Origin of the sequence: Aliiglaciecola litoralis (genome assembly GCF_039523355.1) — a bacterium.
Lineage (GTDB): Bacteria > Pseudomonadota > Gammaproteobacteria > Enterobacterales > Alteromonadaceae > Aliiglaciecola > Aliiglaciecola litoralis.
Genome location: NZ_BAAAFD010000006.1, coordinates 115344 through 230686 on the forward strand (window position 1 = coordinate 115344; position 115343 = coordinate 230686).

85 protein-coding genes and 3 tRNA genes (2 of these 88 cut by a window edge) are annotated in these 115343 nt (G+C 43.5%); 51 read left to right on the forward strand and 37 right to left on the reverse strand.

From position 1 onward, the window contains the following. The 3 genes from lhgO to ABD036_RS11670 form a co-directional block, all read left to right on the forward strand. A protein-coding gene (gene lhgO / locus ABD036_RS11660) for an L-2-hydroxyglutarate oxidase (RefSeq protein ID WP_343860089.1) crosses the window boundary here: on the forward strand, nt 1-171 show its final stretch. 1038 nt of this gene lie to the left of the window's left edge; only the last 171 of its 1209 coding nucleotides appear in the window; the start codon falls outside the window, past its left edge; its stop codon occupies nt 169-171. Between the two features lie 120 nt (nt 172-291). Beyond that, nucleotides 292-1710 (forward strand): mannose-1-phosphate guanylyltransferase/mannose-6-phosphate isomerase, encoded by a 1419-nt coding sequence (locus tag ABD036_RS11665; RefSeq protein ID WP_343860091.1) that lies wholly within the window; start codon nt 292-294, stop codon nt 1708-1710. A gap of 11 nt (nt 1711-1721) precedes the next feature. Next, nucleotides 1722-3170 carry a phosphohexomutase domain-containing protein gene (locus tag ABD036_RS11670; RefSeq protein ID WP_343860093.1) on the forward strand — a complete coding sequence of 483 codons (1449 nt, stop codon included), beginning with the start codon at nt 1722-1724 and terminating at the stop codon, nt 3168-3170. A gap of 85 nt (nt 3171-3255) precedes the next feature. Here ABD036_RS11670 and ABD036_RS11675 read toward each other — a convergent pair whose 3' ends face one another. Together ABD036_RS11675 and gltA are read right to left on the reverse strand one after the other, a co-directional pair. Beyond that, nucleotides 3256-3678 carry a DUF3429 domain-containing protein gene (locus ABD036_RS11675; RefSeq protein WP_343860095.1) on the reverse strand — a complete coding sequence of 141 codons (423 nt, stop codon included), beginning with the start codon at nt 3676-3678 and terminating at the stop codon, nt 3256-3258. A 64-nt stretch (nt 3679-3742) separates the two neighbouring features. Then, on the reverse strand, nt 3743-5023 hold the full coding sequence (gene gltA / locus ABD036_RS11680; RefSeq protein ID WP_343860097.1) for a citrate synthase: 1281 nt from the start codon (nt 5021-5023) through the stop codon (nt 3743-3745). Between the two features lie 406 nt (nt 5024-5429). Here gltA and sdhC point away from each other — a divergent pair, with 406 nt between their 5' ends. The 14 genes from sdhC to ABD036_RS11750 all read left to right on the forward strand — a co-directional run bounded on the left by sdhC (nt 5430) and on the right by ABD036_RS11750 (nt 30207). After that, on the forward strand, nt 5430-5804 hold the full coding sequence (gene sdhC / locus ABD036_RS11685; RefSeq protein WP_343860099.1) for a succinate dehydrogenase, cytochrome b556 subunit: 375 nt from the start codon (nt 5430-5432) through the stop codon (nt 5802-5804). Then, nucleotides 5798-6145, forward strand: a complete 348-nt coding sequence (gene sdhD / locus ABD036_RS11690) for a succinate dehydrogenase, hydrophobic membrane anchor protein (protein ID WP_343860101.1) — start codon at nt 5798-5800, stop codon at nt 6143-6145. Before sdhC ends, sdhD begins: the two co-directional genes overlap by 7 nt. Then, on the forward strand, nt 6146-7915 hold the full coding sequence (sdhA, locus tag ABD036_RS11695) for a succinate dehydrogenase flavoprotein subunit (RefSeq protein WP_343860103.1): 1770 nt from the start codon (nt 6146-6148) through the stop codon (nt 7913-7915). A 14-nt stretch (nt 7916-7929) separates the two neighbouring features. Then, on the forward strand, nt 7930-8640 hold the full coding sequence (locus ABD036_RS11700) for a succinate dehydrogenase iron-sulfur subunit (protein ID WP_343860105.1): 711 nt from the start codon (nt 7930-7932) through the stop codon (nt 8638-8640). A gap of 182 nt (nt 8641-8822) precedes the next feature. Further along, nucleotides 8823-11645 carry a 2-oxoglutarate dehydrogenase E1 component gene (sucA, locus tag ABD036_RS11705; protein WP_343860107.1) on the forward strand — a complete coding sequence of 941 codons (2823 nt, stop codon included), beginning with the start codon at nt 8823-8825 and terminating at the stop codon, nt 11643-11645. 12 nt (nt 11646-11657) lie between these two features. Then, nucleotides 11658-13160 (forward strand): 2-oxoglutarate dehydrogenase complex dihydrolipoyllysine-residue succinyltransferase, encoded by a 1503-nt coding sequence (gene odhB / locus ABD036_RS11710; protein WP_343860109.1) that lies wholly within the window; start codon nt 11658-11660, stop codon nt 13158-13160. A 154-nt stretch (nt 13161-13314) separates the two neighbouring features. After that, on the forward strand, nt 13315-14484 hold the full coding sequence (sucC, locus tag ABD036_RS11715) for an ADP-forming succinate--CoA ligase subunit beta (protein ID WP_343860111.1): 1170 nt from the start codon (nt 13315-13317) through the stop codon (nt 14482-14484). Then, the gene (gene sucD / locus ABD036_RS11720) at nt 14481-15353 is read left to right on the forward strand and encodes a succinate--CoA ligase subunit alpha (RefSeq protein ID WP_343860113.1); all 873 of its coding nucleotides are present in this window, start codon (nt 14481-14483) and stop codon (nt 15351-15353) included. Before sucC ends, sucD begins: the two co-directional genes overlap by 4 nt. Nucleotides 15354-15748: 395 nt before the next feature. Next, complete coding sequence (locus tag ABD036_RS11725; RefSeq protein ID WP_343860115.1) at nt 15749-17269, forward strand: tryptophan halogenase family protein; 1521 nt, start codon at nt 15749-15751, stop codon at nt 17267-17269. Between the two features lie 163 nt (nt 17270-17432). Then, entirely contained in the window at nt 17433-19253 is a 1821-nt protein-coding gene (locus ABD036_RS11730) for an alpha-amylase family protein (protein WP_343860117.1), read from the forward strand. 3 nt (nt 19254-19256) lie between these two features. Continuing rightward, nucleotides 19257-20198, forward strand: a complete 942-nt coding sequence (locus tag ABD036_RS11735) for an alpha/beta hydrolase (protein ID WP_343860119.1) — start codon at nt 19257-19259, stop codon at nt 20196-20198. A gap of 513 nt (nt 20199-20711) precedes the next feature. Continuing rightward, nucleotides 20712-23807 carry a TonB-dependent receptor gene (locus tag ABD036_RS11740; RefSeq protein WP_343860121.1) on the forward strand — a complete coding sequence of 1032 codons (3096 nt, stop codon included), beginning with the start codon at nt 20712-20714 and terminating at the stop codon, nt 23805-23807. A 65-nt stretch (nt 23808-23872) separates the two neighbouring features. Next, on the forward strand, nt 23873-28189 hold the full coding sequence (locus ABD036_RS11745) for an alpha-1,6-glucosidase domain-containing protein (RefSeq protein ID WP_343860123.1): 4317 nt from the start codon (nt 23873-23875) through the stop codon (nt 28187-28189). 176 nt (nt 28190-28365) lie between these two features. Next, the gene (locus ABD036_RS11750; protein WP_343860125.1) at nt 28366-30207 is read left to right on the forward strand and encodes an SGNH/GDSL hydrolase family protein; all 1842 of its coding nucleotides are present in this window, start codon (nt 28366-28368) and stop codon (nt 30205-30207) included. Between the two features lie 50 nt (nt 30208-30257). Here ABD036_RS11750 and ABD036_RS11755 read toward each other — a convergent pair whose 3' ends face one another. Further along, nucleotides 30258-31928: an SGNH/GDSL hydrolase family protein gene (locus ABD036_RS11755; RefSeq protein ID WP_343860127.1), complete on the reverse strand. Its 1671-nt coding sequence runs from the start codon at nt 31926-31928 to the stop codon at nt 30258-30260. A 168-nt stretch (nt 31929-32096) separates the two neighbouring features. Between ABD036_RS11755 and ABD036_RS11760 the strand changes: the two genes are divergently transcribed. The 4 genes from ABD036_RS11760 to ABD036_RS11775 all read left to right on the forward strand — a co-directional run bounded on the left by ABD036_RS11760 (nt 32097) and on the right by ABD036_RS11775 (nt 35640). After that, on the forward strand, nt 32097-33998 hold the full coding sequence (locus tag ABD036_RS11760) for a carbamoyltransferase family protein (protein ID WP_343860129.1): 1902 nt from the start codon (nt 32097-32099) through the stop codon (nt 33996-33998). Between the two features lie 75 nt (nt 33999-34073). After that, the gene (locus ABD036_RS11765; RefSeq protein ID WP_343860131.1) at nt 34074-34481 is read left to right on the forward strand and encodes an SxtJ family membrane protein; all 408 of its coding nucleotides are present in this window, start codon (nt 34074-34076) and stop codon (nt 34479-34481) included. After that, a complete protein-coding gene (locus ABD036_RS11770) occupies nt 34481-34633 on the forward strand; it encodes a DUF5989 family protein (RefSeq protein WP_343860133.1) in 153 nt (50 codons plus the stop codon). The genes ABD036_RS11765 and ABD036_RS11770 overlap by 1 nt, the downstream gene beginning before the upstream one ends. Before the next feature lie 53 nt (nt 34634-34686). Continuing rightward, a complete protein-coding gene (locus ABD036_RS11775; RefSeq protein ID WP_343860135.1) occupies nt 34687-35640 on the forward strand; it encodes an alpha/beta fold hydrolase in 954 nt (317 codons plus the stop codon). Nucleotides 35641-35666: 26 nt separating this feature from the next. Here ABD036_RS11775 and ABD036_RS11780 read toward each other — a convergent pair whose 3' ends face one another. Further along, on the reverse strand, nt 35667-36620 hold the full coding sequence (locus ABD036_RS11780) for a glycoside hydrolase family 16 protein (RefSeq protein WP_343860137.1): 954 nt from the start codon (nt 36618-36620) through the stop codon (nt 35667-35669). A gap of 472 nt (nt 36621-37092) precedes the next feature. On the opposite strand from ABD036_RS11780, the gene ABD036_RS11785 reads away from it, so the two are divergent. Beyond that, the gene (locus ABD036_RS11785) at nt 37093-38322 is read left to right on the forward strand and encodes a DUF3466 family protein (RefSeq protein WP_343860139.1); all 1230 of its coding nucleotides are present in this window, start codon (nt 37093-37095) and stop codon (nt 38320-38322) included. Between the two features lie 81 nt (nt 38323-38403). On the opposite strand, the gene ABD036_RS11790 is transcribed toward ABD036_RS11785, so the two are convergent. Continuing rightward, nucleotides 38404-39888, reverse strand: coding sequence for a tryptophan halogenase family protein (locus ABD036_RS11790; RefSeq protein WP_343860141.1), 1485 nt, complete (start codon nt 39886-39888; stop codon nt 38404-38406). A 399-nt stretch (nt 39889-40287) separates the two neighbouring features. Here ABD036_RS11790 and ABD036_RS11795 point away from each other — a divergent pair, with 399 nt between their 5' ends. Both ABD036_RS11795 and ABD036_RS11800 read left to right on the forward strand, forming a co-directional pair. Continuing rightward, nucleotides 40288-42030 (forward strand): glycoside hydrolase family 13 protein, encoded by a 1743-nt coding sequence (locus tag ABD036_RS11795; protein ID WP_425542569.1) that lies wholly within the window; start codon nt 40288-40290, stop codon nt 42028-42030. A 28-nt stretch (nt 42031-42058) separates the two neighbouring features. Further along, the gene (locus ABD036_RS11800) at nt 42059-43537 is read left to right on the forward strand and encodes an MFS transporter (protein WP_343860145.1); all 1479 of its coding nucleotides are present in this window, start codon (nt 42059-42061) and stop codon (nt 43535-43537) included. 125 nt (nt 43538-43662) lie between these two features. On the opposite strand, the gene ABD036_RS11805 is transcribed toward ABD036_RS11800, so the two are convergent. After that, a complete protein-coding gene (locus ABD036_RS11805) occupies nt 43663-44703 on the reverse strand; it encodes a LacI family DNA-binding transcriptional regulator (RefSeq protein WP_343860147.1) in 1041 nt (346 codons plus the stop codon). 302 nt (nt 44704-45005) lie between these two features. On the opposite strand from ABD036_RS11805, the gene glnS reads away from it, so the two are divergent. Next, a complete protein-coding gene (gene glnS, locus ABD036_RS11810) occupies nt 45006-46670 on the forward strand; it encodes a glutamine--tRNA ligase (protein WP_343860149.1) in 1665 nt (554 codons plus the stop codon). Nucleotides 46671-46736: 66 nt separating this feature from the next. Here the strand turns inward: glnS and ABD036_RS11815 are convergent, their stop codons facing one another. Beyond that, nucleotides 46737-47483 (reverse strand): YciK family oxidoreductase, encoded by a 747-nt coding sequence (locus ABD036_RS11815; RefSeq protein WP_343860151.1) that lies wholly within the window; start codon nt 47481-47483, stop codon nt 46737-46739. A gap of 255 nt (nt 47484-47738) precedes the next feature. On the opposite strand from ABD036_RS11815, the gene ABD036_RS11820 reads away from it, so the two are divergent. After that, the gene (locus ABD036_RS11820; protein WP_343860153.1) at nt 47739-50318 is read left to right on the forward strand and encodes a VolA/Pla-1 family phospholipase; all 2580 of its coding nucleotides are present in this window, start codon (nt 47739-47741) and stop codon (nt 50316-50318) included. 143 nt (nt 50319-50461) lie between these two features. After that, nucleotides 50462-51493, forward strand: a complete 1032-nt coding sequence (sohB, locus tag ABD036_RS11825; RefSeq protein ID WP_343860155.1) for a protease SohB — start codon at nt 50462-50464, stop codon at nt 51491-51493. 85 nt (nt 51494-51578) lie between these two features. On the opposite strand, the gene ABD036_RS11830 is transcribed toward sohB, so the two are convergent. Together ABD036_RS11830 and ABD036_RS11835 are read right to left on the reverse strand one after the other, a co-directional pair. Then, nucleotides 51579-53405 carry a M2 family metallopeptidase gene (locus ABD036_RS11830; protein ID WP_343860157.1) on the reverse strand — a complete coding sequence of 609 codons (1827 nt, stop codon included), beginning with the start codon at nt 53403-53405 and terminating at the stop codon, nt 51579-51581. A 79-nt stretch (nt 53406-53484) separates the two neighbouring features. Continuing rightward, on the reverse strand, nt 53485-53856 hold the full coding sequence (locus ABD036_RS11835; protein ID WP_343860159.1) for a hypothetical protein: 372 nt from the start codon (nt 53854-53856) through the stop codon (nt 53485-53487). 134 nt (nt 53857-53990) lie between these two features. Between ABD036_RS11835 and ABD036_RS11840 the strand changes: the two genes are divergently transcribed. Then, the gene (locus tag ABD036_RS11840) at nt 53991-54752 is read left to right on the forward strand and encodes a Nif3-like dinuclear metal center hexameric protein (RefSeq protein WP_343860161.1); all 762 of its coding nucleotides are present in this window, start codon (nt 53991-53993) and stop codon (nt 54750-54752) included. Here ABD036_RS11840 and ABD036_RS11845 read toward each other — a convergent pair. Beyond that, nucleotides 54749-55510: an ElyC/SanA/YdcF family protein gene (locus tag ABD036_RS11845; protein WP_343860163.1), complete on the reverse strand. Its 762-nt coding sequence runs from the start codon at nt 55508-55510 to the stop codon at nt 54749-54751. The genes ABD036_RS11840 and ABD036_RS11845 overlap by 4 nt on opposite strands. An 84-nt stretch (nt 55511-55594) precedes the next feature. Between ABD036_RS11845 and ABD036_RS11850 the strand changes: the two genes are divergently transcribed. Beyond that, the gene (locus ABD036_RS11850; RefSeq protein WP_343860165.1) at nt 55595-56317 is read left to right on the forward strand and encodes a methyltransferase domain-containing protein; all 723 of its coding nucleotides are present in this window, start codon (nt 55595-55597) and stop codon (nt 56315-56317) included. A gap of 27 nt (nt 56318-56344) precedes the next feature. On the opposite strand, the gene ABD036_RS11855 is transcribed toward ABD036_RS11850, so the two are convergent. The 4 genes from ABD036_RS11855 to sbcB all read right to left on the reverse strand — a co-directional run bounded on the left by ABD036_RS11855 (nt 56345) and on the right by sbcB (nt 61320). Then, entirely contained in the window at nt 56345-57334 is a 990-nt protein-coding gene (locus ABD036_RS11855) for a 2-hydroxyacid dehydrogenase (RefSeq protein ID WP_343860167.1), read from the reverse strand. Between the two features lie 25 nt (nt 57335-57359). Further along, complete coding sequence (locus ABD036_RS11860; protein ID WP_343860169.1) at nt 57360-57842, reverse strand: glutathione peroxidase; 483 nt, start codon at nt 57840-57842, stop codon at nt 57360-57362. A 247-nt stretch (nt 57843-58089) separates the two neighbouring features. Next, nucleotides 58090-59745, reverse strand: coding sequence for a flagellar assembly protein A (locus tag ABD036_RS11865; RefSeq protein ID WP_343860171.1), 1656 nt, complete (start codon nt 59743-59745; stop codon nt 58090-58092). A gap of 81 nt (nt 59746-59826) precedes the next feature. Further along, nucleotides 59827-61320, reverse strand: coding sequence for an exodeoxyribonuclease I (gene sbcB, locus ABD036_RS11870; RefSeq protein ID WP_343860173.1), 1494 nt, complete (start codon nt 61318-61320; stop codon nt 59827-59829). 302 nt (nt 61321-61622) lie between these two features. On the opposite strand from sbcB, the gene ABD036_RS11875 reads away from it, so the two are divergent. The 3 genes from ABD036_RS11875 (at nt 61623) to ABD036_RS11885 (ending at nt 66446) form a co-directional block, all read left to right on the forward strand. Next, nucleotides 61623-62039 carry a CBS domain-containing protein gene (locus tag ABD036_RS11875; RefSeq protein WP_343860175.1) on the forward strand — a complete coding sequence of 139 codons (417 nt, stop codon included), beginning with the start codon at nt 61623-61625 and terminating at the stop codon, nt 62037-62039. A 123-nt stretch (nt 62040-62162) separates the two neighbouring features. Next, nucleotides 62163-66068 carry an ATP-dependent RNA helicase HrpA gene (gene hrpA / locus ABD036_RS11880; RefSeq protein WP_343860176.1) on the forward strand — a complete coding sequence of 1302 codons (3906 nt, stop codon included), beginning with the start codon at nt 62163-62165 and terminating at the stop codon, nt 66066-66068. Between the two features lie 75 nt (nt 66069-66143). After that, on the forward strand, nt 66144-66446 hold the full coding sequence (locus ABD036_RS11885) for a PilZ domain-containing protein (RefSeq protein WP_343860178.1): 303 nt from the start codon (nt 66144-66146) through the stop codon (nt 66444-66446). 49 nt (nt 66447-66495) lie between these two features. On the opposite strand, the gene ABD036_RS11890 is transcribed toward ABD036_RS11885, so the two are convergent. Next, nucleotides 66496-67683 (reverse strand): class I SAM-dependent rRNA methyltransferase, encoded by a 1188-nt coding sequence (locus ABD036_RS11890; RefSeq protein ID WP_343860180.1) that lies wholly within the window; start codon nt 67681-67683, stop codon nt 66496-66498. Nucleotides 67684-67781: 98 nt separating this feature from the next. On the opposite strand from ABD036_RS11890, the gene ABD036_RS11895 reads away from it, so the two are divergent. Beyond that, a complete protein-coding gene (locus tag ABD036_RS11895) occupies nt 67782-68759 on the forward strand; it encodes an NAD(P)H-quinone oxidoreductase (RefSeq protein WP_425542570.1) in 978 nt (325 codons plus the stop codon). 22 nt (nt 68760-68781) lie between these two features. Here the strand turns inward: ABD036_RS11895 and rnhA are convergent, their stop codons facing one another. Beyond that, complete coding sequence (gene rnhA, locus ABD036_RS11900; protein WP_343860184.1) at nt 68782-69243, reverse strand: ribonuclease HI; 462 nt, start codon at nt 69241-69243, stop codon at nt 68782-68784. A gap of 73 nt (nt 69244-69316) precedes the next feature. Here rnhA and dnaQ point away from each other — a divergent pair, with 73 nt between their 5' ends. The 5 genes from dnaQ (at nt 69317) to ABD036_RS11925 (ending at nt 71951) form a co-directional block, all read left to right on the forward strand. Further along, the gene (dnaQ, locus tag ABD036_RS11905; protein WP_343860186.1) at nt 69317-70033 is read left to right on the forward strand and encodes a DNA polymerase III subunit epsilon; all 717 of its coding nucleotides are present in this window, start codon (nt 69317-69319) and stop codon (nt 70031-70033) included. Between the two features lie 37 nt (nt 70034-70070). Then, a complete protein-coding gene (locus ABD036_RS11910; protein ID WP_425542571.1) occupies nt 70071-71489 on the forward strand; it encodes a TIGR03503 family protein in 1419 nt (472 codons plus the stop codon). Nucleotides 71490-71674: 185 nt separating this feature from the next. Next, nucleotides 71675-71751 (forward strand) — tRNA-Asp (locus tag ABD036_RS11915). A gap of 23 nt (nt 71752-71774) precedes the next feature. Next, a tRNA-Asp gene (locus tag ABD036_RS11920) sits at nt 71775-71851 on the forward strand. A gap of 23 nt (nt 71852-71874) precedes the next feature. Next, a tRNA-Asp gene (locus ABD036_RS11925) sits at nt 71875-71951 on the forward strand. Nucleotides 71952-72083: 132 nt separating this feature from the next. Here the strand turns inward: ABD036_RS11925 and ABD036_RS11930 are convergent. Both ABD036_RS11930 and gap read right to left on the reverse strand, forming a co-directional pair. Next, the gene (locus ABD036_RS11930) at nt 72084-72926 is read right to left on the reverse strand and encodes a D-hexose-6-phosphate mutarotase (RefSeq protein WP_343860190.1); all 843 of its coding nucleotides are present in this window, start codon (nt 72924-72926) and stop codon (nt 72084-72086) included. 212 nt (nt 72927-73138) lie between these two features. Next, complete coding sequence (gene gap / locus ABD036_RS11935; protein ID WP_343860192.1) at nt 73139-74134, reverse strand: type I glyceraldehyde-3-phosphate dehydrogenase; 996 nt, start codon at nt 74132-74134, stop codon at nt 73139-73141. A gap of 206 nt (nt 74135-74340) precedes the next feature. Between gap and malQ the strand changes: the two genes are divergently transcribed. The 5 genes from malQ to ABD036_RS11960 all read left to right on the forward strand — a co-directional run bounded on the left by malQ (nt 74341) and on the right by ABD036_RS11960 (nt 83058). Beyond that, entirely contained in the window at nt 74341-76545 is a 2205-nt protein-coding gene (gene malQ, locus ABD036_RS11940) for a 4-alpha-glucanotransferase (protein WP_343860193.1), read from the forward strand. Between the two features lie 69 nt (nt 76546-76614). Beyond that, nucleotides 76615-78798 carry a 1,4-alpha-glucan branching protein GlgB gene (gene glgB / locus ABD036_RS11945; RefSeq protein WP_343860195.1) on the forward strand — a complete coding sequence of 728 codons (2184 nt, stop codon included), beginning with the start codon at nt 76615-76617 and terminating at the stop codon, nt 78796-78798. Further along, on the forward strand, nt 78798-80894 hold the full coding sequence (glgX, locus tag ABD036_RS11950; RefSeq protein ID WP_343860197.1) for a glycogen debranching protein GlgX: 2097 nt from the start codon (nt 78798-78800) through the stop codon (nt 80892-80894). Before glgB ends, glgX begins: the two co-directional genes overlap by 1 nt. An 83-nt stretch (nt 80895-80977) precedes the next feature. After that, on the forward strand, nt 80978-81361 hold the full coding sequence (gene msrB / locus ABD036_RS11955) for a peptide-methionine (R)-S-oxide reductase MsrB (RefSeq protein ID WP_343860199.1): 384 nt from the start codon (nt 80978-80980) through the stop codon (nt 81359-81361). Nucleotides 81362-81612: 251 nt separating this feature from the next. Continuing rightward, nucleotides 81613-83058 carry a glyceraldehyde-3-phosphate dehydrogenase gene (locus tag ABD036_RS11960; protein WP_343860201.1) on the forward strand — a complete coding sequence of 482 codons (1446 nt, stop codon included), beginning with the start codon at nt 81613-81615 and terminating at the stop codon, nt 83056-83058. A gap of 319 nt (nt 83059-83377) precedes the next feature. Here ABD036_RS11960 and ABD036_RS11965 read toward each other — a convergent pair whose 3' ends face one another. The 4 genes from ABD036_RS11965 to ABD036_RS11980 form a co-directional block, all read right to left on the reverse strand. Further along, nucleotides 83378-85750 carry a S8 family serine peptidase gene (locus tag ABD036_RS11965; protein WP_343860203.1) on the reverse strand — a complete coding sequence of 791 codons (2373 nt, stop codon included), beginning with the start codon at nt 85748-85750 and terminating at the stop codon, nt 83378-83380. Nucleotides 85751-86117: 367 nt separating this feature from the next. Further along, nucleotides 86118-87740, reverse strand: a complete 1623-nt coding sequence (locus tag ABD036_RS11970; RefSeq protein ID WP_343860205.1) for an ATP-binding protein — start codon at nt 87738-87740, stop codon at nt 86118-86120. 10 nt (nt 87741-87750) lie between these two features. Continuing rightward, nucleotides 87751-88275 (reverse strand): YfiR family protein, encoded by a 525-nt coding sequence (locus ABD036_RS11975; RefSeq protein ID WP_343860207.1) that lies wholly within the window; start codon nt 88273-88275, stop codon nt 87751-87753. 230 nt (nt 88276-88505) lie between these two features. Continuing rightward, nucleotides 88506-90548 carry a TonB-dependent receptor plug domain-containing protein gene (locus tag ABD036_RS11980; RefSeq protein ID WP_343860209.1) on the reverse strand — a complete coding sequence of 681 codons (2043 nt, stop codon included), beginning with the start codon at nt 90546-90548 and terminating at the stop codon, nt 88506-88508. Nucleotides 90549-90973: 425 nt separating this feature from the next. Between ABD036_RS11980 and ABD036_RS11985 the strand changes: the two genes are divergently transcribed. From ABD036_RS11985 to ABD036_RS12010, 6 genes are all read left to right on the forward strand, one after another. Beyond that, the gene (locus tag ABD036_RS11985) at nt 90974-91489 is read left to right on the forward strand and encodes a TlpA family protein disulfide reductase (RefSeq protein WP_343860211.1); all 516 of its coding nucleotides are present in this window, start codon (nt 90974-90976) and stop codon (nt 91487-91489) included. Nucleotides 91490-91558: 69 nt separating this feature from the next. Beyond that, nucleotides 91559-92686: a M14 family metallopeptidase gene (locus tag ABD036_RS11990; RefSeq protein ID WP_343860213.1), complete on the forward strand. Its 1128-nt coding sequence runs from the start codon at nt 91559-91561 to the stop codon at nt 92684-92686. 68 nt (nt 92687-92754) lie between these two features. Further along, nucleotides 92755-94428, forward strand: a complete 1674-nt coding sequence (locus ABD036_RS11995; protein ID WP_343860215.1) for an alanine/glycine:cation symporter family protein — start codon at nt 92755-92757, stop codon at nt 94426-94428. Between the two features lie 79 nt (nt 94429-94507). Next, nucleotides 94508-94834 carry a hypothetical protein gene (locus tag ABD036_RS12000; RefSeq protein ID WP_343860217.1) on the forward strand — a complete coding sequence of 109 codons (327 nt, stop codon included), beginning with the start codon at nt 94508-94510 and terminating at the stop codon, nt 94832-94834. Next, the gene (locus ABD036_RS12005) at nt 94835-95116 is read left to right on the forward strand and encodes a YeaC family protein (protein ID WP_343860219.1); all 282 of its coding nucleotides are present in this window, start codon (nt 94835-94837) and stop codon (nt 95114-95116) included. After that, complete coding sequence (locus ABD036_RS12010) at nt 95106-97922, forward strand: DUF349 domain-containing protein (protein ID WP_343860221.1); 2817 nt, start codon at nt 95106-95108, stop codon at nt 97920-97922. The genes ABD036_RS12005 and ABD036_RS12010 overlap by 11 nt, the downstream gene beginning before the upstream one ends. Nucleotides 97923-97997: 75 nt before the next feature. Here the strand turns inward: ABD036_RS12010 and ansA are convergent, their stop codons facing one another. Further along, nucleotides 97998-99011: an asparaginase gene (gene ansA / locus ABD036_RS12015; protein WP_343860223.1), complete on the reverse strand. Its 1014-nt coding sequence runs from the start codon at nt 99009-99011 to the stop codon at nt 97998-98000. A gap of 142 nt (nt 99012-99153) precedes the next feature. Between ansA and ABD036_RS12020 the strand changes: the two genes are divergently transcribed. Continuing rightward, nucleotides 99154-100500 (forward strand): M24 family metallopeptidase, encoded by a 1347-nt coding sequence (locus tag ABD036_RS12020; RefSeq protein ID WP_343860226.1) that lies wholly within the window; start codon nt 99154-99156, stop codon nt 100498-100500. 82 nt (nt 100501-100582) lie between these two features. Next, entirely contained in the window at nt 100583-102439 is a 1857-nt protein-coding gene (locus ABD036_RS12025; protein ID WP_343860228.1) for a DUF885 domain-containing protein, read from the forward strand. Nucleotides 102440-102590: 151 nt separating this feature from the next. Here the strand turns inward: ABD036_RS12025 and ABD036_RS12030 are convergent, their stop codons facing one another. The 14 genes from ABD036_RS12030 to leuS all read right to left on the reverse strand — a co-directional run. After that, complete coding sequence (locus ABD036_RS12030; RefSeq protein ID WP_343860230.1) at nt 102591-103445, reverse strand: peptidylprolyl isomerase; 855 nt, start codon at nt 103443-103445, stop codon at nt 102591-102593. 50 nt (nt 103446-103495) lie between these two features. Beyond that, on the reverse strand, nt 103496-104458 hold the full coding sequence (lipA, locus tag ABD036_RS12035; protein ID WP_343860232.1) for a lipoyl synthase: 963 nt from the start codon (nt 104456-104458) through the stop codon (nt 103496-103498). After that, entirely contained in the window at nt 104451-105101 is a 651-nt protein-coding gene (lipB, locus tag ABD036_RS12040; RefSeq protein WP_343860234.1) for a lipoyl(octanoyl) transferase LipB, read from the reverse strand. The genes lipA and lipB overlap by 8 nt, the downstream gene beginning before the upstream one ends. A gap of 21 nt (nt 105102-105122) precedes the next feature. After that, nucleotides 105123-105389, reverse strand: coding sequence for a DUF493 family protein YbeD (gene ybeD / locus ABD036_RS12045; protein WP_343860312.1), 267 nt, complete (start codon nt 105387-105389; stop codon nt 105123-105125). Nucleotides 105390-105416: 27 nt separating this feature from the next. After that, the gene (locus tag ABD036_RS12050) at nt 105417-106589 is read right to left on the reverse strand and encodes a serine hydrolase (protein ID WP_343860236.1); all 1173 of its coding nucleotides are present in this window, start codon (nt 106587-106589) and stop codon (nt 105417-105419) included. Nucleotides 106590-106733: 144 nt separating this feature from the next. Next, entirely contained in the window at nt 106734-107543 is an 810-nt protein-coding gene (locus ABD036_RS12055; RefSeq protein WP_343860238.1) for a septal ring lytic transglycosylase RlpA family protein, read from the reverse strand. After that, a complete protein-coding gene (gene mltB / locus ABD036_RS12060; protein WP_343860240.1) occupies nt 107543-108550 on the reverse strand; it encodes a lytic murein transglycosylase B in 1008 nt (335 codons plus the stop codon). The genes ABD036_RS12055 and mltB overlap by 1 nt, the downstream gene beginning before the upstream one ends. A 40-nt stretch (nt 108551-108590) precedes the next feature. After that, nucleotides 108591-109709: a rod shape-determining protein RodA gene (rodA, locus tag ABD036_RS12065; protein ID WP_343860242.1), complete on the reverse strand. Its 1119-nt coding sequence runs from the start codon at nt 109707-109709 to the stop codon at nt 108591-108593. 9 nt (nt 109710-109718) lie between these two features. Next, on the reverse strand, nt 109719-111623 hold the full coding sequence (gene mrdA / locus ABD036_RS12070; protein WP_343860244.1) for a penicillin-binding protein 2: 1905 nt from the start codon (nt 111621-111623) through the stop codon (nt 109719-109721). Between the two features lie 2 nt (nt 111624-111625). Then, nucleotides 111626-112096: a 23S rRNA (pseudouridine(1915)-N(3))-methyltransferase RlmH gene (rlmH, locus tag ABD036_RS12075; RefSeq protein ID WP_343860246.1), complete on the reverse strand. Its 471-nt coding sequence runs from the start codon at nt 112094-112096 to the stop codon at nt 111626-111628. A gap of 12 nt (nt 112097-112108) precedes the next feature. After that, on the reverse strand, nt 112109-112426 hold the full coding sequence (rsfS, locus tag ABD036_RS12080) for a ribosome silencing factor (RefSeq protein ID WP_343860248.1): 318 nt from the start codon (nt 112424-112426) through the stop codon (nt 112109-112111). A 118-nt stretch (nt 112427-112544) separates the two neighbouring features. Then, complete coding sequence (gene holA / locus ABD036_RS12085; protein ID WP_343860250.1) at nt 112545-113567, reverse strand: DNA polymerase III subunit delta; 1023 nt, start codon at nt 113565-113567, stop codon at nt 112545-112547. Further along, complete coding sequence (locus tag ABD036_RS12090) at nt 113567-114085, reverse strand: LPS-assembly lipoprotein LptE (RefSeq protein WP_343860252.1); 519 nt, start codon at nt 114083-114085, stop codon at nt 113567-113569. Before ABD036_RS12090 ends, holA begins: the two co-directional genes overlap by 1 nt. 3 nt (nt 114086-114088) lie before the next feature. Next, nucleotides 114089-115343: the end of a leucine--tRNA ligase gene (leuS, locus tag ABD036_RS12095; protein WP_343860254.1), read on the reverse strand. The gene runs 1349 nt beyond the window's last position; 1255 of the gene's 2604 nt are visible here — the last part of the coding sequence; its start codon lies off the right edge, out of view — the gene reads right to left on this strand; it ends in the stop codon at nt 114089-114091.

Sequence of the window (115343 nt, forward strand, 5' to 3'; positions counted from 1 at the left end):
CGTGCTCAGGCCGTTGCCAAAGATGGCGCGCTCATTCATGATTTTAAATTTATCCAAACCAACACCAGTTTGCACGTGTGTAATGCACCTTCTCCTGCCGCAACCTCTGCGATACCGATCGCATCAGAGATTGTCAATCGCATTGAAAATCAACTTAATACACAGAATTAGCTGCATTAGAGGGATTTTATGCATCTATTAGTTGATTACTGGGGATAGCTTTTATAGCATGCGCACATTGATTTAACAGGAAGCCGCGTCTTTTAATTCGGGGCAAAAAGGAACAGCAAAATGAAACCAGTAATTATGGCCGGTGGCTCTGGCAGTCGACTTTGGCCAAAATCACGCGCCGCTTTACCTAAGCAGTTTTTGGCATTAACCAATGAGCAAACCATGTTGCAAAATACCATCAGCCGTTTGGATGGTTTAGATATGGAACCTGCCATAGTCATTTGTAACGAAGCTCATCGTTTTTTGGTGGCTGAGCAGCTGCGCCAGCAAGAACGTCAAAATGGCGGCATTTTGCTCGAGCCAGTTGGCCGCAATACGGCCCCTGCGATTGCATTGGCGGCATTGCACGCGCAATTAGGCGGTGAAGATCCGGTATTATTGGTGCTAGCAGCAGATCACCTTATCAAAGACTCATCTGCGTTTCACAAAGCCATTGGACACGCACAAGAGCTTGCGGAGCAAGGCAAACTAGTGACCTTTGGCATAGTGCCAGATAGCCCCCATACTGGCTATGGCTATATTCGAAAAGGTGAACAATTAGACCAAGCTGAAACTGGTTTTTCGGTGTCGCAATTTGTTGAAAAACCCGATTTGGCGACAGCCAAAAAATATGTCGATAACGGTGACTACTTTTGGAATAGCGGCATGTTCATGTTTAAAGCCAGCCGCTACCTTGAAGAGCTGGAAAAGTTTGCACCGGACATTTTGTCGGTTTGCAAGCAGGCGATTTCAGCTGAGTCACATGATTTAGATTTTGTTCGTATTGACGCTGAAATCTTTGCCAGTTGTCCAGATGATTCGGTGGATTATGCCGTCATGGAAAAAACCCAAGACGCTGCCATGGTGCCGCTTGATGCTGGCTGGAACGATGTCGGTAGTTGGTCATCGTTGTGGGAAACAGCTGAGAATAAAGACAAGAAGGGTAACGCAACCGTAGGTGATGTGATGCTGTGCAATGTCAACAACAGCTATATCAACGCCGAGCAGCGATTGATTGCTGTGGTTGGTCTAGATGATGTGGTCGTGGTAGAAACTAAAGATGCCATTTTGGTGGCGAATCGCCATAAAGTGCAAGACATCAAAACCATTGTGAATGAACTCAAAGCGCAGAACCGTCCTGAATTTGAATTTCACCGTGAAGTATTCAGACCTTGGGGAAGTTACGATTCCATCGATAACGGAGAGCGCTTTCAAGTAAAACGCATCACCGTGAATCCGGGGGAGAAGTTATCGGTACAAATGCATCATCATCGTGCTGAGCACTGGATAGTGGTTTCAGGTACTGCCAAAGTCACCAACGGTGAAGAAACCTTTTTAGTCACTGAAAATGAATCAACCTATATTCCGATTGGCGTAATTCATGCTCTCGAGAACCCAGGCAAGGTGCCATTAGAGCTTATTGAGGTCCAATCAGGCAGTTATTTAGGGGAAGACGATATTGTGCGCTTCTCGGATCGTTATGGACGAACAGAAGGTTAAAGAGGCTAAGCATGAAGATAAGTTGTTTTAAGGCTTACGATATTCGAGGGCGCTTACTTGAGCAACTCGACGAGAACGTTGCCTACCGAATCGGTCGCGCGTTTGCCCAGTATTTGTCAGCGAAAACCGTGGTTGTCGGTGGGGATGTGAGACACACCTCCCAGCCGTTAAAATTAGCACTGTGTGCAGGCCTAATTGACGGCGGCGCTACTGTGACTGATTTAGGTATGACCGGTACCGAAGAGATTTATTTCGCGACTAAACATTTAGGTGTAGACGGTGGGATAGAGGTTACTGCCAGCCACAACCCAATTGATTACAACGGCATGAAACTGGTGAAAGCCGACTCCAAACCCATCAGTGGCGATACAGGGTTGTTTGCAATTAAAGAAATTGCTGAACAATATGACCAACAAGACGTAGATAATCGCTTACAACATTACTCACATGAGCGAGCAACTGACGAGGCGTTTTTGCAAGGCCGCGGCAGTGTTGTCATCGAAAAGCTAAAGAGTTCTCAACAGTATCAACAGCAAAGTTGCATGCCAGACTACGTAGCACACATGTTAACTTACATTGATGTTGGAAAATTAAAACCGCTTAAGTTGGTAGTCAATGCGGGCAATGGTGCAGCAGGAAAAGCGTTAGACGCGATTGAAAATAAACTTAATGCACTAGGTGCGCCAATTGAATTTATCAAAGTGCATCATCAACCCGATGGTGATTTCCCCAACGGGATCCCTAATCCATTATTACCAGAGAGTCGCGCTGATACGGCAAAAGTCGTGATTGATAATAACGCCGATATGGGGATTGCATGGGACGGTGATTTTGATCGCTGTTTTTTGTTTGATGAGCAGGGTGATTTTGTTGAGGGTTATTACATTGTTGGCCTCTTAGCCAAAGCGTTCTTGGACAAAGACAGTCATAACAAAATAATTTATGACCCCAGAGTGTATTGGAACACCGAAGATATTGTTAAACAGGCTGGCGGTACTCCGATAAAAAGTAAAACGGGACATGCTTTTATCAAGGAGCGAATGCGCTCTGATGACGCGGTCTACGGTGGCGAGATGAGTGCACATCACTATTTCAGAGACTTTGCTTACTGTGATTCCGGTATGATCCCTTGGTTGTTAGTGGCAGAGTTATTATGCACATCAGGACAACCACTGTCTGAATTGGTGAAAGCACGCATTGCTGCTTTTCCATCCTCTGGTGAGATAAACAGTCTGTTAAAGGATGCCGATGCGGCATTGCAGCGAGTGATTGATACATACAAGTCCGACGCGATTGTTATAGATGACACTGATGGTGTGGGATTTGAGTTTGAAAATTGGCGATTTAATTTGCGCAAATCGAATACCGAACCGGTAATACGATTAAATGTTGAATCACGTGCAGACATTGCCTTGATGCAACAAAAAACCGCTGAACTATTGGCCATTATTCGCGCTTAATATCCGCTATTTTATGCATTGTCTTTGAGGCAGCGGATCATGAGCATTTCATGATTGCGCTGCCAGCTCATAACATAAAAGCAACTTAGCGATTTTGCAATACCAACCAAATCATCATTAAATGGCCACCAATAGTGACCGCAGTCAGTCGTACCCGCAATGAAATATACCAGCTAGGACTGTCCAACGTGCGCAGCTCAAATACCAGTATCAATAAAAATGCAATGCTCAGCACAATTAATGCTGCAAAAGGCGGCACGATAATTAAGCACAGCCAACCTATCAGACTGGGCAGCATCGACCAATAAAGCTGTTTGACCGGTTTGTTCTGGCTGATCCCTTCATGCCATAAAATGCCACCAAGAAAAGAAAGAATAATGGCGGAGTATTGCGTGAAGTAAGAAATCCCTTCGAAGTAAGAAACGTTTCCCCACAGTATATAAAACGGTAAAGCAATAAAGGGTATTAACCCTGCGTATCCTAGTATTCGGCTATGGTAATTAAGCATTGAATTGTCCTAAAGCGAAATAAAAATAGCGCCAATAGGCGCTATTTTTTAGACTAGAAAAAGTCTATTTTTTGATTGGGTTATATTTGCGTTGTACCTCACCGGTATACAACTGTCGAGGACGACCAATCTTCTGTCCTTTCTGACTAAGCATTTCATGCCAGTGAGAAATCCAACCAACGGTTCTTGCTAGTGCGAAGATACAGGTAAACATATTCGTCGGAATACCGATTGCTTTAAGAATAATGCCTGAATAAAAATCAACATTCGGGAATAGTTTTTTCTCAGCGAAGTAGGGGTCGCTAAGCGCAATCTTCTCTAACTCCATCGCTACGTTTAACAATGGATCATCGATGTTTAACTCTTCAAGTACTTCATGACAACTCTCACGCATTACCGTAGCGCGCGGGTCAAAGTTTTTATAAACACGGTGACCAAAGCCCATCAATCTGAATGAGTCATTCTTATCTTTAGCACGAGCGATAAATTCTGGAATTCGATCCACTGAGCCAATTTCTTGGAGCATATTTAAGCATGCTTCATTAGCGCCACCGTGAGCAGGTCCCCACAGAGAGGCCACACCAGCAGCAATACATGCGTATGGGTTAGCACCGGAAGAGCCAGCTAATCTGACCGTTGATGTCGATGCGTTTTGCTCATGATCGGCATGCAAAGTGAATATGCGATCCATAGCTCTGGCTACAGCTGGACTGATGACATAGTCTTCTGCCGGAACAGAAAACATCATGTTAAGGAAGTTTTCAGCATAAGAAAGGCTATTTTTGGGGTACACAAACGGTTGACCAATACTGTACTTGTAGCACATGGCGACAAGCGTAGGCATTTTTGCAACCAGTCGATACGCACTTCTAAGACGCTGTTCTGGATCAACTATGTCTAGATCATCATGGTAAAAACTGGCAAGCGCACCGACTGTGCCACAAAGCATCGCCATTGGGTGAGCGTCGCGTCTGAAACCGCGGAAGAAATTAGTCACTTGGTCATGCACCAATGTATGGTGGGTTATGGTGTTTTTAAAGTCTGCATATTCTTCAGAAGTCGGTGTCTTGTCATGCAACAGCATGTAGCACACTTCAATGTAATCTGCATCGCGGGCTAGCTCTTCAATTGAATAGCCACGGTGCAACAGTATTCCTTTCGCTCCATCGATAAAGGTAATTGACGACTCGCATGAACCAGTAGCCATAAAACCAGGATCAAAAGTGAAATACCCACTGGCGCCTAAAGCGCGAACATCTATTACATCATGTCCAGCAGTTCCCGATAGGATCGGAAGCTCTATTTCTTTATCACCTACTTTTAAAATGGCTTTCTGCTCTGCCATAAGATGTTCTCCTCAGACTAAATCTTTAGTCGTTAAGTAAAAATAAATTAACGACGACGAAAAAAAGTGTCGCTATTTGTACTGATAAAGTCCATTCAAGTCAATTTTAATGCATGAATGCTTAATATATATTCTGATTATGGACGTTCAGTATACGTTAAAAATGAAAACAACGATTTATCCTTTGTTAATAAAGAACAAAAATTGTAATTAATCAAAACGCTGGATATACTTTGACGCGTGAAATGAATAAAAATTGCTTAGTTGTTAAAGGTTTAATAGATGCTTTACAGGCCATTAACAATTGAACCAAAATCGCTTGACTGCGTATTCATTATAAAAAGGTTAAAGTGAACAACTTTAAAACACCAAAAGTATAATCCCTACGATAATACAGGCTCATAAAGTGAAAAAACAAAGACCAGTAAACCTGCAACTCAATACTATAAGTTTTCCACCTTCAGCTATCGTCTCTATTTTACACCGTGTTACGGGTGTGGCGATGTTCTTTGCTCTGATGTTTGTGATCTGGGCATGGGCTGTTTCAGTTAATTCTTTGGAGGGCTTCAATCATGTGCAAGAAGTCATGGCTGGACCCTTTGGCAAGTTTGTCGCCATAGGCACAATTTCAGCGCTGACTTATCACATACTTGGCGGACTTCGTCATGTAGTGATGGACTTCGGACATTGGGAAGAAATTAACTCTGGGAACAATAGCGCAGTAGCGACCATCGTTTTGTGGTTAGTACTAACAGTGGTAGTGGGGATCGTATTATGGTAACAAACCAAGCTAGTTTAAAACGTGATGGGGTACAAGACTATGTCACCCTTCGCGCAACAGCGTTAATCATCACGCTATTTTCTGCTTACATGACATATTTTTTTATTGTTACGCCTGAAGTGACATTTGCTGTTTGGAGAGACTTATTCTCTGGTATGTTCATGAAAGTTTTCACGCTCGCGACCCTGGTTGCCATCATGTTTCATGTACGCATCGGTCTCTGGCAAGTTTTGACAGATTATGTCAAAGCAGCAGCATTACGCGCAACGTTGCAATATATTCTTAATATAATTGCTTTCGTATACGTTGCAGTTGGTTTATTTGTTTTGTGGGGTGTTTAAGTGAGTATTCCAGTTCATGAGTTCGACGCAGTTGTTGTAGGTGCAGGTGGTGCAGGTATGCGCGCCGCGTTGCAAATTTCCGAGTCCGGAAAATCCTGCGCACTACTGTCTAAAGTGTTTCCAACCCGCTCACATACTGTTTCCGCTCAAGGTGGAATTACAGTGGCCCTGGGTAATGCCCATGAAGATAATTGGGAATGGCATATGTATGACACGGTCAAAGGCTCCGATTATATCGGTGACCAAGACGCGATTGAATATATGTGTAAAACAGGTCCTGAAGCCATTATCGAAATGGAGAACATGGGGTTACCTTTTTCACGCTTTGAAAATGGCAAAATCTATCAACGCCCATTTGGTGGTCAATCGCAAAACTTTGGTGGCGAGCAAGGTGCCAGAACAGCCGCTGCCGCTGACCGTACAGGTCACGCATTGCTGCATTTGCTTTATCAACAAAATGTAAAAAATAAAACCAAAGTGTTTAGCGAGTGGTATGCACTTGATTTGGTCAAAAATGCCGATGGTGATGTTGTAGGTTGCACCGCAATTGACATTGAGTCGGGTGAGGTCGTTTATTTCAAATCTAAAGCCGTGGTGTTAGCCACCGGTGGTGCTGGGCGTATTTACGCATCAACCACAAATGCTCACATCAACACTGGTGATGGCGTAGGCATGGCGTTGCGCGCAGGTGTGCCTGTGCAAGACATGGAAATGTGGCAGTTCCACCCAACTGGTATTGCAGGAGCCGGAACCTTGGTAACTGAAGGTTGTCGTGGTGAAGGCGGTTACCTGTTAAATAAAGACGGTGAACGTTTCATGGAACGTTACGCGCCTAATGCTAAAGACTTAGCTGGTCGTGATGTTGTAGCACGCTCGATGATGACTGAGATCAGAGAAGGTCGAGGATGTGAAGGTCCGTGGGGCACCCATATTAAACTGAAACTCGATCACTTAGGTAAAGAAGTGCTTGAGTCTCGCTTGCCCGGTATCCTTGAGTTATCCAGAACCTTTGCACACGTTGATCCGGTTAAAGAACCTATTCCTGTTATTCCAACTTGCCACTATATGATGGGTGGGATACCAACCAATGTTGATGGACAGGCAATAGGAATTGATAAAGACGGTAAAGAAAAACCCATCGGTGGATTATTTGCCTGTGGTGAGATCGCTTGCGTGTCGGTTCACGGCGCAAACCGCTTAGGCGGTAACTCACTGTTAGATTTAGTTGTATTTGGTCGCGCTACTGGTTTGCACCTTGGTAAAGCCATTGATCAAATCGAATCCAAAGATGCAACCCAAACTGAAATTGATCAAGCCTTAGTGCGCTTCAACCGTTGGGAAAGCTCTGAAGTAGGTAAAGGCGAAGACCCAGTACAAATCAAGAAAGATTTGCAAAAATGCATGCAGTTAAACTTCTCTGTATTTAGAGAAGGGGACGCGATGGCAGAGGGCTTGGCCGAGCTTAAAGAAATACGTCAACGTCTACAAAATGCCCGTTTAGACGATAAGAGTAGTGATTTTAATACTCAGCGAATTGAGTGTTTAGAATTAGATAACTTGATGGAAACGGCATATAGCACTGCAGTTGCTGCGAACTTCAGAACCGAAAGTCGTGGTGCGCACAGTCGCTTCGATTTCCCTGATCGCGATGATAGCAACTGGTTATGTCACTCAGTTTATTTGCCTGATTCAGAGTCTATGATTAAGCGTGATGTAAACATGACGCCTAAATTGCGTGAAGCTTTCGCACCGAAAGCCAGAACCTACTAATTGGAGTAACGACGATGCAACTTACTTTTTCTATTTATCGTTACAACCCAGACGTTGATAACGCGCCGAGAATGCAAGAATACAAGTTAGAAGTGGAAGAGGGCCAAGACATGATGGTGCTTGATGCACTTATCGCGTTAAAGGAAACCGATCCTACGCTATCATTCCGTCGTTCTTGCCGAGAGGGTGTGTGTGGTTCTGATGGCGTGAACATGAACGGTAAAAATGGCCTAGCGTGTATCACCCCTTTGTCTGCACTTGGCAAGGGTAAAATCACAGTTCGTCCATTACCAGGATTACCGGTAGTACGTGATTTGGTGGTTGATATGAGTCAGTTTTATACTCAATACGAGAAGATAAAGCCGTTCCTAATCAATGACGACAATCATCCGCCGGCAAGAGAATTTCTGCAATCACCGGAAGAACGCGCTAAGCTTGACGGACTTTATGAATGTATCTTGTGTGCATGTTGTTCAACATCATGCCCTTCATTCTGGTGGAACCCAGACAAATTTATTGGTCCTGCGGGATTGTTGCACGCCTATCGCTTTTTGATCGATAGTCGCGACACAGCAACCGATGAGCGCTTGAACGATCTGGATGATGCGTTTAGTGTGTTCAGATGCCACGGTATAATGAACTGTGTTAGTGTTTGTCCGAAAGGACTAAACCCGACCAAAGCAATCGGTCAGATTAAGTCTATGCTATTGCAGCGGGCTGTTTAGTAAAGTCATCTTGAATAAGCAATATTTAATTTGATTTCGAGTCTAAATAGCCATCCTAACAAGGGTGGCTTTTTTGCTTAAAAAAATGCACCAAAAGGGTTAAATTATACAGCCCTAATATTTATGGATATTGGTCAATGGCAGATATCCAGTTGTGAGCCTTACTTTTACAAGGGACAATAATGCAACAAAGCGTGATGAAAGCATGGTGGGACTCATCCCACATGGCTGGCGGCAACGCTGCTTATATAGAAGAACTCTATGAAGCCTATTTGGAAGACGCAAATAGCGTTTCGCAGCAATGGCGTAGCATTTTCGATAATTTACCTAAAGTCGAGGGTGTTGAACTAGACACCAATCACTCTGTAATCCGAGAACAATTCAAAGCAATGGCCGCACTTGGGCCTGCTGCCCGGGCTGGCGCTAGTCAGTCTGCGCCTGCTGCTGTAGGTGATGATAAGCAAGTTAAAGTGCTGCAACTTATTAATGCTTATCGTTTTCGAGGTCATCAACACGCTAATCTTGATCCGCTCGATTTGTGGAAGCAAGAACGTGTGAGAGATCTTGAACTGTCTCATCACTCTTTGGCAGAAAAAGATTTCGATACCCGCTTTAATGTTGGTTCGTATGCGATTGGCGAAGAATCAATGACGCTGAAAGACTTATTTGCGTCATTAAATCGTACCTATTGTGGTTCGATTGGTTCGGAATATATGCATATTACCGATACTGAGCAAAAACGTTGGTTGCAACAACGTATTGAATCGGTAGAAGCCAAACCACAAATTAGTCGTGATGAGAAAGTCAGTATTCTTAAAGGTCTTATTGCTGCCGATGGCATGGAGAAGTATCTAGGGGCCAAGTTTCCCGGCGCCAAACGCTTTTCATTAGAAGGTGGTGATTCATTAGTCCCCATGCTTAAAGGACTGATTAGTCATGCCGGCGCTCAAGGTGCCAAAGAAGTGGTAGTGGGCATGGCTCACCGTGGTCGCTTGAATGTATTGGTAAACGTACTTGGTAAAAACCCGTCGGTTTTATTTGATGAGTTTTCTGGCAAACATGACGAGAGTCTAGGCGCTGGCGACGTGAAATATCACGCCGGTTACTCGTCAGATTTCGCCACGCCAGGTGGTAATCTGCATCTTGCGCTGGCATTTAACCCATCTCACCTAGAGATCGTTAATCCTGTGGTGATGGGGTCTGTTAGAGCGCGATTAGATCGTCGCAATTGTCAGGACGGTTCAGCGGTACTGCCAATTACCATTCACGGTGATTCGGCGATTGCGGGTCAAGGTGTCGTACAAGAAACCTTTAACATGTCGCAGACTCGTGGTTTTCAGGTTGGCGGCACAGTGCGTATCGTTATCAACAACCAAGTTGGTTTTACGACCTCTAAAATAGAAGACACGCGTTCTACCCAATACTGTACTGATATCGCTAAAATGGTACAGGCGCCGATTTTTCATGTGAATTCGGATGATCCTGAAGCGGTATTGTTTGTTACTAAATTAGCGCTAGATTATCGTAATACCTTCAAACGTGATGTGGTGATCGACCTTGTTTGTTATCGCCGACACGGTCATAACGAAGCTGATGAGCCCAATGCTACTCAGCCATTGATGTACCAAAAAATTAAAAAACATCCTGTTCCTCGTTTAATCTACGCACAGCAATTGATTGCCGAAGGCGTCATTGAAGAGCATGAAGTAGAGAAACTGATCAGTGAATATCGCGCCGCTTTAGATCATGGCGCATGTGTGGTTGAAGAGTGGCGACCAATGACTGAACATTCAGTCGATTGGACACCGTATTTAGGTCACGATTGGGATGTCGAATACGACGCTACCATCAGTAAAGAAAGATTGATTGAATTAGGTAAGGCAATAACCAGTTACCCTGAAACACATCAATTGCAATCGCGAGTCAAGAAATTGTATGGCGACCGCGAAGCCATGGTTGCCGGTGAAAAATTACTCGACTGGGGGATGGCTGAAAATCTTGCCTACGCTGATATAGTCTCCCGCGGCACCGGCATTCGCATGACCGGCCAAGATTCGGGACGTGGTACCTTTTTCCATCGTCATGCGGTTATTCATAGTCAAGCCGATGGTCAAGACTATATGCCGCTGCAACACATCGACTCAGAGCAAGGGCGCATGGAGATATATGATTCTGTGCTGTCAGAAGCTGCGGTGGTTGCGTTTGAATTTGGTTATGCAACTGCGGAGCCAGGTACCCTAACCATTTGGGAAGCACAGTTTGGTGACTTCGCCAATGGCGCTCAGGTGGTGATTGATCAGTTCCTTAGTTCTGGCGAAGCTAAATGGGGACGGTTGTGTGGTTTAACCATGCTATTACCTCATGGTTATGAAGGGCAGGGGCCAGAGCATAGTTCTGCCAGACTTGAACGCTTCTTACAGATGTGCGCCGATCACAACTGGCAAGTGGTTGTTCCTTCTACGCCCGCGCAAGTCTTTAATATGCTCAGACGTCAGGCTATTCGTCCGATGCGTCGGCCATTAATCGTGATGTCTCCTAAATCACTGTTGCGTCATCCTTTGGCGGTGTCGAGTTTGGATGAATTAACCGACGGTATCTTCCATAATGTCATCGACGAAGTTGATGAGATTAAACCAGCAGATGTGAAGCGGGTGGTGATGTGTTCAGGAAAAGTCTATTACGACTTACTTGAACAAAGACGCAAAAACGAACAAACAGATGTTGCCATCGTGCGCATTGAACAATTGTACCCCTTCCCGCATGCGGAAATGGCGGAAACAGTTGTCAACAAATACAAGCACGTAAAAGATTGGGTATGGTGTCAAGAAGAGCCACAAAATCAGGGCGCTTGGTATTGTAGTCAGCACCATTTTTGGTCTTCAATCCCAGACGGCGCTAAATTGACTTATGCAGGAAGGGCAGCTTCGGCGTCACCTGCGGTTGGATATAATGCAATTCACAATCAGCAGCAAAAAGCGCTGGTTGACGATGCACTCACTTTATAATTAGGAACCAGTATGACAATAGAAATAAAAGTACCGGTGCTACCAGAATCAGTAGCTGATGCATCGATCGCCACTTGGCACGTTAAAGTAGGTGACAAAGTAGAACGAGATCAAAATCTCGTCGACATTGAAACCGACAAAGTCGTGCTCGAAGTCGTGTCTCCTGAAGAGGGAGTAATTACCGAAATATCCGATGCTGAAGGCGATACGGTTTTAGGCGAGCAAGTGATTGCAAAACTAGAAAAAGGCTCAGGCGCGTCGGCTGGAAAAAGTCAGGCGGCTCCAACTGCAAGTCAAACAACCAATTCAAGTTCAAAGGGTAAATCAGTGGAAATAAAAGTTCCTGTGCTGCCAGAGTCGGTAGCAGACGCAACAATTGCAACTTGGCATGTTCAGCCAGGTGAAGCCGTGTCTCGAGATCAAAACCTTGTTGATATCGAAACGGATAAAGTGGTGCTTGAAGTTGTTGCACCAGCAGACGGTTCTTTGAGCGAAATATTGGCTCAAGAGGGCGACACTGTTACCGCTGAACAAATCATTGCCAACTTCACCGAAGGCGCTGCAGGTTCAGCTCCGAGTGAATCAACAAAAGCTGAAGCTGAACCTGAGGCAAGCAACGATGATAACGATGCATTGAGTCCTTCAGTACGACGTTTGTTGGCTGAAAAAGGTGTCGATGCAGCAAATGTCAAAGGCTCCGGTAAAGGCGGTCGCATCACCAAAGAAGATGTGGAAAAACATCTTAAGAGCGGTGGCAGTGCGCCAGCGTCAAGTGCGCCTAAAGCAACGCAAGCGCCAGTTGTCCCTGCTGGTGAAAGAACTGAAAAACGTGTACCAATGACACGTCTGCGTAAAACCATTGCGAATCGACTGTTGGAAGCTAAAAATTCAACTGCAATGTTGACGACATTCAATGAAATAAACATGAAACCAATCATGGATTTGCGCAAGCAATACCAAGAAAGTTTTGAGAAGCGCCATGGCATTCGTTTGGGCTTTATGTCTTTCTACGTTAAAGCGGTTACTGAAGCATTAAAACGCTTCCCTGAAGTGAATGCGTCGATTGATGGTGACGACATCGTTTATCATAATTATTTTGATATTTCGATTGCTGTATCTACACCTCGTGGATTAGTTACGCCTGTTTTACGTGATTGTGATGCATTAGGCATGGCTGGCATTGAAAGTGGCATCAAATCCTTAGCGCTTAAAGGTCGCGACGGTAAATTGTCAATGGAAGAGATGCAAGGTGGCAACTTCACGATCACCAACGGTGGTGTGTTTGGCTCTTTGATGTCTACGCCTATTATCAATCCACCGCAAAGTGCGATATTGGGTATGCATAAGATCCAAGACCGCCCAATGGCAGTGAATGGTAAAGTGGAAATTTTACCGATGATGTATTTAGCAATGTCTTATGATCACCGTATCATTGATGGCAAGGAGTCTGTCGGATTCCTTGTGACAGTCAAAGAAATGCTTGAAGATCCGACTCGTTTACTTCTAGACGTGTAACATACTGATTTATCAGTTGGGTTTTCACAAAATAGATAGATGATAACGTCGTTATCATCTATCGGATCGCTCGTATTTATCCTATAATACGGGCACCTTAAATCAAGCTGCGTATCACGCGGCTTTTATCTTAATTAAAACGGATAGAAACACCATGAATTTGCATGAATATCAAGGTAAGCAGTTATTCAAAGAGTACGGCTTACCGGTTTCTGAGGGTTTTGCTGCAGATACTCCTCACGCAGCAGTTGAAGCTGCAGATCGAATTGGCGGCAGCGAATGGGTTGTTAAATGCCAAGTACACGCAGGCGGACGCGGTAAAGCCGGCGGTGTGAAATTGGTTAAAACCAAAGACGAAATTAAACAATTTGCACAAAAGTGGTTAGGTAAAAACTTGGTGACCTATCAAACAGATGAGAATGGTCAGCCTGTTAGCCGCATTTTGGTAGAATCTTGTACTGACATCGATCAGGAATTGTACTTAGGTGCAGTCGTTGATCGCGCTTCTCGTCGAATTGTATTCATGGCATCCACTGAAGGTGGTGTCGAGATTGAGAAAGTAGCTGAAGAAACGCCAGAAAAAATCCTGAAAGCTGAAGTGGATCCTTTGGTTGGTGCACAGCCTTACCAAGCGCGTGAAATTGCCTTTAAATTAGGTTTGAAAGGCGTTCAAATTAGACAGTTTTCCACCATTTTCATGGGTTTGGCGAAAATGTTTGAAGAGTTAGACGTTGCTCTAATTGAAGTTAACCCTTTGGTTATTAAAGCAGACGGCAACCTTCACTGTCTAGATGCTAAAGTTGCAATCGACAGCAACGCTATGTATCGCCAGCCTAAATTGCAAGACATGCATGATCCGTCTCAAGAAGATGCTCGTGAAGCTCAAGCGGCCAAGTGGGAACTTAACTATGTAGCATTAGATGGCAACATCGGCTGTATGGTTAACGGTGCTGGTTTAGCAATGGGTACGATGGACATTGTTAAATTACACGGTGGTAACCCAGCTAACTTCCTTGATGTTGGTGGTGGTGCAACTAAAGAGCGTGTTACAGAAGCATTCAAAATCATTCTTTCAGACGCTAACGTACAAGCTGTTTTCGTCAATATTTTCGGCGGCATTGTGCGTTGCGATATGATTGCCGAAGGTATCATTGGCGCGGTAGAAGAAGTGGGTGTAAATGTACCTGTTGTTGTGCGCCTTGAAGGTAACAACGCAGAGCTAGGTATTAAGACTCTTGAAGAGTGTGATTTAAATATTATTGCCGCAACTAGCCTAACTGACGGTGCTCAGAAAGTGGTTGCCGCCGCTGGAGGTGCAGCATGAGTGTACTAATTGACAAAAATACTAAGGTAATTTGCCAAGGTTTCACTGGTGGTCAGGGTACTTTCCACTCAGAACAAGCGATCGAATACGGTACGCAAATGGTTGGTGGTGTAACACCTGGAAAAGGTGGCACAACTCACCTTGGTTTGCCGGTATTTAACACGGTTCGTGAAGCGGTTGAAGGAACGGGCGCTACGGCTTCTGTTATTTATGTCCCAGCACCTTTCTGTAAAGATTCAATCATTGAAGCTGCCGATGCAGGCATCGAGTTGATCGTCTGTATTACCGAAGGTATTCCTACTATTGATATGCTTTACGTAAAAGAGTATATCGATCAAAAAGGTGTGCGCATGATTGGTCCCAACTGCCCTGGCGTGATCACGCCAGATGAGTGCAAAATTGGTATCATGCCTGGTCACATTCACAAAGCAGGTAAAGTAGGTATCGTATCTCGCTCTGGTACGCTAACGTATGAAGCAGTTAAGCAAACCACAGACGAAGGCTTCGGTCAGTCTACGTGTGTTGGTATCGGTGGTGATCCTATCCCAGGTTCAAACTTTATCGATATCTTGGCGCTGTTTGAGAAAGATCCAGCAACTGAAGCGATTGTGATGATCGGTGAAATTGGTGGAACAGCAGAAGAAGAAGCGGCGGAATTTATCAAGCATAACGTAACTAAACCTGTTGTGTCTTATATTGCTGGTGTTACTGCACCAGAAGGTAAGCGCATGGGACATGCCGGTGCAATTATCGCTGGCGGTAAAGGTACAGCTGACGACAAATTCAAAGCGCTAGAAGCGGCCGGTGTTAAAACCGTGCGTTCTTTGGCTGAAATTGGCAAAGGCTTACGTGAAATTACCGGCTGGTAATTGCACGACATTATGCAAAAACCCGCTTTATAGCGGGTTTTTTTATGTCTGCAGTTTAGGCTTTGGGTTAGCTGTATCCTCTTATTAGCCATAACAAAAGCAAGACTTTCCAGTAACAAATCATGAAGATAAAGCTAAGTAACCTGGACTCTGAATAAGAAGTGTCCCTCAATAACACCTTTTGTACGCTTATCTGCGTTGAGTCTTCTAGCAATAGGCTAGCTATTGCGTACCAAGACTCGCTTTTACTTATCCTCACTAACACTTTGAATTCATTATAAAATAGTTAATTGCCCGATACATCTTACCCTTCAGTTCAGGTTAAAGATTTGATTTGTGATGATAAACGGGTAGATTAACGCAATTGCAAAAGGGAGTAGTCAGCAAGGTGAGTCGTGGAACAATCTAAACATATCGTTATTCTCGGTGGTGGTACCGCAGGCTGGATGGCAGCGAATTTGTTTGCCAATCAGTGGGGCGCAAAGAATGTCAAAGTTACCTTGGTTGAATCACCTGACATCGGTATTGTAGGGGTAGGTGAGGGCTCAACACCCACCTTAAAGCGTTTTTTTGAAATGCTTAATATCGCTGAATCACAATGGATGCCGCGCTGTAACGCGACCTACAAAGTGAACATTCGTTTTGCCGATTGGAGCCCTGAATCAGGTATTGATAACTATAGTCACCCCTTCATTTGCCAAACTGACACCTTCACCCAAAAAGCACTTTTTGTTAATTCGCGTACCCGGCGCCTTGGCTTAGATACGCATGTTAAGCCTGATGATTTTCTATTAAACGGTATCTTGGCCCAACAAGGTAAAGGACCTGTGGCACCTGATAATTTTCCATTTGACATGGAGTATGGTTACCATTTTGACTCTCATTTATTGGGCGGTTTTTTAGCCGAACATGCTAAAACGCAAGGCGTTGAGCATATTCAGGCAAAAATTGCGCAAGTGACAAGACATCTAAATGGCGATATAGCCGCGCTGATAACGGATAAGGGAGAGCCAATAGAGGCCGACTTTTTCGTCGATTGCAGTGGTTTTGCTTCGGTACTGATGCAAAAAACCTTGGGTGTTAAGTTTACTCGTTTTAAAAACAACTTATTTAATGACCGGGCTGTGGTCATGCCCACACCTATGGATGAGCAAACCATCCCTGTCGAAACTCTTGCTACTGCCTTAAGTAATGGTTGGGCGTGGAAGATCCCGCTGACCAATCGATTTGGCAATGGCTATGTCTATAGCTCTGATTTTATTAGTGATGATCAAGCTGAGCGTGAGTTAAGAACACATCTTGGTACACTGGAAGATGCGCAACAGTGTCGTCATCTTAGCATGCGAGTGGGTCAGTTAGACCAACACTGGTCGCACAACTGCCTAGGTTTGGGCTTATCACAAGGGTTTATTGAACCCCTTGAGGCGACAGCGCTGCACCTTGTCCAGGTGGGGATTGAAATTTTTATGACTGAATTTGAGAAAGGCGAGTTTAGCGATAAATACCAATCCCAGTTTAATAAAACGATAAGCGAACGATTTGAACGGGTGCGAGACTATATAGTGGCACATTACAAACTCAATACCCGTAAAGACACTGATTACTGGCATGCTAATCGAGACAATCAACATCTGTCAGATTCGTTAATCCAACTCCTCAATGTTTGGTATAAGCGTGAAGATTTAGACGCTGAGATAAACCGTCAACAGCTCAACAGCCACTTCGGCACCATTTCTTGGCATTGTTTATTGGCTGGATACGGTGCCTTCCCTCCGCTTGCTGCCCAGCAACCGGGCAAAGGAGATTTGTATAAAGAGCAAAATATTGCGCAATTTAATCAACGCTGTGCGTTGAATTTTGCCAGTCATCAAGCCAATCTAGATGCATTGAAAAGCACTAATTCAGTTAAATCGTAACACCTTGTTAAGCGTGAATACGTATGCATCATACTGATCTAGTTAGGTTTAACCGTTAGACTTTGTGAATGGAACGTTAATAAATGTCATGCGGTGAAATTCTAATATGGTCAAAGTAGCTTGTGTTGCAGCGGTTAGTGTAATTATTTTAGGTTGCCATACAATGACTCAAAAACCTAGCTTCGAACCATCCCCTAACGCAGTAAAGCCTGTGGTGTATCAAGTCTTTACTCGCCTATTTGGCAATATGAAAAGCGCCAACATTCCGTGGGGCACAATTGCACAAAATGGTGTGGGTAAATTCAGTGACTTTAATCGGCAAGCACTGGCTGGTATAAAGGAATTGGGTGTGACTCACATATGGTATACCGGTGTACCACATCACGCTGTCATTGCCGATTACACTGAATATGATATTAGCGAAGATGATCCTGACGTGGTCAAAGGCCGCGCCGGATCACCTTACGCAGTAAAGGACTATTATTCAGTTAATCCGGATTTAGCCGACAACCCCGCAAATCGACTCGCCGAGTTTGAGCAGTTGATTACGCGCACTCACGCTGCCGGTATGAAAGTCATTATTGATATCGTGCCTAATCATGTAGCCCGCAATTATCAATCAGTTGCGAAGCCGGATGGCGTGGAAGATTTTGGCGCAACAGACAATACCGACGTTGAATATGCGCGGGATAATAATTTCTATTATATCCCCGGCAAGTCGTTTCGAGTGCCCGAAAGCGCAGTTCCTTTGGGAGGAGAAGAACACCCACTGGCTGATGGCCGTTTTTTTGAAACGCCAGCCAAATGGACGGGTAACGGTGCTCGACAAGCACAGCCTGATATCAACGACTGGTATGAAACCGTGAAGGTAAATTACGGTGTCAGGCCGGATGGCAGTTACGACTTTCCAACTTTACCTGATGATTTTCGTCATCGCGATTATCAGCAGCATGCGGCGTTTTGGGCCGGTAAATCTGTCCCTGATTCTTGGCTCAAGTTTGAACACATAGTGCATTATTGGCTCGACAAGGGGGTCGATGGCTTTCGTTACGACATGGCAGAAATGGTGCCGGTTGAATTTTGGAGCTATTTAAATTCATCGATAAAAAGTAAAAATCCTAACGCCTTTATTCTTGCCGAAGTATACAACCCAAGTTTATACCGAGATTATCTGCAACTAGCAAAAATGGACTACTTGTACGATAAAGTCGGGTTTTACGACGCTATTAAAGCAATCATTGGGCAGCGGCAAACTACCGATGCACTTGAAATAATCCAGACAAGCATGCAAGACATCGAGCACCACATGCTGCACTTTTTAGAAAATCATGATGAGCAGCGCATTGCTAGTCCAGAATTTGCAGGTGATGCCCAATGGGGCCAACCGGCGTTAGTCGTATCTTCACTTATCAGTACTTCACCTACGTTACTCTACTTTGGCCAAGAAGTGGGGGAAGACGGCAGTGAAAACGCCGGTTTTGGCCAGCCTTCTAGAACCTCAATATTTGATTATGTCGGTGTTCCAGCTCATCAGCGTTGGATGAACAACGGATTGTTTGACGGTGGGCAATTGACTGAAGAAGAAGCTTCGTTACGCGATTTTTATCAACAAGTACTTAATATATCGGCCCATCATCCTGCAATGGCGGGAGAGTACATGAGCTTACATTCAGCCAATCGTTTGACTCAGTCAGATTACGATGGCAGCCAGTTTGCGTTTGCCCGCTGGCTTGACGACTCATTACTGATAGTGGTTAGCAGCTTTGCTAGTAGTCACGCTAAATCATACAACCTTATTATTCCCGAAACCTTAGTATCCAAGCTTCACTTTGCTGATGGTCTTTTTCAAGGACGCGATTTATTGGCAGCTGGTGACTATCAACTGCATGTTGAACAAGGTGTCGGAAATATTCAGATTAATATTCAGGCTAAGTCTGCAATTGTCATTGAGTTTAAGGCTTTTGAAAAGTCTAATTTGAGGTAAATAATGCATCATTCACGCATGTTTTGTATCGCTATATGTGTTGTTCTCACATTAACGGGCACACTTGGTTGCCAACCGTCATCGCAGCAAGCAAACAACTCTGACGCTTCCGATGTTGTAAACGATACTTCAGTTCAAAACGATAAAGCTGACGTACAGAACCAGCAAAGTCCAACCCCATCGACAACCTCTACAGCGCAAGCTAATGTGCATATTCTACCGGTGGAATTTAAAGTGCCTGGGTTAGATCGCACGCGAAAAGTGCGTTTATATTTGCCTCCGGATTATGATAATGACACCGACTACTATCCGGTGCTTTATATGCACGACGGTCAAAACCTGTTCGATGATGCAACTTCTTTTGTGGGTGAGTGGCGTGTCGATGAGGCGTTAAACCAATTAGCAAAACAGCATAATTTCAAATTGATTGTGGTGGGCATAGATAACGGTGGAGATAAGCGTATTGTGGAGTTAGGTCCCTACGATCACGCTGAATATGGTCGCTCTGAAAGCAAGGCTTATCTCAATTTGATCATTGACGTGATAAAACCTTATATCGATACCCATTACCGCACGAAAGCGGATGTCACTAATACAGGCATTATGGGCAGTTCAATGGGAGGACTGTTTTCGCATTTTGCGATTTACACCAGACCTGATGTGTTCAGCAAAGCGGGCATTTATTCACCGTCGTTTTGGTATTCCGAACAAGTCTTTGCCTTAACGCAAGAAAACCCATTGCCTAAATCGGCAAAATTGGATTTTTTAGTCGGTACGAAAGAAGGTGATGGCATGGTGGCAGACACCAATAAAATGGTGAGACTTATCCAATCGCAACAGCATCCTGCGAAACATCTACGGTCTGAAGTAGTGGTAGACGCTGAGCACAATGAATCCTTTTGGGCGTCACGTTTCGCGCAAAGTGTATTGTGGCTTTTTCAATAATTCAGCTCCTAAAAACATGTCTTTCAAACATAACGATGGTGTTTGATGGTAAAGGATATCGCCGAGGTAACTCGATTACCGGCAATTTGACCTGAACTCTGGATAGCAGGTGTTGAGGGGGGGATTGTCGCGTGATCAGGGTGTTTACATGTCTTGTGTTAAATGTAATTTGTTGGTTAATGAATAAGGTAAATGGAAAGTTAATTTACCTTTAGGGCTGTTTATCTCATAAAACATCGAATAAATAATGAAATATGCGGCAAAACCAGGCGCAATTATAGGTGCTTGAAGAATCTATCAACTTCATAAAAAACAAAGGTTTGCGCAAATCAAATTGCGTTTCTATGAACAAAACACGAAATCATTGCTTTGAATACGTATGCACAAGATTGTGGAGAGTGTTAACACAGTTGTAACATGATGCGATCGTAAAAATCTGCTAGTTGGCTTTTCTATGGAAAGAGAAAAATTAGTCAGATCTATTAAAACTACAAACGGGAACGGGAAACACACATGAAAAAATTCAGACCCAGTTTGATCACAGTTGCCTTTATGGCCAGTGGTATGGCGCTGACCGGAGCCAATGCCTTTGCTCAGGAAACTGCCTCAGAGCAGCCTGAGAGTGCAGCGAGTGATCAAATTGAAAAAATCGAAGTAAAAGGTTTCAGTACCAGTCTTATCAAATCGTTAAACCAAAAGCGTTTTAGCGACACGGTCTCTGAACAATTATCCGCTGATGACTTAGGTGGATTGCCTGACGTTTCTATGGCTGACGCATTAACTCGTCTACCTGGGATATCTGCGGTACGTACCGGTGGACAAGCGGCCGAAATTAACATTCGTGGTCTATCAGGAGATTTTGTATTCTCTACGCTTAATGGCAGAGAGCAGGTCTCTACCAGCGGTTCCCGCTCTATCGAGTTCGATCAATACCCGTCAGAGTTAATCTCTTCTGCTGCGGTATACAAATCTCCTAAAGCGTCGCTCATTGAAGGCGGCGTTGCAGGCACAGTGGAGCTACAAACCGCCAGTCCACTGTCTATTTCGGAAGATTACAAGTTCAATATGAACGTACGTGGAATGTTCAATGATCGTGCCGGTGAAGTTTCTGACGCAGAAGAGTTCGGTCATCGAATCAGTTTTTCTTATCAAGCGAAATTCTTAGACGATACACTCGGCTTGGCGTTGGGTTATGCACGTTTATTCCAACCCAGTGTTTCAACCCAGTTTATCGGCTTAGCTTATGGTACAGAACGTGACGTAGACTTTTTGGAAGGCGATGAAGATAACTACGATCCTTCATCCAATATCCCTAAAGACCAACAGTGCATCGAATGCGAATTCGTCAGTGAAGGCTTCGAGATGCAGCACAAAGGTGGGGAAGAAACTCGCGACGGCTATATGGCTGCATTAGAGTGGGCACCAACCGATAATTTTGTATTAAAAGCAGATGCGTTTTATTCGCGCTTTGATTCTGAAGAATTCGCCCGTGGATTCAGGGTCAAACTTGAGCCTGGTACTGCCATTATATCTAACCCCGTAGTGCAAAATAACACGGTTATTGGTGGTACTTTTAGCCGCGGACCAGACTCATTTACTCGTGTTGAACTGGTAAATGATGACAACCAGGATTTTGATGAGATTGAAAACTTTGGTATTAATGCCGATTGGCAAGCCACTGATAATCTCAGCATGACCGCTGACTTTTCCTATTCAAAGGCAAAAAGTGAATTTAGAAATGGCTTGCTTTGGTCATTAGTTGGTGCCGATGATGACGAAGGTGTTGCGCGTTTTGATTCTGATGTTTCTATTTCGTATTTATTAAATGGCTTAGATCTACCGGATATTGGCTTTAGTCAATTTGATGCTTTCTCGGATATCGAGAATGTCTATGTGACTAAATACGGTATTTATCCGTACAAAAACGAAGACGAATTGTACGCTTATCGTTTAGATTTCAAATACGAATTAGACAACGCGTTTATTTCGTCAATTGAATTTGGCGCACGTTATTCTGATCGTACTTATTCAAACGATCGCTCAGTGTATGAGTACGGTAGTGATTCTTCATTTTCTTCTAGTCAACCACCGTTAGCCTTAAATGGCAATATGGCGTCTGTGGTGAACTGGGAAGGGGATTTTGGATATTTCCCAAGCTATCTGTCTATCGATCTAGATAAAGCACTGAATGCTTGGTTCCCAGAAGGGGCACCGCAACCTGTGCAAACTTGGGGTGCAGGACACCCTGGCGTTATCAATAGCCCTGGCGGCACCACTAACACCGCATGGTCAGTGCTAGAAAGTGGCGATGTATTCGAAAAAGTCACCTCTGCTTATGTCATGGCAAATATTGATACCGAGATTGGTGATTTACCGGTAACCGGTAATATTGGTGTTCGTCGAGTTGAAACAGAACAAGCCTCTACCTTTTTACAAGACGTGAGCCGCACCCTAGAGGTTGAAGGTGTCGATCCTGAAACGGGCGAAACGACAACGGTTGAAGTTGTAATGGGCGACCCTGCGCTAGGTGCGCAATTGATCACCGATGAAGTCGGATTAATTAACAACTTCTATCGACCTGAATTGTTAGTGGATAAATACACCGATTATTTACCCTCGTTAAACTTAAACTTTAAACTTACTGACCAAGATCAATTACGTTTTGCTGCAGCGAAAGTAATGGGCCGACCGCCAATTAATCGCTTGTTTGCAAACACTAACGTACGTGTGGCTGATGTCAACGCCACTATGGATCCTGATTCGGGTGAAATAACAGTAGACCGTGAAGCGGAATTATCAGGTAGTTCCACTAATAGCCCGTATTTACGTCCTTTCTATGCTAACCAGTACGATATCTCCTATGAGCATTATTTTGAAGATACTGACGGCGCTTTAGTGGTTGCCTTGTTTTATAAAGACATTAAATCCTTTATAAACGAATTTACCATTGACCCGTTTGACTTCTCTGCTAATGGATTTCAAGTACCAAGCTCAGTAGACGTTGCGGTGTTTTTAGATTCTGACGATCCTAATGCTGAAGCGGAACAAGCAACAGATGCAAACGGTGAACCCTTATTTATTACAGTCCCTACCACAAATGGACCATACAGCACGGCTGTGAATAATAAAGAAGGCGGTTATATTCGTGGTATAGAGCTAGCTTATACTCAAGTGTATAGCTTTTTACCGGCGCCTTTTGATGGTTTAGGGGTCAGTGCTAGCTATTCCTATACAGAGAGTGAAATACAGTTCCAAACTGATTTAGGTGGTCAAAATGTACCGCAGCAATTGCCAGGTTTGTCTAAAACCGTGGTTAATGGCACCTTGTTTTGGGAATACGAAGGGTTTGAAACTCGGGTAAACGTCAGATGGCGTGATGCTTTCGTTTCTAAACAGGTTGCAGTGAACGAACAGACCGTTAACTTTGATGATGAAATGATCATTGACTACCAAGCGTCATACGATATCAATGATAACTTGGGTGTTTTGTTTCAAATCAACAACCTCACGGATGCACCGACTAAGAGTTATTTTGGTCGTGAATCACAAACCGGCACCATTCAATATTTTGGAACCCAATACTTCCTTGGGGTGACGTACTCGCTATGAAATTAATAACTTTATTTACATCGAATCGTCGCTCTCAAAAGAAAATAACATTGGAGTATTTACCTATGTTTACTAATGTAAGAGCATCTTTAAACATGATGCTTATAGCAACTGCCTTAATTTTGGCTGGTTGTGGTGGTGCTGACGTGAAGTCCGGTAGCAATACATTGCTTACCTGTAGCGTCCCAAATGTACCTAATTCGACTGGAACTGAGTGTGTGGCACCGCCGCCAATTCAGTGTGATGCCCCCACGGTTCCTAATGAAACTAATGACGCCTGTGTTGTTGGCGCTGATCCTTCATTGCCGGCACCTGTGGCTACGCCAACTGCTGATCAAGCCGTGTTGTACTACAACCGTGCTGCAGTAGGGGCGGATAACTCATCAGGTGATCCATCGTATGAAGGCTATCGTCTGCATACCTGGAGCAACGACGCCTGTAATGCTTACGCAGATGCAGATACTGACTGGTCAAATGGTCGAGTTCACGATGGTGTCGATCCAAACTACGGTGCCTATTGGATTTTAGATTTGAAACCCGGTTACGCCGGTACACCGGGCGCTTGTGGTAATTTCATTATCCACATCGGTACTGATGATGCTGGTAAAGAAATGGGCGGTGGTGATAAAAGAATGCCGCTTTCTCAAGATGATCCAGACTTCGCACGCATGAACTTTACCTTCTCAGGTAATGAAACGGTGTTCGAATTCCCGATCATGTCTTTAGGTCCTCAAGCAGTTAAAATTGAAGGGCAAGCGGCGCATTGGCTAGATGCGAACACCTTGGTTTGGGATACTGATGAAGTCGTCGCTACGGTTAAATTGCATTATTCAGCCGCAGCGGATTTAAAAGCATCATTAGATTCAGGATTAAACGGCACAGCTGTTGAGCTAGTGGCGGTTGATTTGACTGAAGAGCAGGCGAGTATCGCTCCGCACTTAGCATCAATGAAAGCCTATCAAGGTGCTTGGACCAATGAAGAAGCAAAAGCCGTATTAAAAACGCAAGCTGTGTTGGGAGGCTACAATGCTGACGGCACTTTAGTTGCAGCAACGGGCATTCAATTGGCAAATGGTATCGACCAACTCTACACCACTGGTGATGAGGATGCCGACGAAGCCGCACTGGGACCTGTGTATGACGGTGATTCAATCACTGCAGCGCTTTGGGCGCCAACGGCTCAAAACGTGCAGTTAAAGCTATACAATGCAAATAAAACCTTGGCTTCAACTCAACCAATGGTAGAAGATCCTGCAACTGGTATTTGGACCTACACTGGTGGTGCTGAATTAGACCGTCAATTGTATCGTTATGAAGTGACGGTTTATCATCCAAAAGCCAAAGGCATTCAAGTATTGAATGTAACTGACCCTTACTCAGTGAGTCTGTCGACTAACAGTCGCTTCTCACAATTCGTTAATCTTGGTGATGAAGACTTAAAGCCTGAAGGCTGGGATACACATGAGATCCCAACTATCGCAAACTTTGAAGATGCGGTCATCTATGAAGGTCACATTCGTGATTTCAGTGTACGCGATGAGAGTACAACTGAGGCTAATCGTGGCAAATACTTGGCTTTCACTGAAGAAGGTTCATTGCCAGTTGAGCATTTACGCAAGTTGGCTGAAAAAGGTGTGACTCACTTCCACATGTTGCCTGCTAACGATATTGCCACTATTGAAGAAGACGTAACAAAAACCGTTGACCTTAATAGTACTTTTGCACAATTGTGTGCACTTAATCGCAATGCGGCTATGTGTAAAGACGCGTCAATCGATTCAAGCATGAAGCTGATTGATCTATACGAAAGTTTTGGTACAGGGGAAGGCAGTAAAGCACAGCAGCTAACCGAAGTTATGCGTGGTGTTGATCAGTTCAACTGGGGTTATGACCCTTATCACTTTAATGTGCCAGAAGGTAGTTATTCTTCTGATCCAGAAGGTGTTACTCGCATCAAAGAAATGCGCGCTATGAACATGGCGTTACACGGTCTTGGTTTACGAGTCGCCCTAGATGTGGTGTATAACCACACCAATGCGTCTGAGTTAAACAGCAAGTCTGTACTTGATAAAGTCGTACCGGGTTATTACCACCGATATGATGTTGAGTCGGGCGCGATTGTACGTGAAACCTGCTGTGACGACACCGAACCACGTAATGTGATGATGGAAAAGTTCATGGAAGATTCACTGAAATTGTGGGCTTCACAGTACAAATTCGATTCATTCCGCTTCGATATAATGAGTCAAGCGACTAAATCCACTATGGTGAGATTGTTTGAAGCCGTTAAAGAAGTCGATGCTGACACCTATTTCTATGGTGAAGGTTGGACCAAAACGGATCGCGGTTACGAGCAAGCCAATCAACAGAACATGGCCGGAACACAAATCGGTACCTTTAATGACCGTATTCGTGAAGCTGTGCGTCAAGGTAATATTTTCAAGCGTGAAGCGGACAATGCTTCTATGGGTGACCAAGATCGCGTGAAAATGAGCTTGGCCGGCACATTGACCAACTATATCCTGGAAGACTTCAATGGTGTTGCTTCTACTACAAGTAGTATTGGCGGCTATGCTACTGATCCAGCGGATATCATTAACTATGTATCAAAACATGATAATGAAACCTTGTGGGATAAATTCCAGTACGTGTTGCCTGAAGACTTAAGCTTAGCGCAAAGAGTCAGAGCGCAAAACGTGGCCGCGACCTTACCCTTGATGGCGCAAGGTATTCCATTTTTCCAAATGGGCGGCGATTTCCTTCGATCTAAATCAATGGATCGCAACACTTATGATGCAGGCGACTGGTTCAACTACGTCGATTTCACCATGCAGACCAATAACTGGGATGTAGGCTTACCATTAGCGCAAGACAATGCCGATAGCTGGGAAGTGGTGGAAACTTATTTTGCATCTCCTGAGCGTGCTGCAAGCATGACCGAGATTGAATTTGCATCTGCTGTGTTTGATGAGATGTTAAGCATTCGTGCTGACAGTCCATTGTTTAGATTAACGACTGGCGAAGCTATTATCGATAGAGTGGGCTTCCACAACATTGGTCGCCGTCAAACCAATGGTCTAATCGTTATGAGCATTGACGACGGTGTATCTGCCGATCCAGACATGCCTCGTGCAGATTTAGATCCACTCAATGACGCCATTGTGGTGGTAGTGAATACCAGTTATGAAGAGCAATCTCATACCGTTCCTACTGCGGCTGGCTTTGAATTGCATCTTACCCAGATGAACTCAATCGATCCTACCGTTAGAGGCGCAAGCTTTGTCGCTGGGGAAGGAGAAGGTACCTTTACGGTTCCGGCTTTAACCACCGCGGTGTTTGTGAAACCTCAATCTGGTGCGCAAGGTGAAGGCCTATCTGCATTAGCCACGTCAGGTGCGCCTGATGTTGTCCCTTACGGTAGCACTACCGTGTTCGTCCGTGGTGGTTTCAACGACTGGGGTGAAGGAAATGCAATGACGTATGCTGGTGATGGGGTTTATGAGTCAGTTATCGAGGTTGCTGCAGGGACGTATGAATTTAAAGTAGCGTCAGCAGATTGGTCGACGGTTGACTTTGGATCTGCTGATCAAGACGTTACCTTAGGTACAGAAAAAACCTTGTCGCGAGGTGGCTCTAACTTAAGAATCACATTGACTGAAGATGCCACATTGAAGTTTGTGATTGATGCATCTGACGGCGAAGCACCTGTCTTTAGTGTCGATAATGAAGAACCCTACTTTGGTACCACTGTATTTGTACGTGGTGGCATGAATGGTTGGGGTGAAGATGACCCCATGTCTTATGAAGTAGGTGGAATTTATTCCGCTACCCTAGACATCACAGCCGGTATTCATGAGTTTAAAATAGCGTCTGCCGATTGGTCTACTGTCGATTTCGGTAATGGTGACGCTGATAATACCGTGACCCTAGGTCAAGAGAAGTTGTTAGGTAGTAATAATAACCTTTCTATTACTTTGGACGATGGCCAATATAGCTTTATCTTCAACGCTTCAAACCTTGAAGAGCCTACAGTTACAGTGTTCTCTGCTCAATTCTTTGGTGACACGCCGGTATTTATCCGTGGTGGCATGAATGGTTGGGGTGAAGTAGATACCGTGAACTATGATGGTAATGGTGTGTACTCTGCTGATATCGCTATAGACGCCGGAAGTTACGAGTTTAAAGTTGCTTCAGCTGATTGGGCGACCTTCAACTTAGGTGGCGCTGAAGCGGGTACTAATGTGCCGCTAGACGCTCCTGTTGGCATGGTCCAAAACGGCGAAAACTTGTTGCTTGATATTCCAGCAACAGGCACCTATCGCTTTAAAGTCACAGGACCTGATCCTGCATCAGCAAAAGTGACGGTTTCGACGGTTGACTAAGTCAGTCGATGATTGATCAAAAGCCGCTCCTTGGAGCGGCTTTTTGTTTTCTAGGCTAAAGATAACACCGTAAAATTGAGGAGACGTTCTAATTTACAGGGGGATTTTGTCGGTAGTTCTAGCATGCTGAGCCTGAGTCAATTAGACTTAGCAAACAAAAATCATTAGTCAGAATTATGCCTAAAAAAAGCCATCGTACTTACGTTTTTTACCTTATCGCAATAGTCATACCGCTCGTTATCTTGCTATTAATTGAAGGTATCTTACGAGTTAGCAACTTTAGACCGCAGCAACCCTTGTTCATTGATGTAGCGGGTTTAGAGGGCTATTCGCAACCCAACCCACAAATTATTCAACGCTTTTTTGCGGACCCTGATAACGCGCCTGATGTTAGCCCTGATACACAATATTTCTTAACCCAAAAACCTGCAAACAGTCTGCGTATTGTGGTGCAAGGCGGATCAACTGCCGCTGGCTTTCCATACGGACGATGGGGTTCGCTGTCTGGCATGTTACTACAGCAATTTAAACGGCTATATCCAGACAAACACATCGAAATTATTAATACCGCGATGTCGTCCGTTAACAGTTATGCATTGTTGGATTTCGTTGATGAAATTATCGAAATTAAACCTGATATCGTACTTATTTACGCCGGTCACAATGAATATTTGGGGATCATGGGAGTTGGCTCTGCTTATGCGTCAAGGGGGGGACGAGCTGCAAACTTGCTTTACCTTAAAGTTAAGGATTTGAAATTATATCGCCTGGTTGAGTCAATTTATTACGCAGTTTTTGCCAGTCAACCAGAAGGCAATAGTGACAATCGATTGAATGAACGCACATTGATGGCACAAATAGCGAAAGACAAAGACATTCCTTTTCAAAGTGAACTATTTTATGCCGGCATTGAGCAGTTTAACGACAATATGGGATTAATTCTCGATGCCTATCAACAAGCTAATATCCCAGTCGTGCTCGGTGATTTAGCAAGCAATGAAAAAGACCAAATACCCTTTAGTGCGATTTCACAACTATCCACCGATGAAGTCCAAAAAATTGCATTAATGTCAGCCGACCAGCTTGCTAACAACATCCAACAACTTGAATTGAATATTGACACCGCGACGGTAGAGCAAAAGGCAAAATTGTATTTCTTGCTAGGGCATACCTATAAAGCGGCAGGAAGTAATAGCAAAGCCCAACCGGCGTTTACACTCGCCAGAGATTACGACGGCCTGCGCTTTCGTGCGCCGTCTGTGTTTAACCAAGTGTTGGCCAATTTAGCGGATACTTATCAGCTACCTCTAGCCCGCGTTCAACATACGCTTAGAGCTGATACCGATGATGGCATAATTGGTAGTAAACACATGTTGGAACATTTACACCCAAGCATACGGGGTTATTTTTTATTAGCAAAAGCCTATGTTGATGTCTTGCAAAACGAAGGCTTGTTGCCAAAGGTCGATGGTTATGACCCTGCGTTAAGTTGGCAAGAACAACCCGTTAGCCGAGCCGATGCTGCCTACGGTGAATTTAAAATTGCGCGCTTAACCGCCGATTACCCATTTACATCTGAACCGCGTGATGTGCCGATGCCCGAAGCGAATTCGATTGAAAACAAAATGTTGTTAGAAAGGCTCAAAGGGCGAGATTGGTTGACGATTAATCAAGCGTTATTAAAAATCTACCAACGGCAAAAAGATCTCTCTGAGGCGGCCAAAATTTCGGGGTTGTTGGCTGATGCGCTGCCCAATAATAGTGACGTAAATTATATAGCAGGTGTATTGTTTAAAAAGGCCAACAATATTCCGTTGTCGACCTATCATTTGCAACGGGCCGCATTTTTAAACGAAACCGATTTTCGCGTGCAACTCTCCTTAGCGCAAAATTATTTCTTAAATGGCGAGTTTTCCAAGAGTCTAACAATTCTTAATCGGGCTAAACAATCACAACCCAATAATGCCCAAATCGATCAATTTATACTGATGGTGACTCAGGCTAAAGATAAAGGGTGATGGAGTAAACCGTTATTGGGCACGGGGTTAACAGCAAAATAAGCGCTGGGCTAATTTGCCCAGCTCAATCTTTTTTCATAAGTTCTCGCTCTTAATGCGTTTCCTGTGGCTTTTAGTATTTTGATTGAGTTTTGATTAGCACTTTTATCAAAGGGCAGGGCATCCGCTAACAACAATTGGGTTTTTAGCATCATGAATACGTCGTTGTCTTGCATATACTGTTGCTGTGCTTGTTGAACCATTTGTAACCAATTAATTTTTTTCAGAAAAAAATCTTGCCCCAACTGTTGCTGCCAGTCTTGTGGTGGCGGCAGGGACAAAGGCGTGCGCTGTTTAACAAAGGGGTAATCGGTTTTCAGTTGCAGTACTTTGGCAAATCCGAAATATTCTTCTGAGGGTAATATCATCCGTTGTTGCCAAGCCAAGTTGGTTTCAATATCAGTCCAATCCGAGAATAGCTTGGCATGCTTCATGCCCTGATAAAATGCATCTGCAAGCAAGAAGTAGCCTTGTACGTTAGGATGCAAATGCTCCAGCATTAAGTTGTTGCCAACTATCCCATGTTGAGAGCGTTGTTCAAATCGTTGTTGTGCTTCAATCACGGTGGCATTTGTTGCTATTGCTTGGCGACGAATGATGTTGTTCATTGCCTCTGGTGCCCGGAACCGCAGTAAATCATTTTCTTTAGCCAGCGTCAGGTGCTTCTTGGCGTATTGAGCATCACCTACAGCATAAAACAAGCGCCCAACCTGGTAGTTTGCATCCGCAATGCCACTGCTCGCGACGGCATTCGATAATGCGTGGAGTTGCGATTGGTTTACCTTGTTCTGACGAATAGCCTGCATTGCCGTTTGGATCTTTTGCGCCATCATATCGGGAATAGCGGCGCTGGCAAAAGGCGGCTGGTCGAGTAAATTACTGGTTAAGGTAGCGATAAATACGGGGACATTGGCAGCTTGATATTTTTTCAAAATAATCGCTAAATTCTGTTCAAATTGCGCTAATCCGGCTTGATAGATGTCAGAGTCAAATTCGATGGTTTTATGCTTGGCTACCTTGGCCATAAACGTACGTGATTGTTGATTGTCAGCAGCAATTTTTGGATCCGCTGATGTATTCCATTTGGCATAAAGATTTTGCAGCAATTGGAAAATACGAAGTTCTTTTAATTTTAGAAACATCAAGGTGGATGACCTAGAGTTTGCGGCAGTATAGTTTGAGCCAACGCCCAGAATACCTAAAAATTCATTGTGGCCCATATAGAAAAGCACGGCATCAGGTTGCTGGGCAATGATCTCGTCGACCATATCCATATTAGTGTACGAGTTAACCGCCGCTAGTGCGGTATTGACGGTTTCAACGTACTTATCTGGAAATGTTTGCTTTAACCTATGGTCGAGCATACCCGCCACTGAAGCGCCAAAACCGTATGGGAAACCAGCCGCAGTCGAGCCTCCTTGCACAAAAACACGAAAGCCATCCTGTGGTTTGTGTTTACGAAAAAAATTTGCCTCTATAGTCACTGCGGGAACATCATCACTGTTCGGGAAATATCGTTTAACGATATCGGGTCTGGGTAACAGATATTCGGTGTCATTGGGATTTTCGATGAATAACGGATAGCTATGCCCGTAATTCGCTAGACATAGTGAAAATTCGATTATCGCAAAAAATAAAAAAGGAATAGATACCGCAATGGCTCTAAATAGCCAAACTTTCATTGTTTTCCCTAGGATCTAATGACCCAATTAGATTGATTTATTTGTGCATCCTGTCAACCTATAGCAATCGAGTTTGACCTTCAAGTTTGCATTCGTATTCAGTGTTAATTCAGCGCATTTTACCGCAACATGAAGTACTTTAATCTAAAGCGAAACGGTAGTATCAGGATGAAGCGAATACTGGGTATATCAGCCTATTATCATGACAGCGCAGCAACCGTTGTGGTTGACGGTAGTTTGCTCGCCGCCGCTCAAGAAGAGCGTTTCACTAGGCGTAAACATGATCCCCGTTTTCCGGCAAAAGCGATTGAATATTGTCTGTCCGCCGCAGAGTGTGATATCGAATCACTTGATGCGGTGATTTTCTATGATAAGCCGATGCTCAAATTTGAGCGCTTGTTAGAAACGTATTTGGCCAATGCGCCACGCGGCTTTTTATCATTTTTACGTGCTATGCCTATTTGGCTTAAAGAAAAGTTGTATCTAAAAAGTGTGTTGCGCCAAGAGCTGAGAACGTTGATCCACCAACAACGAGCGCGCATTAATCAAACCACTGTAGCAATTGAAAAAAAGCTTGAAAAGCGTCCTCAATTACCGCAATTGTTGTTCAGTGAACATCATCAATCTCACGCTGCATCGGCATTCTTCCCTAGTCCTTTTGAAAAGGCGGTGGTGCTCTGTCTCGACGGTGTGGGTGAGTGGGCAACCTCGTCAGCTTGGTTAGGTGAGGGTAATCAACTTACACCCTTGTGGGAGATCCAGTTTCCCCATTCATTGGGGCTATTGTATTCAGCCTTTACTTACTATTGCGGCTTTAGAGTCAATTCCGGCGAATATAAGCTTATGGGGTTGGCACCTTATGGGCGCCCAATTTTCGTGGATGTGATCAAGCAAAATCTGATATCCATCAACGAGGATGGCAGCTTTGCGTTAAACATGGCGTACTTTGATTATCCAGCTGGTGATCGCATGACTAATGCAGCTTTTGACGCACTGTTTGGCGGTCCTGCCAAACAAGCCGATAGCGAGATCACTCAAAAGGAGATGGATCTCGCCCGGTCGATTCAGGTGGTAACCGAAGAGGTCGTGTTGAAAATAGCACATTACGCTCATCAACAAACGGACTGTGACAATCTGTGTTTAGCCGGTGGTGTAGCGTTGAATTGTGTGGCCAATGGTCGAATTTTACGTGAGGGACCTTTTAAACAACTGTGGATCCAGCCCGCAGCGGGCGACGCCGGAGGCTCCTTAGGTGCAGCACTACTTGTTTGGCACGAATATTATAAGCAACCTCGTATTATCAAACACATTAACGATCAAGCAATTGATAGTATGCAAGGGGGCTATCTAGGGCCTGCCTATTCCAACGAAGACATCCAACACTATTTGGACACCCACTCTTACCCTTACGAATTTGTAGCGGACGAGAAGCTATTCCCTAGCGTTATTAAATTGATCGAACAGGGGCAGGTCGTCGGTTGGTTTCAAGATCGCATGGAGTTTGGGCCTCGGGCATTAGGCAATCGGTCTATTCTTGGCGATCCTAGAAATCAAAGCATGCAAAGCCAGATGAATCTGAAAATTAAGCAGCGGGAATCCTTTCGTCCTTTTGCTCCTGCCGTGTTAGTGGAAGATGTCCATGCGTATTTTGACATTCAGGAGGCTAGTCCTTACATGTTGCTAGTTGCGGATGTGCAACCGTCGCTCCGACTTGAAAAGAAAAGCGAACAGGCCTTTGGTATCGAGCAGCTGAATCAGGCGCGCTCGCAGATCCCAGCGGTTACCCATGTTGATTATTCAGCTCGGGTGCAAACGGTCGATAAACAGACCAATCCGAGATTTCATCGCCTATTAAGTGAATTTAAACAGCAAACAGGCACCAGTGTGCTCATAAATACTTCTTTTAATGTTAGAGGCGAGCCACCGGTATGTTCTCCTGCAGATGCCGTACGATGTTTTCTCGCCACTGAGATGGATGTCCTGGTAATGCAAAACTGTATTTTGTTAAAAAACCAGCAAAGCCAAGTGCACATTCAGGCGGCAAAACAGGTGACCTTTGAAAAAGATTAAAGGTACATTGAGCTGCCAGAACGAAACTGTTGTAAATTCACTAATTAGATTGATCAGTTTAAGGAATAATGACCGATGCTGACGCTACTTAAAAAGCACGATCATCAAGGACTCAGAGAGTTCTCAGTGACCATGATGTGGGTGTTCCCTTTGGTCTTTATGTTGCTATTGCCTTGGTTGTTTGAGCAACCCATTCCTTGGTGGCCAGCGATATTCAGCGGTTGTTTGGCGATTCTGTACTTTGTTTATCCAACTGGGTTGTATATTCCATATCGGATCTGGATGGCAATTGCGTCTGTGCTTGGTTGGGTAAATACCCGTCTCATATTAGGCATAGCGTTTTATTTGTTGATCCTGCCAATTGGTCTGGTGTTACGTCTATTCAAAAAGCTACAATATCAACATAAACCTGCGCAGCAGGACAGTTACTGGATTACCAGTGAGCCGCGCAAAGACAGCGTAAAGTTAAAGGATCCGTTCTAGTGGTTGAGTTTATTCAAGATCTGTGGGCATTTTTAAGAGTTCGCAAAAAAATATGGCTGTTGCCTATAGTGGTAGTCTTGGCCTTGTTGGGCGGATTAGTTGTAGCAACACAACAATCCTCATTAGCAACCTTCATTTATACGTTGTTTTAAACTCAAAACCTATGGTCAAAATACGTTTGAGATAGCACTGCGTTGGGAAAGTCATGAAAACAGTGGTTACAGGTGTTGCGTTATTTTTTCTCACCTTACTTTTAGCACTGATGGGCTATATTTTTGCAAATCAACAGCCAGACCACACAGTCGCTGAGTTGAGCGAGCGCTGGGCGAAACCACCATCTCAATTTATTGAGGTGGCGGGAATGCAAGTGCATTTGCGCGATGAGGGGAGCAGTGAGCGTTATCCACCTATTGTTCTTTTACATGGCACTAGCGCATCGTTACATACGTGGGATGGTTGGGTCGATGAGCTTAAAAATGATCACCGAGTGGTGCGCTTCGATTTACCTGCTTTTGGACTTACAGGCCCTGAGCCAAATAATGATTATCGGATTGAGAACTACGCAAAATTTGTGGTTGAAACGCTGGATAAATTGGGCCTTGAGAAAGTCATACTTGGCGGTAATTCGTTAGGTGGATATATCTCATGGGCAACAGCAGTTCTCTACCCTGAACGCGTTTCTCATCTGGTATTAGTTGACCCTAGTGGCTATCCGTTAGCGTCGAAATCTGTTCCCATTGCTTTCAAAATCGCGCAAACGCCAATTCTAAACTCCGTATTAAACGGATTTATGCCAAGGGCTTTGGTTAAAAGCAGTATCGAAGATGTCTATGGTGACCCTTCTTTAGTGACGGACGAATTGGTCGACCGTTATTTCGAGCTCAATACTCGCGAAGGTAATCGACAGGCGCTTAAGGCCAGATTCGAGCAAACTTCAGCGGGAGAAATGGCAAGAAGATCACATGAAATCGCCGTTCCAACGCTTATCATCTGGGGCGAAAAAGATGCGCTGATCCCACCCTCAACAGCAGTTCGTTTCCAACAAGATATTGCCAACACTAAGCTGGTGTTGTTTGAATCCTTAGGGCACGTACCTCATGAAGAGGATCCCATCAGTACAGTGAACGCCTTAAAAACGTTCTTGGCAGAGCAAAATTAGAAAAATTTAACCGACCCCTTTTTAATTTATTCCCAACCAACAGGGTGCGAATCTAATTGATAATAACGTATCCAGTCGTATTGAGTTTTCAATGGGTAAACATTGTGTTTTTTATTTCCGCCAAATTCATTTTGAATCGCATCTTTTGGGATCCAAAAGTTCATAAAAATATTAGTCGGATTGTCAGGTATGGGAGTAGGGTGTCTTTGTGGTGGTTTGCATTGGGGCTGACAATCAATATCGCTTTGTTTTAGTTCCTTCACCAGCTTGCCATCGACATACCAACGAATTGCATCTGGGACCCATTCAATTGCATATACGCGCCACTCATCGACCGGACCAACAACTATTTTATCTTCCCAGGCCCCATAATCCCGAGTGCGCCACCATTCCCAAGTGTTTCTACCATAAATTAAATTAGCTTGAAATTTGTCTGGTCGACCACCTTCGAGTTCAACATCAATTTCCTCCCATTCCTGCACGCCACTATTGGGTGCATGTCGATCAAAGTCATTGGAGTAGGTAAATAACGAGGAAATATAACCAGACGCTGTTGCGCGATTTGGCGCTCTCATGCGAGTTTCAATGCGGCCAAATTTTATCTTTTTATTGGCATGGGTACGAAGCTCGCCACAAGAAAAGTCATAGCCATTTTTTTGTTGTTGGTGATCGACTGACCAACTGGGTTTAATTGTTTCTTGGCTTACAATCAGTTCAAGCATGCCATTTACTACTTGTATACCTTGGTCTTGAAAGCGACAGTCTGCCTCTCCTCCAACTGCACCGTCCCCTTTTTTCCATATTGTAGGGTCAAAATCATCAAAACGTTCATCTATAATTAGGCTAAATCCGGCATATTGCCCCGTGTATTCAGGGTATGACGCTATGCTATCTTTTAACACATTGTTTGCCGTTTTAGGTGTGGCACAAGCGCACAGACTAACAATCAAAACGACAATAAATAGCGCCCAGAATTTCATCAAGAACCTCAAATATAAAAACGTTGGAAGTTGTAGCGCAAAGTAAATATAAAACGTATCTGCGCTGACTGTTAACAAGTACTCGAGTTAAAAACTATATAATAGTCTAACGGCATGAAATATGAAGCAGCTAATTAATGAATTGTTTTTGGCAAACCAATCTAACTTGAAACGTCAGGTCGCATAAGGTGCAATCAACTCAGCATTTGATGATTTTTTGAGCTGCAAACAAGTTAAATCATCACTAAGTTTCGTTTTATACATTATACTGCCAAAAATGTATTAATATTAACCACTTGCAAAACTATAAGTGTCAGTTAATTTTACATTTTAAGCCAGCTTGAATCTATTAAGTTTTCTATTTCATTGACTTTAAAGTGTTTTTTAATTGAGGTACGTATTTTGCAGTAGTATGCGGGAAAATTGCTAGCAAATAGTGCTAGCTTAAAATAATGTTCAAAGGAACCGATTAATGAAGTACGTTTCACGTAAAGCCAGCGTATTGCTTGCTGCTTTCTCTACCCTCGCATCTATATCAACCAGTGCCATCGCAAAACCCATTTATATGATTGAAAATTTAGGTACTGTCGGCGCCCCTCAAAGTAGCTCATCTGCAGTGGCATTAAATGAATCAGGTCAGGTAGTGGGTACATACACAAATGACAATGGTGATAATCAGGCATTTGTATGGGATGCACTAAATGGTATGCAAAGCCTCGGAACATTAGGTGGTAATTATTCTTCGGCAACGGATATAAACAACCACGGGCAAATTGTTGGTGTGACAGGTACCGCTGTTGAAGGTCAAGAATCTGGTTTCATTTATGAAAACGGCGTTATGAGCCAAATATTAGATCTGACACCAAGCCAAAGTGGAGCAATTAAAAGCTCAACGGCGAGAGGCATCAATGATGCAGGTCAAATCGTCGGAAGTCACAGCGAAGCGGTATATAACGATCAGTTTCAATATTTTGAGCCAGTCCATAAAGAGACCTTTTTAAAAACTGGGGATGATCTGCAACTCAGTGGCAGGCTCGATATAAACGAAGGTCCTTATTCAAGTGTTGACCATATTGGTGCTAACGCCCTCAATGAGAATGGAGATTACACCGGTTTAGCCTTTTCTGAGTTTAATGGCGGTAGCTTAGAAGTGTTCGTGAAAAGACGAAATCAAGACATTGTCGGTATAGGAAATTTAGGCGGTTTCGTAGGATTTGGCTTCGATATTAACGATAATGGCACTGTTGTTGGTCGCTCACGCTTAGAAGATCGAGAAGATGGCTATCACGCTTTTATTTATACTGACTTGCTTGGCATGATCGATATGAACGACGTATTTGGCTTTGAAAGCAGTAACCTGCGTAATATCAACAATAGTAATATGGCAGTAGGTTGGGGTAGTAACACGTTTGCTACTGTCGACCAAGAGCCAGTCTTTACCCCGTTTTTGTTTGATGTAGATGGTAACAAAACCTTTTTCTTAAATGATTTTCTCGATGTGGACAGCGATTTTGCGTCGTTAGATTTTGCTTACTCGATTAATGAAAATAACGATATTGTCGGTTACGGCACAACTAAGGACGGACATCAGCGCGCATTCTTGATGAGCTTTCAGGGTGAAGTACCCGAGCCATCAACCATTGCTTTGTTGATGAGTGCGATTTTAATGTTAGCAGCAAAGCGTAAATTCAACGCTAAATAACCTGAACACTGAATAAATAAGCACCTCTAAAAAATCAGTTAGAAAATGCCAAGGCGGAGTAAATTAATTACTCCGCCTTTTTTATTTGGCTAGTGCGGTATTATGTGGGATGAAACCTTTTGCCCATGTTTTTATGTAATGCTGAATTTGCTCAAGATTAACTTCATGAGTGGCGGCACTAGTCGCACCAATGGGCGGGAAACGACCATAGCCTGATAATAGACAATGCCAGGATACGGCGGGATAAAATTGACTGATACCTAAACCATCTAACAACGCAGTCACATCCCCACCTGCATCCCAGCAAGCTAATATTTGCTGTAGTTGGTCAGAAATATGGGGGTTATTACGATTGTCCATCCAATACTGCGTATCCGTTCGATTATTAACCTTGTAATGACAAACTATATAATCGCGTATCCCTTCAAATCTTGCCGATATTCTTTGATTAAACTCCGCCTGATGTTGTTGGCTAAATTTACCCGCCTCAAAAGCGCCTATGAAATTTTCTAACGTATCTTGTACAAGATGCAAAGCGGTCGCCTCTAGCGGCTCAATAAAACCTTGCGATAGTCCAACCGCCAGACAGTTTTTGTACCAATGCTGTGCAACTTGGCCGACGCGCATTTTTAGGTGTTTGGCGGGAACGTCTGCATCAAGTAAACCGAGTTTCTCACGCAGTTCCGTTTCTGCCGCGTCTGAACTTTGGTAACGCGAACTATAAACATAACCATTACCCGTGCGATGGGTGAGGGGGATCTCCCAGCTCCAACCATTGCTAAGCGCTGTAGATATGGTTTGCACCGACGTAGGTAAACTTGCCTCAGAAGGAAGCGCGATGGCGGCATCATTAAACAAGTTCGCAGAAAAATCGTGAAATGTGACCCCCAAAGTTTTTTGCAACAACACTCCACTAAATCCAGAGCAGTCAATAAACCAGTTTGCTTGATAGCGTTGCCCGTTCTCACTTACTAGTGCGTCTATGTCCCCTGAAAGGTGGCGTTCAACCTCCGTTATTTTCGCAGCAACGTGGTTCACGCCTTTTTCTACTGCCAGCTCTTTTAAGAATTCGCCTAATAAAGCAGAGTCAAAGTGATAACCATAGTTAATGGAGATGGGAAAACCGGTTTGGGTTTTAGGGCTTAATTTTTGCTTGGCTAAATAGGCTGAAAGGAAATAACGATCAGGACGAGGATCGACATCATGGCCCTGTCGTCGCAACATTGAGTTAATTAAAAATCCGGCTGCAGTTTGTCTATCTGGCATCGATGGGAAAGGATGAAAATAGGCCGAATATCCTTTGGCGCTAGACCAATGGTTAAATTGAATGCCATTTTTGTACGTTGCGTGACAACGGGGCATCCAGTCTGACTCAGCTAATCCTAAGGTATTAAAAAATTGTTTGAGGTGAGGCGTTGAGCCTTCTCCGACGCCAATAATATTGATTTCAGGGGATTCGATAAGGGTGATATCGAAACCTTTGGCGTGAAAAGCATGATGTAATAGGTTGGCGCTCATCCATCCTGCAGTGCCTCCACCTAAAATGATAATTGACTGTCTTTTCACGCTTCAATGGCCTATTTTGGGGCGTTAATTAGTTAACTAAATGCTAACACTCAGACGGTAAATTGAATAGTCGTTCAACGTCATACTCCTTTGTACCTCTGCTATCAATGGCGTGAATACGTATGCAGACATTTGTTAAGCCAATAAGCCAAAGGTAGACTCTGCCTATCTTTTTGTTAACGGTTGATTAACATGTGCGCTGCTAGCGTGGACGATACGTTAATGCGGCGGTTCAAACTCACATCAGGAACAGTTATGGCTTACTTAAAATGCGTCTTTAGCAAACTTTCTCGGGTTAATTGTTATTGCACCATCGCAGTTTGTTTAACATTCGTCTTTTGCGCCACGGCTTTCGCTCAACCCATCAAACATTTGCAACCTGCTTTTTGGTGGACAGGCATGGTTAACCCAAAGCTGCAGTTAATGGTACACGCTGACAATATCGCCACTTCCTCACCACAGCTATCCTATTCAGGGGTAACCATTGAATCTGTTCAACGAACGGATAATGAAAACTATCTTTTTATCAATTTGCTACTTGATAAAGATGTAAAACCCGGAATATTTGAGATTGCATTCAAGCATGGTGAAAAAACGATCTCTTCTTATACGTATGAGCTTAAAGCCCGCAAGCCAAACTCGGCGCAACGTCAGGGTTTTTCCAGCAAAGATGTCGTGTATCTCATCACGCCAGACCGTTTCGCCAATGGCGACCCAAGTAATGACAGCATCGATGGTTTAAAAGAAGGGGTTAATCGCCTGTCTAAAGGCGGACGACATGGTGGTGATTTACAAGGGATCATAGATAACTTGGACTACATAACAGACATGGGCTTCACGCAAATTTGGACGATGCCTATTATGGAGAATGACATGCAAACGCATTCTTATCATGGCTACTCCACTACAGATTACTATCGTGTCGATCCGCGCTATGGTAGTAATGAGCTTTATGTGGAATTGTCTGAAAAGGCCGCCGGTCAAGGCATTGGGATTATCCAAGATGTTATTTTAAATCACATTGGCTCAGAACATTGGTGGATGAAAGATAAGCCTAGTGCTGATTGGATAAATAATAACGGCGAGTTCTCGCCCACCAGTCATATGCGCGAATCACTGCACGATCCGCATGCGGTAAAAAGCGATATAACCCGTTTCAATGATGGTTGGTTTGTTCCCACTATGCCCGACCTCAACCAGCGCAATCCATTGTTAGCGACTTACCTTATTCAAAATTCGATTTGGTGGGTTGAATACGCACAGCTTTCTGGGTTGCGGGTGGATACCTACTCTTATTCAGACATGCGTTTTTTGTCTAACTGGACTCGTCAAATCATGCAAGAATATCCCAATCTAAATGTAGTTGGCGAAGAATGGTCAGTTAATCCGTCAATCACTTCATTTTGGCAAAAAGGTTCAGTACGTCACAGTGATTATCAATCTTGGTTACCTAGCGTTATGGACTTCCCCACGCAAGTGAAGTTGATTAATGCCTTGACCAAGCCTAAATCATGGGCAACTGGTTTACGAGAGTTGTATGAAAGCCTTGCAAGCGATTTTGTTTACGGTGACCCTTATAACTTAGTGGTTTTTGCTGATAATCACGACATGAGCCGAATTTTCTCTCAGCTTGATGAAGATCTTGATTTGTTCAAAATGGCCATGAGTTATGTGCTAACAACAAGAGGTATCCCGCAAGTATTTTATGGTACGGAGATCTTAATGGCCAACCCAGGAACTGAGGACCACGGCATAATTCGAAGTGATTTTCCAGGTGGATGGCAAGATGATAGCAGCAGTGGTTTTAGTGGTAAGGGATTGAGCGAACAACAAATTCAGATCCAAGGGTTTTTCCGCAAGTTGCTCAATTGGCGTAAAAGCAGTACCGCCATTACACAAGGGAAATTAGCACACTACACGCCGCAAAATGGTCTGTATGTATATTTCCGTTATACGCAAGAACAACGTGTCATGGTGATTTTAAATAAAAACGATTCCATAACTGACTTGCCCTTGGAACGTTATACAGAGATGTTAAATGGGGCAAAAACGGCTAAAAATGTGCTTACTGATCAGCACATTTCGTTGGGCCAAGCGTTATCAATCGCTGCTAAGAGCGCACTGATTTTAGAACTCCAATAACGATAAAACGATAATAAGAGAAACAACAATGCAAAAAACGCAACCGCAATTAAGCTATTGGCAAATCTGGAATGTCAGTTTTGGATTTTTGGGTGTGCAATTTGGCTTTGCTTTGCAAAATGCCAATATCAGCCGGATATTGTCAGATTTAGGCGCTGACTTACATTCACTTTCCCTGTTTTGGTTAGTTGCACCTATTATGGGGTTGTTAGTACAACCCTTAGTCGGCGCTGCCTCTGATCGCACTTGGAATAGAGTAGGGCGCAGAAAGCCGTATATTTTAGCGGGTGCGGTTGCTGCCGCATTGGGCATGTTTTTAATGCCTAACGCGCCACTGTTTGTTGCCTTTATTGTGCCTATGCTATTTGGCGCTATGATGTTGGCGTTGATGGATGCTGCTTTTAACGTCTGCTTCCAACCGTTTCGCGCTTTGGTGTCCGATATGGTGCCACCGGAGCAGCGTAACAAAGGCTACTCTGTTCAGTCATTGCTAATCAATATTGGTGCCGTGGTGGGTTCGATTTTACCCTTTGTATTGACCAATGTTGTTGGCTTGGAAAATACAGCGAAGGTAGGCGAGGTAGCTCCCTCAGTCACTTGGGCTTTTTACCTCGGTGCAACTGTCCTGTTGGGATCGGTGTTATGGACCGTATTTAGAACCAAAGAATATGCCCCAAAAGACTATTATGCATACAAGGGGTTAGATCCTGAAATCGTAATCAAAGCGCAAAGCGTTAAATTAAGCCTGTCCCAACGGTTGAATAACTTTTTCAAGCTGGTGCTAACGATGCCAAGCACCATGCGTCAATTAGCGGTAGTGCAGTTTTTCTCATGGTTTTCGTTATACATTATGTGGGTGTATACCACGCCTGCAATCACCCAACACATTTGGGGCGTTGAGCCTAAGTGGTTTGATCCTGCGTATCTCGCTTCGCTGAGCGAAGTACCTGCAAGCATATTGATTGCCAAGGGGGCTGCCGGCGATTGGGTAGGTATTCTATTTGCCGCGTACTCTTTATTTGCTGCGTTTTTCTCCATAGTGTTAGCAAAGTTAGCAGACCAATTTGGTCGAAAACTGATATATTCGGTGTCTTTGATGTTGGGTGGACTGGGCTACATTAGCTTTTTGTTTTTCCAAAATTCTGAGCTGGTGACGGTGAATCTTTTGATTACCCAAGTAACAGTGCCAACAGGTGCCGTTAATTTGATCTTACCCATGATAGGCGTGGGCATTGCTTGGGCGGCTATTTTGGCAATGCCCTATGCCATGCTAGCTGGCGCGCTGCCTGCTGATAAAACGGGGATCTATATGGGGATTTTCAACTTTACCATTGCCGTTCCTCAAATTGCTGCTGGGTTATTTTCAGGATGGATCTTAAGTTCCATTTTTGACGACCACGCCATCTATATCTTAATTTTGGCGGGGGTATCGATGATTCTAGCCAGTCTTTCGGTATTTTTCGTCAAAGAGTATCGTCAAGTCACCCATCTTGAAGAAGCCGCCTAATCAAATAAGGACATTCATTGGCACGCAAAGTTTGAATACGCTTTGCGGTCAATTGCGTGACTACTTAAAAACAGTAAAAAGCCGAGTCAAACTCGGCTTTTTATGTGCTTCTAAAAACCGACAACTTAGGCTTGATCTATGGCGCTTGCACCACAGGATTGACGGGTTATCACCTCAACTTGCATAAGCTTAGGTGCCACATCTTCACCATTGATAAGTGATAATAAGCTAGAGACTAGCAGCTCGCCGGCTAAACTGGTGTTTTGTGCCACAGTGGTCAGTGCAGGGTTAGTGAATCGTGAGACTGGAATATTGTCATAACCCACTACTGAAATATCATTTGGGATCGTTAAACCACTATCTTGGCAAGCTTGCATCGCTCCAATTGCGATAAGATCACTGGCACATAAAATGGCGTCTACATCGGTTGAATTTGCTAGTAATGTTTTGGTCGCCTCATAGCCGGAATTTTCAGTCGAAATGGCTTCGACTTGGTTATTTTTATTAATCTTAAGGCCGGCTTTTTTAATGGCATCTCGATGACCAAAATAACGCGCTTGAAATTCTGGAGCGTGCTTGTCGGCGCCACCAATAAAGGCGAAGTTTTTACGGCCCAGATTAATTAAATGCTGAGTGATATCGAATCCACCTTGATAATTGTCACAACCAATCGACACCCCTGGGTGATCTTTATCTGCCGCTCCCCAACGAACAAAGTGAGTTTGCTGTTCTTCCAGCTGAGATAATTTATTTTGGTAATCAACAAAGTCACCATAACCGAGCAAAATAATGCCATCCGCTTTATTGGTGTCTTCAAACTCAGCGTGCCAATCATCACTCATATTTTGAAATGATATTAACAGATCGTATCCAGCCAGCGCGCTTGCCTTGGTGATACTCCCCAACATTGATAGAAAGAACGGATTGATCAACGAGTCATCAGTAGTAGGGTCTTCAAATAACAATAATGCAATGGTTCTGCTTTGTTGTTGGCGAAGATTACTGGCATTTTTATCTACTTTGTAATTAAGTTCACGAGCAATTGCTTTGACTTTGTCTTTGGTCTCTTGATTGACCAGCGGACTGTCACGTAAAGCGCGAGAAACGGTCGATTGAGATACACCGGCTAAATGCGCGATATCAAACGAAGTGGCTTTTGATCTCATAAGGGTACTTTCAAAACTCATTAGTAAAGGTGAACGAATCGACTATGCAACTTAACCTGTCACCAAATTGAAAATAGACGTTTTATACCTCAGTTATACACCAGCTCTATTGTTAAATCTCGAATTAATTTTGTTTGCTAAGGGAGTTATGATGATTTGATTGCCCTTGTGAATCGAATTTCTTGCCCAATATTCAACACGCTTAATAGCGGTATTTATTTCGTTAAAAGCATTTTGCACTGACTACAAAGTGTTATAATGCTTCCTTTTTTCGCGTTCAAACTGACACAGAGGAATTCTTAATGGCCGAGACAGAAAGTCGTCCGACCAACTTTATACGTCAAATTATTGATAAAGATTTGCAATCTGGTTTGCACAGTAGTGTCACTACCCGCTTTCCACCTGAGCCTAATGGTTATTTGCATATTGGCCACGCCAAATCCATTTGTCTTAATTTCGGTATCGCTAAGGATTATCAGGGTAGCTGTAACTTGCGCTTCGATGATACTAATCCGGATAAAGAAGATATTGATTTCGTCAATTCCATAAAGGACGACGTGCAATGGTTAGGTTTTCAATGGAATGGACAAGAACGCTATTCTTCAGGTTACTTTGACCAGTTGCACGGTTATGCTGTGGAGCTAATTGAAAAAGGATTGGCTTATGTGGACTTTAGTTCGCAAGAGCAAATGCGCGAAATGCGTGGAACATTAAAAGAGCCTGGAACCAACAGTCCTTATAGAGATACCTCAGTTGAAACTAATTTAGCTGAGTTTGCCAAGATGACCGCAGGCGAATATACCGAAGGTCATTGCGTGTTGCGCTTAAAGATTGATATGACCTCTGCGTTTATGTGTATGCGTGATCCGGTCATTTATCGAGTGAAATTTGCCCATCATCACCAAACAGGTGATAAGTGGTGTGTTTATCCAATGTACGATTTTACCCATTGTATTTCTGATGCGATAGAAGGTATTACACACTCTCTATGCACCTTGGAGTTCCAAGACAATAGACGTTTATACGATTGGGTAATCGAACATATCAGTATTGATACGCAACCAAGGCAATATGAGTTTTCTCGATTGAACCTTGAATATACTGTTTTGAGTAAACGTAAATTGATTCAATTGGTTGACGAAAAACACGTATTTGGCTGGGATGATCCGAGAATGCCAACTATCGCTGGTTTACGCAGACGAGGTTATACACCCGAATCTGTGGTGGAGTTTTGTAAGCGCATTGGTGTTACCAAAATGGATAATATGGTCGAGATGAGCATGTTAGAAGCTTGTATTCGTGACGACCTAAATGCAAATGCCAGTCGCGCAATGGCGGTACTTGACCCGATTAAGTTGATCATTGAAAACTACCCAGATGACCAAGTTGAAAACTTAACTGCGCCTAATCATCCGAGTGATGAGAACAAAGGCACGCGGCAATTACCCTTTAGCAAAGAAATTTATATTGAAGCCGACGATTTTCGTGAAGAGGCCAATAAGAAATATAAGCGTTTAGTGCTAGGCAAAGAAGTGCGCTTGCGCAACGCTTATGTGGTCCGGGCCGATCGGATTGAAAAAGACGCCGACGGAAATGTCACAACCGTGTATTGTCATTATGATGAGCAGACCTTAGGTAAAGATCCTGCAGACGGCAGAAAAGTAAAAGGGGTCATTCATTGGGTAAGCGCCAGCCAGGGGTTACCGGCTGAAATCAGATTATACGATCGTCTTTTCACCGTGCCTAACCCTGCAGCTGAAGAAGACTTTGCAGCCTGTATTAATCCGCAATCACTGGTAATTAAACACGGTTTCGTCGAGCCAAGTTTAGCGGATGCAGAAATTGGAAATGCGCTGCAATTTGAGCGCACGGGCTATTTTTGCAAAGACAAAGACAGTCGAGAAGGTAGGTTAGTGTTTAATCGTACGGTTGGCCTGAGAGACACATGGACTAAAACCGACAATTAAACGTTAATTGTCATAATCAAAGGCCGCTTGTTCAGCGGCCTTTTTTGTCGCAAAGTAAAACTGTCGTTATGACTTTGGCTGGGCATGGAACGTTTTGCCATTTTCATGGCAACTATCGTTCGCCATTAAATACAAATAAAGTGGCATTATCTGTTCAGGGGTCTTGAGTGTGTTTGGATCTTCCGCAGGAAACGCTTTGGCACGCATAGTCGTGCGCGTACCACCGGGATTAAGACAATTGAATCTCAAGGTGGAATTTTGATATTCGTCAGCTAGAACCTGCATCATGCCTTCAGTAGCAAACTTTGAAATCGAATAGGTCCCCCAAAAAGCACGTCCTTGGCTGCCAACAGTTGATGTAGTAAATATGACAGATGCATGTGGCGCTAGTGACAATGCGTCTAACAGTGCTTGCGTCATGAGCATCTGGCTGGTCAGATTAACTTGCATGACTTTTAAAAACATCTCTTCGGTTATTTGTTTAAAGGGTTCAAGGTGCCCCAAAATGCTGGCATTGTGCAGTAACCCATCTAGTTTGCCGAATTGGTTAATGATGGTGGTTGCCATATCCTGATAATGTTTTTGCGTAGCGCCTTGCAAATCTAGCGGCACAATTGCCGGCTCTGGATAACCTAAGCCAACAATTTCATCGTACACCGCTTCTAACTTTTTCACAGTGCGGCCTAGCAAGATGACCGTAGCGCCGTGCTTTGCATAGGACAGCGCTGCGGCTTTCCCTATACCGTCACCGGCGCCGGTGACAAGAATCGTTTTGTTTTTTAACGCATTTAAAGGTACAGAATAATTGAGCATTGGCAAAGTTGAGTTAAACTAAAGGGACTAAATGTTATCATTTACCTGCATTATGAGGTATCCATTTCTTATTTGATTAACATAACAAAACCTTAACAAACCTTTGCAAATAGGTAACAAAGTCAATACTATGTTGGCAATGATAACTGGTCATACTTGTTAAATAGTGAGATTGGCGATGCTTTACACTAAGTTCGTTCAATTATCGTACATTTTATTAAGTATCAAAGATTTAATCGTATGTTGGGAGAAATAATGAAAAAACTGTTGATCAGCACAAGTATCGCTGCAGTGTTTGTGCTCGCTGGTTGCGGTGGCGGAGACGAACTTAAACAAATCCAAAAAGAGACACCTAAAACGGTGCCAGCTTCACGGATAGTGTTCGATCCTTCTAATGGCTTATTAAATGTGCCTAGTGATTTGTTTTTTGCGTTGGTTGAACAAACTGACGACGGAACGCTAGAGCTTCCTGATGAAGTTGAAGGGCAAATCGATGGAGGTACGCCAGACTTTGGTAATCCATCTGCTGCGTTAGGCGCGTTGGATGGTTGGTCAACTCAACATCCTTTTACGTTTTCGACTTCCCATCCTGCGGGCGTAACATTGGATGCTGCATCGGTTGCTGCTCCTAATGCGGTGAGAATATTTGAAGGCGCGATTGGCGGTGATTTAAATGATCCAGATTGCACCACCGCACCACCTATTACAGGCTGTAAGATCTATGAAGAACTTACCTTTGGCGTAGACTTTGTCACGCAAGCTAAAGATGATGATATCGCCGTTATTCCGTTAAAGCCGTTGAAAGAGTCAACCTCATATTACGTGGTTGTAACTAACTCAATTACTGCAGGTGGTCAGCCTCTAAAACCGTCCACTACTTATGAATTAGTGCGCCAAGATATTAACTCTTTGCCATTGGCGACTGATTCACAACGTGCATTGCAAGGCATTATCAATTCCTATGAAGCGGTAATTACTAGTCAAGGCGGCGTCAGCGCTGATTCAATTGTATTTTCATATACCTTTACAACTCAGTCTACAACGCAAATTGTAAATACGGTTAAACAGTTGCAAATTGGACCCTTCGCTCAAGCGTTACAAGCGGGTTTATCTCAGCAACAAGCAGCAGCTTACTTACCGGTAATTCCGGTAACTGAAGCACCTGTAGACACCGCATTTGATGTATTAGCTCCTACCTTGTTGGGCGCTGAGCAACTTGCTGGATTAACCGCTGTTGGTTTAAATACCTGTAATGGATTAATTGCCGCGGTTACTAATCCAGAGTCTCCATTGTTTCCAACTGCTGCTGCGGTGCTTCCTCAAGTGGGGGCATTTTGTGCCGCGCAAATGAAAGCGGGTACTATAGACTTACCTTACTATTTAAGTACTACTGATCCACTCAATGGCAGATGGACGGCGGCTTGTACTAATGGTTTAGCAATGCAAACCCTTGGTGCTGAGCAAATTGGCGCTTTGTTGGCTAATCAAACGATTACGACAGGTCCAAATAACGAGCTTTGTCAGGCGGCTTCTGGCGGTCAGCTAATGGACTTAGATATATCCAATTTGGGTATCAATGATCTTCGTCACGTGACCCGTTATAGTCCAATTCCGGCAAGACAGGGTCGTAACGATGATGGTACTGAAACCTTGCAAGTGCAGATTACGGTTCCAGATGTCAATGTAGTAAATTTACTGTCTGCACTACCTGGTTCAACGGTAAACCCTATTTCAAAACCTGAAAATGGTTGGCCAATCGTGATACTGCAACACGGTATTACCTCTAAGAAAGAAGATTTCTTAGCAGTAACTGGGGCGTTATCTATCGCCGGTTATGCCACAGTAGCTATTGATCATCCATTACATGGTAGCCGTGGGTTCACTGTTGATGAACGTGTAATAAATACCTCAACGGGTTTTGGTGGTTCTACAACCGACTATATGAATTTGGCATCGTTACTTACAACTCGTGATAATAATCGTCAAAGCATTGTGGATATCATGGGTCTCAGGTTAGGTTTAAATGCGGTAGTTGATACTACTGGCGGTAGTGTTGATTTGGACAGTAGCAAAGTTTCCTTTATCGGCCAGAGCTTAGGTTCTATATCCGGCATCGGTTCTGTTGCAATGTCGAATAAGTCATTCGGTGAAGGTAACCCTTTAGCTAACTTTGATTCTATGTACGAATTTGAATCAGCGGTGTTCAATGTTCCTGGTGGCGGTATTGCCGGATTCTTAATGGAATCAGCAAGCTTCGGTAATTTGATTAAAGGCTCTTTGCTAGCGGCTTCTTCGGCCGACTTCCAAGCGTTCTTGACTGCTTATGCAACCGAAAATCAAATCCCAGCGGAGCAAGCTCTTGCGCCTGCCTTTGTTGCCTTTGAAGCTACCTTGAACGCAACACAGTTAGAAGGTATCAATGACACGTTCGCGCAGTTTGTTTTTGCTGCTCAGACCATCACGGATGCTGCTGATCCAAATAACTACGCGGCATTGCTTGCTGAGAACAGTACCTTTATGTTCCACGAAGTGATTGGTGGCGGCACAAATGATAATGGCGACACAGCGTTGCCTGATCAGGTTATTCCTAATTCAACCGTTAAATCGCCGACCTTTGCTGGCACAGAGCCATTAGCTAAGTTTGCAGGTTTAACCGGTGTGTCAACAACGTCGCCGGGTAATGGCTTAGTTCGCTTCAATGCCGGTACGCACTCTTCACTGTTAAGTCCTGCAACGAGTCGGGCGACAACAGTAGAGATGCAGACTCAAGCGGCCGCGTTTTTGGCTACTGGCGGAACTATTGTGATAACTGATACGAGCGTTGTTGCAAACTAAACGCTGATTACAAATCGAAAAGGCCAAGTCTAAGACTTGGCCTTTTTTATGGATGTGAATTTTACAATGACTGGTTTTTGAGTGCCGTTTAATGACTTATAATGCCGCCACATCCTATTGACTAATAATAAGGAGTTAGAAATTTGGATTTTTTATTTGAATATGGGCTTTTTGCTGCCAAAGCTATCACACTGGTAGTTGCGATCCTTCTCACTATTGGGGGAATTGTGGCCTTGGCATCGAAACAAAAGAACGGCCCTGGACAGCTAGAGATTCAGTCGCTTTCCGAGCAAATTGATGAGCTGAAAGAACATTCTCAACAGTTGTTGCTGTCAAAAGAACAGTTAAAACAAAAACAAAAAGAACGTAAAAAACAGCTAAAAGAAGAAAAGAAAAATCAATCTAAAGAGGCTATTTCGGCTAAGCCTAATTTGTTTGTTGTGGACTTTAAAGGCTCTATGGATGCCCATGAAGTTGACAGTCTACGTGAAGAAGTGACGGCAATCTTATGCAGCGCCCAAGAAAAGGATGAAGTATTACTTCGACTTGAAAGTGGCGGTGGGGTTGTTCATGGTTATGGTTTAGCCGCTTCCCAATTACAGCGCCTTAAAGATAAGAAGATAAGGCTCACTGCATCGGTTGACAAAGTTGCGGCTAGTGGTGGGTATATGATGGCCTGCGTAGCAGATGAGGTACTCAGCGCCAAGTTTGCTATTATTGGTTCTATCGGTGTCATTGCGCAACTACCAAATTTCAATAAAGTATTGAAAAAGAATAATATCGAATTTGAACAACATACAGCCGGTGACTTTAAGCGCACATTGACGATGTTTGGTGAAAATACCGATCAAGGACGAGAGAAATTTAAGCAAGAGCTTGAAGAAGTGCATGTGATGTTTAAAGAATTTGTATCATCTCATCGTGCCGAGCTTGATATCGATAAAGTCGCAACGGGTGAATATTGGTATGGTGCTAAGGCCAAAGAGCTTGGATTGGTTGATGAAATTCAGACCTCTGATGATTTCTTATTGTCGAAACTTGATAGCCATAAAATTTATTCGGTGAAGTATGCCAAGAAAAAAGGCTTAGCCGAAAAGTTAGGTAAAGCGGTGTCGACGTCTATTGAAACAGCATTTGTTAAATTGTGGTCGAAAAGCCAAACGCTCAGCAAATAGTTAATTTCACAAATAAAAATAGCGACCTTAGGTCGCTATTTTTTTATCTGACATTAAAATTGCCGAATTAACTTAGTTAATTTCATCACCAACCACATTGGCGATTTACGTTTTGTTCATCTAACCACGTTTTCAGTGGGGCAAAATAATCGAGGATAGCTGTGGCATCCATCTTATCTTTTCCTGTCAGAGCTTTTAACGCTTGTTGCCAAGGTTGACTTTGCCCCATCTCGAGCATCGCATTGAGGGCTTTGCCAGCTTCTTGGCTGCCATAGATTGAACAGCGGTGAACAGGACCCGTATCGCCTGCAATGTCACACAAGGCTTTGTGGAATTGAAATTGTAAAACATGTGCTAAAAAGTAGCGAGTGTATGGCGTGTTAGCGGGAACATGGTACTTAGCTCCCGCATCGAACGCCTCTGCTGGTCTTGTGTTTGGTGCCATCAAGCCTTGATATTTTTCACGTAATTGCCACCATGCCGTATTGTATTGGTCTGGGGTGATCTCACCTGAAAACACCTTCCAGCGCCATTGATCTACCATCAATCCAAAGGGCACAAAAGCGATCTTATCTAAGGCTAACTTTAATAACATACCAATGTCATTTGACGCATCAGGAACAGTATCCACTAGACCTATTTCTTTTAAATACTTAGGCGTAATAGATAAGGCAATGGTATCGCCAATGGCTTCATGGAACCCATCATTAGCCGACCCTTGATACAAAAATGGCTGTTGATTGTAGGCTCGTTGATAATAATTGTGTCCTAATTCGTGATGGATTACGGCAAATTCTTCGCCGGTTTTTTGAATACACATCTTAATCCGCAGGTCATCTTTGCTATCTACGTTCCATGCCGATGCATGACACACAACATCTCTATCAGCCGGTTGACTAAATTGTGAACGTTGCCAAAAGGTATCGGGTAAAGGTGCAAAACCAAGTGACGAGAAAAAGGATTCGGCTTGCTTAACCATTCCCACTTCATCGTACTGATGATCTTCTAACGCTTGGGTTACGTCTATTACTTGTAATTCCTGCTTGGGTTTTACTATGTCGTAGATATTTCCCCACGTTTGCCCCCACATATTCCCTAACAGGTGAGCGGGAATGGGCTTATCTTGAGGTACAATCTCTTCGCCATATTGTTCTCCTAATTCAGCGCGTACGTGACAGTGAAGTGCTTCGTAGAACGGTTTAACTTGATCCCACAGTCGATCAAGCTCATTTGCAAAATCATCTGCGGGCATATCATAGCTGCCGCGCCATAATTCGCTTACGTCCTCTAAACCAAGTTCTTTAGCGCCCTCATTTGCTAAATTCGCTTGCTCTACAAAGAGCGGCTTCATTGGCGGAGAAACGGTGCGCCAGCCGTCCCACATTTCTAACAGTAATTCAGGGTCGCGAGAAGTGGCCATCATGTTCGACATTTCTGTCAGACGAAAACATTCCTGCTCTGTACGGCAATATTTTCCTGCACCATACATTCCTCCTAGATCAGAACCTAGCTGCGCTAAACGTGACGATTTGTCACTATCTGCGGGCGAGGGCATAACCAAGCTATTTCGTAAAAGATTAAGTTTTCTGCGCGTATCGGGATCAACGTCAATATGGTTAAATTTAGCGGACTCTTTGGCTAACTCTGATGCTCTTGCGCCATACTTTTCAGATAAATACGCAGTCACATCCGCAGTGTCTTTAATAATGTAAGTTTGATATGCCCACTCAGCTTTAGACGCAGGTAATTGCAGAGCTGCCAGCTCTTGTTCCGCTTCTAATACAAAGTGCTTTGCATCTTGTGCGGTTAAGGTGGTTTCTTTGCTTACAGAAGGTGAGGTGTTTTTATCTCCACATGCTGTGATCGATAAGGCTGCGCATACTAAAATGGCGCATTGATGTAACTTTCTCATGGATTTATACCTATATTAGAAAAACAAAAAACGGCACTGACGGCCGTTTTCATACGCTCTTTACGCTTCACATAAGTGACTAACGAGGGTGTTTCGACCCAGGGTTGCGTGCTTCAATTTTTTCGTTCCAAAATGCTTTCACTGAAAAGCCGTTGCTGTTAGCTGGCTTCTTTGCCTTCGCGGGCTTTTTGGCGGCAGGCTTTTTGTCGGCTTTTTTAGGCGCTGGTTTATCGGCTTTAGCTTCTGCTTTTTTAGGTGCAGATTTTTTGGCGGGTGCACTAGATGAACCTAATTCCGTCGTCATTTCTTCAAGTGCTGCTAACCGAACATTTTTGCCTCCATCAACACTATACCAACCACCTTTTGCTTCAATGGTCGGTTTTTTGCCGTGAGCGGCTTTATATGCTTGGGTAAAATTCTCGATAACTTGGTCTTTATCCAGTGTACTCATTGTTAGGTCTGCACCCTTTGTTGATTTATAATATTTGAATTAGTTGAGGGGCTTTTATACCGTGTTTTAAGAATAAAGTCTAATTTCGACTATTTTGTTTCAGAATATCGACAATTATGTAAAAAGGACGTCCAATGAGCGTGACCAATAGCAGATTACTAGATTACTTTGACCAGTTGTTAAAGCCTGAGAAAGTGAAAGATTATTGCCCAAATGGGCTGCAAGTTGAGGGTAAACAAGAAATTCGGCGCATTGTGACTGGGGTGACAGCATCTCAAGCATTAATAGACCGTGCAGTGGAAGTTCAAGCGGATGCCATATTTGTCCACCACGGCTTCTTTTGGCGGGGTGAAGACCCTTGTGTAAAGGGTATGAAGCGAAATCGAATAAAAACGTTATTGACCCATGACATAAACCTCTATGCCTATCATCTACCTTTGGATATTCACCCAGAACTGGGTAACAATGTGCAATTGGCAAAGCTGCTTGATATTCATGTTGAGGGGGGCCTGGAGCGCGATAACCCGTTGAGTGTTGCACTACAGGGCTGCGTAGATACCCCCATAAAAATCGATGAACTGGCGTCTAAATTGGACAAGGTATTAACCCGCAAGCCGCAAGTTATTTGCGGTGGAGAGCATTCGATCAAAACCATTGCGTGGTGCACCGGTGGCGGACAAAGTTACATTGAGTTAGCCGCTGAGCAGGGCATAGATGCGTTTATTAGTGGAGAAGTATCAGAACAAACCGTTCACACAGCGCGTGAAATGAACATACACTTCTTTGCAGCGGGTCATCATGCTACTGAGCGCTATGGTGCCAAAGCGGTAGGCGAGCATCTAGGCCAAACATTTGATGTTGACGTGCAATTTATCGATATCGACAATCCGGTTTAATCGAATAGGTGTTTAAACCATACCCAGGTATTACCCATCCATTCGTACCACCAACGCTCGAAGTGATAGATACTTTTTGCATTTAACACATAATAGCCCATATTCGGATAGTCAGACTCTCGCACTAGATGCTCTGTGGGGGCGGGAGTCGGCTCCAAACCTTGTTGCTTAAATAAGGTCACCGCGCGTTTCATATGAGTAGCGGATGTCACTAGTGCAAATGGTTTGCGGTCTAAGGTTTGTCGTAAATTTTGCGCCTCTTCGGCGGTATCTTTTGACTTCTCGACCTGAATAATGCGATTTTCCGATACCCCTAAAGCAATCAACAATTGTTTGGTCATGTAGGCGTTACTAAAAGCTTCTCTGCCAACATTGCCGGATGTCACAATTTTTGCCTGTGGATTAAACTGTAAAATACGCAGCGCTTCCATTGCTCGCACAGAAGAGCAAGGAGCCAGTTGCGAGGTTATGGGCAACGCACTGTCATTGATATGATTGCAACCAAGAACCACGATAAAGTCGACAGCTTGGGATTGATCGAATTGCGGGTAAAACCTTTCTAATGGTTTGAGCAATGTGTTGGATAGGGGAGCAAAAGACGTAACGGTAAGTGCAAACAACGCAATACTGAGACACGTTAAGCTTTTTCGATGATGTTGACGCAGCGCGAAAAACACCGCTAAACACAGGATTAGTATTATTATTGGCAATGGCATTACCAAAATACCGATAACCTTTTTAAAAATGAAAAAATCCACGTAGAATTGGCTCCCCAGTCAGCTACTAACAACACATCACTCTAACGAATGAAAGAATCTAAAGATCAAAGTTTTGATACATTGATGAATAAGTTTGCGCATAATATATATGGCTCGACTAAAGGCAAATTGCGGCATCAGGTTCTATTGCATCAAATGCGAAAGTATATCAACCTTGATCAAGGAGTGCTTGATATTATTGATGTCGGTGGCGGCACTGGGATCATGGCTAAAGAAATGCTCGATATGGGGCACCGCGTACTATTTAATGATATCTCAGCACAAGCAGTCGATTTTGCCAAACAAAGCTTGCAAGGTGCTGAAAATGTGCGCTTTGAACAACAAAACCTCAATCAACTGATGTTTTGCAAAGCGTTTGATTTAGTTATCTGTCATGCCGTTCTCGAATGGCTCGAAGAACCCTTTAATGCGATTGAAAAATTAATCCAGCTTGCTCGGCCGGGAGCCATGGTGTCCTTGAGTTTCTTCAACAAAGAAGCGCATCGATTTGGTAACATATTGTATGGTAATTTTGATTATGTTGATGCCGATATGCAAACAAAAAACACGGTTAGATTGAATCCCAATCGTGCTTTATCTCCGCATTTGGTTTTGCACAAACTCGCAGCTTTGCCGATTGAAATTATCGCAACATCAGGGATAAGGTGCTTCCATGACTATCTTAAGGATCGGGAAAAGCAACAACAGGAATTTGAACGCATTAAGCAATTAGAGCTCAATTATTGTGAAGATAATACCTATAAATGGTTGGGTAAATATTTTCACATCGTATTTCGGGTGATTTAGTTATTTATTTTGCGATTAATACCTAAATTAAACTAAAAATGTTGTTGAGTCGTGCTTATTTTGTTTGGCTAACGCTAGGTTAGATAAGGTGATAGTTGCTATTTGAGTAAGAGCTTCGTGGGTGAAAAAACCTTGGTGTCCAGTAACGAGCACGTTAGGAAAGCCAATTAAGCGGTCAAACATGTCATCTTGCATAATTTCCCAGGATTTATCTTCAAAGAATATGTCTGATTCCATCTCATAAACGTCTAATCCTAAGTAGCCAATCTTGTGCGTTTTAAGGCCGTTTATTATCGCTCGTGTATCCACCAAACCACCGCGTGATGTATTGATAAGCATCACGTTATCTTTCATTTGTGCAATGGTGTCCGCATTGATCATATGTTGGCTTTCTGGCGTCAATGGGCAATGCAAAGAGATAATGTCGGAGTGACTAAACAGGGTTTGTAAGCTGACAAATTCAACGTTTTTAGGTGCTTTCGTTGGAACGGTGGGATCACTACATAAAATTTTGCAGCCCAACCCAGATAATATTTTTGCGAGACAACGCCCGATTTTACCAAACCCAACGATACCCACTGTCTTACCATGGAAATTAAAGCCAATTAATCCGTCTAGACTAAAGTTGTTTTCCCTAACGCGGTTATAAGCTTTGTGAATTTTACGGTTGAGCGTCATCATCAACGCAATGGTGTGCTCAGCGACTGCTTCAGGGGAGTAGGCGGGTACTCTTGATACACTAATACCTGCCTGCTTGGCAGCATTAAGATCAACATTGTTAAATCCGGCGCACCTAAGAGCAATGTGTTTTACGCTCAGTTGTTTAAGCTGTGCAATAATAGATGCATCAAGGTGGTCATTAACAAAAACACAGATTGCTTGGTATCCAGCGCACAAAGAAACCGTTTGTGCGGAGAGTCTAGCTTCTTGAAAAGTTAGAACAAATTGACCGTCTTGATTATGTTTCGCAAAATAACGACGGTCATGGGCTTTACTACTAAATACCAAGATATTCATTTGTTCGTCCCTAGCATTACGTGGTTTAAAGTAGTTTCTCTATGTCTTTTTCCATTCCTTCGGGTTTGGTGTTTGGAGCATAGCGACCTACGACTTCACCTTTGCGATTAACTAAAAACTTAGTGAAATTCCATTTAATACTTTTGCTGCCAAGCAAGCCCGGTGCTTGTTGCTTGAGAAATTCATAAAGCGCTGAAGTACCATCACCATTAACCTCTGACTTTTTAAATAAGGGAAATGAAATATTAAAGTTTAAGGTACAAAACTGTTCTATTTCGGTGTCTGAGCCAGGCTCTTGATGACCAAACTGATCACATGGAAAACCTAATACTTCAAATCCGCGATCTTTAAATTTCTCTCTCAACGACTGTAAACCATCGTATTGTGGCGTAAATCCACATTTACTCGCTGTGTTGACGATCAGTAAAACTTGATTTTCATAATCAGACAATGATTTTACTTCGCCATTGTTCAAGGGCATTTCAAAATCGTATATGGTTTTTGACATAGCGTGTTATCTCGATATTGTGTAAATTACAAAGGAAGGTGGGAACAACTCCCAGACATAATGCTAACTATGGCGTTATTTGTCAGGGAAACAAGCGAAACTTACTAATAAATGCCGTTAAAGGCACAAATATACTGAGTATCAGAGTAAGTGTTGCTAGAAAGTGTTGTAAATTTAGTTTTTTATTAACAACCAAGGGTTTAGAAATAAATGGATACCCTTAGAAGGGGCAACAAAACGAACCGCTTTAGATAAGCGGTTCATAATTCCATTGATGCCCTTCATAGTAGATTTTCGCTTTTGCATATTCACGCTCAGCGCGCCATGTACGATTGTTAAGTTTAACGATGACGCCAGCATACAAGCGTTTATTAGCAATCAATTTGATATCTTGTTGATAATCATCTTTTGCCTGCTTCATTTGCTCTGCTTTAACTTCTAACCACTCCATTAATTGCGTTTCGCTTTTTAATAACTCTTCTGCTTCTTCAAATTTTCTGCGCAATTCAGGATGTATTTTCTTACTGCGGATCAAGGCGAATTTGTCTTGATGACGATTATTATTATCACGAATTTGTTGTAGTAATTCTTCTACCGTATCTTTTCGCTCTAATAACAAATTAAAGCCGGGGCTAAAATCTATATTTAAGTGACTTCCAGATACTGCGCCAAGGGTACCGGCATTAATGGTTGAGTTACACTGCACATCACAAGCAAATAAGTTGCCATTAGGTTTATCGACTGGGCCTACTGTGACACCTCCGCCACAGGCAATATTACTGTAAGCCAATTGCCGTCCAATAGTGACATTGCCTTTGCACTTGATATTCAATCCTTGCCCATGTTGAACGTGGATGCTGCCTTCTGCTACAAGCTTGGAACTAAACTCGGTACTGTTCTCGTTGACCTTACCCATAGCACCTTCGGTAATGATAATGTCACCACCGGCGATGATCGTAGCCGACTCGACAAAGCCATTGATAGTGACGTCACCGGTCGCTTCGATTAACATTTTTTCAGTAACATCACCGTTAACCAATACGGCGCCATCATATTTGATATTACCGGTACCTACATTTATGCCTTTGCATATAAAAGTATCGTCGACCCACATTTTGTCGTTTTGAAATTTGGGCATGCCGGTGATAGCGGCTAAAAATAAATTCTCGTCTGAAGGGCTGATTTTGACGCCATCGCCTGGTCGAAACTTAATCCATGCGCCTGGCTTTGCTTCTAACTTCTGGCCGGTCACTGTATAGCCGTGGCGTCCATTAGTGGGGGGCTTGCGGCGTAGAATCTCTGTGTCCATTTTGACACAAATAACATCCCCTAAATTGCGCATGTCCACGCGCGTAGAGCTTGATGATTGTGGTTTTAATATACGTTCTAGTGCATTAGGAACCAGTGGTTGTAATTTTGACTCACGTCCATTTCTAGGCGGGAGTCCTTTGGCGACTAAATCTTCTATAACGTCACCAGGCTTTGCTTCTTTTGCTGCATTAGCCATCTTATGAATACGCTTTGAACTTAAACCGCGCTTAATTTCTTTGTCTTTAGCTAAGTTAAATAGTTCTTTGGCTGAAGGGGAGTGACCTCCAAAGGCTGCAGTAATGCTAAGCCTAGCCACCATATCGTTATCTTGCACACGGAATTTCACTATTGCGTCTTTCTTTTCGGCAATCGTTTCAGTAATTACTTGGCCACTTTTTTCTTTTACTGCTTTTGCGAATTGATTATACGCATTGGTTAAATTGTCTTCGGACAACTCGAATTTACTGTACGGGCTTGCAGCAAAGAGTTTAGAAAGTGTTTTTATATCCAACTTCCCGGTTACTTCGCTAGATTTAATGACTACATCGAGGAAAGTTTGTGATCCATCAAGTTGGAAATCGACACCTTTCATTCACACCACCTATTTATCACCTTCTAAACTGCATAGTACTGTATCGACCTTTTGTTAAAAAGGCTTACTTTTTTAACGAACTTACAAACTTTCTGAATATTGCAGCAGTGCTCTGATAATGGCAAGCTTCTGTGGATTATGCTGATGCTCTTGCGCAAGCTGTTCTAATAACATCAAATATTCCGCCATTTTGATACTTGCAGGAGACTCAGAATCGGTAAGTCGGTATTGACGGTGCCGTTGCCATTTGAGCATTTCTGCTTCAGTTAAACTATTTGGGAAGTTACGTGCGCGATAACGGAACAACATCGACTTAAGTCTAGGATCTTCAAAGTGCCATTCTTTTGTACCAATTGTATGGGGGTCACAACTGATGATTTGCTCTAGCGTTTTACGATCTGAATTGCCAATGAAACCACCCGAATAAAGTGCAAAATCTGCGTCAATGGGCTCGTCTGAGTGGCTATCTAGACTGTACATGTCGATTAATTTTTGAGACAACTGAGCATGGTGTTTAATCTTAGCTAAATTGGCTAAACACTGTTGTCGATCAATACCCAATCGCTCTGCATTCTCTTCAGTTAATGTCTTCGCCGGTGCGAGCACAGGGCACTTGTTTAAATGTATTAGTTTAATTGGAAGACGCTGTTGTCCTTCGGATAAATCCCTTTGTGGCGTATATAAACGTGCTAGCAAATCCTCTGGACTTAGATTGAACAGAGGTTCGGGTGACATCGCTAAATTGACGCAGATAACCGCATTTTTGTTCGTTGGATGATAGGCAAGAGGTAAAATCCACGTACAACATCCCTGACTTGCGGGTAATTTAGAAGACACATGGACCAAAGGAACAAACTCTTCTACAACGATCATCTTGGCTAAATTGTGTTTCAGTCTGGAATCAAATAAGTAGTTGTATAGCTTAGGCTGCGCGCTTTTAATTTTTTGTGCCATGGCGATAGTAGCGCGCACATCTGACAGGGCATCATGGGCATCGGCATGTTCGATATCATTGGCTTGGGTTAGTTGGTCTAATTTAAAACTTGGACTGCCATCTTCTTTGAATACCCAATTAATGCCCTCAGGACGCAGCGCATAGCAAGCCCTCACCATATCAATGATATCCCAGCGACTATTGCCATTTTGCCATTCTCTAGCGTACGGATCGCGCAGATTGCGATAAAGTGAGAAACGCGTGACCTCATCATCAAATCGAATACTGTTGTATCCCGCCGTACAGGTACCCGGTAGCGCCATCTGCTCCACCACTTTTGCAATGAAGTCGGCTTCCACCATACCATCTCTAAGCGTTTGTTGTGGGGTAATGCCAGTGACCAGTGCTGCTTGAGGATGTGGCAAGTAATCATTGGGGATTTGGCAAAACCAATTCATCGGTTTGCCTATTATTTGTAGATCATGATCGGTACGAATGCCTGCAAATTGACAGGGAAAATCTTTTTGTGGGTTTATGCCCCAAGTTTCATAATCGTGCCAGAGAATTGATTGAGTCACCGGTAAGGCATGTCCATTTTGATTAACGATAAATAACACCCGCAGCTTTGTTTGGCGCGCCATGCGCAATCGAAAAATAACAACTGTGAGTCACACTGCAAACATAACAAATGTTCGCTAAGAATACATTCTTGCTAGATGAATTAATATCATTTAACGAATTCTAAATTCCTACGGAGCAGAAGTTAACGCGTAATATCTTTATGGTTAAAAAAACTACCTATGTATTATCGGTATTATTTATACCAAAAGATTGCTACAAATATTTTCAAAATAGTTATGAAATTTAATCAGTTATGACTATCTTTATAGAGAGCATTAAAACCATTGCGCTTTTTTTTAGCAATTGTCCTTAAGGAGGTAAAGTGGAGTCATTAAAAGTCAAAGATTACATGAATCGAAGACCAGTGACATTTACAACAGAAATGCCTGTAGCCCAAGCTGTAGAGCGCTTGCTAACGGGCAATCAAACTGGAGGACCGGTATTAGATTCACGCAATAAAGTCGTGGGTTTTCTGTCAGAACAAGACTGTATCGCTCAAATGATCACCAGTAGCTATTATCGTGAACAGGTTGCTAGAGTAAAAGATATTATGCGCCAAGACGTGTTAACGGTTAAAACCTATGACTCTATTCTTGAAATAGCGCAACGGATTTTAACGGAAAAACCCAAAATCTATCCGGTGGTGGATGATGACGGTTATTTTGAAGGCACAATCAGTCGCGCAAATGTGTTGTATGCCATCGATGTACAACTAAGAGATGGTTATAAACTGGCATAGACAACCTGAACTTGGGGTAATTAAAGTCGGCTAAATAGGTATTCTTTTTACAGGGGCACTGGTAAAAACACTGAGATTCTTCTAGGATCTCAGGCCTTTTTATATTCGCGCCATGAGATACCATTGCCTGACAACACCGAATCCAACACGCCAACTATTTCCGAACTTAAACTCAGACTAGCTCATTGTTTGGGTTCAGATCGTCATGCTTTGTTGTCCCAACTAAGACGTTTAGAGCGACAGCAAAGTACGTCGTCCGCAATCGCTAAAATAAGCAAAAAAATCGATGAATCTGAACGCAAAAGGCAGGTTAGACTGACTAATATGCCTAGCATTAAGTATCCCGATTTACCGGTTACAGAACATCGACAAGAGATAAGTGAAGCGATAAAGAATAATCAAGTGGTGATCATTGCAGGTGAAACTGGCTCTGGCAAAACCACGCAAATTCCGAAGATTTGTATGGAACTTGGTCGCGGTGTCGATGGTTTAATTGGACATACTCAGCCGCGCAGATTGGCTGCTCGTACCGTTGCCGGCAGGATTGCCGAAGAACTCGACTCAAGCTTAGGTAAGTTGGTTGGCTATAAGGTTAGGTTTACCGATCAAGTAAGTGATGAATCCTATATAAAATTAATGACCGACGGCATTCTATTGGCCGAGTTTCAAACCGATCGCTTTTTGAATCAATATGACACGCTGATCATTGACGAAGCCCACGAACGAAGTCTAAATATTGATTTTATATTAGGTTTGTTAAAGCAACTGCTGCCTAAGCGTCCGGATCTTAAATTAATCATTACCTCAGCCACTATTGATCCAGAGCGATTTTCACAGCATTTTGAAAACGCACCCATTATTCAAGTCAGCGGTCGGACCTTCCCAGTGGAGATCCGTTATCGACCATTAGATGTAAACGACGAAACCTTAGATCAGACCCAAGGCATAATCCAAGCAGTCGAAGAATTAGGAAAAGAGAGCCGCGGCGATATTTTGGTTTTTCTCAGTGGTGAACGAGAAATACGTGACACTGCAGATGCGTTGAATAAACGCGGTTTTAAAGGCACAGAAGTATTACCTCTGTATGCACGTTTGTCGGTAGCTGAGCAGAATCGTATCTTTCAACCTCACGGTCAACGAAGAGTTGTGCTTGCGACTAATGTGGCTGAAACGTCGTTGACTGTGCCTGGCATTAAGTATGTGATCGATCCCGGTTTTGCTCGACTATCTCGCTATAGTTATCGCAGTAAGGTGCAGCGGCTACCCATAGAGGCGATTTCACAAGCCTCTGCTAACCAGCGCGCGGGACGCTGTGGGCGTGTGTCTGAAGGGATTTGTATACGCTTATACTCTCAAGAAGATTTCGAGGGACGTGCCGAGTTCACAGATCCCGAAATTTTACGCACGAATTTAGCCTCTGTTATTCTACAAATGCTAGCACTCAAGCTCGGCAGTATTCAGTCTTTTCCATTTGTACAGCCGCCGGATAATCGTTTTATCAATGATGGGATCAGGCTGCTAGAGGAATTGTCTGCGGCGCATCGACAGCATGGCAAACTACAGTTGACTGAGTTAGGTCGGAAGATTGCCAAATTACCGGTGGATCCGCGTTATGCCAGAATGGTAGTAGCCGGAGGCGAACTAGGTTGCGTTTCTGAGCTTATCGTTATTGCTGCGGGTTTGAGTATTCAAGATCCTCGCGAGCGGCCACAAGATAAGCGCGCCGCGGCAGACGAATGCCACCAAAGCTTTGAAGACAAACAATCTGATTTTATAGCGCTGTTGAATTTATGGTTCGAATTTAAACATCAACAGGCAAATTTATCCGCCAATCAATTGCGTAAATGGTGCAAGCAGCACTTTATTAACTATCTTAGGATGCGCGAGTGGCAGGATATCGTTAGTCAATTAAAAAAGGCCATTGTTGAGATTGGATTTCGCCTCAACTCTCAGCCGGCAGACTATCAACAAATTCATACTGCGATTTTATCGGGCTTGCTATCACACATTGGATTTAAGGAAAAAGACAAAGAGTTTCTGGGCGCCCGCAACAGTCGCTTCTTTATCTTTCCAGGGAGTGCATTGGCAAAAAAGCCACCTAAATGGGTGATGACCGCTGAATTGGTTGAAACCTCACGCCTGTTTGGTCGTGTCGCGGCAAAAATTGAACCTGAATGGATTGAGCCGTTAGCTGAGCATTTGTTAAAACGTCAATATAATGAGCCTGCTTGGTCGAAAAAGCGCGGTGCAGTACAAGCACTTGAAAGCGTGCTGCTGTTTGGGTTGAGCATTGTTAATAATAGACGCGTGACCTATAGCAATATAGATCCACAGGTCAGTCGCGAGCTATTCATTTCTCAAGCACTAGTGAATGGCGATACCAAATTGAACATGCCATTTGTTCAGCACAATCAGCAAATGATAGACGGCGTGCAACAATTAGAAGATAAATCTCGACGTCGCGATATTATGGTTGATGAACACCATTTAATTGCTTTCTATGATGAACTGTTGCCTGCGGATATTTGTACTGAAGCCGGCATGATCAAATGGTGGAAAAAACAAAATGAAGCGACAAAGAAGCAGTTTCATTTCGATCCAGACTCGCTTAAAAAGCATGATGCCAACGACGTCAACGAGCTCAACTTTCCAGATACGTGGACACAAAACAATATCACCTTGAAGTTGAGTTATTGCTTTGAACCCAATCAAATTGATGACGGCGTTAGTGCACTTATTCCCTTACCCTTATTAAATCAAATCGAAGAGCAGGGGTTTGATTGGTTAATACCGGGCTTTCGTCATGAGCTTATTGTTGCCTTGATTAAATCCTTGCCGAAAAAGTTAAGACGCAATTTTGTACCGGCACCAAACTATGCCGACGCTTGTCTGGCAGATATGTCTGATCGAGATAAAAAAGGTCAACCGCAGAGCTTTTTAGCGTCATTAACCAAAAAGTTACTTACTATGACCGGAGTCGAAGTGCCGCTTGAGCAATGGGACCTGCAAAATTTGGCTGCGCATTTACGATTTAATTTTAAAGTCATAGATGGTCAAGGCAAGGTGCTGAAACAAGGACGTGATCTCCACGAGCTCAAATATGGGCTAGAAAACAAGATAAAACAAAGCCTGCAGCAGGCTGCTAGTCCAGAAATAGAAAAATCAGATTTAACCGAATGGAGTTTTGCACCTTTAGAGTCGGAGTATATTGATCAGTCTCAAGGTTATGAAGTAAAAGCCTACCCAGCCTTGGTAGATGATAAAAAAAGCGTTTCTATTAAACTATTTGATACGCCTGAAAATGCACTCAAAGCACATTACTTGGGATTAAGAAGGCTGATAAAATTAAATATTCCATCCCCAGTTAACTATTTGCAGGACAAACTTCCGAATAAAGCCAAATTGGGTTTATATTTTAACCCATTCGGCCAAATTAAGGCGCTTATTTCTGATTGTATAGATTGTGGTATTGATAACTTACTGGATGAGTTTCAACGCAAACAGGACGTGCAAATACGTGATGCAGAGCAATTTCATCAGGTCAAGGAGTATGTGCGAGAACATATCAATGATGTGGTGTTAGAGATTGCCAAAAAAGTAGAAGTCGGTCTTACCCAAGCGCATCAAATCCAAAAGCAGTTGAAGGGAAATGTGCCACTGTCACTGATCAGTGCGCATGGTGATATTAAACATCATTTAAGTACCTTAGTGTATCCGGGGTTCGTAGCGGAAATCGGTGCTGAAAAATTGACAGATTGGAATCGCTATATAAAAGGCATTGCCAGAAGATTAGAAAAATTGCCCGTAGATCCCAATCGTGATCGCCTCAACCAAATCAATATTGAGAAAGTGCAAAAAGCATATCAGGCGGCCCTCAACAAAGTACCTATGGGTAAATCCGTGCCAGCGGATTTAGCCTTTGTGCGTTGGATGATTGAAGAATTTCGAATTTCCTTATTCGCCCAGCAATTGGGTACGGCAATGCCGATATCGATGAAACGAATTGAAAATCAATTAAGTGAGTTTTAACACTTGTTCGTTGACATTGATCATAATGCGACCTATAAAAGTCTTGGAACGCTATTCATTAGGAAGAGGTAGGAAATGCTGGGATACGATGATAAACGTAACTTTTTTCGCATGATGTTGAATTCACCCTGTGAATTGACTGTTCATGACGATGAGTCTACTCGCTCACTTCAAGCGGTTTGTAAGGACATAAGTGCAACGGGAATGTCTTTCGAAGTAGAAGAACAGTCGGTGGAAATTGGCACTCAGGTGGATGTCTCTATTGAATCAACCAGCAGTCAAATCCCATCATTAAATGCGAAAGCCAAAGTCGTTCGTTGTGATAGTAGTTCTGACACTACTTGCATAATCGGTGTAGAAATTAGTGAGATGAAATAATCAATTGAGTTGGGCCGTTGCGAGATGCAATCGGCCCGTGAGGTTGACGTTAACTTACTCGACACACCAAGCCTTTAAGATAAAAGCCTTCAGGGTAGTTGCTTGACACTGGGTGATCAGCAGCTTGCGTCATTCGTTGCACAAAGTGCACAGTGCGCTGTGCATCGAGCGCGGCATCGGCAACCACTTTTTGAAATAATTCAGCAGACAGAAGTCCCGAGCAGCTAAAAGTAAATAAAATACCGCCTGGATTCAAAATCTGCATCGCCAGCATATTGATATCTTTATATCCTCTGCATGCCCGATTTAACGATGCTTTTGAATCTACAAATTTAGGAGGGTCTAAGACAATCATATCAAAACGTTTGCCAGCCTTTTTATAATCTCTTAACGCCCGAAAGACATCCTGATCAACGAAACTTACTTTTTCTAACGGTAGATCATTAATTTCAATGTTACGTTTAGCTGTCTCTAATGCCGAGTCTGAAACGTCTAAATTTATGACGTGTTTTGCGCCCCCTTTGAGCGCGTAGCTGGCAAATGTCCCTGTGTAGCTAAAACAGTTTAATACGGTTTTGTCTTTGGCGTATTGGGCGGCTAATTGGCGGTTGTCTCTTTGGTCAAGATAAAAACCGGTTTTATGGCCGCGTTTGAGATCGACAATAATATTGAGGTCATTCTCTTTGATGACGATTTCATCGGGGATTTCGCCATGCAACGTCTGGACAAGTTGTTCTAGGCCTTCTTTGGCGCGAACAGCCACATCACTGCGCTCTAAGATACTGCAATCTGGAAAGTATTTTTTAAGCGCCCAAACAATTTTACCACGGTGCTTATCCGCACCTGCTGACAACAGCTGGCAAACCAATACTGAATCGTACTTATCGATAGTGACACCGGGAAGCCCGTCAGATTCGCCCGCCACTACGCGATATCCAGTGGTATTTTGTTCTTCAATCATATCCTTACGAAGTGCCATTGCCTGTTCGATACGACGCAAGAAAAAACTATTGTCGATGCTCTCTTTTTCATCAAAGGTCCAAACTCTGGCTTGAATTTGTGACTTTGCTGACCATGCACCGCGTCCCAGAAATGCCCCTTCGGAGCTAACAATATCAACGGTATCTCCGTTTCTAACGGTACCTTTAAATTCTTTGATCGCGCTGGCAAACACCCATGGATGTTTACGTCTTAATGATTTTTCACGAGTTGGTTGAAGTATTAGAGTTGCAGTCATGTATTGTCCAATTAATGGAATATCGATAGATTGTATCTTAGCATGAGGAGAATCCTCTAGATCTGATTAAGTTGGTAAAAAATATGTTGCCTAAAACGATGCACTACATCGATTACGACCCAAACAAAGACCTACATGCAATGAAAATTGCGTCAACGGCATTGCCAACATTTGGTGATGATGACGTTTTGATCAAGGTATCTGCATTTGGTTTGAATCGTGCCGATACGCTACAGCGCCAGGGGAAGTATCCGCCGCCACCGGGAGAAAGTGATATTTTAGGTTTAGAAGTGGCTGGCACAGTGGCAGCAATAGGTAAAAATGTAACAGATCTAAACCTTGGCGATAGGGTTTTTGGCTTAGTCGCTGGCGGAGGCTATGCCCAATATGCGCGCATTAAAAGCGCGCATATTATGTTAACACCAGCTTCTTTGTCGGATGAACAGGCAGCAGGTATTGCTGAGGTATTTTTAACGGCTTATCAAAGTTTGTTTGCATTAGCGTCGCTCAAAAAAGGACAAAACGTCCTTGTCCATGCAGGCGCGAGTGGGGTCGGATTGGCAGCCATTCAATTAGCCGTAAGTGTTGGCAGTTCAGTCGCGGTAACATCATCATCTGACGTTAAGTTGGCCCGTTGTCAACAGATGGGGGCAACGCATTTAATCAATTACCATGATCATTGTTTTGCCGAATATTTGCGAGATCAACACTTTAACGCCGATGTGATCATTGATTTTGTCGGTGGGGATTACGTCAATAAAAACCTCAAGGTCTTACGTCAAGATGGCATTATAGTGCAGTTAGCGATGTTAGCTGGACGCTATGTAGAACAGTTAGATATGGCGTTGATGTTAATGAAACGGGCAAGACTTCAAGGCTCGACATTGCGAAGCCGCAGCGATGATTACAAAACCCAGCTTATCGCTGGATTTCGTCAGCACTTTTTTGATAAATTTACTCAGGCTAAACTCATCGCTAATATCGATACTGTTTATGCTGCCAAGGACGTTGCTAAGGCCCATCAGCGGCTTGAACAAAATGAAACTATGGGAAAGCTGATTGGCCGCTGGCAGTGATTGTAGAAAAGGGCAGGGGCGGCTAAGGATTAAAACCGCTATCTTCCAAAAGGTCGTTAGACTCAGCCGCAGTGCGAGCCAATTCATCGCAACGCTCGTTTTCTGGATGCCCAGAATGGCCTTTAACCCATTTCCATTCTACGTTATGGCATTGAACTGCCTTATCAAGCTGTTTCCATAGGTCGGCATTTTTAACCGGTTTCTTATCTGAGGTACGCCAGCCGTTTCGCTTCCAATTCTTAATCCATTGATTAATCCCATTTTTTACGTACTGGCTGTCCGTTGTTAAGGTTACCTGGCAGCGCTCAGTCAACGAGTTTAACGCTTCAATGGCGCCTAGCATCTCCATTCTATTATTGGTGGTGTGTTTGAATCCCTGACTTAACTCTTTGGTGTGTTGGTTAAACTTTAACACAGCGCCATAGCCACCAGGCCCCGGATTGCCTAAACAAGAGCCATCGGTATAAATTGATATCTGTTTCATACATTTATTCGTGATTTAATCATGTGGGCAAGTATAATGATGTGAGTTGTTAAATGCACTTGAGATATTCCCCATGCGCCAAATAATATTAGATACAGAGACTACCGGCATCGATCCTCGACAAGGACATCGTATTATCGAAATAGGGTGTGTAGAGATGATCAATCGTAAACTCACCGGTAATCACTTCCACGTTTATATCAACCCCGATCGGGAAGTGGAACAAGAAGCGATTGAAGTGCACGGCATTACCAATGAATTTTTGGCTGACAAACCTAAATTTAAAGAAGTGGTCAAAGGATTTATCGACTTTATTGAAGGAGCGCAATTGGTTATTCACAATGCGCCCTTCGATGTGGGCTTTATGGATCATGAATTTAAATTATTTAATCCATTTGAACCAATAAAAACAGCTAATATCTGCACCATACTGGATACCTTGATTTTAGCGCGCGAACTACATCCAGGGCAGAAAAACAATTTGGACGCCTTATGTAAACGCTATGGCATTGATAATTCACATCGTGAGTTACACGGCGCTTTACTGGATGCTGAGATTTTAGCTGACGTTTACTTGCTAATGACAGGCGGACAAACCGCCCTGAATTTGACCGGAAAACAAGCAAAAGAGAACGAAGACGATAGCCAAGAACAGATAGTCCGTCTGGATGCCAATCGAAAACCGCTCAAGGTTATTCATGCGTCGGCCGATGAATTAGATCAACACAACGCCCGTTTACAACTAGTTGAGGAAAGCAGTGGTTCGTGTATTTGGCGGCAACAACACTAGATCCATCTGTACATGGATAGTCCCTTTGTGGCTTACAATGTGCTGCAGTACCTATGCTGTGGCGCAAGCAACGAGCGACAGCAAGTCAGAGCAAACTAGTCAACCTCTAGTGGAATTAGGGGATGAATTTCACAACAGTATTAAACTACTGAGCAACCGCTTTCGTATTGATTATAAAGTGGAAGAAATCACCATGGTTTTTTTCCGCGAATATGGCAGCGCGCCCATTGTACTTGTTCAACCTGACGGTTCTAAACTGTTTCAAAGTGAAGCCGATGGCGAAAATCTATTTTGGTATGATGCGTCTACCTATGATCTGATCAACATTAAAAACCCAACGCCAGGCCCCTGGCAAGCGGTAGGGCAAATCTTGCCCAACAGTCGAATCATGGTGATCAGTGATATTGAATTACATGCCGATCCGCTACCAGAGGTTTTATTCTCGGGTGAAATCCTTAAACAAACTGCTCGCCTGACGAATGGTGGCGAACCAATCGATGATCCTGAAATTCGCGATGTGGTCTCATTAGAGATTAAATTTGTCAGTACTAATAATCCAAACTTCAATAATTTTGGTGCAGAAGCACAAACCATCGCGGTGTTTGAAGATAATGGTCGAGGAATGGACGAACGCCCACTTGATGGCATCTTTACCGGCCAGTTTAATCTGTCAGTAGCAAATGGACAATGGAGCCCGGTGTTTGTGGTAAGCACGCCTATGTTATCACGTGAACAAGTGGATCCACCGTTAATGCTGTATCCTAACCCTATCAAAATTAATATGATTGAAGACGGCGGCGGCGACGGTTATCACAAACTAGTGGTCGATGCAGAGCGCGAGTTTGTCGATATGGAGTCCTTGTTGATTGATGGTAAGGTGCGTTTTCCCAACGGTGACGTGCAAAACTTTTCGCTTACCCAACAAATTCCTGATGCCAGAGAATATTTAATCGTAAATTACGAGGCGGGTGTTTACCGCATTAAACTGACCGCTTATGGCAATACCAAAAGCGGAAGAGACTTTATTCTCGATGTTCCCGAATATACCTATTTAGTTGAGGAGCCCGTTGTTGCCGAGCCTGCAGTCGAGGTCAGTGACACCAGCACGAATTCGGGGGATTCAGCTTCATTGGTAGAAGCTGGTTCTCAACTTGCATCTGATGGTATGGATGACACTGAGCAAGATGAGATGTCGCCTGGCTTGTTTTGGGGGTTGATCATCGGTATTAACTCTTTCATTCTTATTGTAGGTGGCGGATTACTGTGGTTTTTCCTAAGACCCGCTAAAGCATCACTGCCGCAAGAAGAACTAACTGAAGCAACTGAATCGATAGGATTATTGGAAAAAATCCGCAACCTTAGAAGTAAGAAGAGCAAACAAGAGCCCAGTCCTCAAGTTGATAAACCTGCAGATGAGGCAGGGATTATCGATTTATCGTTACCCAAAGATAATTAGCTCTATCGCCGCACAAAATTCGCGCAAATCTTGATACTTTGAACAAATTTAAATCAAATAATCAACTAGGTCACTTTAATACGTAAAAACTGGTTGACTCACCTAGGGTGAACCCTTATTATCTGCGCCGCAGTTGGCTAGGGGCTCTTTGAGACTTGGTCAGCAGCGATGCAATACTTTTTTGCGGAGTGGTAGTTCAGTTGGTTAGAATACCGGCCTGTCACGCCGGGGGTCGCGGGTTCGAGTCCCGTCCACTCCGCCAACAGTATTGTAAAATTTGCGAATGGAGTGGTAGTTCAGTTGGTTAGAATACCGGCCTGTCACGCCGGGGGTCGCGGGTTCGAGTCCCGTCCACTCCGCCAGCAAATTATTCGTTTTAAAATGCGGAGTGGTAGTTCAGTTGGTTAGAATACCGGCCTGTCACGCCGGGGGTCGCGGGTTCGAGTCCCGTCCACTCCGCCATTTAAAACATCCAAGCTTTTAGGAAACCGTGGAGTTTCCATCCCCAGAAGCTTGGCAGACACCTCAACCCAATTTATCTTTTGAGTGACAGAACGCAATTCATCAATCGAGTTGTCTTTTCCCTAGTCCAGTTTATTTAATTTCCTGTGTGATCATCATTTGCTCGCCAGCGCCTAAATGTTTTGTTTGTGTTACTGCCGTCTCGACACATAACATCGTTCGATAGCCATTATCGCTCATATCCTGCATTTTCTGGCTGTTTTCAATCCAGGGATTCCAAACCACAATACTATCGTGGCCGCTTGACGTTATCTGAGTTTCGAATTCATCGACAAGCGTTACTTGTGGAATGGCCGATAAATGAATGCGGTCAGTTTCCTGTGTGAACTGGTATGGGGTAGGGGTGACTAATTCTTGCCAGTTTTGCGTTTTATCTCGATAAACACCACTAACCCCCAGCAATTGTGTTGTAGCGATATCATTTACTTTAAAATAGGTATGCAGCGCGCAATTCAGTGGTAGGGACGCAGTATCCAAATTGGTAGTGTGTAAACTAATACGCAAACTTTTACCGACATCAACGGTTAACACGCATTGCGTTAGATGGGGCCAGCCTGGACCTTGACAGCTTTGTGGCGAAAAATGCAGTCTGAGCCCTTTCTCGCTTTCTTGGAACTCTACCAAATGCCACACTTGTGTGCGCACAAACCCATGAGAAGGGAGATCATCTCGTTGTTGATTGTGGGCATCACTAAACCAAGGCCAACAAACAGGGACACCTCCTCGTATTGGCGTTTTGTTGTCAAAAATGGCGTTATCACTTAACCACAGCCGTTCACGATTATCCGATTTGGGGATGTAACTGAGAATGTGTGCTCCAAAGAGCGCAATCTGTGCAGACGCATGTTCATTATCTATGCACAGAACATCTACATCACCGCGCTGGATGATAGACATTGAATTAGGTAGCTGCATGTTCAAACTCCTTGGATTTTGCGTCGATTTGATGATGACTATCGCAGTACAGCATAAAATCGAAAATGAATTAGTGCATGTACTTAATGGCTGCCAGATTAGCACGTAATTAATCGTGAGCCTATTGGCGTTCATGGAACCAAAATAGCGGGTTTGTTGAAATTTAGACATCAAAAAGGCGACACTAGGCCGCCTTTTGAAAACATAGCTACTTATTTGCTGATGTGGGCCACCAAATCTAATGTTTTATTCGAGTAGCCAATTTCATTGTCGTACCAAGAAACCACTTTTACAAAGGTATCTGTTAACGCGATACCAGCACCAGCATCAAACACCGATGTTCGGGTATCACCAATGAAGTCCTGCGACACTACCGCATCTTCTGTGTAGCCTAAAATGCCTTTAAGCTCGCCTTGTGAGGCGTCTTTCATTACTTTGCAGATATCATCGTAAGTCGCCGGTTTGGCTAGATTCACGGTAAGATCAACCACAGAGACGTTCGCCACTGGTACGCGAAACGCCATTCCGGTCAACTTGCCGTTTAATTCAGGGATGACTTTACCTACTGCTTTTGCTGCGCCTGTGGATGAAGGTATGATATTTTGACTGGCGCCACGTCCACCGCGCCAATCTTTTGCAGAAGGGCCATCAACGGTTCTTTGCGTTGCAGTGGTGGCATGCACTGTGGTCATCAAGCCATCTACAATGCCAAAGTTATCATTTAACACCTTGGCAATTGGCGCCAAACAGTTAGTCGTACAAGATGCATTTGATACTATATCCTGTCCAGCATATTGTTTATGGTTAACGCCCATGACAAACATAGGAGTGTCATCTTTAGACGGTGCAGATAAGACCACTTTTTTCGCACCTGCTTGAATGTGCTTTCGGGCAGTCTCATCGGTTAAGAATAAGCCTGTTGCTTCGACGACAACATCAACATTGACTTTATCCCAAGCCAAGTTGGCTGGATCGCGCTCAGCGCTCACACGGATCGTCTTACCATTGACGACTAGACTGCCATCTTTGACTTCAACGGTGCCGTCGAAGATTCCATGGGTCGAATCGTATTTAAGCATATATGCCATGTAGTCAGGATCAAGTAAGTCGTTGATCGCTACAACTTCGACATCCGCCCGTTGGCAAGCTGCTCTAAAAACAAAGCGTCCGATTCGGCCGAAACCATTAATTCCAACTTTGATAGCCATGAAAATTCCTCGCTGTCACTTTAATATGTAAGATTATTACAGAAATTATGGATCAAACTCAACAATAAGGCAAAATATTCACCAAATAATGTTATTTTATTACGAAAACTTGTATGCAAACGTATTCAATAACGTTATTTTTACAACTTGACTGATAATGTTTAACTAATCAGTCTAGTCAAATAATTTACAGGACACTAACTAGCATGACTTCTCCGTTAATCGAAAAACTTGTGGAGCTCAAAGGCGTCGAATCCAACTATATTGACGCATGGGGAAAGCCGGCAAAGGTCAATGATCAAAGCAAACATAAACTATTGAAAGCAATGGGTTATCAGGTTGATGATCCGGACGCACTTGAAAAACAAGTTGAAACAGAATTTCAGCAAATGTGGATGTCGCCGTTAAATCCGGTTCAAGTAAATCGTGAAAACGAAGAATTATTCATTACTGTCAGGCTACCAATTGAATTGGTTAACGATAATTTTGTATTGTCGATTATCTGTGAAGACGGCAGCGTATTTGAACAGACGTTTGTACCTATAGATGGTGACTTAATTAATTCAAGTATCTTAGAAGATATTGAATTCCAGGAATATTTGGTTGAGATAAAACACGCTCTGCCGTTGGGTTATCATAACTTGAAATTATTAGCTGAAGATGCTGACGAAATTGCATCGATGCGTATGATCATGGCGCCAAACTCCTGTTATCACCCGCAGCATTTATTAGATGGCGAAAAAGTGTGGGGCCTTAGTGTACAACTCTACTGTTTGCGCAGTAAAAATAACTGGGGTATTGGTGACTTTTCAGATCTGTCGCAATTGGTCGCGTCTGCAGCTAAAAATGGTGCAAATTTTATTGGTTTGAATCCAATTCACGCACTTTATCCGGCTAATCCTAATGCCTGTAGCCCTTATGGACCATCATCAAGACGCTGGCTAAACTTTATCTACATTGATGTGACTGCAATTGATGGTTTTCACACAGACTCGGTGCAGGCGTTGGTAAATGATGAAGAATTCCAAGCCAGCTTGGCATTTGTCAGAAATGTTGATTACGTGGATTATGAAGCGGTCACGCGTCTGAAATTAAGTGCTTTAGAAGCGATATTCAATTATCAGAATAATCAATACCTAAGCAAAAACACTAAACAGAATAAAGCGTTCAAACAATTTGTCGCCGAAGGTGGTGAAAGCCTACAAATGTTAGCGGTGTATGATGCGTTGCAGGAAAGTTTAGCGAGTCAGGGCAAGCCATCTTGGGGATGGCCTGTGTTTCCTAACGAGTTTGCTGATTATGATTCTGCCGCAGTAGCGAAATTTAAAAAAGCCAATGCAAAACGGATTAAGTTTTATCTGTTCTTGCAATGGCAAGCTGCATTGCAGTTAGAAGCGGCTAATGAAATGGCGGCATCGTCTAATATGTCAATCGGTATCTATCGTGATCTGGCGGTTGGTGTCAGTGAAGGTAGTGCCGAGATTTGGGGCAACAAAGATTTATATTGCACTGATGCTAGTGTTGGCGCTCCACCTGATGTGTTAGGGCCATTAGGACAAAATTGGGGTTTACCGCCGATGGATCCGGCTAAATTATATCAACAACAATATCAACCAATCATCGATTTGTTTGATTCAAACATGAAGTCATCTGGCGCATTACGTATTGACCACGTGATGGCGTTGCTCAGATTGTGGTGGGTAGTGCGTGGCGATGATGCAAAAGAAGGGGGGTATGTTTATTATCCTGTTGATGATTTGTTGGGGATCTTAGCGCTTGAGAGTCAGCGTCATCAAAGCTTGGTGATCGGTGAAGATCTTGGCACAGTTCCAGAAGAAATTAAGAGCAAATTAGCCAGCAACGGCGTGTATTCCTATCGTGTGTTCTTCTTTGAACAAGCACCTGATGGTGGATTCTTTTCTCCTGCACATTATCCAGTGCAATCCATGTCGACCCTGACTACCCATGATATGCCAACTTTGACCGGCTATTGGCATTGTGACGATTTAGAACTTGGTAAAGAATTAGGTTTGTATCCTACCGACGAAATTTTAACTACCTTATACGCCAGTCGGCACGATAACAAACAAGAAATACTGAATAGTCTACATGGGCATAATTCTATTCCACAATCGATGGATACTAATGTCGATCACCTTGGTATGAGTCAAGAGCTGAATTTTGGCATGCAGACTCACATGGCAGCTGGCTCCAGCGCTTTGTTAAGTTTGCAACTTGAAGATTGGTTACAAATGGATAAGCCCGTCAATGTGCCTGGCACCTATATGGAATATCCCAATTGGAAACGCAAACTAAACCGAGAACTAGAGCAAATATTCAACGACCCTGAATTACAACAGCTCGCTCACAATTTAACTAACTCAAGAAAAAAGGCTAGCCAAAAAGATTAACTAAATTCTGGACTAAAACGGTTAAGTCGCGTTACTTTGTAGTGTGACTAGGACCAAAAAGGCAAAAACATGCTGTTAGAAGATCAGTTGAAACAGGCGTTATGCACACATCCATTTGAATCGTTGGGGATGAAAAAGGAAGAGGGGGCAACTAAATTTACTGTTTGGATGCCAGGGGCATTACATGTTTCTGTAGTGGAATTGATGTCTGGTAAACACGTCGGGAAACTCAAAAAGCAGTCTGGCTCTGATTTGTTTATTGGCAGTTTCAAACGGGTAAAAGCCAATCTTGTTTATGCATTAAAAGTTGAAAATTCAGAAACTGAATATCAAGTTATCGATCCTTATCAGTTTCAAGAACAAGCCTATCATGCGGTCCATTTTGTTGATCACGCACCGGAAAATGTTTATCAGCAGCTAGGTGCGCAGCTTCTCGAGTTAGATGTAGGCATAGACGCACCTGTTAATGTGACACGATTTGCCGTGTTTGCGCCTAATGCCAGTGCTGTTTCGGTTATCGGCGACTTTAATTACTGGGATGGTTCTTGTCATCCAATGCAAAAAACCTCTATGGGATACTGGGTACTGGTGATCCCAGGAGTGCATGCCGGTCACAAATACAAGTATCAAATCAAAGACGCTAATGGTAACCCATTACCGCACAAATCTGATCCTGTTGGTTTCAGTAATGAACAATACCCATCGCATGCCTCAGTAGTTTACAATCACAACGAATATGAATGGCAAGACAGTGAATGGATGTCAGCCAACCAAGCCGACAAATATCGCCAAGCAATGAGTATCTATGAAGTACACTTAGGCTCATGGAAAAGACCGGACGACAAATCTTCTAATCGTTATCTCACCTATCATGAACTTGCTGAACAACTTATTCCGTATGTTAAAGACATGGGATACACCCACATTGAAGTGTTACCTGTTTCAGAATTCCCGTTTGATGGTTCATGGGGATATCAACCCGTAGGTATGTTTTCACCGACCAGTCGATTTGGCGATCCAGACGACTTTAAACATTTTGTTGATCAGTGCCATCAGCATGGCATTGGCGTGATCATTGATTGGGTACCAGCGCATTTTCCAGAGGACGGTCATGGTCTTGCACGCTTCGATGGCACGCATGTCTATGAGTATTCAGATCCTAGAAAAGGTTGGCATCCAGATTGGAACTCCTGCATTTACGACTTTGGTAAAGACACGGTGCGCCAGTTCTTGGTTGCTAACGCATTGTTTTGGGTCGAGAAGTTTCATGTTGATGGACTTCGAGTCGATGCCGTTGCCTCGATGTTATACCTTGATTACTCTCGTAAACAGGGGGAGTGGATCCCAAATGTCGATGGTGGGAACGAAAACTATGAAGCCATCAGTTTATTGCAATGGATGAATCAGGCAGTCTACGAAAAATTCCCCCATGCCATGACGATTGCCGAAGAGTCCACCTCATTTCCTAAAGTGTCACGTCCGGTGTTTGAAGGGGGCTTGGGCTTTGGTTTCAAATGGAACATGGGGTGGATGCATGACTCACTGCATTACATCAGTAAGGATCCCTCATATCGACGTTACCATCATGGCGAAATCACCTTCAGCATGGTGTATTCCTTCACTGAAAACTTTGTATTACCGATTTCCCACGACGAAGTGGTTCACGGTAAAGGCGCATTGATCCGTAAGATGCCGGGTGATGAATGGCAGCAAGCTGCGAATCTGCGATGTTACGCCGGCTTCATGTATGCTCATCCGGGTAAAAAGCTAAACTTTATGGGCAATGAAATTGGTCAAGCCACCGAATGGAATCACGACAGTTCTGTGCGTTGGGACCTGCTGGAATTTGACAAACATAAAGGGATCCAAGCGCTTTATCGGGAACTAAATGGGTTGTATAAAAAGCTACCCGCGTTATACGAAAGTGATCACGATCCTAAGTGTTTTAGTTGGATTGATCATGAAAATTCAGAACAATCGGTTCTGTCGCTATTGAGATTATCCCAAGATGGTAATCAAAAACTGATATCGGTCAGTAATTTCACGCCTGTGCCGCGCAATGATTTTAGAATTGGTGTACCGACCAAAGGAAGCTATAAATTGGTATTTAACTCTGATGATAAAGCGTTCTGGGGAAGTGGCTATAAAGTCCAAGCGACGGTCACTGCCGATGATGTGTCCTGGAATAATCAACCCCATTCTATCCGGGTCAATTTACCGCCCTTGGCAACTTTGTTTTTAGTGCTTGGCTAATGGCTATCGAATTGTTTGAACAAACCGGCGTTGAACAGCAATATCAGGTGACTGAGGGAAGCTCGCACCCCCTTGGCGCCACATTATCTGATAGCGGCTGTAATTTTGCGGTGCATTGTCCAGATGCAAGCAAAGTGATGTTGTGTTTGTTTAAATCGGATACTGAAGAGCCTATTCAATGTGTTGAACTTATCGCTAAAACCGGTCAAGTCTGGCACAGTCATATTGCCAAGTTGGAAGCAGGGCAATTGTACGGATATCGAACCTTTGGTCAAAATCAGCCTAGTTCAGGGACTTATTTTGATCCGCAAAAACTATTAATAGATCCCTATGCTAAATCACTCAATCGACCGATTGTGTGGAATCGACGCCAATACCAAAATGATAGCCATTTTATGGTGCCTAAATGCGTTGTAGTTGACTCACAATCCAATCCACATTGGCACGATACTACACGGCCACATGTTGCCCTTGAAGATACGGTTATTTATGAAACCCATGTCAAAGGCTTAACCCAATTACATCCTCAGGTACCAGAAGAGGAGCGTGGCACCTACCTTGGTGCTTGTCACCCTGAGGTTATTAAGCATTTGAAGTCTCTTGGGGTAACTGCGGTGCAATTTATGCCGGTTACGGCCTTTATGCCCGAACCCTATATTTCGGAAAAAGGGCTGACTAATTATTGGGGCTACAACCCCATCAATTATTTCTGCCCAGAGCCTAGATACGCCGTAAAAGATGCTATTGCGGAATTCAAAACCTTAGTCAAAGCCTATCATCAAGCGGGTTTGGAAGTGATACTGGATGTGGTATTTAATCACACCGCAGAAGGCACTAGTGATGGGCCTGTGTTATCGTTTAGGGGGTTTGATAATACCTCTTTTTACTTGTTCGATCGCAATGAGTTTGGCGTGGTTGATTACACTAAATATGTCAACAATTCAGGTTGTGGAAACAGCGTAAATACGGCATACCCCTATGTGTTGAAAATGGTCATGGATGCACTTCGATACTGGGTGAGTACGATGGGAGTCGATGGATTTCGATTTGATCTTGCCGCTGGGCTTGGCAGAGATCCTTATGAATTTTCCAGTTTGTCCGGTTTCTTTCGCACACTCAGACAAGACCCTATTTTAGCCGATGTTAAGCTTATCGCTGAGCCATGGGATATTGGACATGGTGGCTACCGACTCGGTCAGTTTCCCTCCCATTGGCATGAATGTAATGATAAGTTCCGTGATACGGTGCGTGGGTTTTGGCGCGGAGATGCTGGATTAACTGGCGAATTTGCGACACGTCTTCTAGGCTCCAGAGATATTTTCCCTAAAGGCAAACGTTCCATACATTCCTCCGTGAACAATGTGACTTACCATGACGGATTTACACTACATGATCTGGTCACTTACTCGCAGCGCCACAACGCCGCAAACCTAGAAAACAATCGAGATGGCCATGGTCATAATATATCTGCTAATTATGGTGTAGAAGGGCCCAGTACCGATCCCAATATTAATGCGTTGCGTGAAAAACAAAAACGTAACTTGTTTGCTACTTTACTTTTGTCACAAGGGATCCCACATATATTGGGAGGTGACGAATTAAGTCGTACCAAATCGGGTAACAATAATACCTACTGTCAAGACAACGAGCTGAATTGGTATGATTGGAAATTAAATGAGCGCCAACAGGATTTTTTAACCTTTTGCCAGCGTGTGGTGTCGTTACGTAATAGCAGCAGTATACTCAAGGCGTTGTCACTCCAAGACGACAGCTACAACCTGCACCACAATGTGGATGAGGTGAATTGGTATCGTCCCGATGGCGCAACAAAGATCGCGCAAGATTGGCAAGATCCAAATAATAAAGCATTTGCAGTTGAGTTAAAGGGCTGTGAAAAAGTCACAGACGAACATTGGCTTTTGATCTTTAATGCGTTTGACAACGACGTGCGTTTTCATCTTCCGGTGATTCAATCGGGTTCATGGTTGCTTGAATTAGATACCCGCTATGGCAAGCTGGCGCACCAACCAAAAGCCAAAGTCAGCAACGTTTTCTTGCAAGCCTATCGAAGTGTTACTGTTTTTCGAAAAGTCTAAGCACTTAATGAGTTATTGAACAATCATCCAATTAGCGCAAAATAGTCTATTTACCCTTTAAGGTTTATGAGAGGACTTTCAAAATGAAATTAACCGATCAACAATGGCGTGAAAAGCTTACCGAAGAAGAATACCGCGTTGCCAGACAAGGCGGCACCGAAAGACCTTTTAGCGGAGACTTACTACACAATAAAGACTCAGGGAATTATACCTGCACTTGTTGTGGGGAAGTGCTGTTTACTTCGGATGATAAGTTTGATTCCGGTTGCGGCTGGCCCTCATTCAGTGCCCATAGTGAACATGACAATGTCGAATTCAAGCAAGATAATAGCCTAGGAATGCAACGCATAGAGATCACTTGTAAGCACTGTAATGCACATCTAGGCCATGTTTTCAATGATGGACCTGCGCCCACGGGGCAACGTTATTGTGTTAATTCTGTGTCAATAAAATTCGATAAGAAGTAGAAAAAAGCGCCGCAAAGAGAAACTCTGAATATTTTTTTCGTAATCTTCTGACGCAAAAAGCGCTATTAAGCGGGCATTTATGGTCACTGATGGGGCTGTTAACGAGCATAGTTTTGAAAGTTTACTAATTAATCTTCACTTAGCTGCAGAAAATCATTAAAACTGTAACTTTACACCAATTTGGTGTTCTGTTTGCTTACCTATAGAATATCGCCCGATTTTCTCTGGGTCATATTTGAAGGGTATTACAAATGAATCAGCAGTACGAACAGGAGTTAATGAGCAGTTGGCAAGAGCGTCAGGAATACGCTGAAATGATGCAGCCACTGTTGGGTAAACTTTACCGAGATTTTGCCGTTGAGGTTTCTATATTTGGGCGGCCAATGTTAGGCGCGAACGCGATTGATATTATCAAAGCGCACCGCACCGTTAGACTTCACACGGGCGATAAACTCCGACTCAGAGAGAGCTTTCCACTTCTGGATGCGCTAAGCAAATTAACGCTAGCGCCTGCTCATATTGATTTAGGCAAGCTAGCCTTTGCGTATCATCATGAATCTCAACATCAAGGTAAGTCTATAGAAGACTACCTGACTGAACAGTTAGGTGACATTGTTGGTCAATTAGATAATCACCCTCCTCAAGATGTGGTTTTATATGGCTTTGGTCGTATTGGTCGACTATTGGCAAGATTGCTAATAGAACGCCAAGGCAAGAATAATAAGCTGCGCCTCAAAGCTATCGTCGTGCGTGGTGGTAAAGAAGGTGATCTGGAAAAAAGAGCGAGCTTATTGCGTCGTGACTCAGTGCATGGTGCTTTCAACGGCAGCATTACCGTTGATCACGAACGGAATGCGCTAAAAGCAAATGGTTCTTTTATTCAGGTGATTTATGCCAACTCACCAGATGAAGTGGATTATACGCAATACGGCATTAACGATGCCATCGTTATTGATAATACCGGTATGTGGCGGGATCGCGACGGTCTAGGATTGCACCTTAAAGCCAAAGGTACCAAAAAGGCATTGTTAACTGCGCCGGGTAAAGGCGACATTAAGAATATCGTGTACGGTGTTAACCATAGCGATATCTTAGCATCAGATAATATCCTTTCTGCCGCTAGTTGTACTACCAATGCCATCACACCCGTGTTGAAGGTGCTTGATGAAGAATACGGTATCGCTAATGGTCACGTCGAAACGGTACACTCATTTACCAATGATCAAAACCTAATCGATAATTTCCATAAGGCTGAACGTCGAGGCCGCAGTGCTGCACTTAACATGGTGATTACCGAAACGGGTGCCGCCCAAGCCGTTTCCAAAGCATATCCGCAATTGGCTGGTAAGTTAACGGGTAGCGCGATACGAGTGCCAACGCCGAATGTGTCATTGGCCATTTTGAACCTAAATCTTGATAAGGCGACAAGTCGTGATGAGATCAATGACTTCTTACGAAGTAAGTCGTTGCTATCTGAATTACAGCATCAAATTGATTTTACGTCTTCCAAGGAAATCGTATCAACTGATTTGGTCGGCTCAAGAGCGGCTTCTGTTGTCGATTCACAAGCAACCATAGTCGCTGATAATCGCACTACATTGTACGTTTGGTATGACAATGAGTTTGGTTACAGCTGTCAGGTAATGCGGGTAGTACAAGCTATGGCGGGGTTACAGTACCCAACGATCCCAGCCTAAAGGATACTTACACCGTTAAAAGAACACGCTAAGTGTTTATGTGTTCGCACTACATTAAACGTCGCTTTGTCAACCTATGCAATGCGGCGTTTTTTATGCCTTGAATTTAATATGATTGAGCAAATAGCCGATGAGGAGGTGAGCAATAGCAGGGTATTTGGAACGACTAACAGGTTAACTCGTCTTTCATCACCGTTCGGATACTAAGCCGCTTTTGCTAAGAGCGTTATCAGCTTAAAAAAATCCCCAGCAACATGGCTGGGGATTTTATTAATTTAGACTAAAGGATTATTAAACCTTAGTCATTTTTTCGCTTACCTTAAGGTTGGTAGGATACTGACATATCCACTCCTGAAAAGGTGCTGTATGCGCGAATCCCAATATGCCATGTACCAGCCGTTGGGTTGGTAAATCCGCAGTCTTCATTGTTACCATTTTTGTATGGGCGACAATCATAGCTACTAGTGGTTGGTTGCGCGCCGTAACGAACATAGAGATCTGCGTCACCCGAACCATTGGCAATATTTACGTCAAATGTTGACATGCCGGCTGGGACCTCAATTGTGTAATACTTCCACGTGTTACGACTAGCTGACACATCGGCCACTGTGGTACTAAAACCACTACCGCCACCCGTGCTTGGTTCAGTGAAAGAACCGACTAGATTTACACCACTAAACGCGCTGTAGCCGATTATCTTGACATAGTAGGTGCCAGCCTGCGCGGTGCTTACTGGACAGCTTTCTGCATTACCATTTTTATATGGACGACAATCATAGCTTGAGGTTGTTGGCTCTGAGCCGTATTTGACATACATATCTGCGTCGCCGCTACCGCCTGACATATCGAAACTCAGATCAGTCGCGCCTTCAGGCACTTCCATAGTGAAAAGCAGTTGCTGATTTTGGCTACCGGCTAAACTTGTTTTAGCCACACCATTTTCCAGTACGTCGTTTCCACCGCCGACAGAGCCACAACTAAGCGCTAAATAGTCAGACGCGGCTTTTGCTTGTGCCATGCCATAACCAGTACGATCATCACGACCAGGGACATCTAAGTCTATCGCGGTCGCGGTAAGGGCTGCTCTTACTTCAGAGCCTGTACAGTTTAGATTATTGCTCCAGGCAAGTGCGGCAACAGCAGCTACATGAGGCGTCGCCATTGAAGTACCGTTATAATAGGCATAATCTTGATTTGCTGAGACACCAAGGCTGGCGGTCTGACCAAGCCTACCTAATAGAGCAAGTCCGACGGAACGATTTACCGACACTGAAGGTACATCTACTGCAGCATTGGCATCAACCAAAAACGGATTCTGCAATCCAGGACGCGCCGAGTTACTGTAAACAACGACACCTGCAGCGCCGGCATTTGCACAGGCTTGAGCTGCATTGACTTCAGGGTAACTGCTACCAGATTGGTTTGCATCACGTTCAGCCACACAGATTTTGCCTGACATTGAACCACAGCTATAGTTGCTGCCTGTGCGACTACATGAAGCTAATGCACCAGAAACGCTGCCATTAACATTAGTTACTACATAGCTACTGCCACTTGGTACATAACGTGTTTGCGGCACTATGCCTTGTTCCGTGTAGCTTGTTGCGCCAACGCTGAGGCTGCCAAGGCGACCATCTCCTGCAACGGTAGACAAAATAGCCTCACCGGGACCTGAAATTTCTACTTGTGGCGTATATTGTGAGAATTCCGCATGCTGACTGTTTTCGTCAACAGCGGCAACGGCCATAACGGTATCGTATGAAGCTGGGTAGGACAGGCTAGCATCACCATCATTGCCCGCAGCAGCGACTAATAACACACCAGCTGCCGTAGCTGCTTCAAGGCCATTGCGCTCAGATGCACTGGACGAAGGACCTCCTAAGCTCATATTAACCACATCGGCTCCATTGTTGACACACGTATTCACCGCTGTGACTAAGTCTGAACTATATCCCCAGCCAGCTTCGTTGAATACTTTTACAATATGCAGGTTAATTTGTGCGTTAGGTAATACACCTTTTACCCCAAAACTATTATTTACCGCAGCGATGGTGCCAGCCACATGAGTACCATGGGAACCACCAGCCTGATACCAATTGCCAGTGCCAGAGTCATTCGTGCCTGTTGCGTTGTTTGCGGATAAATCTGGGTTGCTGGCCTCATAACCAGAATCGATAATACAAACCGAAAGTGAACCTGCAGCAGAGTCACTAAGTTGCTCTGCTTGAACAGCTGATAAGCCCCAAGGGGATGATTGTGCCATCAAATGACGAACAGGATCGACCTCAGCAAATTTGATGTTTTTGTCAGCGCGAAGTGAGTTCAGCAGAGCCTTTTTCTCATCTTTGCTGAGTTTTTCTTCTAGTTTAAGTACGTGCTTGCCTTTACTGAGTGCGCGTTGGTACTTCATCGCTTTTTTATTCAGTTTGGCAAGCCGCTTTGCTTCTTTACGAGCATCTTTGTTATTAGCAAATTCAACAATAAACTGATCCGACTCTTGCTCGGCTTTTGCATCACGTTGACTGGCTAACCACGCATTAAAACTGCGAGCGTTCGCATCGTTTCCGCGTTCGATTTTGCTAATTTCTTGGAGTTCTCCAGCTTGAGCGCCGGTAGATAAGCTCATGGCAACTACAGCTGCCAACGCTGTCTTGCACAGCAAGTGTTGCTGTTGGGGGAAGTTTTTTTTCATTATTATTTCTACTTCTTGTTATTTTTATTATCACAACTTGTGTTGCGGTACTTTCCCTTTCTCCCTGTCTTTCAGTAACTTCCGTAGCTTATGTGACATATCGCCACCTAAAGACGAGTGCATAAACTAACACTATTTTAACAATTAAACATTGGATTTGATTATTAGATATACGAAAAAGTAATTAACGAATACTTCCGCATGACTTACAAAATGTAGGCCACACTAATTAAATCAGGGGGTTCAATGAATTATGGATTATCAGACCAGAGAAGGTGTCAAAGGTTAGAAATATAAATATTTTTAACGATATCAGCGTTAACCACTACGCCAGTCATCTAAAAATCAATATTCGTCCACTGTGATTTTAATTGAGCATTTTTGTGGCAGTGTTTGCCGGAAAAATGATATTGAACTTTAGCCCCATGCCAAGTTTGCTGCTGGTAGTTATTTGTCCCTTTAGAGCTTGTATAACGAGGTTGTAGACTAAATGTGCCCCTAAACCGCTGCCACCTTCTCCTCGTTTAGTCGTATAGAAGGGTTCAAACAATCGATTAATGGCTTCTTTGGACATACCAGCTCCGTTATCTTCGTAGCACAGGTGAATATTCTTACCTATAGCTTTAGCACTGATAGTTATTTTTCCTTGCTCTATGTTTTCAAACGCGTGAATAATCGAATTCATAACAAGGTTGGTAATAATTTGCACTAACGCACCTGCCCGACAATGCACTTGGAGGTTTTCATCACAATTAATAATGATTTCGTGTTTGAATTTCTTTAACGTGGGGTGCAAAGATAACAACACTTCGTGAAGATAAGCGTGTAAGTATATTGTCCGCAATTCATCACTAGATTGGTCAACGGCAATCTGTTTAAAACTACTGATAATATCGGCCGCTCTGGTCAGATTATACAGGCTGATTTCGGCGCCTTTTTCTGCACTGACTAAAAATTCTTGCATGAAGCTATTAGTGATTTTCTTATTAATAAATTTTTCGTTCAAACTTTTAATAAGGTGGCTTAAATGACTCATGGCAGTTACGCCAATGCCCACAGGGGTATTTATTTCATGTGCAATACCAGCTACCAGAGCCCCCAAAGACGCCATTTTTTCTTGCTCGATAAGTTGGTTGTGCGAATGTTCAAGTTCATCCATGGCATTCTGCAAATACTGGTTAGCGCCTTCGAGTTCGTTAGTGCGCTGGCTGACTTTGTTTTCTAAGTTGAGGTTCAACTCGCGGATCTCTTCTTGAATGGCCAGTTGCTTTTGGTTGTGAGCTTCGATTTCATCTAGCATGATATTAAAACTTGAAGACAATGCCGAAAATTCATCGCTACCTTGCTGTTCCACACGAATAGAATAATCTTTCTGTCGGCTAATGTTCTCAGTTGCATCGACTAGATGTGACAAGGGAGCGAGCAAGATTCGTTGAAAATACAATGAAATAATCAATCCAAGCAAAAGACAAACCAACATAGTTGCACTAAATACTGCAAACATCTGTAATTGAAATTCATCCAGTTGGGAGAAAACAGAGTACTGATATAAGTAACCTATTATTTGGTTATCGACTTGAATTGGTGTAGTTAGCTGAAAGTGTCCATCATCATAAACTGCCCTTTGATATTGTCTAACATCTTGCTCTGGCAAAAACCGCGCATCAGACGAATAATTAGCGATAAACTCTAGCTCGCCGTTATCGTTTAGCGCGTATGCGCTGGCATTTATCACGTCGGGAGACGTTTTAAACGATGATAACAACCGCTCGACAGCATCACTGTCACCGAATGTCACCGCTGGGGCCAAATTGTAAGCCAAATTAGCTAAGCTAGAGCGGGCGCTATTTTCTAGATATATTTTAAAGCTGTTATTCAACACGATTGCTAAGCTAGCGGTGGCCAGCAACAATACAATGAACGTTACGCCAGTAATGACCACTATTAACTTGGTTTTAAATGACTTGAGTTTATTTAATGGATTTATCAAGTTCGTCACTTCAAATTGACTTAGCTAATGCTTTTAGTCGAGATTCTATTTTGATTGGGGTTTTATCAATGTTGGCGGTACTGATAAATATTTTCATTTTGTTGTCTACAATGATCAAAGATACCATTCCGCCTAACTGCAAAAAGCGTTTACTAGTGCCAATCAATAAGGTTGTTTCCGTAAGACGAGCTATTTGTTGTTCAGTCATTCCAGCCCATTGCTCATCCGATGAATACAGCACCTTACAATTATTTTCTGATAATTCAAATAGTTGCTCCTTATTATTCAACCTTATAACTTCAATCTGGTAGCCCTTAGTTGACTTTGACTCCAATTCCGAAAAGGCGCGATCAAGGTTTTCGTTAGCCTGCGCCAACACACAAATTGTGAACTTGGGATTATTGCTGATAAAAAGGGACTCGGGCCACAGCGTGAACTTGGTTATTTGATAAATAAAAGCCGCAGTCAGTTGGGCTTTCTGATTGATACCTACCTGCGCGTTAACATTGATGTTAAACAGTAACAGAATCATCATCAGCAAACCTTGCTGGAATATGTAATCAAAGCGCTTTAATCTCATAAAACTATATACTTGTTATCGCTTGTGAATAAATCTAGCAAACGGTTATGTACAAATAACATGATTTTTATGTGTCGCTAAAACGATAAGGTCAAGGTCTGCGCTGATATTGAAACTCCTCTTTTTGGTTTCTTCAAATAACACTAGTATCTTTTTCTCTGAACAGTGGTTCATTGCTGTTATGACTATAATTGAAAGGTTAATTCTAAGTTCAACTGTCTGCCTCTAGCAGGTAACTCTTGCACTGGTTGATTATTAATATCGGTTCCCAATGGCGAATACGTCGACGTGAAATATTGTTCATCAGTGAGGTTTTTAACACTAAGTTGCCAACGAAGATTGCTGCTCCAGCGATAGATTATGTGCGCATTTATAAGAAGTAATTCATCCTGCTTGCTTAAGCTTTCTACGCTGGAACGCCAATTTCCAGATAAACTAAAAGACCAATCTGAGGGCGTATAATGCACTTCATAATTTAAATACGTCTGCGGAGCAATCACTTCAGATGGGGTAAATTCTGCTCCCTCAGCTAATTCAGTTCGGTTTGTAAAAAGGCGAGTAATATCTGATTGCAGCAGCCAATGCCTACTAGGCTGCCATTTCAGCTGCAGTTCTAATCCGCGAGCTTTGTTGCTACCTATGTTTGCTAAAAACGACAGATCATCGGTATTACTTCTACCGACAATATGTTGGTGATGACTGGCAAATAGACTAGCCGTGAAGGCTGTTTGAGCACCATGCCAATAATACACGGCTTCCATGCTCGTCAATTCATTGGCTTTTAATGATTGATTGCCAACAGTAAGTCCACTTTCTTCGTCATAAAGGTCACCCAGTGAAGGCGCTCGATAGGCCTCTGCATATATTAATTTATAGCCTTGATTATCATCCAAGGCGTGTACTAACGAAAGTCGAGGCGTTAATGCATTGTCGATGTCGTTGTAATTATCTAATCGCAGACCTGTAGTTACCGCGATTTGGGGTGTCACCTGCCACTCAGATTGGGCATAAACACTTTGGATACGTCTGGTCATATCCAAAACAGTGCGTTGAGAATCGTTGGCATCAAAGGTGACCACTTCGCCTAAGTAGTCCTCGTTACCATAAATATCAAAATTACTCTTTAAATAAGAGCGCGGGATTTCACTAGTTGACAAAAAACTACCCAGATTAAACTTTACGTTATCAGAAAATTGATAACTTGCATCTAAAGCAATATTGGCAGATTGGTACTCCAAATCGATGCCAAATAAAAAGTCTGGAGACGGATTAGGTGCAGGGCTGCCAGCTGCCAGAGCGGATAATGACTCTCGGGTAGCATTTTGGTAGCCTGCGGATATATCTACCTCCCAGCGTTCATTTTGCAGCAATTGATGGGAACCATAGACCGTCCAATGAGTCAGTTCGACCTCTGCAACCCCATCCCGCAGTCGTCTAAATAAATAGTAATTTTGGCGCTTTGAATGCAAATACTGAAAATCAATTCTACTTTGGTCGTTTTTTGTGGTCAGGTTGAGTTGTTGCACGGTTTTGGGATCGTTGGTTGAAGTTTGTAATCCGCTGCGATCAAACACATTGTGATAGTTTTCACCTTGATCACGGTAAAAATTGATTGAGGCGCCTAGTTCCCAGTCTGCAACGGATACCTTATCACTCCAATAAAGTGCAGAGGTGCCCAAGCTGCCAAGAGTTGCACTGATTTGTGGAGTTGAATCAGTGATAATATTGACAACGCCAGAATACGCATTGGAGCCATACAAAGCCGAACCTGGACCTCGGATGACTTCGATTTTACTAGCGTCACGGATACTAAAATAACGAATTAAATAATTAATCCCACCGGTATAATCATCATTGATTCGTTGTCCGTTTAGCAGCACTAGTAAGGTGTTGGCATAATTTTGAGCGTGTCCGCGCATCACCATATGCGACAAATTACCCTCGACACTGTCCATCATGCTGTAAAAGCCAGGTACCCGTGTCAGCAAGTCTCCTAACGTGCGCAAGCCTAATCGTTCAATATCGTCACGAGTAAAAAGAGAGACTGAAGAGGGCGATTGCGCCAAGGATGTCTCGTTTTTAGTGGCGATAGATACGGGAATATTAAGCAATTCTTCGAGGGATAAACTATAGATGTCGTTGTCATTGTTAGCATTGGCTTTGGTACTATAAAGACAACAAATGTAGATACTAAATAATACGAAGAGTATGGAAATGCCTCTGACCATATTGTTACCTATTAAACGATGACCAACGGTTTAACACAATACTAGTCTATGTAAACCAATTAAACGAATACAAAATTGCAGGCAGTTTATAAAACAAGTGAAAAGACAATATCGACGCTATTTTTAGATTCGTACTTTTGGGGTTTGTATCAACTTTAGCTTCTAAGCGTCGGAAAATAGCCTGTGGAAAATGATGCTCACATATATGTTCTACTTACCTATAGAATCGATTTTTAATTAGTTTGTTTCTAGGTTTTGCTATCGCCACTAAGGTGTCTTTTCGTGTCCTTTAAGGTGAATGCAAAGTAATCATAGGTCGTGGAAATTTAACTAAATGCGTCACCAATCGTTTGTTTATGCGCTAAAAATTGGATAACCTTCTGGCAATTCATTAATCGAAGTCACTTTGACTTTAGGATGTCGTATTGAAATGGATAGTGAAACATAAAGCGAGGTTGTTGCGCTGGTCTCGCGACTTGCTAATTGGTGCGTCGATAATCTATGCCATCACACTTTGGCAGGGCAGACATTTGCTAGATGATGATGGTACGGTTGTGGTTGATAATGTGCATTTGGCAACCCTCAACAATGATGTCCAACCGCTCTTTGTATCTGACAAACGAACCCTGGTTTATTTTTTTGCACCTTGGTGTGCAATTTGTGAATTGAGTATTGGCAACTTAGATCATTTATCTGATCCTGAATTGCGAGTAGTAAGAGTTGCACTCGATTATCAGAGTCAAAATGAAGTCGAGGATTTTGTTAATAGGAGCAATGTTAAGGGGGTGGTGTTGTTAGGTAGCAATCAGCTTAAGCAAAAATTCAAAGTTCCTGGCTATCCAACCTATTACCTTTTGAACGAACAACAACAGGTTGTTGGCCATTCATTTGGCTATAGCAGTGCAATGGGCTTAAAACTGAAAAATTACCTAAATAAATAAGCCTAGTTAGGTTATTTTTAGCCAGACTATGGTAGATTATTCGCGTCAAAACCATCAGAGAGTGGACGAGTGAAAATAAGTAGCAATTTCGATTCTGGCAACATTGTTGTTGTCAAGGCAGAACAACCCAACGACATCGCATTACAAATTCGTAAAGATAATGCGTCTGATTTTTATCAGTGGTTCCATTTTAAATTAGATTCGACCCCTTTTGTCGAGCACCGCATGATCATTTCCGACTTGGCTAATTCAGCCTATCCAGATGGCTGGCAAGGATATCAAGCCGTTGCATCATACGACCGCCAAGAGTGGTTTCGCGTGGACACGCAATTTGATGGCGACAATCTTACGATTACTCATACGCCGGAACACAAGCATACCTATTTTGCTTATTTTGCCCCTTATAGTTACGAACGTCATCTAGACTTGCTGGCAATGGCGCAGGTGTCCTTTGATTGTGAATTACACCATTTAGGTGAAACCTTAGATGGTCGAGATATGTCGATGTTAGTCGTCGGACAACCAGAAGAGGGCAAAAAGAAAATCTGGATCACCGCTCGCCAGCATCCAGGTGAGACAATGGCAGAGTGGCTGGTTGAGGGATTGTTAAATCGGTTACTTGATGAAGATGACGGTGTTGCCCGTAATTTGCTCGATAAAGCGGTGTTCTACATCGTGCCTAATATGAATCCAGATGGAGCGGTTCGCGGGCATTTGCGTACCAATGCCGTAGGGACCAATCTTAACCGAGAATGGCAATCTCCGTCGATGGAACGCAGCCCAGAAGTATTCTTAGTAAAACAAGCAATGCAAGAATCAGGCGTTGATCTTTTTCTCGATATGCACGGCGATGAAGCCTTACCCTATAACTTTGTCGCTGGCAGTGAAGGTAACCCAGGTTACGATGAGCGTATTCAACAACTTGAAAATGCCTTTAAACAGGCTCTGCTGACGGTGACGCCAGAGTTTCAAGACGAGTTTGGCTACGACAAAGATGAACCCGGCCAAGCCAATATGACAGTTGCTACTAATGCCGTTGGACAAACCTTTGATTGCTTGGCATACACATTGGAAATGCCGTTTAAAGACAATGCGTTACTTCCTGATCCCGCGTACGGATGGTCACCCGTGAGATGCATGCAGTTAGGTGAAGATGTGTTGGTGGCGATCCACGCCGTGGTTGACGATTTACGCTAAGGATATTGAAGAGCAGAGTATAACTGCCTGATATTTAATAATTAATAACAATAAAAAAGGGGATTAGTTTGGAAGGCTTACATGATTTTTTGAAATTACTCGATAGTTGGCTTGGAGGCAATCCGTTGTTTCCGTTCATTTTGTTGGGAACGGGATTGTTTTTCACCTTATATCTTGGTTTTCCGCAAATTCGCTATTTCAAACACGCTTGGAAAGTGGTCACGGGTAAATTTGATAAGGCCGATGACCCAGGTGATACCAGTCATTTCAGAGCATTAACCACCGCTCTATCTGGTACCGTCGGTACCGGTAATATTAGTGGTGTGGCATTTGCTATTTTTCTAGGTGGTCCAGCCGCACTGTTCTGGATGTGGGTAACTGCATTTTTTGGTATGACAACCAAATTCGTCGAAGTCACGCTGTCACACAAATACCGTGAGAAGACCGAAGATGGCACCATGGGCGGTGGTCCAATGTATTTCATGGACAAAGGATTGAACATGAAATGGTTAGCGGTGTTGTTTGCCGTGGCAACCGTGATCAGTTCATTTGGTACCGGTAACCTACCGCAAAGTAATGGTATCGCCACTAGTATCCAAGAAACCTTTGGTTTCGAACCTTGGATAGTGGGTAGTGTGTTGGGAATTCTACTGGCCTTAGTTATCCTTGGTGGTATCCAACGTATCGCAGCCGTGACCTCTAAGATAGTGCCATTCATGGCCGCCGTTTATTTGGTCGGTGCTTTTTCTGTTATTTTCGCAAATTTAGAAAATATTGGTCCGTCATTTTCTGCCATTGTTGGTGATTTGTTTACTGGCTCGGCAGCCACCGGTGGCTTTTTAGGCGCGTCAATTGCCTATGCCTTCAATCGTGGTGTGAATCGAGGCTTGTTCTCAAATGAAGCGGGGCAGGGGTCTGCGCCTATAGCTCACGCTGCTGCAAAAACTAAAGAGCCGGTTTCTGAAGGTGTGGTATCTATCCTCGAACCTTTCATCGACACGATCGTTATCTGTACCTTAACGGGGTTAGTGATATTGTCATCGGGTGTGTGGAAAGAAAAACACATAAACGAATTTGAACGCTCCAGTTTAGAGATTGTGGCGGGCACATATGACGAAAATAACTTACAAGATAGGGAAAACCTGTATAAGCATCTTAACCATATCGATGGGAGTTCTGTCGAGATGTTTAACGGTGAAATTCAGGTGGTTTCAGGTAAAGCTGTCAGTGGTGGATTCACTATTGTGCACGCTCGCTCACTGGCTGAAGACGTTGTCGTCACGGTCGGAGGAGATGAAGATTTATTTACCGGAACCCTTAACATAGTCGACGGTAATATTACTAAAGACAACATTGTACTCAATGGTAAGTCATTGGTGCATTCGGCACGACTCACAACCATAGCCTTTACTAAAGGGTTCTTTGGTGAGTTTGGTCAATATATTGTGTCTATTGGCTTATTGCTATTTGCGTTTTCAACGGCAATTGCTTGGTCCTATTATGGTGATAGAGCCATGACCTATTTATTTGGTTCTCGTTCGGTGATGCCTTATAGAGTGGTTTACGTAGCTGGTTTTGTATGGGCTTCATTTTCCGACACTGAGCTAGTATGGACGCTCGCGAGTGTGGCAATTGTGGTGATGACCTTACCTAACTTATTTGGTATTTTGATGCTAAGCAAAGAGATGAAGAGTACTGTTAAAGACTATTGGAAAAAGTTTAATGCGGAAAATAAATCTTAATTAGCCGTACCAACGTATTTACGAAAACGCGGCACGGCCGCGTTTTCCTGTTTTAACGTTACAATGAAGAGAGAGTATTATGGCATTAATTGATTGCCCTTCATGCAACAAGAAAATTTCAGACAAAGCCAAAACATGTAATCACTGTGATTTTGCAATTGGCCAAGCGAGCAATGAAGACTTACAACGTAAAAAGAATCTAAAGCGCTTTCAACAGCAACAGAGTATTCAAAATCAGTCGATGTTAGCGATGTTGCTTTTTATCGGCGGCTTTGCACTTATGTATTGGGGCACCGCAAGCACAGACTCTTTGCAGTACACACTGTCAATTGGCTGTTCGGTAGTGGGTTTTGTATGGTATATCATCAACCGTATTCGATTGATTTTTGTTAAGCGAGCTGACTAGATGAATATTGATGCGCTGGTTTCTTCAATGAGTCAGCAAACCTATGAGCGGCTTCTTCAAGCTGTCGAAACAGGTAAATGGTTAGACGGTTCTCCTTTGACAGAAAATCAAAGAGAGAGCAGCATGCAAGCAGTCATGATGTACCAAGCCAAGGTCTTAAAATTGGATGAACACATGATGCTCAACGCTGATGGCGAAATAAATCATAAAAGCCGCCAGCAGTTCAAAAATGAATTTGCACAACAAGGCAGCATCGCGCGGTTCAAACAGGATGATTTTTAAAAAACTTTTTCGACCTAAACACCAACACCCTGATCCACAAATCCGAATTCAGGGGATCCAAGCGCTTTTGCCAGAACAAGCAGAGCATAAGAGCGATCTGCATGAATTGGCCTTCAATGACGAAGATCCGAGCGTAAATTTGGCTGCTTTAAAACGCTTAAACAGTTTTGCCCTGTGGTGCAAAATGGCCGAAACGGCGAAATCTGAGCGGATCCGTAAGAAAGCGCAAGCTATGGTCGAAGATGCACTCTTTGAAAGAGGTGATCTACAACTGTCAGAGCAAGAACGGCAGCGCTTTGTGGCAGAATGTAAAAGTACTGCACTACTTGAAAAACTGCTGAACTTACCTTGGCTAAAATCCGATCAATCTGGATTGCTGGTGCAAGTGCTCGATAAAATCAATAAGCCGCACGTGATGCAGCAAGTATTCGTCCAATCAGACATTGAATCTGTGCAACTAAGCTTGATTAATCGTATTGATGAGCAAAGTATTCTGAATAAATGTTTAAAGAAGACGTCATTTGACTCAGTTAAACAACAGATTCGAGACAAGCTCGAAGCTGCGTTTATTGCTAAGACTCGTCCTATTGAAGTTGAAAAGCAAACTCGGATGGTGCTGTCGCAGTTACTGGCTTTGAAAGACAAATCTGATTACGCTGAAATTCAGGATAAATACCAAGAGCTTGTCGAGCAATATCAGCAATTAGCCGCACAGTTTAGTTGTTTGAAAGCGGATGTTAAAAGCAATTTAATCGAACGATTCGAGGACATCAGTCGTAAAGTGCAGGCCTCACTTGAACAACTTGCTCCTCAGTGGCAGGCAAATCAAGCGGCAAGAGCATTGGAACAACGAATAACAACGCTAAGCGATGCCGCTAGACAGTGTATGGCTGGCGTTGATGAGTTGTTGCAGGGCGATTTAGAACAAGTCGATACTACGTCATTAACGTCAATTGAACTTGAATTACAACAGTTCCAAAAGCAAATTGATGATGTACTTTCTGATATTAGCCGGCAACAGGTAGACTTACGCGTCAAGCTAGAGCGACTTCGCCACGATATTACTGCCACCTTAACAACGCTCAACGCGTTACCAAAGTTGCAACAGGCTATTGAGCGTGCGGTTGAGTTTTTAACGGTATTTGCAGCCTTGCCATTACCCACTGATCATAGCCAAGTCGATGCGTCTGCCAGCTATATTAAAGACCAGCGTTTTCAATGGAAACAGTTAACCGCACCCTATCAATCTTATTGGCCAAAAACGCTATCAACCCAATGGGATGAGTTGCACCAGCGTTGGCGAGCGGCAATCAAACAATTAAAAGAATCGATTAAGCAAAATGAAACACGCTGTCGTACAAAATTAAAAGCGATAGAACAGCTGGTTAATCAAGGTAAGTTTAAAGCGGCGATGAGCTTATATGCTCGAGTTGAGTCTTGGTATTTCGGACTTCCTGAGCGCAATCAAGCTTATCTTCAACGCAGCTTTGACAAGGTTAAAAACGAAATCGAAAACCTCAAAGATTGGCAGCACTACATCGCCCAACCACGCAAACCTGCATTATTGAAGGAAGCAGAAGCAATTCGTGATAAGCCGCTTGGTATAGATAAACAAGCAAGTGAGGTTAAGCGTTTACGTAGTGAATGGAACTCCTTAGGTAAAATCGATAGCGAGGCTGACTCTGCCCTCAACAGCGCATTTGAATCCACATTGGAAAGTGCTTTTGAACCTTGTCGTCAACATTATGCTCAACTGCAACAAGAGCGCGAAGACAACCTAGCCAAAAAACAAAGCGTTCTAAAAGAGTTGGATGCACTGACACACAGTGAATTAGATGACAAGCACGTGGCTGACCAATTAGCCTCATTGCAAAAACAGTGGCGCCAAATTGGCAAAGTAGATTATAAAATGCTGTCTGAATTAAACGAGCAATACCAAGCCAGTATTGATCCGGTTAAACAGCGCGTAGAGAACTATTATCAAACTAACGCAGAGCAAAAGCAGTCACTGCTCAATAAGTCGCTTAAATTGATGGAATTTGAAGATATCGATTTGGCGATTGAACAAGCCAAGCAATTACAAAAGCAATGGAAACACATTGGTTTTGCCGGCCCCAAACGAGATGGCAGTCTTTGGCAAGAATTTAGACAATCCAATGATCAGGTGTTTGCCAAAAGACAGAGCCTGCAAGACGACGCTAAGCAAGCTATCAAGCAGCAAATCAATGAGTTTCAACTACAACTTGATCCACTGGTCGCTCAGATTTCTGAGGCCAATTCAGTTTCACAATTAGATTCAGCTAAACAGGACCTCGGGCGATTAACATCGCTTTTGGAAGATATGGATGACAAGGGATCTAAAGGTTTTCGGACAAAACTGAGTCAACTTGATAAACGCATCGCCGAGAAACGTCAACAAGCGATAAGCCAGCAAAAAGCAAACGAGATCACTCAGTTGTTCAATGTGCTAGAAAGTAGTATCGAAAATTCGTTAGATGATTCAGTTTTAGCCTCGCTGAGTGCATCATGGAGACAGAGACTGACCGATCCAACGCGACCCGGTTACAGTCGTTTAGAGCTCAATGTACTGCTTGATATTCTTCATGAGGTGCCAAGCAGTGATGCTGAACAGTCACTGCGCAGTGAGCTACAGCTAACACTGATGTCAAAGAAGTTGCAAGAAGGGGTAACCTTGACTGCGAAAGACGTACTCAATATGTGGCTTCAACATGGCGCCGTTGAACCACAACAAAAAGCGTTACTTGAGCGACTCAAAAAGCACGTTGATGAGCACGCAATGCTTTAATCGACTCCTATTGCTGCCTGCCACAGGTTTTGCTGTGGCAGAGTTTGCGAAAACGCCTAGAATCATTGACACGGATTAAGCGGATGGATTTAACTCACCGCGTAAATTAGTCAACAACTGGCGTTTAATTTCCTTCATGGGTAAATCTTTACTAAGCAAATAATGCAGTTTTGCCAAGGCCGCTTCAGGGGTCATATCGTTACCTGACACGACACCCACTTCACGCAATACATGGCCATTTGCATAGCCGTTCATATTCACCTTGCCTCTAAAACATTGGGTACAATTTAGCACCAAAATGTCGTTCTTTTCGGCCAATCGCAGTTGTTCTAGTAAAGCGGCGTTTTGTGGCGCATTACCCACGCCATAGCTGAGTAATATCAGCGCTTTGACAGGTTGCTGCAAGGTGTTTTTAATCACATCCGCACTGATCCCGGGATACAAGGTGATCACACCAATTGGCTGAGAGCTGATTTGGCTAACCGTTAAGGTTGATTTAGTCTGTGTGGCAATTTCACCTGCGCCTAATTCAATATTGATCCCAGCGGAAAGTAGCACGGGATAATTAGGCGAGCCAAAGGCATCGAATCCATCTGCGTCCACTTTACGGCTGCGATTACCGCGATAGAGTTTGTTGTTAAAGTACAAGGATACTTCTGCAATGGGGTAATTGGCGGCGATATACAAAGCATTGAGCAAATTTACCTGACCATCGGAGCGAAGTTCAGCTAACGGAATTTGTGAGCCTGTTACGATGACTGGCTTGCATAGATCTTCAAGCATGAAGGACAATGCAGACGCCGTGTAAGCCATCGTATCGGTGCCATGCAGAATAATGAAACCATCATAATCGGCATAGTTAGCTTGAATATCGTTGGCTATTTGCTGCCAGTCAAGCGGACTCATATCAGAAGAATCAATTAAACTGTCGTATTCATGGATGGTGAAACTTGGCATTTCATCGCGGTGGAATTCAGGCATTTTCGCCAGTGTTTCGGTTAAAAAACCTGGTACTGGTACGTAACCCTGGGACGAAGGCCGCATACCAATAGTTCCGCCTGTGTAGGCCACGTAGATTTGCTTTTTCATAAGATCCTAAAAATCATTAACAACAACCGCTAGTGTAGCCTCTTTAGATATAGTTCGCATCAATGCTGTGTAAATTCAAAGGCTTGTCAAAATGTCAGTTTTGCTTAACTATGGAGACTGAATTTAACCATAAGGCCAAATTATGCGTTGTGTTATTTCATTGTTTGTCATTACTGTTTTCGTTTCCCTACTGCGGATAGGTGTGGTTGATGCGCAAATATTATCGATGCGAGAGCGTGCCAATTTAATTGATGAGATGTCTCAAGACCGATTAAACACAGTGCTTCCGGATTTAATGACCCGAGAAAAAATCGATATGTGGATTTTAATATCTCGGGAGTACAACGAAGATCCGGTGCTCAAAACCATGCTTCCCTCTACCTGGCTGTCGGCTAGACGCAGAACCATTTTAGTGCTGTTTAATCCGGGGCAGGGTAAACCCATAGAGCGCATGGCCGTTGCCCGTTACGATGTAGATAGCTTGTTCAGCAAGAAATGGGATAAAGAGAAACAACCGGATCAATGGCAACGGTTAGTGGAACTCATAAAACAGAAAAATCCGCGCCGCATTGGTATTAATAAGTCTGAACACTTTGCCTTAGCGGATGGGATCAGTGCCACCGAATATGAACAACTAAAATCAGCTATGGGAGAGTCATTGTCGACGAAATTGGTGTCTGCCGAATTGCTGGCCGTAGCCTGGTTAGAAACTCGTAGTGAAATGGAAATGGCAGTCTATCCTGAGCTTATTCAAATAGGTCATCAATTGATTAAACGTGCATTTTCCAATGAGGTGGTAACACCGGGCGTAACCACCACTACGGATATCGTCTGGTGGTTGCGGGAACAAACACGCGAGCTCAAACTGACAAACTGGTTTCATCCATCGGTATCAATTCAACGTTCTAATAATGAACAATTCGATCAAATTAGTGCCTTTAGCGGCGCCAAAAAGGACCAGGTAATTCAGCCTGGAGACTTGTTACATGTGGATTTCGGCTTAGTGTATTTGCGCTTACATTCAGATCAACAACAACACGCTTATGTGCTCAAGCCTGATGAAACAGAAGCGCCCGCTTTTCTTAACCAAGCACTGGCTAATGCTAATCGGCTTCAAGATATTTTCATCGCGCATTTTAAAGCAGGACGTACTGGAAATCAGGTATTGAAACTCGCTCGTGAACAAGCCATTCAAGAGGGCATTAAGCCATCCATCTATACGCATCCCATTGGGTTTCATGGTCATGCAGCAGGCACCACGCTAGGTATGTGGGACGCGCAAGGGGGAGTACCTGTGCAAGGGGATTATCCACTGCATTACAACACCGCCTATTCAATTGAACTTAACGCCGCTAGCTTTATCCCGCAGTGGAAAAAAGAAATTCGCATCATGTTAGAAGAACAGGCCTTTTTTGATGAGGCTGGCGTACACTACCTTGACGGCAGACAAACCCAGTTTCATTTGATTAATAGCAAATCGCAACCGTGAAACTTGTTACAGAACTTTTCAAGTGCAGATCAGCAGGTGTTTGTTTGTTACTATTTTGGCGCTTTTAATAATTGGAATAAAAATGAAAAACACGTCCTTTTTGGCTAAAACTAAAATCTCATTGATCGCTATGTCTGTGGCGGTTAGTTTAGTAGGCTGTTCGGCCAACACTTATCAAGCCGCTTCACCTGCAGGAGCACTGAATCTGACCAGCACAGAGATGGCGCAAAAAACCGAAGCTGAAAAAGTCCAATTGCTCACTGATCAATTTTTTGATGAGTCTATGCAGCGCAACCCTATATATGCCACTTTTGTCGGTGTGCATGACTACAACGATAAATTTGGTGATCCGATCAATCAAAAATCCTTGGCAGAAGGCTTGGCATTCGAACAAAAATATTTGCAGGCAATCAATAAAATCGAACCAAGTAAATTGTCAGGTCAAGCATTGCTAAGTTATGAAATATTTAAGCGTGCCCGGGAAATGGCGATTAAAAGCTATCAATTTGATGTACATCTTATTCCCATTAGCCAAATGGGGGGGGTACACAGTTTCTTTGCCATGCTGGGTTCTGGCAGTAGTGCACAGCCATTTAATACCGAACAAGACTACCGTAACTTTATGAGTCGAGCCGAGGGCTTCTCGATCTTTATGGATAGTGTCATCTCGGCAATGCGCGAAGGAATTGAAAAGGGCATGGTGCATCCTAAGCCAATTGCCGAAAAGTTAATTCCTCAACTGTCTGCCCATGTTGTGGATGATGTCACGCAAAGTGTGTTTTTTGCACCTTTAGTCAGCTTGGATGATAACGAAAACATTGCTGAAAAAAGCAAAGCACAGCTTAAACAAGACTACGTGAAGATGATTGAGCAGGTGATAGTGCCAGCCTACGCTAAAGTACACGATTTTATTAAAAATGAATATGTGCCAAATGCTCGAATGACAGTAGGTTTATCCGCTTTACCCAATGGTAAAAAATGGTATGAGTATCAAATCGAGACCAATACGACTTTGCCTCTTACCGCCGAAGAGATCCACCAATTTGGTCTAGATGAAGTGGCTCGTATTCTGGCCGAAATGCGCAAGGTAAAACAAACCGTTGGCTTTGATGGTGATCTGCAAGCATTTTTCGAGCATTTAAGAACAGACGATCAGTTTTTCTTCGACTCTGAACAAGCGCTAATTGATGGCTATACCCAAGTGAAAGATAAAATAAACAGCCGTTTACCGATGTTGTTTGAGGTGTTTCCCAAAGCAGATTATGTAGTGAAGGCCGTAGAGCCTTATCGCGCAGCTTCGTCTGCTGCAGCAAGTTATATGGCACCCGCACCAGATGGCTCTAGACCAGGGGTGTTTTATATCAATACTCGGGATCTCAGAGCACAACCAAAATACTCACTTGAAACTTTGAGTATTCACGAAGCGGCTCCTGGTCATCACTTTCAAATTGCAATCCAGCAAGAAGTAGAAGGGTTACCGCGTTTTCGTAAATTTGGGGGCTATACGGTGTTTTCCGAAGGTTGGGCGTTGTATGCAGAAAGCTTAGGTAAAGAGCTTGGCTTATTTACCGACCCTTACATGTGGTATGGCCGATTGAATGACGAACAACTCCGCGCAATGCGTCTGGTGGTTGATACCGGACTACATGCCTTTGGTTGGAGTCGAGAAAAAGCCATTGCCTATATGAATGAAAACTCGTCCATGGCCTTGAGTGATATTGTTGCCGAAGTTGAAAGATATATTTCAATGCCCGGTCAAGCGTTAGGTTATAAGACCGGTGAACGTCATATACGCATGTTGCGCAATAAAGCCAAAGCGGCCTTGGGGGATAAGTTTGATGTGAAGAAATTCCATACGCAAATCCTCATAGATGGCGCGCTGCCGATGCCGATTTTGGAAGCTAAAATTGACCGTTGGATAGCGTCTTTGCAATCTTAATTAAAAATTGACTAGGGTTTTACATACGTTTTTTATAACGCTGTGAAACACAGTATAGGTTAATCATCGCCAGCTGAAGTATGCTGGCGTTTTTATGTGAGCTATCCGAACAAATCGAAGTGACAATAACGGTTAAAAAACATCGCCTTTATTAGTCTGCTAGTCTGCTTTTTAACTGGTAGTAACACATATCGAGATTGCCATTGCCTTTATAATGAAAAAAAGCGTTATCCAGCTTACGGGCGCTATCAAGCCGTTGTTTAACTTGCGATGAATCTTGATGTTGGAGTTGCACCGCAATACGGTCTTTTGCTGGCACATCTTCGGCTAACTTGATCCAGTTAATTTTAGAACGTTGCTGCGGTTTTTCTATCACTCCACTTGGCGTATTAACCGATGCTCTGCTTACCGATTGCAGCGCTGGCATACCGTAAATAACTTTAGCAAACGCGCTCATGTTGCGATCTAAATGGCGTGTTGCTTGACCTATCACTACGTAAAAGTCCGTGGTGGCACTGTCCTTGTCGTTACTGCGAGCCATGGCAACTGTGCCGGGGCAATGCAGCAACCATTCTTCATTTTTGCTAGGGTCGCGACCTGCTGCAAAACCATGTAAATAACCGGTTTGTGGGGCCATGAAATCCTTGTCTTGTTCAAGCTGGAAATGACTGTTTGCTGGCGCTTTGCGAGTAAACTCAGCATTTAAGGGCTGTTTATATTTTGTTAGTTTTTCACCTGACATATCGCCAGCTTGAGCAACGAAGCCATCGATAACGCGGTAAAAATCCAATCCATCATAAAAGCCTTCGCTAACCAAGTGTTTAAATCGAGCAACGTGATTTGGTGCCATGAAGGGCGCCAATTCGATGATGACAAGACCTTCAGTGGTTTGCATATAGACAAGATCATCTAACGAGGGCGTGCGCCACTGGTCGCTATCCTGCGCCTGTAGCGGGCTACTAATGAATACCCCTAAAAACACAATGATTAGTACAAGGTTAGGCATTTATATTCCTACAAAAAAGCCCGCTGGACAGCGGGCTAATCATGAATGACTTATTTTACTTCAATACCGGCGGCTTGTTTATCGGCATGGTAACTTGATCTCACCATAGGACCACAGGCGGCATGGGTAAAACCAATTTTATGTGCATAAACGCCTAATTCATCAAACTCTTCAGGATGCACGTAACGCTTAAGCGGGTAGTGGTGTTTACTGGGTTGCAAATACTGACCAAGGGTTAACATATCCACATCATGGGCGCGCAAATCATCCAATACAGTGGCGATTTCTGCTTTGTCTTCGCCCATCCCCATCATCAAACCTGACTTGGTTGGGATCTCTGGATGTTGTGCCTTGAATTTTTTCAATAAATCCAGTGACCACTGATAATTAGCGCCAGGGCGACATTCACGGTACAAACGCGGAATGGTTTCCAAGTTGTGATTAAATACATCAGGAGTCCCTTGCTTAAATATTTCTAGGGCACGATCCATGCGGCCTCTAAAGTCAGGGACCAATACTTCAATCTTGGTAGTCGGACTGTGTTCACGTATGGCATTGATACAATCGACAAAATGTTGTGCACCGCCATCGCGCAAATCATCACGGTCTACAGAGGTGATCACAACATATTTTAAACCCATCTCAGCAATGGTTTTAGCCAGCTTTACAGGCTCTTCGGCGCTAGGCGGAAGGGGCTTACCGTGGGCAACATCGCAAAATGGGCAACGACGAGTACAGATATCACCTAAGATCATAAAGGTTGCCGTACCATGGTTAAAGCATTCAGCTAGGTTAGGGCAGCTGGCTTCTTCACAGACCGAAAACAAATTATTCTTGCGTAGGGTCTTTTTAATGTGATCGATTTTATCCGTGGTGCGAGGAAGCTTGATTTTAATCCACTCAGGTTTACGCAGCATTTGTTCCTTTTCAGTGGGAACTATGGTGATCGGGATGTGCTTTACTTTCTCATCGTCACGGAGTTTAACTCCTGCTTGTGGGCGTGCGTTACTCATCAAAACCTTCTCTTAATTCTTTACTTTCAATACTTAGTAGGCGGCAGAAATGATCAACAAGATGTATTCCTGCATCGCGCACAGATTGTGGGCCACCGATATCTGCGCAATTTACCATTTCAAGGCCGGCATAGCCACAGGGATTAATACGTTGAAAGGGTGCTAAATCCATATTCACGTTAAGTGCCAAACCATGAAACGAGCAGCCTTTACGAATTCTCAACCCCACCGAACAGACTTTTTTATTTTCCACATACACGCCAGGCGCATCGGCTTTAGGGTACGCGGATATAGCATAATCAGCCAAAGTATCAACCACACAAGACTCAAGCGCGGTGACCAGATGCCTAACACCAAGCTTTCTGCGTTTAATGTTGAGTAACACGTACATTGTCTGTTGTCCTGGACCGTGGTAGGTGACCTGTCCACCGCGATCGACTTGCACAACGGGGATATCTCCAGGAGCTAGAATATGTTCTTCTTTCCCCGCTTGACCTTGCGTAAACACAGGTTGATGCTCGACTAGCCATATTTCATCGCTAACGGAGTCATCTCGCTCATCGGTAAACTTCTGCATAGCGTCGAGAATGGGTTGGTACGGCTGAACACCCAATTGCCTTACAATCACTGCAAGATTACTCAAATTTTAACGCCTCGCTTGGGATTAAAGAACAACACGAACCAATTCAAGACTGGATAATTCAGTGTATATGGTCTCCATGTGATCTTTGCTGGTCACCCGTACACGGATCGATAACGAGTGATAATTCCCTTTGGAGCTTGGCTTAATCGTTGGCGAATAATCATCTGGTGCATGGTTTTGTAAACAATTGACCACCACAGATGGCAATGATTCGTCGGCAACACCCATTATCTTAAACGTCTGATAACAGGGGAAATCTAATAATTGGTCGAATTTAGTATCCACGATATTCTCTTCACAAAAGTTAGACTGTGACTAACTGTCAAAGCCTAATTGTAGTTTTATATAGTCAATGGCCTGGTCAAAGAAACTACCTTCTTGCACTTCTTGAAGTGTTACCAATGGATATTGCGCAACATCTTCACCTTCAAGTTGCAAGTACAAGGTGCCAACCACTTCGCCTTTAGCGATGGGAGCTTCTAGACTTTTATCCAATTCAAAGTTGGCTTTGAGGTTCTTCACCTGACCGCGAGGAATGGTTATGGGGGTGTCTTGGTTAATTCCCAAGTCTACGTGATCTTTGTCGCCCATAAATATGCGGTGAGAAACGAAACTGTCTCCCGCCTTGTATGGGGTAACCGTTTCAAAGAAGCGGAATCCATACTTTAATAACTTTTTGTTTTCGTTCTTACGCGCACGCTCGCTGTCTGCGCCCATGACGACTGCAACGAGACGCATATCGCCTTGTGTCGCTGAGGTGACAAGGCTATATCCTGCGTCTGAGGTATGTCCGGTTTTAATGCCGTCGACATTTAAACTTTTATCCCATAACAGACTATTTCGGTTGTATTGCTTAATGTCGTTAAACGAAAATTCTTTTTCTGCGTAAAGGGCGTATTCTTCAGGAACGTCTCGTACCAGAGCACTGCCTAAAATAGCCATATCACGAGGAGAGGTGTAATGGTCAGCATCGTGCAAGCCGTGGCTATTAACGAAACGAGTGGCAGTCATACCAAGTCGTTCAGCATGTGCATTCATCATACTAACAAACGACTCTTCACTGCCCGCAATGTGTTCGGCCATAGCAACACAGGCATCGTTTCCTGATTGAATAATAATGCCTCGATTCAAATCGCCCACTGACACTTGTTTGCCCACTTCAATGAACATCTTACTTGAGTCGGGGAAATTTTTAGCCCATGCATTTTCCGAAATGGTGACCATATCGGATTCTGAAATATTACCGTTTTTCAGTTCGGTACCAATCACATAACTGGTCATCATTTTGGTTAAACTTGCTGGAGGTAGCTGAATATCTGCATTGGTTTCAGCAATAACATGCCCAGTGTTGTAATCCATCAAAATGTAACCTTTGGCAGCAACTGATGGAGGAGGGGGAATGACCACCGCTGCGATTGCGCTGATGGATGTCAGAGATAAACTGACGAAAGAAAAAATCCCAATAAAACCTGTTTTAAATGTGCCCATTGACCTACCGTAAAATGTGAGTGTATTTAATAATTTGTAACGCTGCCTAATATAACATTTTTGCGAGCGTGTGTTGTGGAAATTGTTGATATCACGATGTCGTATCAATCTTGATCGAGATTGCAATAAGACAATGTTTTTTGCTTAAGGTGCCGTAAAAACTCTAAATGCATTTTCAAAACCGTCTTGCTTTAATTTTTGCAGCAATTGATTGGCTTCAATTTCATTAATCAAAGGGCCCATTCTTAATCGGTATAGGCCATCTAGATTGGCTGCATTCACAGCGACTTGATATTGGCTTTTGAGCCCCGTAGCCAAACGTTCAGCACGTTCTTGATCTTGTAAGGCCGCGACTTGTATGAATATCTGCTGTTGTTCATTTTTCGCTAGTTGAGTGGTTGATTCTGAAGGTTGTCCTTTGCCAACGGTCAGTACACCACTTTCGTCAACATGCAACACTTCAACTTTTACGTGAGCTGTGCCCGTATCTAATACACCTATTTTCATGGCCGCCGCATAGGATAAATCGATGATACGGTTTTGATGAAACGGGCCGCGATCGTTTACTCTGACCACCGCTTGTTTGCCATTACTGAGGTTAGTAACTCTGACTATTGAAGGCAACGGCAGTGTTTTGTGTGCGGCTGTCATGGTGAACATATTGTAAATTTCACCGTTGGCCGTTAAGTGGCCATGAAACTTTTGTCCATACCAAGAAGCTATCCCTTCTTTTTCATAGCCTTTGCCGGTTTTTAACGGCACGTAATGTTGACCAAGTACCTTATAAGGTCGCATTGACGCGTGTAAATAAGGTTCGTATTTGGGCGTGACATCTTTAAAGTCAACATTGTCTATAAGACGCGTAGGTTTAGAGTCAGTGCGTTGTGAATACCGTCCAGTATCAGCACAAGAGGTGATACCAAGCAGCAAGACTAAGGTGAACAGATGTTTCATTACTGCTCCTCGACCTGTTCCATGGCCTGCTTTAATTGCTCACTGAACTGAAACACCGCCATGGCATACAATGGACTGTGGTTATATCGCGTAATCACGTAAAAATTCGGTAAACCTACCCAATATTCTGCGTCTTCTTGCAGTTCAAATTCGAGTAATTTGACGCTCTGTTTGGGATCTATTGTGATATCCGCAGCAAGGGCAACATCTGCGTCGAGCAGATCTTGCCAAGTATCCATATATTTAAGGTCGCGACGAATTAAAGGCGTAATGGCTGCGTTGTTTTTATCTACAGAGACTGGATAGGCGACGGCTTGATTGTTCTTCCAACCATGCTTTTTAAAATAATTAGCAACACTGCCAATGGCATCTGTGGGGTTGTTCAACAAATCGCGGACGCCATCACCATCAAAATCAATGGCATAGTGTCGATAGCTTGAAGAAATAAACTGGCCCCAGCCCATAGCGCCAGCATAGGAGCCTTGTACCTCATCCATTGCAAAACCTTCTTCGCGGGTGAGCAAGAAATATTGTTCCAATTCGCTGGCAAAAAAGGTCGCGCGGGGCGGATAATAAAACCCTAAAGTATAAAGTGCATCAAGCACTGAATATTTACCTTTATAGGTGCCGTAGAAGGTTTCAACGCCAATTATCGCGGTGATTATCTGTGCCGGTACGCCAGTTTCTTGCTGTGCTTTTTTAAGTGTCTCAGCGTGCTTACGCCAAAATTCCACACCCTTGGCTAGACGTTTTTCAGTGAGAAAAATTGGATAATATTGATACCACGGCTTGGCTTCCCACGGGCGGGCAATGGCCTCTAAAATAGCTTGGTTTATATTCGCTTTTGCCAGCGTTTGTCGAACAAACTCGGCATCAAATTGGTGCTGTGACACCATTTTGTCAACGAATGCATCGATTTTTTGTTGCGGTTGGGCATAAACCGTATGAACTTGGGTTAAGCCGAAACAAATAAGTGTTGCCCTTAAGGCGTATTTTAACGCTCGCATTCAATCCCCAGTCGTGTCTTTCTAGTGTAATGAGACGTTATTATTGTCTGGATAGCAGCCGTTTTTGGGTGCTGATAGCCATTAGCATGCCAAACCCTGCTAGTAATGTCACCATAGATGTGCCGCCGTAACTTACCAATGGTAGGGGAACGCCGACTACGGGTAAAATACCGGATACCATACCAATGTTGACGAACACATAAACGAAAAACGTTAAGGTGATACTGCCTGCTAATAATTTAGCAAATGCATCTTGTGCTCGCATCGAAATTAATAATCCCACAACGATGATGTAGCAATAAATAGCGAGTAACCCCAGTATACCCATTAATCCAAATTCCTCACTGAAAACAGCAAAGATAAAATCGGTATGACGTTCGGGTAAGAACTCTAATTGCGACTGGGTTCCTTGCAACCATCCTTTGCCATGCAAACCGCCGGAGCCTATGGCTATTTTTGATTGGATTATATGATAACCCGCCCCTAGAGGTTCACTTTCCGGATTTAGAAAGGTCAACACCCGTTGTTTTTGATATTCCTTCATCAGGAAAAACCACATTACAGGCGCAAAAGCAGCGCCTAAGCCGCCGACTATTAATATCAAATTCCAACTCATACCTGCCAAAAACAGGACAAACAATCCAGAACTTGCAATCAATAATGAGGTGCCTAAATCTGGCTGTTTAGCAATCAGCAAGGTAGGTACCACAACCAAGATAAAGCCGACCACGATATGTCGGATCCGAGGTGGCAAGTTATATTGGCTAATGTACCAAGCGATCATCATGGGTACAGCGAGTTTCATGATTTCAGAAGGTTGGAAGCGCACGAAACCCAGATCAAGCCAACGTTGTGCGCCTTTTCCGGTTACGCCGAATAACAGCACGCCAACGAGCATTAACACTCCTGCAATGTAAAAATATATCGCTATGCGTTGATAGGCGAGCACCGGCACTTGGGCTAAAATAAACATCACCAGCATGGCGACCCCTAAACGGATAACTTGGCGCTGGATCAAGTCCATGTCTTGTCCGCCAGCAGAATAAATAGTTATTAACCCTACCGTCATTAAGGCCAACAACCCTATCAGAAGCAGCCCATCTATGTGCAACTTACGTAATATAGATTGTTTGTTGGGTTCTATTTTGGTTCTTAACATGGACTCATCTTAGGGCTGGGGCTCATTATTGTTTTTAGCATCCGCAATTTCGACGTCTTTGTGTTGTTCCAGCAAATAATAATCGATGATTTTTCTTGCAATGGGCGCTGCTTGGGAGCCGCCGCCACCGGCATTTTCCAACGCGATAGCAACTGTGATTTGAGGATCGTCGAAAGGTGCGTAGCCAATGTACATAGCATTGTCACGATGCTTCTCTTTAAGTTTCTCGGCATCGTATGTTGCATCTTGGGCAATACTTACTAATTGGGCAGTTCCGGTTTTCCCCGCTGATTCATAAGCAGCATCGGCAAAGGCCGTTCGCGCGGTCCCGTGAGGGGAGTGGATAACGCCGTGCATAGAGGACAACACTAAATCCCAATTTTCCATATTCTGCACCGGAATTGGAGGCAACTCATGAATGGGGCGCAAGGCGGTGACGCCATTTTCTATGGTTGCCCGTAAAATTTGAGGTGCAGTCCGCTGACCTTTGTTTATTAATGCATTAAGAGACTTCGCCAACTGTAAAGGTGTTGCTGTCCAATAACTTTGTCCAATGCCGACTGAAATGGTATCACCGATATACCAAGGTTCATTATAGCGAGCTTTCTTCCAACCGCGGCTTGGTAGGTTGCCATCTGACTCTTCATAAAGGTCAATTCCGGTATAATCACCAAAGCCAAATAAGGTCATACTTTCGTTGATTCTATCGATGCCAAGATGGTATGCCAAATCGTAAAAAAAGAAGTCACAGGACACTTCAACTGATTTCTTTGCATCTACCCAGCCGTGCCCCCACGGAACCCAATCTCGCCAAACATGACTGACATTTTTTAACTGATAACGGCCATTATCAAACATGCGCGTTTCTGGAGTGATCACACCTTCTTCTAAGCCTGCGAGTGCTAAGTGAGGTTTTATGGTCGAGGCGGGCGGATACTGGCCTTGCGTCGCACGGTTAATTAAGGGCCGGTCTTTAGATTGCAATAAATAAGAGTACTGTTTACTACTGATGCCGTGAACAAAATAGTTGGGGTCATAACTTGGGTTGCTGTACAAGGAGAGAACCCCTCCCGTTTTGGCATCTAGTACAACGACAGAGCCGCGGGTTTTATCTAATAACTTTTGGATTTCAAGCTGCAATTTGACGTCCAAATTTAATACTAAATCCATACCAGGTTTAGGTGGTTGGAAGTTCAGTGTGCGTATGACTCGACCTTTGCTGTTGACTTCTACTTCTTGATAACCCACTTCACCATGCAGTGCTTCTTCGTGGAATTTTTCAACGCCTAATTTACCAATATCGTGGGTGGCTTTGTAATTGTCTTCTTTACCTTGCAGGCTTAACTTCTGAGAATCTTCTTTGTTGATTTTAGCCACATAACCCAACACATGGGTCAATGCACTTCCGTACGGGTAGTGGCGAGCAAGTCTTGCTTCAATCGACACACCAGGGTATTTATGTTGATTGGCCGAAAATAACGCTACTTGTCGGCTAGTTAGTCGGTTCAACAAGGAAACCGGTTTAAAACGTCGTTGTCGTTTCATGTCTTTTTTGAAATCGTCAATCGCGTCTTGTTCGATATTTAACAAATTTGCCAGTTCAATTAAGGTGGTTTCAAGATCTTCAATCTCTTCAGGCACCAGATCAAGTGAGAAAACCGGGCGATTTTCTGCTAATAGTTCGCCATTGCGGTCGTAAATTAATCCACGATTAGGCGCGACCGGAAGCACTTTTATACGGTTTCCATTTGAGCGCGTCTGATAATCATCGAAGCGCTCTACTTGTAAAAAGTACAGATTACTGATCAGCATTAACATCATTACCACCACCAATAACATGGCGATAAAGGTTCTGCGCATAAATAAATTGGCTTCAGCAGAATGATCTTTGATGGGAATGCGTTTCAAAGCCAAGGTTATTCTCGGTGATAGGGGTGGTTGGTATTAATAGACCAGGCGCGATATAAACTTTCTGCCACTATGACCCTAACCAAAGGGTGGGGCAAGGTTAATGGTGACAGCGACCACTTTTGCTCGCTTGCCGCTATACACTGTGGGGCAAGCCCTTCGGGGCCGCCGATAAGGAGACTGACATCTCTGCCGTCCATTTGCCATTTACTCAAATGCGTTGCTAGTTGCGGGGTAGTCAAGGGTTTACCTGTTACTTCCAAGGTCACAATTCTGTTTCCTTGGGGTACTGCAGCAAGCGTAAGTTCCCCTTCTTTGTGTAAAATTCGCTTAATATCGGCATTTTTACCGCGTTTACCAGCGGGGATCTCGGTTAGGGCGAGGTTTAGGTCGCCATTGAAACGGCGCTCATACTCTTTATAGCCTGTTTCTACCCAACTGGGCATTTTAGTGCCAACGGCGATGATGTGAATACGCATGAAGAGCTTAAACTAGGCCCATAACTTCTCAAGTTGATAAAAATCTCTTATCTCATCTTGCATCACATGCACAACAATATCGCCTAAGTCTACCAACACCCATTCGCCATCGGCCTGACCTTCAACACTTAAAGCGGCATGTCCGGCTTTTTTAGATTCTAGAGCAACATTTTGCGCGATCGACACGACGTGTCTTTTTGAGTTACCGGTACATACCAGCATACAATCGGTTACCGATGATTTTCCGGTTACGTCGATATCTACAATATCCCGTGCTTTTAACTCTTCAACTTTTTCGACTACAAATTTTTTGAATTCTACACTATCCAAATGAGGTTCCTTAATACCAGTTTATGTTGGTTAACTAGTTTACCAGATAATAGGGCCGCAGGGCAGAGCCCACCGACCTTTAATTTTGCGTCACTTGTGGTTATGCGTAACCGCAGTCCTAACCAATTGCCATATGAGTTAAGTCAAAGGCAATGAACAACAAACAAATGTGACAGAGTTCGACATAGGGTCTATGCACCTGCGACTGTTTAATTCGCTGGTCAAGGATTTGTAGCTTAGCTCTAATCTGATTCAAGTTATCCTGCTTCAAGCGGTTCATCGCTGCTGAGTATAAACCTTGTCTGTTGCCCCAAATCCGATGTTGATTCCAGTTAATGGGTTGTCCGCTAGCTTTATTGCCGAGTAATTGGCTGAGCGTTTGCCATTCGCGGGTTAATGCCCATGCAATGATTGTTGGTTCAACGCCCTCAGCCTCCAAACGATGGAGCATTTTTACCGTTTTGGTTGCATCACCGGATAACATCACATCTACCAATTGAAACACGTTAAAGCGAGACTGGTCGATCACCGCCTTTTCGATTTTTACATCGTCGATTTCTTGCTCGGGATAGAGTAATAGCAATTTGTCTATTTCTTGTTTTGCGGCGAGTAAGTTGCCTTCACAAAAATCACTTAACAACGCGGATGCCGATGGGGTGGTTTTAAGCCCGACTTTTCGCATGTAATTGGATATCCAGTTGTCCAACTGTTTTCCTTCTAAGGGATAACACGGAACGTACACGCCTTTTTTATCCAGTGCTTTAAACCATTTGGTATTTTGCACATCTTTGCCGATTTTCAAACCATGCAGCAAAACAATCGTATCAGCGGAGATACTCTGCGCCAGCTCACTCAATACTTTGCTGCCTTCTGCACCAGGTTTACCTGTGGGCATATCTAATTCGATAAATTGTTTGCTGCTAAACAGTGAAAGCGTTTGTGTGGCTTCAGTTAAGCTGTGCCAAGCAAACTGGTTGTCGACTGATAACTGTTGTCGCTCATCAAAACCTTGAGTGGCAGCATGTTTTCGGATCGCTTCTATGGTCAACATCTTTTGTAAGGGTTCGTCTCCAAACACCATATAAAATGAGGCTAACCCTTTATTAATGTGAGACTCGAAACGATCCGGATAGATCTGCATTAAAGCGCTCTGCTATCCAAACTTGGCAACATCCGGATCATCCTATCAGCGGCTAGTTGTCTAAGTTCCGACAAAACCAAATCAAGCTCTCTTGATTTGGCCAAAATGGCATCAGGATCATCTTGATATTCGCGGGTTACATCAAACTCGACAAAACGTGCTTCTTGACCGGCAAAAGCTACTTGGAAGCGAATGGTTAATACCAATTCATATTCTGCTACTTGTCCGGTTGGGAATAGCGACAGTAGTCTGCGGTCCAAAGTTTCAGGCATCAGATAGATTGCCACCGTTTGTTCCTGCTTGGTTTGCGGTGTTTGTGTCACATAGGGGATTTGATAAACTTTCAAGTACTTCCGTACTTCGCGCCGCAAAGGTGAATTTTGTTCAACACCGGTTAAAAATATTTGCTCAATACCGTTCGGCAACGCCTGAGCTTCGCGCAATTTGAATCCGCAGGCACTCACTCCTACCAGAACAAGTGCCACAATTATCAATGCGCGAACAGGTAACTTAATCATGATTTAGTTAGCCACGATGTTAACTAATTTACCGGGCACATAAATGACTTTCCTGACCGTTTTGCCTTCGGTGAAAGGTAAGACATTAGGTTGATTGACCGCTAACTCTTTCACTTGTGCGTCATCTGTGTCGGCTGCGACAGTCATTTTTGCTCTAACTTTTCCGTTAACTTGCACTATGATGAGCTTTTCGTCTTCCACCAAGGCATCGGTATCGACACTTGGCCATGGAGCAAATGCTAATTCGCTGCTGTGGCCGATTTGGCCCCAAAGCTCATGACAGATATGCGGTGTGATAGGATTGAGCATTAATATCATCGCCTCAATGCCTTCACGCAAAATAGTGCGATCTTGTACCGTTTCATGACTGGCTTTTTGCAAATGGTTCAACAGTTCCATGATCGCTGCTATTGCCGTATTGAAGGTCTGGCGACGGCCAAGATCATCACTGACTTTTTCAATGGTTTTGTGAATGTGACGTCTTAAGGTTTTTTGTTCATTGGTTAAGGAATCTTTCTGCAGTGCTGCAGTATCATCGTTCTCCAAATGATCTTGTACCAATTTCCAGAAACGACGTAAGAAGCGATTAGCTCCCTCAACACCCGAGTCTATCCATTCTAAGGTTTGCTCTGGTGGCGCCGCGAACATTGTAAATAAGCGGATGGTGTCGGCACCATACACATCGATAACTTGCTGTGGATCGATGCCATTGTTTTTAGATTTAGACATCTTGGTCATGCCACCAAATTCGACAGCTTGACCGTCGCTTTTTAAGGTCGCTTTGATTACCCGTCCTTTGTCATCTTTTTCGGTCTCTACATCGGCAGGGGAATACCATTGCTTCTTGCCTTTATCGTCTTCTCGATAAAATGAATCGGCCAGCACCATCCCCTGACAAAGTAGTTGCTTATAAGGTTCGCTAGACTCTACCAAGCCCTCATCACGCAATAACTTGTGAAAGAAGCGTGAATACAATAAATGTAAAATGGCATGTTCAATACCACCGACATATTGATCTACCGGCAACCAATAGTTGGCCTCCGTTGGATCGAGCATGGCGCTATCATTTTGAGCACAAGTATAACGGGCGTAATACCAAGAAGACTCCATGAAAGTATCGAACGTATCGGTTTCGCGTAGTGCGGGTAGCCCTTCATATTCTGTTTCAGCCCACTGAGGATCGGCTTTAATTGGTGAAATCACGCCATTCATCACCACATCTTCGGGTAGTACAACGGGTAACTGATCTTCTGGAACC

Bases quoted from the DNA above. Each gene is read 5' to 3' on its own strand.
- ABD036_RS11665 (WP_343860091.1), top strand. From the start codon at position 292: ATGAAACCAGTAATTATGGCCGGTGGCTCTGGCAGTCGACTTTGGCCA.
- ABD036_RS11670 (WP_343860093.1), top strand. From the start codon at position 1,722: ATGAAGATAAGTTGTTTTAAGGCTTACGATATTCGAGGGCGCTTACTT.
- ABD036_RS11675 (WP_343860095.1), bottom strand. From the start codon at position 3,678: ATGCTTAATTACCATAGCCGAATACTAGGATACGCAGGGTTAATACCC.
- gltA (WP_343860097.1), bottom strand. From the start codon at position 5,023: ATGGCAGAGCAGAAAGCCATTTTAAAAGTAGGTGATAAAGAAATAGAG.
- sdhD (WP_343860101.1), top strand. From the start codon at position 5,798: ATGGTAACAAACCAAGCTAGTTTAAAACGTGATGGGGTACAAGACTAT.
- ABD036_RS11700 (WP_343860105.1), top strand. From the start codon at position 7,930: ATGCAACTTACTTTTTCTATTTATCGTTACAACCCAGACGTTGATAAC.
- sucA (WP_343860107.1), top strand. From the start codon at position 8,823: ATGCAACAAAGCGTGATGAAAGCATGGTGGGACTCATCCCACATGGCT.
- odhB (WP_343860109.1), top strand. From the start codon at position 11,658: ATGACAATAGAAATAAAAGTACCGGTGCTACCAGAATCAGTAGCTGAT.
- sucC (WP_343860111.1), top strand. From the start codon at position 13,315: ATGAATTTGCATGAATATCAAGGTAAGCAGTTATTCAAAGAGTACGGC.
- sucD (WP_343860113.1), top strand. From the start codon at position 14,481: ATGAGTGTACTAATTGACAAAAATACTAAGGTAATTTGCCAAGGTTTC.
- ABD036_RS11730 (WP_343860117.1), top strand. From the start codon at position 17,433: ATGACTCAAAAACCTAGCTTCGAACCATCCCCTAACGCAGTAAAGCCT.
- ABD036_RS11735 (WP_343860119.1), top strand. From the start codon at position 19,257: ATGCATCATTCACGCATGTTTTGTATCGCTATATGTGTTGTTCTCACA.
- ABD036_RS11740 (WP_343860121.1), top strand. From the start codon at position 20,712: ATGAAAAAATTCAGACCCAGTTTGATCACAGTTGCCTTTATGGCCAGT.
- ABD036_RS11745 (WP_343860123.1), top strand. From the start codon at position 23,873: ATGTTTACTAATGTAAGAGCATCTTTAAACATGATGCTTATAGCAACT.
- ABD036_RS11750 (WP_343860125.1), top strand. From the start codon at position 28,366: ATGCCTAAAAAAAGCCATCGTACTTACGTTTTTTACCTTATCGCAATA.
- ABD036_RS11755 (WP_343860127.1), bottom strand. From the start codon at position 31,928: ATGAAAGTTTGGCTATTTAGAGCCATTGCGGTATCTATTCCTTTTTTA.
- ABD036_RS11760 (WP_343860129.1), top strand. From the start codon at position 32,097: ATGAAGCGAATACTGGGTATATCAGCCTATTATCATGACAGCGCAGCA.
- ABD036_RS11765 (WP_343860131.1), top strand. From the start codon at position 34,074: ATGCTGACGCTACTTAAAAAGCACGATCATCAAGGACTCAGAGAGTTC.
- ABD036_RS11775 (WP_343860135.1), top strand. From the start codon at position 34,687: ATGAAAACAGTGGTTACAGGTGTTGCGTTATTTTTTCTCACCTTACTT.
- ABD036_RS11780 (WP_343860137.1), bottom strand. From the start codon at position 36,620: ATGAAATTCTGGGCGCTATTTATTGTCGTTTTGATTGTTAGTCTGTGC.
- ABD036_RS11785 (WP_343860139.1), top strand. From the start codon at position 37,093: ATGAAGTACGTTTCACGTAAAGCCAGCGTATTGCTTGCTGCTTTCTCT.
- ABD036_RS11795 (WP_425542569.1), top strand. From the start codon at position 40,288: ATGGTTAACCCAAAGCTGCAGTTAATGGTACACGCTGACAATATCGCC.
- ABD036_RS11800 (WP_343860145.1), top strand. From the start codon at position 42,059: ATGCAAAAAACGCAACCGCAATTAAGCTATTGGCAAATCTGGAATGTC.
- ABD036_RS11805 (WP_343860147.1), bottom strand. From the start codon at position 44,703: ATGAGATCAAAAGCCACTTCGTTTGATATCGCGCATTTAGCCGGTGTA.
- glnS (WP_343860149.1), top strand. From the start codon at position 45,006: ATGGCCGAGACAGAAAGTCGTCCGACCAACTTTATACGTCAAATTATT.
- ABD036_RS11815 (WP_343860151.1), bottom strand. From the start codon at position 47,483: ATGCTCAATTATTCTGTACCTTTAAATGCGTTAAAAAACAAAACGATT.
- ABD036_RS11820 (WP_343860153.1), top strand. From the start codon at position 47,739: ATGAAAAAACTGTTGATCAGCACAAGTATCGCTGCAGTGTTTGTGCTC.
- ABD036_RS11830 (WP_343860157.1), bottom strand. From the start codon at position 53,405: ATGAGAAAGTTACATCAATGCGCCATTTTAGTATGCGCAGCCTTATCG.
- ABD036_RS11835 (WP_343860159.1), bottom strand. From the start codon at position 53,856: ATGAGTACACTGGATAAAGACCAAGTTATCGAGAATTTTACCCAAGCA.
- ABD036_RS11840 (WP_343860161.1), top strand. From the start codon at position 53,991: ATGAGCGTGACCAATAGCAGATTACTAGATTACTTTGACCAGTTGTTA.
- ABD036_RS11850 (WP_343860165.1), top strand. From the start codon at position 55,595: ATGAATAAGTTTGCGCATAATATATATGGCTCGACTAAAGGCAAATTG.
- ABD036_RS11855 (WP_343860167.1), bottom strand. From the start codon at position 57,334: ATGAATATCTTGGTATTTAGTAGTAAAGCCCATGACCGTCGTTATTTT.
- ABD036_RS11860 (WP_343860169.1), bottom strand. From the start codon at position 57,842: ATGTCAAAAACCATATACGATTTTGAAATGCCCTTGAACAATGGCGAA.
- ABD036_RS11865 (WP_343860171.1), bottom strand. From the start codon at position 59,745: ATGAAAGGTGTCGATTTCCAACTTGATGGATCACAAACTTTCCTCGAT.
- sbcB (WP_343860173.1), bottom strand. From the start codon at position 61,320: ATGGCGCGCCAAACAAAGCTGCGGGTGTTATTTATCGTTAATCAAAAT.
- ABD036_RS11885 (WP_343860178.1), top strand. From the start codon at position 66,144: ATGCTGGGATACGATGATAAACGTAACTTTTTTCGCATGATGTTGAAT.
- ABD036_RS11890 (WP_343860180.1), bottom strand. From the start codon at position 67,683: ATGACTGCAACTCTAATACTTCAACCAACTCGTGAAAAATCATTAAGA.
- ABD036_RS11895 (WP_425542570.1), top strand. From the start codon at position 67,782: ATGCACTACATCGATTACGACCCAAACAAAGACCTACATGCAATGAAA.
- rnhA (WP_343860184.1), bottom strand. From the start codon at position 69,243: ATGAAACAGATATCAATTTATACCGATGGCTCTTGTTTAGGCAATCCG.
- dnaQ (WP_343860186.1), top strand. From the start codon at position 69,317: ATGCGCCAAATAATATTAGATACAGAGACTACCGGCATCGATCCTCGA.
- ABD036_RS11910 (WP_425542571.1), top strand. From the start codon at position 70,071: ATGTGCTGCAGTACCTATGCTGTGGCGCAAGCAACGAGCGACAGCAAG.
- ABD036_RS11930 (WP_343860190.1), bottom strand. From the start codon at position 72,926: ATGCAGCTACCTAATTCAATGTCTATCATCCAGCGCGGTGATGTAGAT.
- gap (WP_343860192.1), bottom strand. From the start codon at position 74,134: ATGGCTATCAAAGTTGGAATTAATGGTTTCGGCCGAATCGGACGCTTT.
- malQ (WP_343860193.1), top strand. From the start codon at position 74,341: ATGACTTCTCCGTTAATCGAAAAACTTGTGGAGCTCAAAGGCGTCGAA.
- glgB (WP_343860195.1), top strand. From the start codon at position 76,615: ATGCTGTTAGAAGATCAGTTGAAACAGGCGTTATGCACACATCCATTT.
- glgX (WP_343860197.1), top strand. From the start codon at position 78,798: ATGGCTATCGAATTGTTTGAACAAACCGGCGTTGAACAGCAATATCAG.
- msrB (WP_343860199.1), top strand. From the start codon at position 80,978: ATGAAATTAACCGATCAACAATGGCGTGAAAAGCTTACCGAAGAAGAA.
- ABD036_RS11960 (WP_343860201.1), top strand. From the start codon at position 81,613: ATGAATCAGCAGTACGAACAGGAGTTAATGAGCAGTTGGCAAGAGCGT.
- ABD036_RS11965 (WP_343860203.1), bottom strand. From the start codon at position 85,750: ATGAAAAAAAACTTCCCCCAACAGCAACACTTGCTGTGCAAGACAGCG.
- ABD036_RS11975 (WP_343860207.1), bottom strand. From the start codon at position 88,275: ATGATGATTCTGTTACTGTTTAACATCAATGTTAACGCGCAGGTAGGT.
- ABD036_RS11980 (WP_343860209.1), bottom strand. From the start codon at position 90,548: ATGGTCAGAGGCATTTCCATACTCTTCGTATTATTTAGTATCTACATT.
- ABD036_RS12000 (WP_343860217.1), top strand. From the start codon at position 94,508: ATGGCATTAATTGATTGCCCTTCATGCAACAAGAAAATTTCAGACAAA.
- ABD036_RS12005 (WP_343860219.1), top strand. From the start codon at position 94,835: ATGAATATTGATGCGCTGGTTTCTTCAATGAGTCAGCAAACCTATGAG.
- ABD036_RS12010 (WP_343860221.1), top strand. From the start codon at position 95,106: ATGATTTTTAAAAAACTTTTTCGACCTAAACACCAACACCCTGATCCA.
- ansA (WP_343860223.1), bottom strand. From the start codon at position 99,011: ATGAAAAAGCAAATCTACGTGGCCTACACAGGCGGAACTATTGGTATG.
- ABD036_RS12020 (WP_343860226.1), top strand. From the start codon at position 99,154: ATGCGTTGTGTTATTTCATTGTTTGTCATTACTGTTTTCGTTTCCCTA.
- ABD036_RS12025 (WP_343860228.1), top strand. From the start codon at position 100,583: ATGAAAAACACGTCCTTTTTGGCTAAAACTAAAATCTCATTGATCGCT.
- ABD036_RS12030 (WP_343860230.1), bottom strand. From the start codon at position 103,445: ATGCCTAACCTTGTACTAATCATTGTGTTTTTAGGGGTATTCATTAGT.
- lipA (WP_343860232.1), bottom strand. From the start codon at position 104,458: ATGAGTAACGCACGCCCACAAGCAGGAGTTAAACTCCGTGACGATGAG.
- ABD036_RS12050 (WP_343860236.1), bottom strand. From the start codon at position 106,589: ATGGGCACATTTAAAACAGGTTTTATTGGGATTTTTTCTTTCGTCAGT.
- ABD036_RS12055 (WP_343860238.1), bottom strand. From the start codon at position 107,543: ATGAAACATCTGTTCACCTTAGTCTTGCTGCTTGGTATCACCTCTTGT.
- mltB (WP_343860240.1), bottom strand. From the start codon at position 108,550: ATGCGAGCGTTAAAATACGCCTTAAGGGCAACACTTATTTGTTTCGGC.
- rodA (WP_343860242.1), bottom strand. From the start codon at position 109,709: ATGTTAAGAACCAAAATAGAACCCAACAAACAATCTATATTACGTAAG.
- rlmH (WP_343860246.1), bottom strand. From the start codon at position 112,096: ATGCGTATTCACATCATCGCCGTTGGCACTAAAATGCCCAGTTGGGTA.
- holA (WP_343860250.1), bottom strand. From the start codon at position 113,567: ATGCAGATCTATCCGGATCGTTTCGAGTCTCACATTAATAAAGGGTTA.
- ABD036_RS12090 (WP_343860252.1), bottom strand. From the start codon at position 114,085: ATGATTAAGTTACCTGTTCGCGCATTGATAATTGTGGCACTTGTTCTG.